This is a genomic window from Labrys methylaminiphilus subsp. lupini (assembly GCF_051161885.1).
Taxonomy (GTDB): Bacteria; Pseudomonadota; Alphaproteobacteria; order Rhizobiales; family Labraceae; genus Labrys.
The window spans coordinates 470172-583104 of sequence record NZ_JBMDIH010000002.1; the positions used below are offsets into that span (position 1 = coordinate 470172).

The 112933-nt window shown below is 61.0% G+C and carries 108 protein-coding genes and 6 pseudogenes (1 of these 114 running past the window's edge); 75 read left to right on the plus strand and 39 right to left on the minus strand.

The features are described 5' to 3' along the window. Both kdgD and ACN6KF_RS27845 read left to right on the plus strand, forming a co-directional pair. On the plus strand, positions 1 to 223 hold the end of the coding sequence (gene kdgD, locus ACN6KF_RS27840) for a 5-dehydro-4-deoxyglucarate dehydratase (RefSeq protein WP_434960149.1). The gene continues 683 nt to the left of window position 1, outside the view; 223 of the gene's 906 nt are visible here — the last part of the coding sequence; the start codon falls outside the window, past its left edge; its stop codon occupies positions 221 to 223. A gap of 90 nt (positions 224 to 313) precedes the next feature. Then, positions 314 to 1750, plus strand: coding sequence for an aldehyde dehydrogenase family protein (locus ACN6KF_RS27845; protein WP_434960150.1), 1437 nt, complete (start codon positions 314 to 316; stop codon positions 1748 to 1750). Positions 1751 to 1810: 60 nt separating this feature from the next. On the opposite strand, the pseudogene ACN6KF_RS27850 reads toward ACN6KF_RS27845, so the two are convergent. The 3 genes and pseudogenes from ACN6KF_RS27850 to ACN6KF_RS27860 form a co-directional block, all read right to left on the minus strand. Then, a pseudogene (locus tag ACN6KF_RS27850) lies at positions 1811 to 2677 on the minus strand (S1/P1 nuclease); the annotation flags it as partial. A gap of 182 nt (positions 2678 to 2859) precedes the next feature. After that, positions 2860 to 3333 carry a thermonuclease family protein gene (locus ACN6KF_RS27855; protein ID WP_434960151.1) on the minus strand — a complete coding sequence of 158 codons (474 nt, stop codon included), beginning with the start codon at positions 3331 to 3333 and terminating at the stop codon, positions 2860 to 2862. A 219-nt stretch (positions 3334 to 3552) separates the two neighbouring features. Continuing rightward, entirely contained in the window at positions 3553 to 4101 is a 549-nt protein-coding gene (locus ACN6KF_RS27860; RefSeq protein WP_434960152.1) for a cytochrome b, read from the minus strand. A 233-nt stretch (positions 4102 to 4334) separates the two neighbouring features. On the opposite strand from ACN6KF_RS27860, the gene ACN6KF_RS27865 reads away from it, so the two are divergent. From ACN6KF_RS27865 to dnaE, 3 genes are read left to right on the plus strand one after another with little or no spacing between them, the layout of a single operon-like run. Next, positions 4335 to 5096 (plus strand): ImuA family protein, encoded by a 762-nt coding sequence (locus tag ACN6KF_RS27865; protein ID WP_434961324.1) that lies wholly within the window; start codon positions 4335 to 4337, stop codon positions 5094 to 5096. Continuing rightward, complete coding sequence (locus ACN6KF_RS27870) at positions 5011 to 6534, plus strand: DUF6504 family protein (protein WP_434960153.1); 1524 nt, start codon at positions 5011 to 5013, stop codon at positions 6532 to 6534. The genes ACN6KF_RS27865 and ACN6KF_RS27870 overlap by 86 nt, the downstream gene beginning before the upstream one ends. Then, complete coding sequence (dnaE, locus tag ACN6KF_RS27875) at positions 6531 to 8651, plus strand: DNA polymerase III subunit alpha (protein WP_434960154.1); 2121 nt, start codon at positions 6531 to 6533, stop codon at positions 8649 to 8651. The genes ACN6KF_RS27870 and dnaE overlap by 4 nt, the downstream gene beginning before the upstream one ends. On the opposite strand, the pseudogene ACN6KF_RS27880 reads toward dnaE, so the two are convergent. Continuing rightward, positions 8572 to 8796 (minus strand): annotated as a pseudogene (locus tag ACN6KF_RS27880) (SOS response-associated peptidase); the annotation flags it as partial. The gene dnaE and the pseudogene ACN6KF_RS27880 overlap by 80 nt on opposite strands. 58 nt (positions 8797 to 8854) lie before the next feature. On the opposite strand from ACN6KF_RS27880, the pseudogene ACN6KF_RS27885 reads away from it, so the two are divergent. The 6 genes and pseudogenes from ACN6KF_RS27885 (at position 8855) to ACN6KF_RS27910 (ending at position 17211) form a co-directional block, all read left to right on the plus strand. Then, a pseudogene (locus tag ACN6KF_RS27885) lies at positions 8855 to 9357 on the plus strand (SOS response-associated peptidase family protein). 385 nt (positions 9358 to 9742) lie between these two features. Beyond that, positions 9743 to 10990: a PDDEXK nuclease domain-containing protein gene (locus ACN6KF_RS27890; protein ID WP_434961325.1), complete on the plus strand. Its 1248-nt coding sequence runs from the start codon at positions 9743 to 9745 to the stop codon at positions 10988 to 10990. 392 nt (positions 10991 to 11382) lie between these two features. After that, positions 11383 to 12579, plus strand: coding sequence for a DUF932 domain-containing protein (locus ACN6KF_RS27895; RefSeq protein ID WP_434960155.1), 1197 nt, complete (start codon positions 11383 to 11385; stop codon positions 12577 to 12579). Positions 12580 to 12752: 173 nt separating this feature from the next. Further along, on the plus strand, positions 12753 to 14873 hold the full coding sequence (locus ACN6KF_RS27900) for a ParB/RepB/Spo0J family partition protein (protein WP_434960156.1): 2121 nt from the start codon (positions 12753 to 12755) through the stop codon (positions 14871 to 14873). Positions 14874 to 14945: 72 nt separating this feature from the next. Beyond that, positions 14946 to 15977 (plus strand): DUF7146 domain-containing protein, encoded by a 1032-nt coding sequence (locus ACN6KF_RS27905; RefSeq protein WP_434960157.1) that lies wholly within the window; start codon positions 14946 to 14948, stop codon positions 15975 to 15977. Between the two features lie 313 nt (positions 15978 to 16290). Beyond that, entirely contained in the window at positions 16291 to 17211 is a 921-nt protein-coding gene (locus tag ACN6KF_RS27910; protein ID WP_434960158.1) for a DUF2493 domain-containing protein, read from the plus strand. Positions 17212 to 17361: 150 nt separating this feature from the next. Here ACN6KF_RS27910 and ACN6KF_RS27915 read toward each other — a convergent pair whose 3' ends face one another. From ACN6KF_RS27915 to ACN6KF_RS27950, 8 genes are all read right to left on the minus strand, one after another. Continuing rightward, complete coding sequence (locus ACN6KF_RS27915; protein ID WP_434960159.1) at positions 17362 to 17796, minus strand: DUF982 domain-containing protein; 435 nt, start codon at positions 17794 to 17796, stop codon at positions 17362 to 17364. A gap of 134 nt (positions 17797 to 17930) precedes the next feature. Further along, positions 17931 to 18278, minus strand: coding sequence for a hypothetical protein (locus ACN6KF_RS27920; RefSeq protein ID WP_434960160.1), 348 nt, complete (start codon positions 18276 to 18278; stop codon positions 17931 to 17933). 55 nt (positions 18279 to 18333) lie between these two features. After that, the gene (locus ACN6KF_RS27925; protein WP_434960161.1) at positions 18334 to 18789 is read right to left on the minus strand and encodes an Hsp20 family protein; all 456 of its coding nucleotides are present in this window, start codon (positions 18787 to 18789) and stop codon (positions 18334 to 18336) included. 236 nt (positions 18790 to 19025) lie between these two features. After that, positions 19026 to 19460, minus strand: coding sequence for a hypothetical protein (locus ACN6KF_RS27930; protein ID WP_434960162.1), 435 nt, complete (start codon positions 19458 to 19460; stop codon positions 19026 to 19028). Between the two features lie 107 nt (positions 19461 to 19567). Then, positions 19568 to 19798: a hypothetical protein gene (locus tag ACN6KF_RS27935; RefSeq protein WP_434960163.1), complete on the minus strand. Its 231-nt coding sequence runs from the start codon at positions 19796 to 19798 to the stop codon at positions 19568 to 19570. A 113-nt stretch (positions 19799 to 19911) separates the two neighbouring features. Continuing rightward, complete coding sequence (locus ACN6KF_RS27940; RefSeq protein ID WP_434960164.1) at positions 19912 to 20445, minus strand: DUF982 domain-containing protein; 534 nt, start codon at positions 20443 to 20445, stop codon at positions 19912 to 19914. 96 nt (positions 20446 to 20541) lie between these two features. After that, a complete protein-coding gene (locus ACN6KF_RS27945) occupies positions 20542 to 21051 on the minus strand; it encodes an Hsp20/alpha crystallin family protein (RefSeq protein ID WP_434961326.1) in 510 nt (169 codons plus the stop codon). 98 nt (positions 21052 to 21149) lie between these two features. Then, positions 21150 to 21626 (minus strand): Hsp20 family protein, encoded by a 477-nt coding sequence (locus ACN6KF_RS27950; protein WP_149249089.1) that lies wholly within the window; start codon positions 21624 to 21626, stop codon positions 21150 to 21152. Positions 21627 to 22051: 425 nt separating this feature from the next. On the opposite strand from ACN6KF_RS27950, the gene ACN6KF_RS27955 reads away from it, so the two are divergent. From ACN6KF_RS27955 to ACN6KF_RS27965, 3 genes and pseudogenes are all read left to right on the plus strand, one after another. Next, the gene (locus tag ACN6KF_RS27955; RefSeq protein WP_149250666.1) at positions 22052 to 22366 is read left to right on the plus strand and encodes a co-chaperone GroES; all 315 of its coding nucleotides are present in this window, start codon (positions 22052 to 22054) and stop codon (positions 22364 to 22366) included. Between the two features lie 52 nt (positions 22367 to 22418). Next, positions 22419 to 24047: a chaperonin GroEL gene (gene groL, locus ACN6KF_RS27960; protein ID WP_434960165.1), complete on the plus strand. Its 1629-nt coding sequence runs from the start codon at positions 22419 to 22421 to the stop codon at positions 24045 to 24047. 396 nt (positions 24048 to 24443) lie between these two features. After that, positions 24444 to 25066 (plus strand): annotated as a pseudogene (locus ACN6KF_RS27965) (SDR family oxidoreductase); the annotation flags it as partial. 404 nt (positions 25067 to 25470) lie between these two features. Here ACN6KF_RS27965 and ACN6KF_RS27970 read toward each other — a convergent pair. Beyond that, entirely contained in the window at positions 25471 to 25890 is a 420-nt protein-coding gene (locus ACN6KF_RS27970; protein ID WP_149249091.1) for a DUF1236 domain-containing protein, read from the minus strand. A gap of 155 nt (positions 25891 to 26045) precedes the next feature. Between ACN6KF_RS27970 and ACN6KF_RS27975 the strand changes: the two genes are divergently transcribed. From ACN6KF_RS27975 to ACN6KF_RS28030, 12 genes are read left to right on the plus strand one after another with little or no spacing between them, the layout of a single operon-like run. After that, positions 26046 to 26423 carry a hypothetical protein gene (locus ACN6KF_RS27975; RefSeq protein ID WP_434960166.1) on the plus strand — a complete coding sequence of 126 codons (378 nt, stop codon included), beginning with the start codon at positions 26046 to 26048 and terminating at the stop codon, positions 26421 to 26423. Positions 26424 to 26474: 51 nt separating this feature from the next. Beyond that, positions 26475 to 27455, plus strand: coding sequence for a P-type conjugative transfer ATPase TrbB (trbB, locus tag ACN6KF_RS27980; RefSeq protein ID WP_434960167.1), 981 nt, complete (start codon positions 26475 to 26477; stop codon positions 27453 to 27455). Beyond that, positions 27452 to 27784, plus strand: coding sequence for a TrbC/VirB2 family type IV secretion system protein (locus ACN6KF_RS27985; RefSeq protein ID WP_434960168.1), 333 nt, complete (start codon positions 27452 to 27454; stop codon positions 27782 to 27784). Before trbB ends, ACN6KF_RS27985 begins: the two co-directional genes overlap by 4 nt. Continuing rightward, on the plus strand, positions 27784 to 28065 hold the full coding sequence (locus ACN6KF_RS27990; protein ID WP_434960169.1) for a VirB3 family type IV secretion system protein: 282 nt from the start codon (positions 27784 to 27786) through the stop codon (positions 28063 to 28065). The genes ACN6KF_RS27985 and ACN6KF_RS27990 overlap by 1 nt, the downstream gene beginning before the upstream one ends. Positions 28066 to 28074: 9 nt before the next feature. Next, a complete protein-coding gene (gene trbE / locus ACN6KF_RS27995) occupies positions 28075 to 30531 on the plus strand; it encodes a conjugal transfer protein TrbE (RefSeq protein ID WP_434960170.1) in 2457 nt (818 codons plus the stop codon). Beyond that, positions 30528 to 31289: a P-type conjugative transfer protein TrbJ gene (trbJ, locus tag ACN6KF_RS28000; protein WP_434960171.1), complete on the plus strand. Its 762-nt coding sequence runs from the start codon at positions 30528 to 30530 to the stop codon at positions 31287 to 31289. The genes trbE and trbJ overlap by 4 nt, the downstream gene beginning before the upstream one ends. 20 nt (positions 31290 to 31309) lie before the next feature. Further along, positions 31310 to 31597 carry a putative entry exclusion protein TrbK-alt gene (trbK-alt, locus tag ACN6KF_RS28005; protein WP_434960172.1) on the plus strand — a complete coding sequence of 96 codons (288 nt, stop codon included), beginning with the start codon at positions 31310 to 31312 and terminating at the stop codon, positions 31595 to 31597. A gap of 3 nt (positions 31598 to 31600) precedes the next feature. Beyond that, complete coding sequence (gene trbL / locus ACN6KF_RS28010) at positions 31601 to 32947, plus strand: P-type conjugative transfer protein TrbL (RefSeq protein ID WP_434960173.1); 1347 nt, start codon at positions 31601 to 31603, stop codon at positions 32945 to 32947. Then, positions 32944 to 33633 (plus strand): conjugal transfer protein TrbF, encoded by a 690-nt coding sequence (gene trbF, locus ACN6KF_RS28015; RefSeq protein ID WP_434960174.1) that lies wholly within the window; start codon positions 32944 to 32946, stop codon positions 33631 to 33633. The genes trbL and trbF overlap by 4 nt, the downstream gene beginning before the upstream one ends. Then, positions 33630 to 34616: a P-type conjugative transfer protein TrbG gene (trbG, locus tag ACN6KF_RS28020; RefSeq protein WP_434960175.1), complete on the plus strand. Its 987-nt coding sequence runs from the start codon at positions 33630 to 33632 to the stop codon at positions 34614 to 34616. The genes trbF and trbG overlap by 4 nt, the downstream gene beginning before the upstream one ends. Next, positions 34613 to 35755 (plus strand): TraB/TrbI/VirB10 family type IV secretion system protein, encoded by a 1143-nt coding sequence (locus ACN6KF_RS28025; RefSeq protein ID WP_434960176.1) that lies wholly within the window; start codon positions 34613 to 34615, stop codon positions 35753 to 35755. The genes trbG and ACN6KF_RS28025 overlap by 4 nt, the downstream gene beginning before the upstream one ends. Positions 35756 to 35757: 2 nt before the next feature. Continuing rightward, positions 35758 to 35979, plus strand: coding sequence for a DUF2274 domain-containing protein (locus ACN6KF_RS28030; protein WP_434960177.1), 222 nt, complete (start codon positions 35758 to 35760; stop codon positions 35977 to 35979). Here the strand turns inward: ACN6KF_RS28030 and ACN6KF_RS28035 are convergent. Beyond that, the gene (locus tag ACN6KF_RS28035; protein ID WP_434960178.1) at positions 35954 to 36925 is read right to left on the minus strand and encodes a LysR family transcriptional regulator; all 972 of its coding nucleotides are present in this window, start codon (positions 36923 to 36925) and stop codon (positions 35954 to 35956) included. The two genes, ACN6KF_RS28030 and ACN6KF_RS28035, sit on opposite strands and share 26 nt — an antisense overlap. A gap of 143 nt (positions 36926 to 37068) precedes the next feature. Beyond that, positions 37069 to 37806 carry an autoinducer binding domain-containing protein gene (locus ACN6KF_RS28040; protein WP_434960179.1) on the minus strand — a complete coding sequence of 246 codons (738 nt, stop codon included), beginning with the start codon at positions 37804 to 37806 and terminating at the stop codon, positions 37069 to 37071. A gap of 136 nt (positions 37807 to 37942) precedes the next feature. Between ACN6KF_RS28040 and ACN6KF_RS28045 the strand changes: the two genes are divergently transcribed. Next, a complete protein-coding gene (locus ACN6KF_RS28045) occupies positions 37943 to 38191 on the plus strand; it encodes a helix-turn-helix domain-containing protein (RefSeq protein ID WP_434960180.1) in 249 nt (82 codons plus the stop codon). Positions 38192 to 38199: 8 nt separating this feature from the next. Here ACN6KF_RS28045 and ACN6KF_RS28050 read toward each other — a convergent pair whose 3' ends face one another. Continuing rightward, positions 38200 to 38508 (minus strand): helix-turn-helix domain-containing protein, encoded by a 309-nt coding sequence (locus ACN6KF_RS28050; RefSeq protein WP_434960181.1) that lies wholly within the window; start codon positions 38506 to 38508, stop codon positions 38200 to 38202. A 129-nt stretch (positions 38509 to 38637) separates the two neighbouring features. Between ACN6KF_RS28050 and ACN6KF_RS28055 the strand changes: the two genes are divergently transcribed. The 6 genes from ACN6KF_RS28055 (at position 38638) to ACN6KF_RS28080 (ending at position 44229) form a co-directional block, all read left to right on the plus strand. Then, a complete protein-coding gene (locus tag ACN6KF_RS28055) occupies positions 38638 to 39420 on the plus strand; it encodes an IclR family transcriptional regulator (RefSeq protein ID WP_434960182.1) in 783 nt (260 codons plus the stop codon). A gap of 4 nt (positions 39421 to 39424) precedes the next feature. Continuing rightward, the gene (locus ACN6KF_RS28060; RefSeq protein ID WP_434960183.1) at positions 39425 to 40618 is read left to right on the plus strand and encodes a M24 family metallopeptidase; all 1194 of its coding nucleotides are present in this window, start codon (positions 39425 to 39427) and stop codon (positions 40616 to 40618) included. Then, positions 40615 to 41898: a threonine synthase gene (locus ACN6KF_RS28065; RefSeq protein WP_434960184.1), complete on the plus strand. Its 1284-nt coding sequence runs from the start codon at positions 40615 to 40617 to the stop codon at positions 41896 to 41898. The genes ACN6KF_RS28060 and ACN6KF_RS28065 overlap by 4 nt, the downstream gene beginning before the upstream one ends. 123 nt (positions 41899 to 42021) lie before the next feature. Continuing rightward, positions 42022 to 42768 (plus strand): ABC transporter substrate-binding protein, encoded by a 747-nt coding sequence (locus ACN6KF_RS28070; RefSeq protein ID WP_434960185.1) that lies wholly within the window; start codon positions 42022 to 42024, stop codon positions 42766 to 42768. 76 nt (positions 42769 to 42844) lie between these two features. Further along, the gene (locus ACN6KF_RS28075; RefSeq protein WP_434960186.1) at positions 42845 to 43501 is read left to right on the plus strand and encodes an amino acid ABC transporter permease; all 657 of its coding nucleotides are present in this window, start codon (positions 42845 to 42847) and stop codon (positions 43499 to 43501) included. Beyond that, on the plus strand, positions 43498 to 44229 hold the full coding sequence (locus ACN6KF_RS28080) for an amino acid ABC transporter ATP-binding protein (protein ID WP_434960187.1): 732 nt from the start codon (positions 43498 to 43500) through the stop codon (positions 44227 to 44229). The genes ACN6KF_RS28075 and ACN6KF_RS28080 overlap by 4 nt, the downstream gene beginning before the upstream one ends. 47 nt (positions 44230 to 44276) lie before the next feature. Here the strand turns inward: ACN6KF_RS28080 and ACN6KF_RS28085 are convergent, their stop codons facing one another. Further along, the gene (locus tag ACN6KF_RS28085) at positions 44277 to 45320 is read right to left on the minus strand and encodes a cysteine synthase family protein (protein ID WP_434960188.1); all 1044 of its coding nucleotides are present in this window, start codon (positions 45318 to 45320) and stop codon (positions 44277 to 44279) included. Further along, positions 45317 to 46288 carry a GHMP family kinase ATP-binding protein gene (locus tag ACN6KF_RS28090; protein WP_434960189.1) on the minus strand — a complete coding sequence of 324 codons (972 nt, stop codon included), beginning with the start codon at positions 46286 to 46288 and terminating at the stop codon, positions 45317 to 45319. Before ACN6KF_RS28090 ends, ACN6KF_RS28085 begins: the two co-directional genes overlap by 4 nt. Before the next feature lie 309 nt (positions 46289 to 46597). Between ACN6KF_RS28090 and ACN6KF_RS28095 the strand changes: the two genes are divergently transcribed. The 17 genes from ACN6KF_RS28095 (at position 46598) to ACN6KF_RS28175 (ending at position 59579) form a co-directional block, all read left to right on the plus strand. After that, the gene (locus ACN6KF_RS28095; RefSeq protein WP_434960190.1) at positions 46598 to 46831 is read left to right on the plus strand and encodes a helix-turn-helix domain-containing protein; all 234 of its coding nucleotides are present in this window, start codon (positions 46598 to 46600) and stop codon (positions 46829 to 46831) included. 605 nt (positions 46832 to 47436) lie between these two features. Then, positions 47437 to 47838 carry a single-stranded DNA-binding protein gene (locus ACN6KF_RS28100; RefSeq protein WP_434960191.1) on the plus strand — a complete coding sequence of 134 codons (402 nt, stop codon included), beginning with the start codon at positions 47437 to 47439 and terminating at the stop codon, positions 47836 to 47838. Positions 47839 to 48146: 308 nt separating this feature from the next. Continuing rightward, complete coding sequence (locus ACN6KF_RS28105; RefSeq protein ID WP_434960192.1) at positions 48147 to 48350, plus strand: hypothetical protein; 204 nt, start codon at positions 48147 to 48149, stop codon at positions 48348 to 48350. Between the two features lie 158 nt (positions 48351 to 48508). Continuing rightward, positions 48509 to 48718, plus strand: a complete 210-nt coding sequence (locus tag ACN6KF_RS28110) for a cold-shock protein (RefSeq protein ID WP_434961327.1) — start codon at positions 48509 to 48511, stop codon at positions 48716 to 48718. Then, complete coding sequence (locus ACN6KF_RS28115; RefSeq protein ID WP_434960193.1) at positions 48715 to 48987, plus strand: hypothetical protein; 273 nt, start codon at positions 48715 to 48717, stop codon at positions 48985 to 48987. Before ACN6KF_RS28110 ends, ACN6KF_RS28115 begins: the two co-directional genes overlap by 4 nt. 176 nt (positions 48988 to 49163) lie before the next feature. Beyond that, entirely contained in the window at positions 49164 to 49508 is a 345-nt protein-coding gene (locus tag ACN6KF_RS28120; RefSeq protein WP_434960194.1) for a transcriptional regulator domain-containing protein, read from the plus strand. After that, positions 49495 to 49932 carry a DUF2285 domain-containing protein gene (locus tag ACN6KF_RS28125; RefSeq protein WP_434960195.1) on the plus strand — a complete coding sequence of 146 codons (438 nt, stop codon included), beginning with the start codon at positions 49495 to 49497 and terminating at the stop codon, positions 49930 to 49932. The genes ACN6KF_RS28120 and ACN6KF_RS28125 overlap by 14 nt, the downstream gene beginning before the upstream one ends. Before the next feature lie 141 nt (positions 49933 to 50073). Next, on the plus strand, positions 50074 to 50349 hold the full coding sequence (locus ACN6KF_RS28130; RefSeq protein ID WP_434960196.1) for a helix-turn-helix transcriptional regulator: 276 nt from the start codon (positions 50074 to 50076) through the stop codon (positions 50347 to 50349). Positions 50350 to 50363: 14 nt separating this feature from the next. Beyond that, positions 50364 to 51248 carry a replication initiator protein A gene (locus ACN6KF_RS28135; RefSeq protein WP_434960197.1) on the plus strand — a complete coding sequence of 295 codons (885 nt, stop codon included), beginning with the start codon at positions 50364 to 50366 and terminating at the stop codon, positions 51246 to 51248. Positions 51249 to 51717: 469 nt separating this feature from the next. After that, positions 51718 to 52236: a DUF2840 domain-containing protein gene (locus ACN6KF_RS28140; RefSeq protein ID WP_434960198.1), complete on the plus strand. Its 519-nt coding sequence runs from the start codon at positions 51718 to 51720 to the stop codon at positions 52234 to 52236. Then, positions 52233 to 52778, plus strand: a complete 546-nt coding sequence (locus tag ACN6KF_RS28145; RefSeq protein WP_434960199.1) for a S26 family signal peptidase — start codon at positions 52233 to 52235, stop codon at positions 52776 to 52778. The genes ACN6KF_RS28140 and ACN6KF_RS28145 overlap by 4 nt, the downstream gene beginning before the upstream one ends. Before the next feature lie 67 nt (positions 52779 to 52845). Next, positions 52846 to 53181 (plus strand): DUF736 domain-containing protein, encoded by a 336-nt coding sequence (locus ACN6KF_RS28150; protein ID WP_434960200.1) that lies wholly within the window; start codon positions 52846 to 52848, stop codon positions 53179 to 53181. A gap of 24 nt (positions 53182 to 53205) precedes the next feature. Next, a complete protein-coding gene (locus ACN6KF_RS28155) occupies positions 53206 to 53958 on the plus strand; it encodes a lytic transglycosylase domain-containing protein (RefSeq protein ID WP_434960201.1) in 753 nt (250 codons plus the stop codon). Between the two features lie 247 nt (positions 53959 to 54205). Beyond that, a complete protein-coding gene (locus tag ACN6KF_RS28160) occupies positions 54206 to 55984 on the plus strand; it encodes a relaxase/mobilization nuclease domain-containing protein (RefSeq protein ID WP_434960202.1) in 1779 nt (592 codons plus the stop codon). A gap of 41 nt (positions 55985 to 56025) precedes the next feature. Beyond that, a complete protein-coding gene (locus tag ACN6KF_RS28165) occupies positions 56026 to 58014 on the plus strand; it encodes a conjugal transfer protein TraG (RefSeq protein WP_434960203.1) in 1989 nt (662 codons plus the stop codon). Between the two features lie 3 nt (positions 58015 to 58017). Next, positions 58018 to 58461: a ribbon-helix-helix domain-containing protein gene (locus ACN6KF_RS28170; protein ID WP_434960204.1), complete on the plus strand. Its 444-nt coding sequence runs from the start codon at positions 58018 to 58020 to the stop codon at positions 58459 to 58461. A 353-nt stretch (positions 58462 to 58814) separates the two neighbouring features. Continuing rightward, positions 58815 to 59579, plus strand: a complete 765-nt coding sequence (locus ACN6KF_RS28175) for an outer membrane protein (protein ID WP_434960205.1) — start codon at positions 58815 to 58817, stop codon at positions 59577 to 59579. Between the two features lie 240 nt (positions 59580 to 59819). On the opposite strand, the pseudogene ACN6KF_RS28180 reads toward ACN6KF_RS28175, so the two are convergent. The 4 genes and pseudogenes from ACN6KF_RS28180 to ACN6KF_RS28195 form a co-directional block, all read right to left on the minus strand. After that, positions 59820 to 60488 (minus strand): annotated as a pseudogene (locus tag ACN6KF_RS28180) (IS6 family transposase). Between the two features lie 109 nt (positions 60489 to 60597). Further along, complete coding sequence (locus ACN6KF_RS28185) at positions 60598 to 61527, minus strand: homocysteine S-methyltransferase family protein (RefSeq protein WP_434960206.1); 930 nt, start codon at positions 61525 to 61527, stop codon at positions 60598 to 60600. 13 nt (positions 61528 to 61540) lie between these two features. After that, entirely contained in the window at positions 61541 to 62386 is an 846-nt protein-coding gene (locus ACN6KF_RS28190) for an amino acid ABC transporter permease (protein ID WP_434960207.1), read from the minus strand. Then, complete coding sequence (locus tag ACN6KF_RS28195) at positions 62376 to 63227, minus strand: transporter substrate-binding domain-containing protein (RefSeq protein WP_434960208.1); 852 nt, start codon at positions 63225 to 63227, stop codon at positions 62376 to 62378. The genes ACN6KF_RS28190 and ACN6KF_RS28195 overlap by 11 nt, the downstream gene beginning before the upstream one ends. Positions 63228 to 63641: 414 nt before the next feature. Between ACN6KF_RS28195 and ACN6KF_RS28200 the strand changes: the two genes are divergently transcribed. From ACN6KF_RS28200 to ACN6KF_RS28215, 4 genes are all read left to right on the plus strand, one after another. Beyond that, a complete protein-coding gene (locus tag ACN6KF_RS28200; RefSeq protein ID WP_434960209.1) occupies positions 63642 to 64460 on the plus strand; it encodes a MetQ/NlpA family ABC transporter substrate-binding protein in 819 nt (272 codons plus the stop codon). A gap of 73 nt (positions 64461 to 64533) precedes the next feature. Then, entirely contained in the window at positions 64534 to 65520 is a 987-nt protein-coding gene (locus tag ACN6KF_RS28205) for a methionine ABC transporter ATP-binding protein (RefSeq protein ID WP_434960210.1), read from the plus strand. After that, a complete protein-coding gene (locus ACN6KF_RS28210; protein WP_068290361.1) occupies positions 65517 to 66185 on the plus strand; it encodes a methionine ABC transporter permease in 669 nt (222 codons plus the stop codon). The genes ACN6KF_RS28205 and ACN6KF_RS28210 overlap by 4 nt, the downstream gene beginning before the upstream one ends. Before the next feature lie 180 nt (positions 66186 to 66365). Then, a complete protein-coding gene (locus ACN6KF_RS28215; RefSeq protein WP_434960211.1) occupies positions 66366 to 67406 on the plus strand; it encodes an isopenicillin N synthase family dioxygenase in 1041 nt (346 codons plus the stop codon). A 198-nt stretch (positions 67407 to 67604) separates the two neighbouring features. Here ACN6KF_RS28215 and ACN6KF_RS28220 read toward each other — a convergent pair whose 3' ends face one another. From ACN6KF_RS28220 to ACN6KF_RS28235, 4 genes are all read right to left on the minus strand, one after another. Continuing rightward, positions 67605 to 68987, minus strand: a complete 1383-nt coding sequence (locus tag ACN6KF_RS28220) for an LLM class flavin-dependent oxidoreductase (protein WP_434960212.1) — start codon at positions 68985 to 68987, stop codon at positions 67605 to 67607. A gap of 68 nt (positions 68988 to 69055) precedes the next feature. Then, positions 69056 to 70108 carry a substrate-binding domain-containing protein gene (locus ACN6KF_RS28225; protein ID WP_434960213.1) on the minus strand — a complete coding sequence of 351 codons (1053 nt, stop codon included), beginning with the start codon at positions 70106 to 70108 and terminating at the stop codon, positions 69056 to 69058. A 26-nt stretch (positions 70109 to 70134) separates the two neighbouring features. Next, positions 70135 to 71160: an ABC transporter permease gene (locus tag ACN6KF_RS28230; protein WP_434960214.1), complete on the minus strand. Its 1026-nt coding sequence runs from the start codon at positions 71158 to 71160 to the stop codon at positions 70135 to 70137. Positions 71161 to 71173: 13 nt separating this feature from the next. Then, complete coding sequence (locus ACN6KF_RS28235) at positions 71174 to 72700, minus strand: sugar ABC transporter ATP-binding protein (RefSeq protein WP_434960215.1); 1527 nt, start codon at positions 72698 to 72700, stop codon at positions 71174 to 71176. A 262-nt stretch (positions 72701 to 72962) separates the two neighbouring features. On the opposite strand from ACN6KF_RS28235, the gene ACN6KF_RS28240 reads away from it, so the two are divergent. The 18 genes from ACN6KF_RS28240 to ACN6KF_RS28325 all read left to right on the plus strand — a co-directional run bounded on the left by ACN6KF_RS28240 (position 72963) and on the right by ACN6KF_RS28325 (position 93049). Then, the gene (locus ACN6KF_RS28240) at positions 72963 to 74516 is read left to right on the plus strand and encodes an ABC transporter substrate-binding protein (RefSeq protein ID WP_434960216.1); all 1554 of its coding nucleotides are present in this window, start codon (positions 72963 to 72965) and stop codon (positions 74514 to 74516) included. Between the two features lie 7 nt (positions 74517 to 74523). Beyond that, positions 74524 to 75507: an ABC transporter permease gene (locus ACN6KF_RS28245; RefSeq protein WP_434960217.1), complete on the plus strand. Its 984-nt coding sequence runs from the start codon at positions 74524 to 74526 to the stop codon at positions 75505 to 75507. Beyond that, positions 75504 to 76403, plus strand: coding sequence for an ABC transporter permease (locus tag ACN6KF_RS28250; protein WP_434960218.1), 900 nt, complete (start codon positions 75504 to 75506; stop codon positions 76401 to 76403). Before ACN6KF_RS28245 ends, ACN6KF_RS28250 begins: the two co-directional genes overlap by 4 nt. Beyond that, positions 76400 to 77296, plus strand: a complete 897-nt coding sequence (locus ACN6KF_RS28255) for an ABC transporter ATP-binding protein (RefSeq protein ID WP_434960219.1) — start codon at positions 76400 to 76402, stop codon at positions 77294 to 77296. The genes ACN6KF_RS28250 and ACN6KF_RS28255 overlap by 4 nt, the downstream gene beginning before the upstream one ends. Beyond that, entirely contained in the window at positions 77296 to 78105 is an 810-nt protein-coding gene (locus tag ACN6KF_RS28260) for an ABC transporter ATP-binding protein (protein ID WP_434960220.1), read from the plus strand. The genes ACN6KF_RS28255 and ACN6KF_RS28260 overlap by 1 nt, the downstream gene beginning before the upstream one ends. A 68-nt stretch (positions 78106 to 78173) precedes the next feature. Then, a complete protein-coding gene (locus ACN6KF_RS28265; protein WP_434960221.1) occupies positions 78174 to 79514 on the plus strand; it encodes an LLM class flavin-dependent oxidoreductase in 1341 nt (446 codons plus the stop codon). A gap of 78 nt (positions 79515 to 79592) precedes the next feature. After that, positions 79593 to 80966: an LLM class flavin-dependent oxidoreductase gene (locus tag ACN6KF_RS28270; protein ID WP_434960222.1), complete on the plus strand. Its 1374-nt coding sequence runs from the start codon at positions 79593 to 79595 to the stop codon at positions 80964 to 80966. 544 nt (positions 80967 to 81510) lie between these two features. Further along, positions 81511 to 82764, plus strand: a complete 1254-nt coding sequence (locus ACN6KF_RS28275; RefSeq protein ID WP_434960223.1) for a sugar ABC transporter substrate-binding protein — start codon at positions 81511 to 81513, stop codon at positions 82762 to 82764. A gap of 54 nt (positions 82765 to 82818) precedes the next feature. Further along, on the plus strand, positions 82819 to 84468 hold the full coding sequence (locus tag ACN6KF_RS28280; protein ID WP_434960224.1) for a sugar ABC transporter ATP-binding protein: 1650 nt from the start codon (positions 82819 to 82821) through the stop codon (positions 84466 to 84468). Continuing rightward, complete coding sequence (locus ACN6KF_RS28285; protein ID WP_434960225.1) at positions 84465 to 85463, plus strand: ABC transporter permease; 999 nt, start codon at positions 84465 to 84467, stop codon at positions 85461 to 85463. Before ACN6KF_RS28280 ends, ACN6KF_RS28285 begins: the two co-directional genes overlap by 4 nt. Before the next feature lie 7 nt (positions 85464 to 85470). Then, positions 85471 to 86862 (plus strand): LLM class flavin-dependent oxidoreductase, encoded by a 1392-nt coding sequence (locus ACN6KF_RS28290; protein ID WP_434960226.1) that lies wholly within the window; start codon positions 85471 to 85473, stop codon positions 86860 to 86862. A gap of 8 nt (positions 86863 to 86870) precedes the next feature. Further along, the gene (locus ACN6KF_RS28295) at positions 86871 to 88244 is read left to right on the plus strand and encodes an NtaA/DmoA family FMN-dependent monooxygenase (RefSeq protein WP_434960227.1); all 1374 of its coding nucleotides are present in this window, start codon (positions 86871 to 86873) and stop codon (positions 88242 to 88244) included. A 22-nt stretch (positions 88245 to 88266) separates the two neighbouring features. Further along, positions 88267 to 88836 (plus strand): peroxidase-related enzyme, encoded by a 570-nt coding sequence (locus ACN6KF_RS28300; RefSeq protein ID WP_434960228.1) that lies wholly within the window; start codon positions 88267 to 88269, stop codon positions 88834 to 88836. Between the two features lie 65 nt (positions 88837 to 88901). Beyond that, on the plus strand, positions 88902 to 90254 hold the full coding sequence (locus ACN6KF_RS28305; protein WP_434960229.1) for an LLM class flavin-dependent oxidoreductase: 1353 nt from the start codon (positions 88902 to 88904) through the stop codon (positions 90252 to 90254). 50 nt (positions 90255 to 90304) lie between these two features. Then, positions 90305 to 90865 (plus strand): twin-arginine translocation signal domain-containing protein, encoded by a 561-nt coding sequence (locus ACN6KF_RS28310; RefSeq protein ID WP_434960230.1) that lies wholly within the window; start codon positions 90305 to 90307, stop codon positions 90863 to 90865. Then, entirely contained in the window at positions 90766 to 91638 is an 873-nt protein-coding gene (locus tag ACN6KF_RS28315) for a sugar ABC transporter substrate-binding protein (RefSeq protein WP_434960231.1), read from the plus strand. Before ACN6KF_RS28310 ends, ACN6KF_RS28315 begins: the two co-directional genes overlap by 100 nt. Beyond that, positions 91631 to 92146, plus strand: a complete 516-nt coding sequence (locus ACN6KF_RS28320; protein ID WP_434960232.1) for an FAD/NAD(P)-binding protein — start codon at positions 91631 to 91633, stop codon at positions 92144 to 92146. Before ACN6KF_RS28315 ends, ACN6KF_RS28320 begins: the two co-directional genes overlap by 8 nt. Before the next feature lie 42 nt (positions 92147 to 92188). Further along, a complete protein-coding gene (locus tag ACN6KF_RS28325) occupies positions 92189 to 93049 on the plus strand; it encodes an FAD/NAD(P)-binding protein (RefSeq protein WP_434960233.1) in 861 nt (286 codons plus the stop codon). A gap of 13 nt (positions 93050 to 93062) precedes the next feature. On the opposite strand, the gene ACN6KF_RS28330 is transcribed toward ACN6KF_RS28325, so the two are convergent. The 6 genes and pseudogenes from ACN6KF_RS28330 to ACN6KF_RS28355 all read right to left on the minus strand — a co-directional run bounded on the left by ACN6KF_RS28330 (position 93063) and on the right by ACN6KF_RS28355 (position 99196). Beyond that, complete coding sequence (locus ACN6KF_RS28330; protein ID WP_434960234.1) at positions 93063 to 93275, minus strand: cold-shock protein; 213 nt, start codon at positions 93273 to 93275, stop codon at positions 93063 to 93065. A gap of 140 nt (positions 93276 to 93415) precedes the next feature. Then, positions 93416 to 94346 (minus strand): annotated as a pseudogene (locus tag ACN6KF_RS28335) (ABC transporter substrate-binding protein). A gap of 94 nt (positions 94347 to 94440) precedes the next feature. Further along, positions 94441 to 95973 (minus strand): ABC transporter permease, encoded by a 1533-nt coding sequence (locus ACN6KF_RS28340; protein WP_434960235.1) that lies wholly within the window; start codon positions 95971 to 95973, stop codon positions 94441 to 94443. Next, positions 95970 to 96839 (minus strand): quaternary amine ABC transporter ATP-binding protein, encoded by an 870-nt coding sequence (locus ACN6KF_RS28345; RefSeq protein WP_434960236.1) that lies wholly within the window; start codon positions 96837 to 96839, stop codon positions 95970 to 95972. The genes ACN6KF_RS28340 and ACN6KF_RS28345 overlap by 4 nt, the downstream gene beginning before the upstream one ends. A 7-nt stretch (positions 96840 to 96846) precedes the next feature. Further along, on the minus strand, positions 96847 to 97809 hold the full coding sequence (locus ACN6KF_RS28350) for an ABC transporter substrate-binding protein (protein ID WP_434960237.1): 963 nt from the start codon (positions 97807 to 97809) through the stop codon (positions 96847 to 96849). A gap of 31 nt (positions 97810 to 97840) precedes the next feature. Next, positions 97841 to 99196: an LLM class flavin-dependent oxidoreductase gene (locus ACN6KF_RS28355; protein WP_434960238.1), complete on the minus strand. Its 1356-nt coding sequence runs from the start codon at positions 99194 to 99196 to the stop codon at positions 97841 to 97843. A 327-nt stretch (positions 99197 to 99523) separates the two neighbouring features. Between ACN6KF_RS28355 and ACN6KF_RS28360 the strand changes: the two genes are divergently transcribed. Continuing rightward, a complete protein-coding gene (locus ACN6KF_RS28360) occupies positions 99524 to 99688 on the plus strand; it encodes a hypothetical protein (RefSeq protein ID WP_434960239.1) in 165 nt (54 codons plus the stop codon). A 176-nt stretch (positions 99689 to 99864) separates the two neighbouring features. Here the strand turns inward: ACN6KF_RS28360 and ACN6KF_RS28365 are convergent, their stop codons facing one another. The 4 genes from ACN6KF_RS28365 to ACN6KF_RS28380 all read right to left on the minus strand — a co-directional run bounded on the left by ACN6KF_RS28365 (position 99865) and on the right by ACN6KF_RS28380 (position 106507). After that, on the minus strand, positions 99865 to 101145 hold the full coding sequence (locus ACN6KF_RS28365) for an alpha/beta hydrolase (RefSeq protein WP_434960240.1): 1281 nt from the start codon (positions 101143 to 101145) through the stop codon (positions 99865 to 99867). A gap of 66 nt (positions 101146 to 101211) precedes the next feature. Next, positions 101212 to 104301 (minus strand): efflux RND transporter permease subunit, encoded by a 3090-nt coding sequence (locus ACN6KF_RS28370; RefSeq protein WP_434960241.1) that lies wholly within the window; start codon positions 104299 to 104301, stop codon positions 101212 to 101214. Next, positions 104298 to 105374: an efflux RND transporter periplasmic adaptor subunit gene (locus tag ACN6KF_RS28375; protein ID WP_434960242.1), complete on the minus strand. Its 1077-nt coding sequence runs from the start codon at positions 105372 to 105374 to the stop codon at positions 104298 to 104300. Before ACN6KF_RS28375 ends, ACN6KF_RS28370 begins: the two co-directional genes overlap by 4 nt. A gap of 11 nt (positions 105375 to 105385) precedes the next feature. After that, complete coding sequence (locus ACN6KF_RS28380) at positions 105386 to 106507, minus strand: efflux RND transporter periplasmic adaptor subunit (RefSeq protein ID WP_434960243.1); 1122 nt, start codon at positions 106505 to 106507, stop codon at positions 105386 to 105388. 112 nt (positions 106508 to 106619) lie between these two features. Between ACN6KF_RS28380 and ACN6KF_RS28385 the strand changes: the two genes are divergently transcribed. Beyond that, entirely contained in the window at positions 106620 to 107285 is a 666-nt protein-coding gene (locus ACN6KF_RS28385) for a TetR/AcrR family transcriptional regulator (protein ID WP_434960244.1), read from the plus strand. Between the two features lie 628 nt (positions 107286 to 107913). Here the strand turns inward: ACN6KF_RS28385 and ACN6KF_RS28390 are convergent. Genes ACN6KF_RS28390 through ACN6KF_RS28400 form a run of 3 tightly spaced genes read right to left on the minus strand, consistent with a single transcriptional unit; the run spans position 107914 to position 110652 of the window. After that, a complete protein-coding gene (locus tag ACN6KF_RS28390) occupies positions 107914 to 109026 on the minus strand; it encodes an ABC transporter substrate-binding protein (protein ID WP_434960245.1) in 1113 nt (370 codons plus the stop codon). Between the two features lie 22 nt (positions 109027 to 109048). Further along, positions 109049 to 109891, minus strand: a complete 843-nt coding sequence (locus ACN6KF_RS28395) for an ABC transporter permease (protein WP_434960246.1) — start codon at positions 109889 to 109891, stop codon at positions 109049 to 109051. Continuing rightward, a complete protein-coding gene (locus tag ACN6KF_RS28400) occupies positions 109888 to 110652 on the minus strand; it encodes an ABC transporter ATP-binding protein (protein WP_434960247.1) in 765 nt (254 codons plus the stop codon). Before ACN6KF_RS28400 ends, ACN6KF_RS28395 begins: the two co-directional genes overlap by 4 nt. Before the next feature lie 268 nt (positions 110653 to 110920). Here ACN6KF_RS28400 and ACN6KF_RS28405 point away from each other — a divergent pair, with 268 nt between their 5' ends. Beyond that, positions 110921 to 112057 (plus strand): LysR family transcriptional regulator, encoded by a 1137-nt coding sequence (locus ACN6KF_RS28405; protein WP_434960248.1) that lies wholly within the window; start codon positions 110921 to 110923, stop codon positions 112055 to 112057. The last annotated feature ends 876 nt before the right edge of the window (positions 112058 to 112933 follow it).

A 112933-nucleotide genomic window follows, 5' to 3' on the forward strand; every position in this document is an offset into this window, starting at 1 on the left:
TTTGCGCGCCGGCGAGCGGGCCAAGTGCGAAGCGTTCCTGAATGACTTTTTCTACCCCTTCATGGCTATTCGTAATCGCTCCAAAGGCTACGCCGTTGCTGCGATTAAAGCCGGCGTGCGTCTGCAGGGCTTTGATGCGGGCTCCGTTCGCCCCCCTCTAACGGATCTCACCGCAGAGGAAACGGGCATGATGGAGGCTCTTATCGGGCCGCATAGACGATAGAGACGAGGAAAAGGGACTACCTCCAGCCTGCTGGTGGTGGTCCCTCACTGTTCGCTCCCACTCGCCGAACGAGCAATTCGAGTATCTGTAATGACCCTCCATCAGAATATGATAGCCGGCGAATGGGTCGGCAGCGCCGCGGTCAAGAACATCAACCCTTCGGATATCGATGATGTGATTGGCGAGTATGCCCAAGCCTCCACCGAGGACACAAGAGCAGCGATCGAGGCGGCAAAGGCTGCTTTTCCAACCTGGTCACGCTCCGGCATTCTTGAGCGTCATGCGATCTTGAGGAAAAGTGCCGACGAAATTCTCGCCCGCAAGGACGAACTCGGTCGGCTGCTGTCCCGTGAAGAGGGTAAGACTCTTGCCGAGGGCATCGGCGAGACAGTGCGCGCGGCCCAGATCTTCGACTTCTTCGCCGGCGAATGCCTGCGACTTGCCGGCGAAGTGCTGCCCTCCGTTCGTCTGGACATCAGCATCGAGATCACTCGCGAGCCCGCCGGGGTCGTCGGCATCATAACGCCATGGAATTTTCCGATCGCCATTCCCGCCTGGAAGATCGCTCCGGCTCTATGCTACGGCAACACCGTCGTCTTCAAGCCGGCTGAACTCGTGCCAGGCAGTGCGTGGGCCCTCGCCGACATTCTTGTCCGCGCCGGCTTGCCCAAGGGCGTGCTGAATCTGGTCATGGGAAAGGGCTCCGTCGTCGGCCAGACCATGCTCGACAGTCCGGATATCGACGCAATCACATTTACCGGCTCGACAGGCACGGGAAAACGCGTCGCGGCGGCCTCTATCGGGCATAGCCGCAAGTTCCAGCTCGAAATGGGCGGCAAAAACCCCTTTGTCGTGCTCGATGATGCAGATTTTACCGTCGCCGTCGAAGCGGCGGCGAATTCTGCCTTCTTCTCAACCGGCCAACGCTGCACGGCGTCCTCGCGCATCATCGTGACGGAAGGCATTCACGACAGGTTCGTGGCTGCGGTCGGCGAGCGCCTCGCGAGCCTTGTCGTCGACGATGCGTTGAAAGCCGGCACGCATATCGGGCCGGTCGTCGATGCGGCGCAGCTCGAGCAGGACATGGGCTATATCGAGATCGGACAAAAAGAAGGCGCGAAACTTGCGTTCGGCGGCGAGCGCCTGACGCGCGATAGGCTTGGCTTCTATCTACAGCCGGCGCTCTTCACCGAGGCGACGAACCAGATGCGTATCGCTCGTGAGGAGATTTTTGGTCCCGTTGCCGCCGTCATTCGTGTCAGGGATTATGAGGAGGCTCTGGCCGTCGCCAACGACACGCCGTTCGGCCTTTCTTCCGGCATCGCTACGACGAGCCTCAAACATGCCGCGCATTTCAAGCGCAATGCGGAAGCCGGCATGGTGATGGTGAACCTGCCTACCGCGGGCGTCGACTTCCACGTACCCTTCGGTGGCCGCAAGAGTTCTTCTTACGGTTCGCGTGAGCAGGGAAAATATGCCGCCGAATTCTTCACCACCGTGAAAACGACCTATGTGATGGGCGGATAGACATGAATACTTACCTGAAGCGTTAGATACGTTGGTGCCCCGAGCATCCGTGCTCTCTCCCTATTTCAGCGCCTCGTTGAGGATCTCTGCCAGTCGCGCGCCGGCGAGGGCAGCCCGGGCGCGAGCGATGGTGCGGGCGCGGGTCTCATATTCACGCGTAAGCATCACCGGATTGGCCCCGGTCGAAACCGGCGGCGCGTAGGCGTAGTTTTCCGCAATCGCCTTGCTTTCCGAGGCCCAAGCCTCGGGATCGAGGACTTTCAGGTCCTCGCCGCTCACATCGAGCGAAGCAATCCCTTCCTTGCCTCCCGCATCGAACACTGCGCCAAAGGCGGAGGAATAACCGCCGAACATCCGATCCCAATAGGCGTGCAGTGAGATGACCTCGCCCGTCGCGGGGATCACAGTTTCTTCATTACCGCCTCGATCGCCTGCCGGCAGTTCACGCGTATACCGAGCCGTGGCATGCAGGGGCTGATGAAGATCGCCGACGATGTGGAGCATCCAAACCAGATCATAGGATCTGACATCATCAGAAGCCCCCGACGAGGTGGGGAGGGCAGCGATCATTTTCTTGAGCTGGGTGACAGCATCAACCTTGTTCTGCTCCCCCGGGATGGTGCCGTCGGGTGAAAAAGCGATGTCCTTGTAATGCCAGTAATCGTGCTGATTGCGGTCGGCATAACCGATGTTCTGGCCGGCCGTGGGCGAGTTTGGATCATCGCGCGTATAGCCCGATCCCTTCATCTTGATATCGTCAGCCCAGCTTGCGGCGTGAACGAACGCATACATTCTGGCGGTCGTTTCGTCTGGCGCGCCGGCAATCCATTTCTGATAGCTGGGATTGAGGCGCAGCAGCTGATCCGCCTTTTCTTTCGGACCGTCTTTCAGCCGTTGATACGCAACATAGGCCACCTGCATATGTCCTCCATCCCACCATGCCTAGGCTGTCGATAGAGGGGCAGTGAGTGAAAAGGATAAAAGTGCGACAATAGCCGGCTTGCGCATCGCATCGCTCCCACCTGGGTGAACGGTTGCTGCCATAGTGTCAGCATCGATGTGAAGTGACTGTGACGGGCCTCGGAGAGGGACAAGCGTGACCCCTTGGGCTAATCGCTTCCCGGAGCGGCGTCTGGCCCACACCAATAGAGCTGTCGCTCCTCACGCGCGGCACGGCTGGCTTTCCATGGCCGGGCCAGATCTTCGCGGACGAGTTGCATGCCGGCGTTGAGTCCCGACGGACTACCGACCCGTAAAGCGGCCAAGGTACGCCCATAGATGTCTCGACGCCCGCTGCGCTCGACATAGATGACCTTGCCCCGGATGAGTTGCACCAGTCTTGCCTTGGCCTTGAGGCCTTGCTCCAGCCCTTCCTTGCAGTCAGGGTGAAACACTTCGGGCGCGTCGATGTCGGGAAACCGGACGCGTTCCGAACAGCCTCGGCCAGGCATTTTGCATGGCAACGCGACAGTATCGCCATCCAAAACGATGATGCGGTCGCCCTCGACGGCCTCATAGGTGGCAGCGCGAGCTGGCGAGAGGAGCGGGAGGAGGGCAAAGGCGACGCACAGAACGGATTTCATTCTTCCTCTTAGCAGCAAGTCTTGGGCGGTTTCGAGATCGATACCTGTCGGCTGCGTGTCTTGTGCAACGCTTTGGCATTGCCGCCGGACCTTCCTCGCCGTTCCGGGCCTTTCATCATCATTCGAAGCTCTGTTGTCGAACCGTTCTCTCCAAACCACGTCCTGTGATTGAAAGAGTCTGTCGCTTGCAGATCTCTGGCTCCGATAGCGAAGATGCGGCTATTTGATCGCCCGGGGTGTGAGCATGCGGCTCAGCACGGCATCCCTCCTGTAGAATTGATGCCAGCAAACCGCCGCGAGATGGAGTCCCACCATCGCATACAGCACCCACGCTCCATGATCGTGCAGCCATTCGCCGGCCGATGCTATCGCTGAATCATGCCCCAACAATCGCGGCCACTGAAACAGGCCGAACCACGGCAAGGAGTAGCCGCCGGCAGCCGAGAACATGTAGCCGGTGACCGGCATGAACACCATGAGACCGTAGAGGGTCCAGTGCGCGGCATGCGCGGCAAGACGCGCTGCAGGATTTTCGCTTTCAGGCGAGGTGTGTACCGGCCAGATCAATCGAAAGATAAGGCGCGGCAGCAGCAGCAAGGCTGCGGTGAATCCCAGCGACTTGTGAATCTCCAATATGAATATTCGAATGGGCGTGCCGGCCTCGAGGAAGGACGCCCAAAGGCCGAATCCGAGTGCGACAAGAATGATGGCCGCCATGGCCCAATGGAAAAAACGCTGCGGGCGTGAATAGCTTTTGATCGATTGCATCCGTTCCTCAGATCGTTCGTCAACGTTCCAGGTCTCGCCTCCCAGCGCCCCGCGTTTAGCGCCCTCTCACGACCGAACTTGGGCAAGCCCATGCAGGGGGACCGCGCCCTACCCTCTGGAAGAACGAGCACTGCGTACTTGCCTCGAGGGAGCGGGTGGAATCTTCCTTGACTCTCTCGCTGGAAAATCAGAACAAATAGTGAACATTATGGTGAAGCTATTTTTGGAGGTTGATAGGGAGCTTGCGATCCGAGGCGGCCATAGCGTCCTTGCGTGGGCAGATCGAACAGATCGAGGGCACGGGGCGACGCGCACGATCGGTTCTCCCGTTCGGGATCGCCGAGGTTGATGCACGGCTTCCAGGCGGAGGGCTGGCACGCGGTGCGCTTCATGAGGTGGCTGGCGGTGGCAACGGTGCGGTCGATGGTGCGGCCGCTGCCCTGTTCGCCGCAGGCATCGCCGCGCGCACAAGCGGCAAGGTTTTGTGGTGCATCACACGGCCGGACCTCTTCGCGCCGGCGCTCGCCCAGGCCGGCCTCGCACCGGACCGGGTGATCTATGTCGAGGCTGGCGACGACAAGACGGTGCTCGCTTGCATGGAGGAGGGCCTTCGCCATGGCGGTCTCGGCGCTGCCGTCGCCGAAGTCGCCCGCTTGTCGATGACCGCCTCGCGCCGGCTTCAGCTTTGTTCGGAAGGAACCGGGGCGATCGGCATCGCGCTTCGGCGTTGGCGGCGGCATGCGGACACTGCCGATTTTGGCCAACCGACCGCCGCGATGACGCGTTGGCGAATTTCGGTTTTGCCGTCGCAAACGCTGCCTGTTCCCGGTGTCGGCCGGCATCGCTGGCTCGTGGAACTGATCCGTGCCCGTGCGGGCGAAAGTGCCGATTTCGAATTGGAGGCATGCGATGTCACGGGTTGTCTCGCTCTTCCTGCCGACCTGGTCCACCGACAGGCTGCGGCGCAAGGCTGGCGAGGCGGCGCCTCCGCCTGAGGCGCCGCTCGTCCTGATCGGCCGGGAAGGAAGCCGGCGCATCGTGGTGGCCGCGGACGCTGCTGCCCAGGCCGCCGGTCTTCACGTCGGCATGCCCGCAGCCAAAGCGCAGGTTCTCGTTCCCGGCCTGATCGTCGGGGATGCCGACCCCGTCGAGGATGCGGCTGCCCTGGACCGCCTGGCGCTGTGGGCATTGCAACGCTTCGCCCCGATCGTCGCTGCCGATCCTCCCGATGGCATCGTCATCGATACGACCGGTGCCCACCATCTCCACGGCGGCGAGCAGGCCATGCTCGATATGCTGATCGATCGGCTCGCCAAATCAGGCGTGAGAGCATGCGCCGCCGTCGCGGATAGCTGGGGTGCGGCTCACGCCCTGGCGCGCTTTGCGGCGAGGCCGAGCATCGTCGCGCCACCGGGGCATGGCGGGCCCGTCTTGATGGCCTTGCCGCTGGAAGCGCTTCGATTGCCGCCAGCGACGTCGACTGACCTGCGCGTGCTGGGTTTCAAGTGCATCGGCGATCTCCTCGCGCAGCCGCGCGCTCCGCTCCTGCTTCGTTTCGGGCCGGAGCTTGCGCGCCGTCTCGACCAGGCGCTGGGAGCGTTGGCCGAGCCGATCGACCCGGTGCGCTCGCCCGATCTGATCGAGGTGCGTCGGGCATTTCCCGAGCCGATCGGCGCTGCCGAGACCATCGCGCGCTATGTCGGCAAACTCGTCGACAAGCTCTGCGCCGCGCTCGAGGAGAAGGGGAGGGGCGCGCGACGTCTCGACCTCCTCTGCCATCGTGTCGATAGCCGCATTGCAGCCATACGGGTCGGCATGGCGCAGCCGGTGCGTGACGCAAAACGCCTGACCCGCCTGTTGTGCGACAAGATCGAGACGATCGATCCGGGCTTCGGGATCGAGGTCATGACGCTCGGTGCGACCATTGCCGAGCCGCTGGAGCGCAAGCAGGTGACCAGCAGCCTGATTGAAGCTGTCACGCCGGATGTTTCCGATCTGGTCGACACGCTCGCCAACCGCGTCGGCGAACGCGCCATCTATCGGGCGGCACCCGTTCCCAGCGACGTGCCGGAGCGCTCGGTGTGCCGGATAGCGGCGATGGCGCCCGACACGGGCGCGACCTGGCCAGGCCACTGGCCGCGGCCCTCGCGTCTGCTGGTTCGTCCCGAACCGATCGACACCGTGGCGCTCCTGCCGGATCATCCGCCGGTCTCCTTCATCTGGCGCGGCGTGCGCCGGCGCGTCAAGCGCGCCGACGGGCCCGAGCGCGTCTTCGGCGAATGGTGGAAGCGCGAGGCAGAACTCGTGGCGGTGCGCGATTATTTCCGGGTCGAGGACGAGGCCGGTGAGCGCTACTGGCTCTATCGCGCCGGCGATGGCGAGGATACCGCCACCGGCTCGCAGCGCTGGTATCTTCACGGGGTGTTCGGATGAGCGCCCGTTATACCGAGCTTCAGGTCACCAGCCATTTCAGCTTCCTGCGCGGTGCGTCGTCCGCGGACGAACTGTTTGCCCGCGCCGCCTGCCTCGGCATCGAGGCGCTGGCCGTCGTCGACCGCAATTCGCTGGCGGGGATCGTTCGAGCCCGCGAGGCGGCCAGGGCGACGGGCGTGTGCTTGATCGTCGGCTGCCGGCTCGATCTTGCCGATGGCCAGTCTTTCCTTGTCTATCCGACCGATCGCCCGGCTTATGCGCGACTATGCCGGCTTCTCTCGCTCGGCAAGAAACGGGCGGGCAAGGCCAAGTGCGACCTTCATTGGGACGATCTGGTCACGTATGGCGACGGCCTTGTCGCCGTGCTCTTGCCGGATGTCGCCGATGCCGAATGTGGCCTGCGCCTGCGCCGCCTGCGTGAGGCCTTTGGTGATCGGGCCTATATAGCGCTCACCTTGCGGCGCCGGCCCAACGACCAACTGCGGCTGCACGATCTTTCAAATCTGGCTGCGCAGATGCGCGTGCCGACCGTGGTCACCAATGACGTGCTCTTCCACGAACCCGGTCGGCGCGTTCTGCAGGATGTCGTGACCGCAATCCGCCACAATGTCACGATCGACGAATTGGGCGAGCGTCGCGAACGCCATGCCGACCGCTATCTCAAACCTCCCGAAGAAATGCATCGTCTGTTCGCCCGCTACCCGCAAGCCCTGGCCAGGACGCGGGAGATCGCGGAGCGCTGCCGCTTTTCGCTGGACGAACTTGCCTATCAATATCCCGAGGAGAGGGACGATCCCTCGCTGACGCCGCAACAGACGCTGGAGAAGCTGACTTGGGAAGGCGCCGAGCGGCGCTATCCCGAGGGGCTACCGGACAGCGTCCGCGCGACCCTCCTGCACGAATTGCGGCTGATCGAAAAGCTTGGCTATGCGCCTTACTTCCTGACGGTCAATTCGATCGTCCGGTTCGCGCGCTCACAGGACATCCTGTGCCAGGGCAGGGGATCGGCGGCGAACTCGGCCGTGTGTTTCGTGCTCGGTATCACCTCGATCGATCCCGGCCGCAACAATTTGCTGTTCGAGCGTTTCGTCTCCGAGGAGCGCCGCGAACCACCCGATATCGACGTGGATTTCGAGCATGAACGGCGGGAGATCGTGATGCAATGGGTGCTCGATAGCTATGGCCGCGATCATGCCGCCCTATGCTCGACCGTCATCCGCTACCGTACCAAGGGAGCATTGCGCGACGTCGGCAAGGCGCTCGGCCTGCCGGAGGATTTGATCAAGACGCTGTCAGGCATGGTCTGGGGCTGGTCGGAGGAGGGCGTCACCGAAGGCGAGGTCGAACAGCTCAATCTGAATAGCGCCGATCGACGGCTGAGGCTGACACTGGATCTCGCCCGTCAGCTTCAGGGCGCCCCCCGCCATCTGTCGCAACATCCCGGTGGGTTTGTCCTCACCCACGATCGGCTGGACGATCTGGTGCCGATCGAGCCCGCCGCCATGGCGGATCGCCAGGTCATCGAATGGGACAAGGACGATATTGATGCGTTGCACTTCATGAAGGTCGATGTGCTCGCGCTGGGGATGCTGACCTGCATGAAGCGCGGTCTCAATCTCCTGGCCGAGCGCAAGGGCATCGCGCTCGACCTTGCGTCCATCCCGGCTGAAGATCCGCGCACCTACGCCATGATCCGCAAGGCGGACACGCTCGGCACCTTCCAGATCGAGTCCCGCGCGCAGATGTCGATGCTGCCGCGTCTCAAGCCCCGGACCTTTTACGATCTTGTCGTCCAGGTTGCGATCGTCCGGCCCGGGCCGATCCAGGGCGACATGGTTCATCCCTATCTGCGGCGACGCGATGGCATCGAGCCCGTCCATAATCCCAAGCCCGAGCTCGAAAAGGTGTTGGGCAAGACGCTTGGCGTGCCGCTGTTTCAGGAGCAGGCAATGCGGGTTGCGATCGAGTGCGCTGGCTTCACGCCCGGCGAGGCCGATCTGCTGCGCAAATCCATGGCGACCTTCAAGCACACAGGCGGGGTTTCTTGTTGCTCCCCGGCCAGCTCCATCGGCGGTTCACCAGATCGCCTTCGCCGCGCATGTCCGGAACGCTTTTGACGATCGGGGCGACATTGGTGATCTTGATGTCCTCCCGAGCCTCGAAGTTCGGACGCCCCTCCGAAAAACGGATCTTGATCTTGAGGTCCGCGAAATCCTCCATGACCGATGCGAGATCGACCAGCAAGCGGTAGTCATTGCACATCCACCCTCCCATACCCGCGCCATTGTCAAGCGAGCGTGTTCCTGTTATGTTCTTGGGCATCATGAGCGCAGCGGCTTTCGATTCAGCCACGTCGCTCGACGATCGCCGCGTCATCATAAGACGAGATGGCCGCGGTGTTGAGATGGTCGAGCGACCCTGGGGCTTGCAGCCGCTTGAAGTGGGCGGGCGGGCCTTTACGCTCCTTCGCTCAGAGGGGCGCAGTTTCCCGAGCTTCCGCTGCCTGGTGCCGGCTTCCGAAACCGCGTGAACGGCAAGCCTTATCGCTACCGGCTTGCCGATGGCGACTGGTTCTATTTTGCGGGCATTTGGCGCCCAGCAACCCGCGACTGGCCGGAATCCTACGCAATTCTGACGATTGCGGCCAATGATGACATCGCGCTGTATCAGGATCGTCAGATGGCGGTGTTGCGTCGGGAAGAGCGGATCGCATGGCTCGACCTGACGCGGCGAGAAGCCGAGCTGCTGCGGCCTTTGCCAAAAGGGACTTTTCGTGTCGAGCGCTATCGGGAAGAGCCGGGGCAGGCCGCATTGGCGCTTTGAGTTCTGACCATTGCGATGGATGAACTGGATACGTATACGGCAAATCGGAATGCCTGAAGGGATAGAAGACGCCTTTATATGTTCGGTGGGTTATCCTTGCTTTTCCTCGACCGATTCTGGTTGCGGAACAGGAGAAAACAGTATGCCAGGCATGATCGACATCGTGATCCTTCATGCTTTCGCATGCACCCGGACAAGCCGAAACCGAGAAAACCTGTCCGATGGCGACAGGTTCGCCAGTGGCCACCTCCTTTCCAAGTCATCGCCTAAGCGCAGGGAGATGGCAGAGTGAGCCGCAGTGTCTAAATCTCCAACCCCTCGCGTCGGAAGTGGCGGATCGGCCGCCGAGATCGATGCTCGCAGCTATTCCGCCTTCGTCGGCGATTTGAAGCAGAAGATCGCCGCGGCAAGACACAGGGCCGGCCTTTCGGTCAATCGCGAACTGATCGTTCTTTATTGGAGCATAGGTCGCGACATTCTGGGGCGGCAGGAACGCGAGGGCTGGGGCACCAAGGTCATCGAGCGCCTGGCCGAGGACCTCGGCCGGGCCTTCCCTGAGATGACGGGACTATCGGCGAGAAATCTGAAATATATGCGCACCTTCGCCGAAGCCTGGCCGGACGGTGAATTTGTGCAACAGGTTGTTGCACTACTGCCATGGGGCCATAACCTGCGCCTCCTCGACGCGGTCAGGGCACCCGAGACGCGCGCCTGGTATGCCCGACAGGCGATCGAACATGGCTGGAGCCGGAATGTCCTCTCTCACCAGATCGACAGCAATCTTTTCGCTCGTCAAGGCAGTGCGCTGACCAATTTCTCGCACACCCTGCCGGCTGAGCAATCCGAGCTGGCGCAGCAGATCCTCAAAGACCCTTATGCGTTCGACTTTCTCTCGCTCGGCCCTCAGATGCAGGAGCGGGATCTGGAACGCGGGCTTATCGAGCATCTGCGCTTGCTCATCCTCGAACTCGGCAAGGGCTTTGCATTCGTCGGCAGTCAGTATCATCTCGAGGTTGGCGGCCAGGACTATTATCTCGACCTGCTCTTCTATCACCTCCGCTTGCGCTGTTTCGTGGTGATCGAATTGAAGATCGAGGATTTCAAGCCCGAATTTGCGGGTAAGATGAACTTCTATTTGTCCGCCGTCGATGACCAACTGCGCCACCAGGATGACAAACCCTCCATCGGCATCATTCTTTGCAAGGGACGCAACGAGGTGATCGTGGAATATGCGCTGCGCGATTCCAGCAAACCCATGGGCGTTGCCCAATATCTGCTTTCTCAGGCTTTGCCGCCTCAGCTTCAAGGAGATCTTCCGACGGCCGAAGAGTTTGCACGCGAGTTCCCGTTGATGTCGGTGGTCAAGCTTCGCATCGAAATCGAACGTGCGCTCCGTGACCTCGTCGCATCCAGAGGCATCGCGGTAAGCCAACCGGTCGGTATCATGACCATGTTGCAAGACCTGCAGCGCCATGGTCGTACGCCCGCTGGCACTGACCAGATGCTCGACGCTCTGCGCGTCATAAATGAAGCCTCGCATGGTGCTGATATCGATCCAGTCGCCGCGACGCAGGTCCTCGATATTGGCAGGGCATTCCTCGCCGAACTCAGGGCTTCGAACGCCAACGACTGAGGTGTTTGGGGCTGCCGCAACAGTGCCATGTCGGCCGATCTCTCGCCACACACAAAGTAGCGATAGCCGCCTACGTCAGGGCCAAGGCGCCAGCAAGTCTTCGGTGGGCAATCACCCATAAAGCCTGCCGCCAGATCGCCGTGCACATGGCGGCAATCATCAGCCGCGGTGCTCGTACGGCCATCTCGCCTTTCATGATTTCGTTGAACGTCTCTCGGAAATCGCTCTGTCTTGAAGGCGGGCCGCATAAAGCGGGATCAGGTTTGGCCCGGCCGGCGCGGGTTCGGGGCTCGGTACGGCGCTCCCGTGAGAGTGAGAGGGTGGACGGAATTTCCGCGACGGGTTGAAGGCTGGGAGAGAAGCTTCCGGTGCCCGTCATGGAGATTGGTCTCATGACCCAGGTTGGAACACAGGCTGGCGGTCGCGCTCCGAGTGGTGGCTACAGGGTGGATGCGAGCCGCGGCGAGCGCATCGGGCGGGTTTCCTCGGAATGGTTTTCGCGCCCGGCGGATGAGCGATATCTATCGCTCGCAGAACTGGCCCGCTCCGTCCGCGATCGGTCTGAGCGCAGTCGCACCCGTGTTGTGGAGAGTGCGCTGATCCATGTCGAGGCCAGCCGCGATGATCCCGGGCGGCTGTCACTGATCCTGCCGGATTCGGATGCGCCCGTCGCCCCCACGCATTGGAGCTTCGGTCAGCTTGCGAGCCAGGTCGGGGCGCCGGCCACCTATCTACGTCAGCTTCCGGCCGCTCTTGCGGGCATCAATTTACAGTATGGTCTGGCCTCCCACCGGGCCGAGCAGATCAAGACGCTGGAAACCGACAATGGCCGGCTCGAACTGCGGGCCGTGACTGGCCCGGACTATGGGCGCATCTATGATCATGAACTGGTCGAAGCCGTGCAGCGCATTGCCGGCAACGGGACCAGCGACACCCGCTGGAAGGTACCCGGTGTGCTCGATTGGTCGACGGGCATCTACAATCCGCGTGTCGACATTACCAAGGACACGACCACGCTCTATGCCTCCGATCGTGACGTCTTTCTCTTCCTGGTCGATGATCTCAACCCCATCGAGGCCGGCACATTGCCGGACGGATCGCCGGATCTCTATTTTCGCGGATTTTACTGCTGGAACTCCGAGGTCGGGGCAAAGACACTTGGGATGGCAAGTTTCTATCTCAGGGCCGTCTGCCAGAACCGCAATCTGTGGGGCGTCGAGGATTTCGAGGAAATCACCATCCGCCATTCCAAATATGCCGCTTCGCGTTTTGCTCACGAGGCCGCACCGGCACTGCTGAACTTCGCCAATTCCTCACCCATGCCTTTCGTCAACGGCATCAAGGCGGCGCGCGAGCGGATCGTCGCAAGATCCGATGAGGACCGCTCGGAGTTTCTGCGCAAGCGCGGTTTCTCCAAGGCCGAGACCGTCAGGATCATCGAGACGGTGCTGGCAGAGGAGGGGCGCCCGCCCGAAACGATCTTTGACTTTGTGGCCGGCATTACCGCCATTGCGCGCAACAGACCCCACCAGGATGCCCGGCTCGAACTCGAGTGCAAGGCCAAAAAGCTGCTCGACCGAGCACGCTGAGGGTTCGGCTGGAGCGGTGCCCGCGGTATTCTGGGGCCGGCCCTGCGTCTGGCGCCTTCCCGTTTCGGTTGTCCTGTGGCGCTGCCCTCCAGAGTTCGAGGGCGGCGCTTGGTTTCGTGACGGGTTTGATGCCGCAGAGATGGTCTCTTGGCGCCCGTCGCGGAGTGAACATCATGGCGAATGCCGTTCAGAAGATCACACTGTCGTCGTCGCGCGACATTCCCTTCAACAAGCTGGTGCTCAGCCAGGCCAATGTCCGGCGCGTCAAGGCTGGCGTCTCGATCGAGGAACTGGCGGAATCCATCGTTCGCCGTGGCTTGATCCAGAGCCTGCATGTGCGGCCGGTGCTCAATGCTGAGGGGGTGGAGACCGACATGTTCGAGGTCCCCGCCGGCGGCCGCCGCTACCGGGCCCTGGAGTTGCTGATCAGGCAGAAGCGCCTTGCAAGGGCTGCGCCAGTGCCCTGCGTGGTCTCGGACGCGGAAAGCGGCATCCTGGTTGACGAGGTCTCGCTTGCCGAGAATATCGAGAGGGCTCCGCTGCACCCCCTCGACCAGTTCCGGGCCTTCCTCGCCATGCGCGATAAGGGCATGACCGAGGAGGCGATCGCCGCCGCCTTCTTCGTGCCGGTGCAGGTGGTCAAACAGCGCCTGCGCCTGGCAGCGGTTTCGCCGGTATTGCTCGAGGTCTATGCCGAGGATGGCATGACGCTGGAGATGTTGATGGCCTTTACGGTCTGCCAAGATTATGAGCGCCAGCAACAGGTCTGGGACGCCATCCGCAACAGCTGGCAGAAGGATCCCTATCATATCCGGCGTCTGCTGACCGAGACCACGGTACGCGCCTGTGACAAGCGGGCGGTGTTCGTCGGCATCGAGCAGTATGAAGCGGCCGGCGGCATCGTGTTGCGCGATCTGTTCCAGTCCGACGACGGCGGCTGGCTGCAGGATGTCGGCCTGCTCGACCGGCTGGTGACGGAAAAGCTCAAGGCCGCGGCCGACGAGATTGCGGGGGAAGGCTGGAAGTGGGTCGAGGCTGCGGTGAACATGCCCTATGGCGCCAGCCATGGATTGCGCGAACTTGTCGGCACGATCATCGACCTGACCGACGAGGATCGGATGGCACGCGATGCCCTGCAGGCCGAATACGACCAACTGTCGGACGAGCATGACGGCATCGAGGAGCTGCCGGATGCGGTTGATCGGCGCTTCGGTGCGTTGGAGGCGGCGATGGAGGCCCTCGACAAGCGGCCTGTTTCTTTTGAGCCTGCAGAGATCGCTATCGCCGGCGCTTTTGTCAGCATCAATGCCGATGGATCCCTTTTGGTCGACCGTGGCTATATTCGCCCCGAGGATGAAGTGCCGGTCACGGGAGGAGAGGGGGATGCGAACGAAGCCGATGGCGACGCCGACGATCCGGTTGCGCACGCCATTCGACGTTCCGTCATTACCATCGGCGGACAACCGGCCTCGGTTGACGAGGAGGAAGAGGATGATGGCATCAAGGCGTTGCCCGAACGCCTCCTCATCGAACTGACCGCCCATCGCACCCTGGCGCTACGCGATGCCGTGGCGCAGAATCCGCAGGTCGCCACGACCATGCTGCTGCACAAGCTCGTCCGCGATACCTTTCAGCACAAGTCTGGGACAGGTTGCCTGGAGGTCTCTATCCGGCATGTCTTCTTTCCTGGCCAGGCCGACGACCTCAGCGACAGCCCCTCGGCCAAGGCCGTCGCCGAACGCCATCAGGGCTGGATGCAGGAGATTCCTGATGATGACGAGGCGCTGTGGGATTGGCTCGCCGGGCTCGACGAGGCCAGCCGCATGGCCGTGCTAGCCCATTGCGTCAGCTATGGGGTAAATGCCCTTCATGAGAAGCCCAACCCGTATGGTGGCAGCGGCGTCAGCGAGCAAGGCCTCAAGCTTCGTCTTGCCCAGGCCGACCGGCTGGCGCGGGCGACCGGGCTCGACATGGCGGAGGCCGGCTGGCAGCCGACGGCCAGCCATTATCTCGGCCGCGTCACCAAGGCCCGCATCCTGCAGGCCGTCACGGAAGGGAAAGGTCAAGCCGCCGCCGACCGGATCGCCCATCTCAAGAAAGGCGAGATGGCGAGTGAAGCCGAGACGCTGCTCGTCGATACAGGCTGGCTGCCCGAACCGCTGCGCTTGCCGGTCATCGAAACGGGCGGCGAGGAAACGGCGGCGAAAGACGGCATAACGGCCATGGGCATCGAGGACGCCATCGACGACAGTGATGAGGCGATCGGCGCACCTCACGCGGTCGCAGCAGCCTAACCCGTACTCCCACGACTTGGCTCACCTGGCCCGCTGGCTTTGCCGGCGGGCCTTTTTCTTGAGGAGGCCGCCATGACGGCGAAGACGCAAGATCTGGCGCGCCGGCTTGCCGAACACGCCGAGGCGGTATGCCGCCATTATCTGTCGGCCGGTCGCCGCCAGGGCCGGTACTGGCAGGTCGGCGACATCCGCAACACGCCTGGCCGCTCGATGTTCGTGCGGCTGCAGGACTCACCGAATGGGCTAGCCGGCAAATGGACCGATGCCGCGACGGGGGAACACGGCGATCTCCTCGACGTGATCCGTGAGGCGCTTGGCCTTGCCGACTTCGCCGATGTGATCAAGGAGGCCCGACGCTTTCTCAGTCTGCCACCGCCCGAGTTCGAGGAGCGGCAGGCGTGTCAGCGTCGTGCATCAGTTCCGTCTGGGTCGCCCGCGGCGGCGCGGCGGCTCTTTGCCATCTCGCAACCGATCGCTGATACGCTTGTAGAAACCTATCTGCGTGGCCGTGGCGTCACGGCCTTGATCGGCACGGCAAACCTGCGCTTCCATCCTCGATGCTATTATCGGCCAGACCACCATGGTTCGACCGAGACCTGGCCTGCCATGGTCGCTGCCGTCACCGATCTCAGCGGCAGGATCACGGGCGCGCATCGAACCTGGCTCGCCCCGGACGGGTCCGGCAAGGCGCCGGTCGACGTCCAGCGCAAGGCCATGGGCAATCTGCTCGGGCACGCGGTCCGCTTCGGCTATGCCCGCGAGGTTCTGGCGGCAGGCGAAGGCATTGAGAGCGTCCTGTCGGTGCGGGAGCTCATGCCCGGCATGGCGGCTTGCGCGGCCCTGTCGGCAGCGCATCTTGCCGCGATCCTGTTCCCCGATACTTTGCGCCGGCTCTACATCGTCCGCGATAACGATCCGGCTGGCGACGGTGCCCGAGACTCGCTGATCGAACGGGCCAACACTGCCGGGATCGAGACGATGGCGCTTTCGCCTATGCTTGGAGACTTCAACGAGGATCTGCGGACGCTTGGGCGAGATGCCGTGCGCATGCAGATCCGGAGGCACCTCGCGCCCGAGGACGTCGCCCGTTTCATGCTCGGCTGAAATAGTCGGAAGGTCGGATCGCGTCGGCTGCCATCATCGTTGTTTGCTTCATACCTGAAGCCCTTGAGGGACCACCCTTGGCCTTCAAGAGGGCGATCGGGCCGCAAACCGGCCGGACAGGCAATGGCGTCGGCCGACTATTTTCCGCCAGCGGGACGAGCCCGCCTTTGCATCGCCAAGCAAAATAGCCGGCCTTTGCCATCCTTCGCTCACGCTTCGGCCCGGAGCTGTGCGCCGGGTGCAGGTTCGGCCCGCCTGCGGGTTTCGTCGCCATGAAGGCCGCGACGGTCGCGGTCCCCCGACGGAGCATCCCATGAGCACGCACAATGACGAACGCCAACCTGGCTCATCTCCCTTCGATCACATGTTGCAGGAACTCCAGCTTTATGGCTACCGGCCCTACGAGAACGAACCCGATCCCCGGCCGCTCCCCGACGGCAATCGTGTCGCCGGCGCCATCGCGGACATCTTCGACGCCCTGATTGCCACTTTGGTGGACACGCGCCTCGAACCCGATCTCGAGGACCTGCTCTGGTCGACCGTCAACCTCTTTCACCGGGCGAGCGACCGCATCGCGCGCCAACTCGACGATAACGAGCAGGCGCAGCGGCGAAGCCAGGGCGAGCAGGATGGCAGCGAGGTCAGATCGGTCGAACTCGAGCGCCTCACCGCCGAAGGGCAGACCCTGATCGAACGCCGAAATGCCTTCGAACTGATGCGCGACCAGGCCGCCGACCATTTCGAACAGCACACCCGAACAAGCTGGCGCCCGCGCACCGGATCGATGGTCAATCATCGTAACCTCACCGCCGCGGTGATCGACAGCCGCGATTTCCTGGCGGCCAGGCGGCGAGCCGAAACCGAGATTATGTTGCCTGCCGGGCCGAAGATCGCCTTTTCGGGTGGCGACACCGTCGACCACAAGCTGATCTGGGCAAAGCTCGACCAGATCCACGCCAAGCATCCCGACATGGCGTTGATGCATGGTGGCTCGCCAAAGGGTGCCGAAAAGATCGCGGCGCGCTGGGCCGACCATCGCAAGGTACCTCAAATCGCCTTCAAGCCGGATTGGGTGAGATACGCCAAGGCCGCGCCTTTCAAGCGCAACGACCGGATGCTGGCGGCCATGCCGATCGGCGTCATCATCTTCCCGGGTACCGGGATTCAAGAGAACCTTGCCGATAAAGCGCGCAAGCTCGGCATTCCCGTCATGAAGCTCGCCGACGGAGCCTAGCGTAGCGGATCGAGATTGTCCGGGCTTGGGCTTGAGACCATGGCATTTTCTGGATCGGATGATCTGAGACCGTAATCCACCTCGGACTCACCAGACTGGGGCGCAAAGGATGGGAGACGAGCTCACGGTGTTGAGATTGAGGCTCGGCCGCTACTTACCTGTCAATCCTGGCAGCGCGCATTTCGCGGACACGTTCATGGGCGCGGCCAGCATCGAACTGACCGCTCGAGAAATGGCAGATTTCAGCCGGCTCAACATTGAGTCAGGCTGATGCGCTCCCGGTCGGAGGATTGCGACCCGACGTGCCAAACTGGTCGCCGCCATCAACGGATGCTCGAAATCGCGAACGATCAGAAAGCCGGCATCAGACAGAGCATCGACGAACTCAAATCGCGCAGCTTCAACACTCTTGAGATCGGATATGGCTTTTTGGCACACATCCAAAGCATGCTCATAGAGATCGCCGCCCTCGTCCGGCCACCGCGTGCGCAAGAAAGCCAGCGCTTCGATGACATCACGGATTTCAATCCAATGCCCGGCATCCAGCAGGAAACGAACCGGTTTGCCAAAATGGTCACTGTCCATAGTTTAGCTTTGTTACCGCTGTCGGAGGGCTGGCCAATACTCAAAAGCCCTGTCGGGCTCGGCAGCGACCCGGCTCTACGAATATTGGCCAACCACTCAGCTTATATCCTTTTCGACGAAGTCTTTGTGAGGCTTCACTGCAAGGATGGACTACCACCCTCCGACGAATGTCGGCCATTGGCCGCTCGACGACGGCGTGCCGCGCGATCGTAGCGGTACATACTATTCGCCCTGTCGCCGTCCAGTGCGCGAAGCGCGTCCATGATGTCATCGAAGGCAACGACGCGTCCTTTGCGGATCTCCCGAAGGCTCGGAGTCGCCTCCAACGCGCACGCATCCGAAGCCCATGCCGCCAGGATGGCCCGCTTTTCAGTCAGCGTCAGATCCGGATCGGCCACGACATCCCTTGGATGATCGAAGGCCGATCCAGGATGAAGCAGCTGGGAAATATCGAATTCGTTTCCTGTTGCTCGCTTTTCCATGACAGAATCCTCCGTAGCCGGAGGGCGACAGATTAACGCCCTCGAACCATAGCATTCAAGCTGCCTTGGCTGATCTACCGTTATCGACGGCTTCAGCGGAGCCTATTTCAATACGGCGGGGCTTCATGGCTTGCGGTATCCGTCGTGCTAGGTCGATTTGCAGCAAGCCGTTTTCAAACCTTGCGCTGCCGACCTCGACATAATCGGCCAGGTTGAAGCGACGTTCGAAGGGCGCGGCGGATATGCCATGATAGATGTAATCTACGCCATTCTTCGCTTCTGCTTTGCGTCCGGCTACGGTCAAAAGATTCTGCTGCGTCGTGACGGTTATATCACTCGCCTTAAAGCCCGCGACCGCCAAGCTGATCCGGAAGCTATCTTCGCCGGTCCGGATGATATCATAGGGGGGATAGCCTTCGGCCGACTCCCTAGTACCTGCGTTGAGCAGGTCAAACAGGCGGTCGAACCCAATCGCCGATCGGGCAAAAGGCGTGAAGTCGTAAGGTCTCATAGCCACATCCTCGTCAAAGCAACATGGTTACAAGCAGGACGCCAGACGCCGCTGACGTCCGCATCAGGCCCATACTGGGCACCCGACGGGCAATGAAATGGTAGGAGTGGCAACCTTTTCAAGAGGCTAGAACAATAAATTTTTTGCACACCCTCATCCCGACGTAAGTCGCCATTTCTGCGCTCATCGTTGCTGCCACCAAGCTTGTGATCGATCAGCCTCGCATTTGTGCCCGCTCAATCCCTGTCCTGCTGAAACGTGTGAAGGACTGCAACCAGTCTGGCGCGAACCTCCGTACTAGCCGCGGCTTGCACTGTGGCGCCGGATTCGGACGTTGCGCGCACGATGTATTCACCATTCTTTGCCTGCAACCCATCGATCTTCCATTTCTGCCTACCCCATGCCTTCAGCTTTTCGACTGCATCGAGCGACGAGGTCAGCATCGGAATAAAGGTCGGTGTTTCCTCCTTCGTCGGTGAATCATAAAGCATGATGATCGTTGATGATGGGTGAGCTCTTACATTGGTGTATTTTACCAGGGCATCCGGAACATACTGCAGCGCTACCGCTATTTCGCAGTCCAGCCTGGGATCACGCCCCTCGCTCTGTTTGACTCGCTGTATCAAGTCCTCAAGTTTCGTTTTATCGATCAGCGAACTTGTTTCGTTCATTTTGCTCCCGTCTTCCGCAAGGGAGTAGCAACTTGGAAAAGGATGCGCGATTTTCTCGGCTTGGCGGATGCAACAAATCCCAGAGCCGCCAAGCCGCGAAGTCGGTGTTAATGCTGCTGCCGACTGCGATGACGATCAGACACGCGTTCTAAGCGTGAGGCTGGAAACCAGGATTCTATTGTGCCGTCCGGACGCCTCAAATCAACGTTTCCCTCGGGATCGTTGCCTGGGCCGAAATGCAAAGCAATCACTTCGAAAGTTGTTTCGGCACTGAACATTTCTGACAGCGACGAAACCGCGTCGGACTTGACGCGAACGACATCACCAATGTTCACCATTTTCTCCTCCTTACGCTATATTCAGAAGGTTATGGGACGAAAGCCCCGGGGCTCGACATATTGCCTTACGAGCCGTTCAGCCCTCTCCCCCTCGTAGATTTCAATCATCTTGTTCATATTGAAGCCAGATTCCGGTCGCGGGCTTCTTGTAGCTCGCGCATCGGCCGAAGAACTCTCCCGGCTTCCGATATGGCCAGATCGCGTGAAAGCTCTTTGAGATGTGCCGAGCTCCCGCAGGCCTTTGTGCCGGTGACAAACCAGACGTGACCCATTTTCCCGGTCCGGCTTGTCCGTTTCTCGGACAGACTGGGATTTTTGCGGGCCGATCGTTGGAGCTGACCAGACGTCAGGTGGGCCGATATCCCGACCTCGGTCGGCCGAACGCCTTCGGCGTCGCTGAATTCGTCCAGATCCGACATTCCCGCTTCAGCCAAGGCTAAAGCAAAAGCGCGCCGGCAGTCATCGGCACTCATCCGACCGAGAGCGGCAAGATAACAGGCGTTGCGTGCTGCCAGGTATGCCGGACCTTTTGCTTGCTGCCAGCGATGCAAGAGAAAATAGGACGCCTCAGCCGCATTAGAAACCCGCTGCAGCAAGTTCGGGCGAAGCATGAAGACGACCGGCCTTTCAAATGATGCCTTGCTCATTGCCAGACTTGAACCAAGCTAAGTTGAGAGCAAATCTACTCGTTCCTATTAATTGACGAGGCGGTAGTCATGCTCATGCCACCGCCCCTGCGCTGCTCAGCTCTTGACCTCGATCCGCTTTGCCTGCGTTTGGGCCTTCGCAGTCTTGGGTAGCGAAACGGTCAGCACACCGTTTTTGAATCGCGCACTGACCTTGTCTTCCTCGACCTCGAGACCAACGGGGATGCGCCGCTCGAACTGACCATAGAAACGCTCGGAGAATTGCCTTTCCTTATCCTCGGTTTCCGAACGTTTCTCACCCTTCAATGTCAGCACGCCCTCGCTCAGGAAGACTTCGACATCCTTTTCCGCGAGGCCCGGCACTTCGGCGGTGACCTTGATTTCCTTATCGTTGTCGGAGATCTCGACGCGGGGCCAGCCAGCGCCAGAAGCGCCTAACCTGCCGAAAGCCGGCAGCCTAGTGTCAAAGCCACGGAAGACGTCGTCGAACAGCCTGTTCACCTCCCGGTGCAATGACAGGAACGGATCGAGGTCGCTATTGCGCAATAGAGTTGGAAGCTGATCGCCGTTGTTGCGCGCCCATGGAATCAGATCACGCACACTCATCATCTGTCTCCTTTTTGTTCATGCAAGTGACAAAAGCTTCTGGGTTGCGCCGGACGAAGATGTCCGGCGCTTTGCCCGAGCGGTCTTGAAAAGCAGCCCTAGGCGGCTTGCTTTCCGATCTCGGTTTGCTTGGTTGCGTCTTTCGTCGATACATCGTCAGCTGCGATCTCAATACGGCGCGGTTTCATCTCTTCGGGAACCTCGCGCTTGAGATCGATCGTCAGCAGGCCCTTGTCGAGATTTGCGCCAACAACCTTGATGTGGTCGGCCAGTTCGAAACGCTGCGTGAAGGCACGCGCCGCTATGCCGCGGTGCAGATACTGGCCCTTGTCCTCCCCAGCCTTCTGCCCCGACACAACCATGACGTTGCGCTCCTGGGTGATGCCCAGTTCGTCTTGCGCAAAGCCGGCGACTGCCATGGTAATACGATAATCGTCCTCGCCGGTCTTGGTTATGTCATAGGGAGGCCAGTTGTCGGCCGTCTCAATACGGCTCGTCGCTTCGAGCGCGTTCAACATCCGGTCAAAGCCGATGCTCGACCGGAAAAACGGTGTAAAGTCGAGAGTGGTTCTCATAGCCACATCCTCCTAAAAGCAACATGGTTACAAGTTTCATCCCTCCACCAGACACGCTGTTGTCCAGGGGAGAAATGCCGATCCCGCATGGCGACCGGCGATTACGATCTAGTCGGCGTTTCGGACATTTCAAGAGGTCGTTCAGATCATTCTTGCGCACTTTGAGAGAGTGCTCGCCATAGCCCGCTGGCAGGCGCCCTCCTCAAGGCGGAACAGCGCGGATAGGGCTAAAACACGCGTATATTCAAGCGATTATCACTCTCGACTGCGGAGTGCCAAAAATTTTCGGCCGACCCCTTGAAATCAAAAAAGCGTTCAACCAAGTGATTTTACGCGCGACGCCATTTGGGTCGCGCACCCCGCTCCGGTCGTCGGATCGGAGCGGTGGAACACCTCAAAATTGTTTGTCCTTGAAGGAGAACGATATGACGTTCCGTCCATTGCATGACCGCGTTCTGGTCCGCCGCATCGAAGCCGACGAAAGAACCGCGGGCGGCATCATCATCCCCGATACCGCCAAAGAGAAACCGCAGCAGGGCGAGATCCTCGCGATCGGCCCTGGCGCGCGGGACGAATCCGGCAAGCTGGTCGCACTCGACATCAAGGTCGGCGACCGCATCCTCTTCGGCAAATGGTCAGGTACCGAGATCAAGATCGACGGCGAGGATCTCATCATCATGAAGGAAAGCGATGTTCTTGGCGTGATCGAGAACGCCGGCCGCGTGAAGAAGGCCGCCTGACGGCTTCTTCGCCATCATAGTTTGAGATAGCTGCCTATTCAGGAGAGATTCAATGGCTGCCAAGGAAGTCAAGTTCCATTCCGAAGCACGCGAGAAGATGCTGCGTGGCGTCGACATTCTCGCCAATGCCGTGAAGGTCACGCTCGGTCCCAAGGGGCGCAATGTCGTGATTGAAAAATCGTTCGGCGCTCCTCGCATCACCAAGGACGGCGTCACCGTCGCCAAGGAAATCGAGCTTGAGGACAAGTTCGAGAACATGGGCGCCCAAATGGTGCGCGAAGTCGCCTCCAAGACCAGCGATCTGGCTGGCGACGGCACGACTACGGCCACCGTGCTTGCCCAAGCCATCGTGAAGGAAGGCGCCAAGGCGGTGGCCTCGGGCATCAATCCCATGGACCTCAAGCGCGGCATCGACAAGGCAGTTGACACCGTCGTCGGCGAGCTGAAGGCCAACGCCCAGAAGATCACCAGGAACGACGAGATCGCCCAGGTCGGCACGATCTCCGCCAATGGCGACACCGAGATCGGGCGGTTTCTGGCCGAGGCCATGCAGAAGGTCGGCAATGAGGGTGTCATCACCGTGGAAGAGGCCAAGACGGCCGAGACCGAGCTCGAGGTCGTGGAGGGGATGCAGTTCGATCGTGGCTATCTGTCGCCCTACTTCGTCACCAACCAGGAGAAGATGCGCGTCGAACTCGAGGATCCCTACATCCTGATTCACGAGAAAAAGCTGGGTAATCTCCAGGCCCTGTTGCCGGTCCTGGAAGCGGTCGTACAGTCGGGCAAGCCCCTGACCATCATCGCGGAAGATGTGGAAGGAGAGGCTCTGGCGACGCTGGTGGTGAACAAGCTGCGCGGCGGCCTGAAGGTTGCGGCGGTCAAGGCTCCGGGCTTTGGCGATCGTCGCAAGGCCATGCTCGAGGATATCGCAATTCTCACCGGCGGTACGGTTATCAGTGACGATCTTGGCATCAAGCTGGAGAACGTGACCCTTGAGATGCTCGGCCGCGCCAAGAAGGTAGTGATCGAAAAGGAGAACACCACCATCGTCGACGGAGCCGGCGCCAGTAAGGATATTGACGGCCGTATTGCCCAGATCAGGGCGCAGATCGAGGAGACCGCCTCCGACTACGATCGCGAAAAGCTCCAGGAGCGCCTGGCCAAGCTTGCCGGCGGCGTTGCGGTCATTCGTGTGGGCGGGGCCACCGAAGTCGAGGTCAAGGAACGCAAGGATCGCGTGGACGATGCCGTGCACGCCACGCGGGCCGCGGTCGAGGAAGGCATCCTTCCAGGCGGCGGGGTAGCCTTGTTGCGAGCCGCCAAGGTTCTTGAAACACTGGCGCCCGACAACGCGGACCAGAAATACGGCATCGACATCGTGCGCCGGGCCATCGAAGCGCCCATACGGCAGATCGCCGAGAATGCTGGATGGGAAGGATCACTCATCGTCGGCAAGCTGCGGGAGACCGCCGACTACGCCCATGGCTGGAATGCCCAGACAGGCGAGTATGGCAATCTCTTCGAGCAAGGCGTGATCGACCCTGCCAAGGTCGTTCGCACAGCCTTGCAAGATGCGGCCTCAGTTGCTGGCCTTCTGGTAACCACTGAGGCGATGGTAGCTGAAAAGCCGAAGCAAGAGACCCGGTCCGCCATGCCTGCCGGTGGTGGCATGGACTTCTGATCCATGATGGTCATGCCACTCCCGTTTTGGGAGTGGCATTTGCTATAGCTCGCTTTCTTTGAAGTATTTTCGGCGGATTTAGTGAAGGCATCGCAGGCAGAATGGAAATCTATCCTTATGCTTGGCAGATTGGACGCCTGGGCAGTTCCATTCCGACACTTGAGAATAAAGAGGGAAGCAACGGCCGGCGTCGCCGTACGGAGGCTGGTATGAGGGACAACAACATGGAGTCATCACATCCGAGCAAGCGCGATTTAACTGTGACATGCAGCGCATATTATCGGTGTCGTGCTGACACACACCGGGCCTTGAAGGGGCATCCTCCCAAGGTCGAACAGCAAACCGACAATGGCATGAAGGGCAAGGAGGCCAGGATGGCGACACTCGCGACCTGGTGAGCCGTCGGATGCGAATGTCACCCGCGATGCCGTCCGGCGGGAAGGTCGGCAATGTCTACTTATCGAAGGTGATGTCCGCTCGCATGCCTTCTGCGCGAGTGCTGTCGCCGACATGGTCCGGCACGATGGCCGGCAGGATGTTCTTGTCAATAATGCTGCCTTCCAGGTCCATGCCAAGAACATCGAGGATCTGATCGAGGACCACTTCGATCTGACGTGGAAACCAACCTCTACGGCTATTTCTTTGTGGCGCAGGCAGCCGTACCGCATGTAAAGGAACGGGGTGTCATCATCAACACCGGATCGGTTACTGGCATGTTTGGCCCCAAGGAGCTCCTCGATTATTCTGTGACCAAGGGAGCCATCCACGCCTTTACCCGGGCGCTCGCAGCAAATCTGATTTCAGAGGGGATCCGCATGAATGCGGTGGCGCCCGGACCTGTGTGGACGCCTCTCAACCCTTCGGACAAAACCGCCGAGGACATCACCAGGTTCGGCAGCGATACTCCGATGGGGCGACCGGCACAGCCGGAGGAAATCGCGCCTGCGTATGTCTTCCTGGCCTCGCCCCAGTGCTCGAGCTTCATCACCGGCGAGATATTGCCGATCGTCGGAGGCTAGGGTGGAGGCTGAAATGCCATCCGGACCGGTTGCCGGCGCGTAAGGGGTATTATCCTGTCTTCGCCGAGATGGCTCCCGACCCGGTTTGCTGCTGCGTGGACCACGGTGCGCGAGAGCAGGGGAACCAATCAATTCACCCAATCATTGGGAGGGGCGTACGTCGCCACCGGCATGCAGCATTATTTGGCGTGCGGTGGCCACCATGGTGAGGCCGTCAGCCTGGATCGGCCTCAAGAACCCGGGAAATCGTAGGTGCCGGCTGCAACGCGTTGGTGTGCCGCTCACGAGGGCCTGCTTGGACGTCAGTTGCCGCACAAACGGGCGTAGACACCTGCACCTGGTGTTCGGCGGGGATTAGAGCGGAGCAAGGCCGCGTTGACGCGGCCTTGCTGGAAGCAATCTGCCTACTCCACGATTTGTACGATCCGCCGGGTACCCGGGTCGACGAGGACGACCTCGTCATTCACATACGCGTATCGATAGGTGATGTGCCCATATTCAGCCGGGACTTCGTAATATTCGACACCTTCTGCTGGCAGTACGGTACCTACCGCAACTGGTTGATCGTACGTGAACACCCGCGGATGCTGCTCGATCACGTATTTCTTGAAACGCGGCCTTTCCTTGATGCCGAGCAATCCGTTGATCCCGCCGGTGACGGCGCCAACGGCGCCTCCGACGACACCGCCGACCGGGCCTGCAGCATCGTTGCCCTGTTCGGCCCCATTCTTCGCCCCCGGCAGCACTCCCTGGGCTAACACTGCTGTCGGTGCGGCGACGCAAAGTGTAAAAGCCGTGACGAGAAGAAATGATCTTGCAGTCATGGTTGATCTCCTGTTTGCATCTGATCGTCCCATTGAGGGAGTCGCATTCCGAACCTGATCCACGATAAGAGGTTCCACTCGCGGCTCGCTTAGGCCGTTCACAAAAGCGTACCGATTGTTACGAAGACCTGGGTTCGACTTGGAAGACTGGGAACTTGGCGCAGTTGGCCGTTTCAGCAACCACGATGGGTGTACGCACCGAACTAGGTCTGCCAATTTCCGTTGGCGTGGCGCGGACGAAGCATCTTGCCAAGATCGTCTCCCGGGCCGCAAAGCCCGACGGCCTCCTCGTCGTCGATCCCGCGCAGGAGCTCGACTTCCTGCATGAACTCCCGGTCGGCCTGATGTGGGGGCATATACGACCGCCATCACTGCTAGGCATTCGAAGCACTGACTGCTGCTTCGAATACCCCGTGCTCACCCGCTCCTTCGTGGACATCAAAAGCACGAAACCGCCGATCTCCTGTATTTTTACGCCATACTACGGCGTCCTTGATTTCTCGTTGAAGCAGCGCGAAATCTGGCTCTTTTAATCATCCCCGTCAGGGGAAGGACCGTGTCCGCCCCGCTGGAATCGGGGGAGCATGGTGGCTTCGCACCACAACTCAGAGGGTCTTGCACGTGGCGCGCGCATGCTGCGCACCGCGCTTGGCCCAGCCATTGCCCGTTTTTTGGAGGAACCCGCCGTCGTCGAGGTCATGCTGAACCCCGATGGCCGCATCTGGGTCGATCGTCTCTCTGAGGGACTGGCCGACACCGGCAAGACATTATCGGCGGCCGATGGCGAGCGCATCGTGCGCCTGGTCGCTCATCACGTCGGTGCGGAGGTTCATGCGCGTGCGCCGCGCGTTTCCGCTGAACTCCCCGAGACGGGCGAGCGCTTTGAAGGCCTGCTTCCTCCCGTTGTCGCTGCTCCAACCTTTGCCATCCGTAAGCCCGCTGTCGCCGTCTTCACGCTCGGCGACTATGTGAATACCGGCATCATGACAGCCCGCCAGGCCGCAACCTTGCGCGCAGCAGTCGTCTCGCGGGCGAATATCTTGGTTGCGGGGGGGACCTCGACCGGCAAGACCACGCTCATAAACGCCTTGCTCGCGGAAGTCGCGAATTCCGCCGATCGCATCGTCATCATCGAAGACACGCGCGAGCTGCAATGTGCGGCATCCAACCTGGTTGCCATGCGCACCAAGGATGGTGTGGCCACATTATCCGATCTCGTGCGCTCATCGCTCCGACTGCGGCCGGACCGCATTCCCATTGGAGAGGTCCGTGGTGCAGAAGCGCTCGATCTCCTGAAGGCCTGGGGGACGGGGCACCCGGGCGGCATCGGCACCATCCACGCCGGTTCCGGCATCGGCGCCTTGCGCCGGCTCGAACAGCTCATCCAGGAAGCAGTCGTCACCGTCCCCCGCGCCCTGATCGCCGAGACCATCGATCTCGTCGCCGTTTTGTCAGGTCGCGGCTCCGCGCGTCGGCTGGCCGAACTCGCCTTCGTCGAAGGGCTCGGCCCGGACGGCGATTACCGCATTACCCAGGACACCTCGATCGCAGGAGAATTCCCATGATCCCCACCACCGGGCGCATCCGCCGCATGACCGCGACTGTTGCTGCCTTGACCCTTGCCAACCTCGTCCTCCTTTCCGCCGCCCATGCTTCCGGTTCGTCGATGCCATGGGAACAGCCGCTCCAGAAAATCCTGCAATCGATCGAGGGCCCGGTCGCCAAGATCGTCGCCGTCATCATCATCATCGCGACCGGCCTCGCGCTTGCCTTTGGCGATACGTCGGGCGGTTTTCGCCGCCTGATCCAGATCGTCTTCGGCCTGTCGATCGCCTTCGCCGCGTCGAGCTTCTTCCTCTCCTTCTTCTCCTTCGGCGGTGGAGCGCTGGTTTGATGGCGATGGCTTTTGAACAACTCGACGCCGTGCCGGGTTTCACGGTTGCGGTTCGTCGTGCGCTGACCGAGCACATCCTGCTCGGCGGCGCACCGCGCTCCATCGCCATCGTGAACGGCACGCTGGCAGGGGCGGTCGGCCTCGGTTTGCGTCTGTGGCTCGTCGGGCTGTTGATCTGGGCCATCGGGCATTTTGCGGCGGTTTGGGCCGCAAAGCGCGATCCACTCTTCATCGAAGTTGGACGCCGGCACCTGCACATTCCCGCTCATCTGTCGGTGTGAGCGGCGGCCATGATGAACCTCGCCGAATATCCCCGCTCCGCCGCACGTCTTGCCGACTATCTGCCCTGGGCTGCGCTCGTGGCCGAGGGCATCGTGCTCAACAAGGATGGCTCGTTCCAGCGCAGCGCGCGCTTTCGCGGTCCCGATCTGGACTTTGCCGTCGCGGCCGAACTGGTTGCGGTCGCCGGCCGCATCAACAACGCCTTCCGCCGCCTCGGGTCGGGCTGGAGCATCTTCGTCGAAGCGCAGCGCCACGAAGCGGTGGCCTATCCCGACAGCATCTTTCCTGATCAGGCCTCCAGTCTCGTCGATGCCGAGCGCAAGGCCGATTTCGAGGAGCAGGGCGTCCATTTCATCTCAAGCTATTTCCTGACTCTGCTCTATCTCCCGCCAGCTGAGGAAGCGGCGCGCGCCGAGACATGGCTCTATGAGGGCAAGGAACGCGCTGGCGTGGATCCGTCGGAGATTCTGCGAAGCTTTGCCGATCGCACCACCCGCATTCTGGCCCTGCTCGATGGCTTCATGCCGGAATGCGGCTGGCTCGACGACGCCGAGACGCTGACCTATCTGCATTCGTGCGTTTCCACCAAACGCCATCGCGTCCGTGTCCCCGAGACGCCGATCTATCTCGACGCATTGCTGGCCGATCAGCCATTGACTGGTGGCCTGGAACCGCGTCTGGGCGATCAGAATTTGCGCATCCTCACGATCGTCGGTTTCCCGACCGCGACCACGCCCGGTTTGCTCGATGACCTCAACCGGCTGGCTTTCCCCTATCGCTGGTCGACGCGTGCCATTCTTCTCGACAAGACCGATGCCACCAGGCTGTTGACCAGGATCAGGCGGCAATGGTTTGCCAAGCGAAAATCCATCGCCGCGATCCTCAAGGAAGTCATGACCAACGAGGCATCCGTCCTCGTCGACACGGATGCGGCGAACAAGGCAGGTGACGCTGACCTCGCCTTGCAGGAACTCGGACAAGATCTTGCCGGCATGGCCTACGTCACGGCCACGATTGCTGTCTGGGATGCTGACCCGCGCCTTGCCGACGAAAAGCTTCGCCTGGTCGAGAAGGTCATCCAGGGCCGCGATTTCACCGCCATGATCGAGACTGTCAATGCCGTCGATGCCTGGCTCGGCTCCTTGCCCGGACACGCTTATGCCAATGTCCGCCAGCCGCCGATCTCGACGCTCAATCTCGCCCACATGATCCCCCTCAGCGCCGTGTGGGCGGGGCCGGAACGGGACGAGCATTTCAATGCGCCCCCGCTGCTTTACGGCAGGACGGAAGGCTCGACCCCGTTCCGGCTATCCCTTCATGTCGGCGATGTCGGTCATACGCTCGTTGTTGGCCCGACCGGTGCCGGCAAATCCGTGCTGCTTGCCTTGATGGCCTTGCAGTTCCGGCGCTACGAGCGATCCCAGGTCTTCGCCTTTGATTTCGGCGGTTCGATCCGGGCCGCGACACTCGCCATGGGCGGCGATTGGCACGATCTCGGCGGCGGCCTGACCGAAGGCTCCGACGCCTCCGTCGCGCTGCAGCCGCTGGGTCGCATCCACGATACCTATGAACGCGCCTGGGCGGCTGACTGGCTCGCCGCGATCCTCACGCGCGAAGGTGTACCCGTAACTCCGGGGGTCAAGGACCACATCTGGACCGCGCTGACCTCTCTCGCCTCCGCTCCCATCGAAGAGCGTACCATCACGGGTCTGGCGGTCCTGCTCCAGTCCAACAGCATCAAACAGGCGCTTCAACCCTATTATATCGGCGGTCCCTATGGCCGGCTGCTCGATGCCGAAGCCGAACATCTCGGGGGCGCCGACGTGCAAGTCTTCGAGATCGAAGGCCTGGTCGGTACGGGCGCGGCGCCGGCCGTGCTGTCCTATCTGTTCCATCGCATCGGCGACCGTCTCGATGGACGTCCGACCTTGCTCATTATCGATGAGGGCTGGCTGGCGCTGGACGATGAGGGGTTTGCCGGCCAGCTTCGTGAGTGGCTGAAGACGCTGCGCAAGAAGAACGCCAGCGTCATCTTCGCCACGCAGTCGCTTTCCGACATCGACAATTCGGCGATCGCGCCGGCAATCATCGAAAGTTGCCCGACCCGGCTTCTCCTGCCGAATGAGCGCGCGATTGAGCCGCAGATCACGGCGATCTATCGCCGGTTCGGGCTGAACGACCGGCAGATCGAGATCCTCGCGCGGGCAACACCCAAAGGTGACTATTATTGCCAGTCACGGCGCGGCAATCGCCTCTTCGAGCTTGGCCTGTCCGAAGTCGGCTTCGCGCTATGCGCTGCATCCTCCAAATCCGATCAGACGCTCATTGCCAACCTGCTCGCCGACCACGGCCACGAGGGCTTTCTCAAAGCCTGGCTCGAGGCCCGCAATGCCGGTTGGGCGATCGATCTCATTCCGACACTCCACCTCTCCATTCCCCAAGTCGAACAGGAGGCTCACTCATGATCCATCGTCGTTTTCGCTCGTATGCTGCTGCCTTTGGGGCGAGCTTGCTCGCGCAACCGCTCGCATTCGTTCCGACCCTGGCGCCAGCCTATGCCGTCATCGTGTTCGATCCCTCGAACTACGTGCAGAACGTCCTGACGGCGTCGCGTTCCCTCCAGCAGATCACCAATCAGATCACCAGCCTGCAGAACGAAGCGCAGATGTTGATCAACCAGGCGCGCAATCTTGCGAGCCTGCCGTTCTCTTCGCTTCAGCAGATCCAGCAGTCAGTCCAGAGGACCCAGCAACTTCTCGACCAGGCGCAGAACATCGCCTTCGACGTCCAGAAGGTCGACCAAATATTCCAGCAAAAATACGCGAATATCTCGCTGTCTGCGAGCGACCGGCAACTCGTCGCCGATGCCCGCTCGCGCTGGCAGAACACGGTTGGCGGTCTCCAGGATGCCATGCGGGTACAGGCCGGTGTCGTCGGCAATATCGATGCGAACCGGACGCAGATGTCGGCCCTGGTCAACCAGAGCCAGGGCGCGACCGGTGCGCTGCAGGCAGCCCAAGCCGGCAATCAGATTCTGGCTCTGCAATCCCAGCAGCTCTCCGATCTGCTCGCACTGCTCGCCGCCAATGGCCGGGCCGGCGCGCTGACCGATGCGGAGCGCGCAGCCGCGGCCGAACAGGGACGCGAGCAACGTCGTCGCTTCCTGACACCGGGTTCCGGCTACCAGCCCGGCAACGCCCAGATGTTCAACAACGGCAACTGAAGTGGGGAGGGCACGTCGTCATGGATAGCAAGACGTTTGCGCGCCTGGGCGCGATCGTGTTCGTCGCTGTCGCCCTGACAGTGACGGTGATCGAACTGACCGATAGGCAGGAGAGGCTGCCGACTTCGCCAGTGCGCCTGATCCCAACCGATGGCGATCCGCTGCGTGAAGGTCAGCGCCGCTGCCAGCGACTCGGACAAAAGGCGGTCGAGGACGCCGAGTGCCTGCGTGTGTGGAGCCTGACCCGCGATCGCTTTCTCGGCCGGACATCCGAGCCGTTCCCATCACCCTCGAACCAAGGACGATGACGCATGGGCGGTAGCGGCGTCATCGACAATTTCCTCGGGGTGTTCACTCGCTATATCGACTCCGGCTTTGGGCTGCTCGGCGGAGAAGTCGGCTTCATCGCATCCACGCTGATCGTCATCGATGTGACGCTGGCGGCACTCTTCTGGAGCTGGGGCGCGGATGACGACATCATCGCCAGGCTGGTGAAAAAGACGCTGTTCGTCGCTGCCTTCGCCTATCTCATCTCCAATTGGAACAATCTGGCCAAGATCGTCTTCGACAGCTTCGCGGGCCTCGGGCTCAAGGCCAGTGGCACCGGCTTTTCGACGGCCGATTTGATGCGGCCCGGCAAGGTCGCACAAACCGGCCTCGACGCGGCCCGTCCACTGCTCGAATCCATTTCCGACCTTATGGGCTGGGTGGCGTTCTTCGAGAACTTCATCCAGATCGCCTGCCTGCTTTTTGCCTGGGCTTTGGTGATCCTCGCCTTCTTCATCCTGGCAATCCAGCTCTTCGTCACATTGATCGAATTCAAGCTCGCGACACTCGCCGGCTTCGTGCTGATCCCCTTCGGCCTGTTCGGCAAAACCGCCTTCATGGCCGAACGTGTGCTCGGTAATGTGATCTCCTCCGGCATCAAGGTCCTGGTGCTCGCCGTCGTCATCGGCATCGGCTCGACCCTGTTCGATCAGTTCACCCGCGGCTTTGGAGGGCAGACGCCGACCATCGACGACGCCATGGCTGTGGTTCTTGCCGCGCTGTCGCTCCTCGGCCTTGGCATCTTCGGTCCCGGTATCGCCAATGGCCTCGTTTCCGGAGGGCCGCAGCTTGGCGCTGGCGCGGCCGTCGGCACGGGGGTCGTTGCCGGTGGGGCGGCCCTCGCCGTTGGTGGTGGCGCGATGCTGGCTGCGAGGGGAGGGGTGACTGCGCTTTCCAGCGCAGCCGCTGCCGTCCGCGCCGGCGCGACCACAGCCGGCTCTGCGAGCTCGGCCTATTCGCTGGGTGCCTTGGGAACATCCGGAGCGGCCGGTGTCGCCTCGGGTCTCGGCGGTGTGGCACGTGCAGCGGGTAGCGCGGCGACCTCGCCGCTTCGCAGGGCTGCTGCGAGTGGCGGATCCAGTTATGCCAAAGGCATTCAATCCGGCTTCTCTGTAACCGGCGGCTCCTCGACCAAGGGGACGATTGGCGCTGGGGCCGAGACATCGCCTGCACAGACCAGGCCTGCGGATGCCCCCTCAGGCCGGACGCAGCGCCTTCGCCGATCCATTCATACGGGGCACGCGGTTCAGACCGCGGCCCATGCCGTTCGCGCTGGCGACAGCCACGGCGTCGGATCCTCCGTCAATCTCTCCGAAAGTGATCGCTCATGAACCTTTTCCGGCGGCATGCCGCGCATTACGGCAGGACTCCCGAACCCGAAACTCCCTACCAGAGGGCCGCGCAGGTCTGGGATGAGCGTATCGGATCAGCCCGCGTTCAGGCCAGGAACTGGCGGTACATGGCCTTCGGCTCGTTGATTCTGTCGACAGGTTTTGCCGCGGCACTGGTCTGGCAGTCGGCAAACGGCACGGTCGTGCCATGGGTGGTTCAGGTCGACAATCTCGGCCAGGCGCAGTCGGTCGCGCCAGCTGAGGCCGACTATCGCCCGACCGATCCGCAAATCGCCTGGCATCTCGCCCGCTTCATCGAGCAGGTTCGCTCCATTCCCGCCGATCCGGTCATCGTCCGCCAGAATTGGCTGCGAGCCTACGAGTGGACCACGGATCGCGGCGCCGGGGCACTCAACGACTATGCCCGTGCCAATGACCCCTTCATCAAGGTCGGCAAGCAGCAGATCGCCGTCGAGGTATCGTCGGTCATTCGCGCCTCGCCGGATTCCTTCCGTGTTGCCTGGATGGAGCGTCGCTATGAGGACGGAAAGCTCTCGGCGACCGAACGCTGGACCGCGATCCTCACCATCGCCATCCAGCCGCCACGCGATGCCGATCGGCTCAAGGCCAATCCGCTCGGGATCTATGTCAATGCCATCAACTGGTCACGGGAGATGAGCCAATGAGCTGGCTAAGGACCCGTAAAGACGGCAGCGCAATTTTCCGTAAATCCGCAATGGTGGCTGTCCTATTCTCCGGTGCCATACTGGCAGGCTGTGCCACGCCGCAAAAGCCCCCTGAGATCCGTTATGACAAGGACGTGCCGCCACTTGCCGCGATGCCGGCTGCAGTTGGCGAGGACCGGCCGCGGCCGCTGCACAGTCCCCCGGCCTGGTCGCCGACGCGCGGCGGCGCGGCTGCGACGGTGCCGACCGCTCGCGTCGAGAACGCCAATGCCGCCGCCCGCGTCCAGCCGCGCCGCGAAGGTTATTACAATGCCATCCAGGTTTATCCCTGGTCGGAAGGCGCCCTCTACCAAGTTTATGCCGCCCCTGGGCAGATCACGGATATCACGCTCGAGCCCGGCGAGAATCTAACCGGAGCGGGGCCGATCGCCGCCGGCGACACCGCCCGCTGGATCATCGGTGACACCGAGAGTGGAGCCGGGGTGACACGACGCGTTCATGTCCTGGTGAAACCCAGCCGGGCGGCTATCACCACCAACCTCGTCATCACTACCGACCGTCGCACCTATATGATCGAGCTGCGTTCGGGCGAAAAACCCTACATGCCGGCCATTTCCTGGGCCTACCCGCGAGCGTCGGGAGGTCTGCGCCAAGTCGTGCCGCCAGCACCGGCGATCCCCGCGGTTGCCGCGCGCAATTATCGCTATGGCCTAACCGGCGACAATCCGCCCTGGAGACCTCTTGCCGTCTATGATGATGGCCGGCACGTCTATGTCGAATTCCCGCGTGGCATCGTGCAAGGCGAAATGCCGCCCCTCTTCGTCATCGGCCCGGAGGGCGAAGCCCAGATCGTCAACACCCGTACCTACCAGCACATCCTGATCGTGGATCGCCTGTTCGGCGCTGCCGAACTGCGTCTTGGCAGCGCCGATCGCCAGCAGACCGTCAAGATCGTGCGGACCGATGCGAGGCCTTCGTCATGAGCGAGAACGACAATGCCGCGGCCATGCGTCTGCGCGCCGAGCCGCCGCGCGTCACCCGGCTTTCGCGCAAGGTGTTGGTTGGCATCGGCATCGTCGCCTCGCTCGGCGTCGGGGGCGCGTTGATCTATGCTCTTCAAAACCGCAGTGGCGGACAAAGCGGGGAGGAGCTCTATTCCACCGCCAATCGGCAGCCCGCCGATGGCCTTGCCGGCCTGCCGCGTGACTATACCGGCCCGATCCTGGGACCGGCGCTCCCTGGTGACCTCGGCCGTCCCATCCTGGACGCGCAGAACAAGGGGCAGCCCGTCGTCCCGCCGGCCGTTCCCACAACGGGCATCGATGAGGCCGAGCAACGTCGACGGGCCGAGGAAGAGGCCGCCCGTACCAGCACCGTCTTCTTCCAGGCTCGGGCGGGATCGGCGGTGGCAGGCATGACCGGTGGGTCGACGCCCGGCCTTGCAGGTCTTGATATCGCCGGTCAGTCTGGCCAATCAACAGCCCAGGACAGGCAACTGGCTTTCCTCAATGCGTCCGCCGATCGGCGCACCATTGCGCCCGATCGTGTCACGCCGCCGGCATCGCCGTACGTGCTGCAGGCCGGTGCCGTCATTCCGGCCGCGCTCATCACGGGGGTCCGCTCGGATCTGCCCGGCCAGATCACGGCGCAGGTCACGGAAAACATCTATGACAGTCCCACCGGCCGTATTCTGCTCGTGCCGCAGGGAACCCGGATCATTGGCCAATATGACAACAACGTCCAGTTCGGCCAACGGCGGGTGCTGCTCGTCTGGAACCGGCTCATCCTGCTGAATGGACGCTCCATCGTCCTGGAGCGTCAGCCGGGTGCCGATCCGCAAGGTTATGCCGGCCTCGAGGACGGTGTCGACTACCACTGGTGGGATCTTGCCAAGGCGGCCGGCCTGTCGACGCTGCTTGCTGTCGGCGCCGAACTCGCCGTCGATGACCAGAACCGGCTTTTACGGGCGATCCGCAATGGCACGCAGGACACCATCAACGAAGCCGGCCAGCAGATCATCCGCCGCCAGCTCAACGTCGCGCCGACGCTGACCATTCGCCCGGGATTCCCGGTGCGCGTCATCGTCACCCGCGACCTCGTATTCGAACCCTACAGAGGATGACCATGACCAAATTGAAGCTCGGACCGATCGCCGACGACAAACCGGTGAAGGTGACGCTGGATCTGCCGGCCAGCCTCCATCGCGATCTTGTTGCCTATGCCGAAATCCTGGGTCGTGAGAGCGCTGGCAAGCCTCCGGATGCAGCCAGGCTGATCGTCCCCATGCTGGAACGGTTCATGGCAACCGATCGCGGATTTGCTAAGGTTCGGAAGACAAATAAATAGGATATTGCGGCGTCTGCGTCGTCCTCTGGAGACGGGGCTCTCGATTTAGCTCATCGTGATCAAAGACATTCGATGTGGCTCTGGCTAGGCTCAAAAAACGCCGGAAAGGTGGATTGTCGTTTGTCGCGGACCAGACCGCTTGAAATGAGATGGGAGGCGCGACCAAGCGGCGATAAATCACGCCGGGAAATTGCGTCGCTGACATGCTTTCATTGACCAAGGTCAGCCCCCGGTTGCATGCAACGATCTGCATGAGGGTATCGAGATGAATCATTTGGTGTTCGATGCGGGGCGAATGTCCAAGCTTCATGACGTGCTCGATAATATGGCCCACTATTGCGGGACCAGCGGCCATATCGCTGACAACAAGGGGATGCTGCCTTAGATCTTGCCATTCGACCTGGGTATAGTCCTGCAGCTCATGGCCTGCCGGCATGGCTACATAGATGTCTTCTCTCCACAATCCCAGTGTTTCGTGACCTGCAATTGCGCCCAGTCCCATCATAAAGACAACATCAAGGCGATAATCGCGAAGGCAGATCAGTTGCTCCGACAGAATTCCTTCAAAAAATTCAAGCTTTACAGCAGAGTGCTTGTCACAAAAATTTTTGATAATTTCTGATAGGAAGCTGGATCCGATCGAAAAATTAAGGCCAATTCTAATTATACCATTCTCGCCTCGCCCCGAAGCTCCGATATATTTTTGGGTTCTTTCGATTTGTTCTACGGCGCGACGTGTCTGTTCAACAAAATATCGGCCGGCGTAGGTAGTTGCAACGCCTCCTTTGTGGCGAATGAACAGGGAGGCGCCGCTCTGATCTTCTAAATCCCGAATACGCCGGCTGAGCGCAGAGCCCTGCACACCAAGCATACGAGCTGCCTGTCGAAAACTGCCGTGATCCGCAGCGGCAATCGCGTAGCGAATATGGCGCAAATCAATCGACAATCGTAGGACTCCTTTTTTGTCGAATGCTGCCGATCCCAAAAAGGAATTAGGGCTGGCACCAACCTTCTTGCCTATCGCATGATTTAGGTAGGGGGGTGCCGCAGAAATATCTCAAAGTAATTTGGATATTATATATACTATTGTCAAAATTGGAGGTCATGCCTTCGAATTGCTTCAGCAATTGAATGCGCATTATTGGCTGTATCGTATTTCTGTCGAACGTTTCGCAGGTGTGTGTTGACCGTATGACAAGAGATGCCAAGAATTCGAGATATTTCCCAGGCTGTTTTACCTGAAGCTGTCCACTGCAGTATCTCGCGTTCACGCTCTGAAAGTCCCGTAACGGATCCGCACTTGGATGGATCAGCAAGTCGCAGCGCCGCGTGAAGGGCGTGCCAGGCGAGGGCGTGCAGAAAAGTGCATGCGTAAGGTGGTGGGTCGAAGCGCTCTCCAGCCAAGGCGACGGCCGCAGGATATGAGGTTGGTAGGTGAAACGGTATGCATAAACCGTCAGACAGGCCGAATTCGGCCGCCTTCACCAAGACTTCTTTTGCCGATGGCGACATAGTGCGTTGGTCGAGTTCGTGCCAGAAGAAGGATTCGACAGTCATACGACACCGCTCCGCACAGGGATCGTGGCGATAGAGCTTCTCGGCGATGTAGCGAACATACCACTCAGTGGGTAACCCGTTCGCCAGGATGCAATCTTGCCAGTCATCGATTGTGGGTGAAGGCAGCTCCGTGATGATGCTGGCTGTGACGCCGTAGTGTTCAGTGCCAGAGTGAAGCTCAGCCACGATTTCGCGTGGGGTGGAGGCGCGGTCAATTCGATGTATCGCCTCCAGGGTCTCAAACAATACCTTTTGGAATACTGATTGCACCGTTACAAACTTCTTGAGGTTATTGTCTCATACGCGAGGACCATAGCTCGCAGATCGTTCGCCGAGCAAGTAAGCAGAATACGAATGAGTACTATAGTAGGTGGATGCCGTAGCGTGCTTCTGGCTCGCTTGCGCTATGAAATTGACGGCTATTTTTGCCCGCAATTTGCGGCTCCTGCGGAGCAAAGCAGGTCTGACTCAGAGCCAATTGGCGAGCCTTGCGGGAACCAACCGCGGCTACATCGGGAAACTTGAACGCGAAGCCAATTCGCCCACACTCGATAAGGTCGAGGCAATCGTTATCGCGCTACAAGTCGATTTGGACTCGATGCTCGATCGGGACTTGCCAGCAAGAATGAAGGCGGAGAGCGACGCTCAATCGTAAGGAACCACCTATCTCACGCGGCGGCCACGAACTGGCTTCTGCTTTGGGGCAGATTTCTTGACCGCGCGCTTCTTAAGTGACCTGTTTTTTGCAGGTGGCCTAGCCTCAAGCGGGTTTATGAAAAATTCTGCGATGTCGACCTCGAGCGCTCTGGCCAATCTGTCGAGGACTTCGATCGTCACATTACGCTTGCCGTTTTCGATGCCGCTCAGATAGCCGCGCGTCGATTCTGCGCGAAAGGCCAGTTCCTCTTGCGAAACCTGGCGATTCCGGCGCAGTCGCTGAAGATTCAGCCCCACCAACGCAAAAACATCCATGGCGTCATGGTCGCCACGGCGTTCACTTTAGGACGACACACTATAGTGAACATTCGACATTGACACACATGGAGTCGGCATGCTGTATTGATCAAAATAAGGAACATTATTCCGATTTAAGGAACACGGATGTCCGGCAATCTTTCGCTTGAGCGGGGACTTGGCGTGATGCGGAAGCTGGGAGAGGCCCAGGGCGTTCTTGGCGTTCGAGAGATCGCCCGCCATCTCGATCTCAGTCCTCCCGCCGTCCAGCGCATCCTCAATACGTTGGCCGATCACGGCTATGTCGAGCAGGATATTGCGACCCGCCGCTATCGGCTTGGCCCCGCCCTCGTCTCGTTGACTCAGCACATGCTCCGCGAGGACCGGCTGATACGAGCCTCGCAAGTCGAACTCGACACTCTTGCAGGGGAGGGGTGCTTCAATGCCTTCCTAGGTATTCGACGTGGCGATCAGGGCATCTATCTACGTGTCGCCCAAAGTAGGAGCCCCGTTGTAATCCGTTCGTCGGCTGGCGAGACTTTTGCTCTTCACTCAACTGCAATGGGTAAGGCCCTGCTCCTCGATTTCGATCGTGATGCGATCGTCGCTATTCTCGGAGCGGGGCCGTTCGAACGCCTTGCGCCGCGCACGGTTACCGATATCGACCGGCTGAACCGTCAGATTCAGGCTGCGAGGTCCACAGGTTATACGACGTCGCTGGATGAGAACTTTGCCGGCTTGATCGCCGTGGGCGCTCCCATTCGAGATGCCAGGGGTACGCTCGTCGGGGCGATCAGCGTGGCCTATCCCAAAGCTGTCGGGCCTCAAGTCGAACTCCCTCAGGTCGGAGAGAAAATCGCCGCCGCCGTCGCGCGGATTTCGATGCGTCTTGGCTATCGCGACGACGCCAACCCACAAGGAGAGGATTAGCGCGATGCTCCTTAACCAACCGCGACTGTGCAGCCGTATGGCCGAGCTAGCCCTCGATGCCATCATCGCAACGAGCCCTGAAAACGTAACCTATCTCAGTAATTTCTGGGCTCTGCCACAATGGATACGACGCGGACCCCAGGCCTATGTGGTTTGGCCGCGGGCCGATCTAGCTAAACCAGCGATCATAACGGGCACGAGTACGCTGGATCTTGTCGCCGACCAGGCCCCTCAGGTTGAGGATGTGCGTCGCTACGGCGAATTCCACATTGAAATGGACTCCGATGCCGCTAGCAATCCCGTCGATAAACGGCACCTCGCTTTGCGCGAAGAGCTCTCCTATAGCGACGCACTGACAGCGTTGATTGAAACGTTAAAAGACAAAGGACTTCAGACGGGACGCATCGCAATTGATGAGACGGGTCTTGAGCAAGGCTATCTTGAGCAGCTTAAGGAAGCCTTGCCAACCGTCATCTGGGTTCCTGGAGCCGGCGTGCTTCGACATGTGCGAGCTATAAAAACACCTGTCGAGATAGAACGTTTGCGTCAAATCGCGCAGATCTCTGAACGCTCGATCGCTGCTGCTCTGTCTGTCGTGCGGGAGGGCGCAAGCGAGCATGAACTGGCTCGCGCGTTTCACGTTCAAACTGTCGTCGAAGGGGCCATGCCCGTCTTGGGATGCATCGGATTTGGCGAGCGCAGCGCACTGCCCAATGTCCAACCCTCGGAGCGCCAGCTGCGAGAGGGGGAGATTATTCGCTTCGATGTCGGCGGCCGCTTTGGTCACTATCGCGCAGACATCGCGCGCAATGCCGTGCTTGGCGAGGCACCGTTGGAAGCACGTCGTCTTCATCATGCTCTGCTGCGCGGTGTGGAGCATGCCTGTCAGATCATTCGCCCAGGCGTGTATGCGAACCAGGTCTTCAAGGCTGTCATGGATGTCGTGCGCCGCGAAGGCATTCCCCACTATAAGCGAGACCACGTCGGCCATGGCATAGGCCTTGATGGTTATGACCTGCCTTTGCTCTCCGGCTCGAGTGACCAAGTGCTGGAGGAAGGTATGGTCCTCTGTGTTGAGACGCCGTACTACGAAGTGGGACGATGGGGTCTGCAGGTTGAGGATATGATTGTCGTGCGCTCCGATGGAGTGGAACGGCTCATGGCCACAGATGGCAGCCTTATTGAGGTGACGCCATGAAGCGCCTTTCAGGATTTTCCTGTCTTCGGTGTGGCGGTCGATTTCCACTGAATACTAAGATCGATGCACGCGGATGCCCCACTTGCCGACCGCAAGCGCCTGCCAATCTCAAGGTCGTGTACGAGCGCAACGAAGGCTCCGCTCATGACGCGGCCCGCGCGGAAAGAAGCAGCCTGCCGTCTCTTTGGCGCTATGCGGATTGGCTTCCCTGTTCGAAGGACGATGCCATAAGTCTTGGTGAGGGGCTGACGCCACTTCTGCCTGCACGGGCTATCGGTGAGCGCCTCGGGGTCCCGAACCTCCTAATCAAGGACGAGTCCAAGAACCCCACCTGGTCCCATAAGGATCGCTTCTCGACAGTATCCGTTTCCATGGCATGTCTGGATGGCGCGAGTGTGATTGCCACTGCTTCGTCGGGAAATGCCGGCGCGTCGCTTGCCGCTTATGCCGCACGCGCCGGAATAAGATGTGTAGTGGTGACTTTTGCCGGAACAGCAGGTGCCATGCTGGACCAGATTGGCAAGTATGGCGCGACGGTTCTGTCACTGGCTGACAAGGCACAGCGCTGGCCGCTGCTGGCGAAGTGCGCGGAACAATTCGGGTGGTTCGTCACATCACCTTTCCATGGGCCAGTCATCGGCAGCCATCCCTATGGCATCGAGGGATACAAGACCCTCGCCTATGAAATCATCGACCAAATGCAGGGAGCGGTGCCTGATTGGTGCGTCTTGCCGGTGTGTTATGGCGATGCATTGGCGGGTCTGTGGCAGGGGTTCGAGGATATGTTCGCCAACGGCCGCATTGAACGATTGCCGCGTTTGGTTGCGGCAGAAGTGCACGGTTCGCTGGCCGCCGCTCTGAGTGCAGGAACAGATGCAATAGCGGAAATGCCGGCTGCTTTCGACACTCTTGCTGTCTCCATTGGCACGACCCGAAGCACATTCCAGGCACTTCACGCTCTGCGCGCTTCGGGCGGGGCTGCCGTACCTGTTTCCAATCACGGCCTTATTGTCCTCCAGGAAGAGCTCGCTCGCACGGAGGGCATACTGGCGGAACTTGCATCGGTGACTCCGCTCGCGGCAATTGTGCAATTACGGCGCCAGAACGTCATCTTGGATTCACAAAGCGTCGTTGCAGTTGTAACCGGCAGCGGCCTTAAAGATTTTGATCGATCCATTCCAGATCGAAACGCGCCACATGTCTTCCAATCTCAGGCTGAGGCACTTGACTATCTCAGGGATGGAGAACGGTTAGAGGCCAAGCCACAAGTTGGATTTTGACCTCCTCGCTTTGGAAAGAAGGGAAACGCGGCCCAAGTGACGGGCCAGTGCCTTGGAGGCGAGAGGGACGGGTAACGGTACGTCCCAAACTTTCATTCGAACGAAGGAACAAGGAGGGACGAGATGCTCGTCTTGAAGATGATCGCCGCTCTGGCTGTGACATCGTGCGTGCTGCTCGGCCAAGCGAAGTCTGAGGAGGTCTTGAAGGTTGGCATCACGACGACCGGAGTGCCGCTCACATTCGTCGACACGCTGTCGTCGAAATCAACCGGCGCAATGGTGGATTTAGCCGCAAGCATTGCCGCCGAGTGCGGCATGCGGGTCGAGTATGAAGTATCTGCGTTTCCCGCCCTGATCCCAGCGCTGACGACCGGCAAGATCAATCTGATTTCCGCGGCGATGTTCGTGACGCAAAAGCGTAAGGAGGTCGTGGATTTCAGCTTACCGGTCTATGAATTCGGCGAAACTATGTTCGTAGCGGCGAACGATTCCAACGATTACACGCGCGAAGCCTTGAAGGGAGAGACGGTCGGGGCGCCGATCGGTTCAACCATTGCTGAGGATCTACAGCAAACCGGTTTGTTCACTGAAGTTCGCCAATACGACTCTATCGCCGATATTGTCCGAGATGTCAGGTTGGGCCGGATCAAGGCCGGTTTCGCCGATCGGCCGATTGTGGCCTATCAACTATCACGCAAGCCCGACCTCGGAGTGCGGTTGGTTGAGGGTTACAAACCCTTGCATGTGGGGCAGGTTGCGCTTGCTGTTAGCAAGCACAACGCGGCGCTTTTGGAGCGTATCAATGCTGCAATCGAGAAGCTGCAACGGCGCGGCGATATTGCAAAGATTTTTGCCCAATACGGCCTTTAGGCAAGCGCAGGTGCCTTCTTCTTGAATGAAAGAGGGAGGCGTCGATCCGATTTCGACGGATTTGCGGAGTGAATGCGTGAACAATTTCATAGTCAGGTCTACAGAGTACATACCATTCTTGCTCACTGGCCTATGGGCCACTGTTTTGGTCACCATTCTGGCGTTGGTGCTTGCGACAGTTCTCGGCATGGCCTGGGCGCTATTGAGGACATCGGGCGTCGGATCCTTGGAACTGCCGACCCGCATTGCCGTAGAGTTCATACGGGGCATTCCACTTCTCGTTGTTCTTCTCTACATCTACTTCGTCGCCCCCGAAGCAGGCATCGACCTCACGGCATTTCAGGCTGGCGTGATTGCACTGGCTCTTGCTCACTCTTGCTATTTGAGCGAAATCTTTCGTGCTGGGATTCTGGCCGTCGACAAGGGGCAGTTTGAAGCTGCCAGATCAATCGGTATGCGGCGTCCTTTGATGATGCGCCGGGTCGTCCTGCCACAAGCTTTCCGTATCACGCTTGCCCCCTATGCCAATAATGTCGTCTTGCTGTTGAAGGATTCATCCCTCGTTTCGACGATATCGGTGGCTGACCTTACCATGCGCGGCAAGATGCTCGCTTCCACGACTTTCGACAATATGACAATCTTCACACTGGTGGCCCTCTTCTATCTGGCTCTGACAATGCCTCTCAACTTCCTGATGCGGCGGGTGGAAACCTCACTCTCGGAGGGGCGATGATCAGGTTCGAGGGTGTATGCAAGTCTTTCGGAGACATCGAGATCCTTAGGGGTATCGATGCCAAAATCGCCAAGGGCCAGGTCGTCAGTCTGATCGGACCATCAGGCTCGGGGAAGTCGACGCTGCTGCGTTGCGTCAATGGGTTGGAGCGTTACCAGAGCGGTCGCGTCACCGTGGACGGTGTAAAGGTCGACGCTCGTTCGACAACGATACATACGATCAGGGCAAGAGCAGCGATGGTGTTCCAACGCTTCAATCTCTTCCCCCACCGTACGGCCCTGGAGAATGTGATGGAAGGGCCACTCTATGTTCTAAAGGAGGACAAGAGCGAGGTACGCCAACGCGCCTTGGCTCTTTTGGAGCGTGTAGGCCTAGCGCAGAAAGCCAATGCTTATCCGGCTTCGCTTTCGGGTGGGCAGCAGCAAAGAGTCGCGATCGCCAGGGCGCTGGCAATGCGTCCCCAGGTTTTGTTGTTCGACGAGCCGGCGTCAGCTCTCGACCCGGAGATGGTCGGTGAAGTCCTCTCGGTCATACGATCCTTGGCCAATGAACACATGACCATGCTAATCGTGACACACGAAATTCAATTCGCTCGCGAAGTCTCCGATGCGGCCTTGTTTCTTGATGATGGTCGCATCGTCGAAGGAGGCGATGCAAAAGAGTTACTTTGCAGTCCAAAACACGATCGTACCCGCGACTTCCTCCGACGCGTGACACACCAAATCTGAAGTCCTTCTTTTCTGCGAGCCTTACTTTCCGAAGGTTCGGCATCGCCTCAAGGGGTAGATGGGGCTTTTTGTTGCTTTAGGACCATTTCCAATGTCCTTTGTTTCCAAGCGAAGCGCGTCCAGGCTGCCTCATCCGCAGGCGTTGGCCTATTGAGCAAGGTCGGCTCGATGGGTAGCTTGCATGGCCAGCCCGAAAGGGCCTCCAGCCATCGGTCGTTGTAGGTAGTGTCCAGATATCGATGTCCTTCATCAGGCATGATGACCAGGGTATTGGCGTGCGGATTCCGCTTGGCGAACCATGACGCCACCAAAGCCGCTGCCGCGCTTGAAGGGCCAACGAATAGTCCATGCTCGCGCACGAGGGCATGTGCCATGGTGTAGGCTGGCAGGGCGCCGACCCAATGCACTTCGTCGATCATGGTATGGCGCACATTTCTAGGCAGAACGCTGTTGCCGAGCCCGCGCAGAGTGCGCCTGCCAGCGGGATGCCCGAACAGCACGCTGTGATGGGTATCTACCGCCACAATCCTGAGATCGGGAAACAGTGGGCGAAGCACAGATCCGGTGCCGCACAAAGATCCGCCAGTGCCAACACATCCAATCAAGCAGTCGATCCGGCCAAATGATCTAAGGGCCAGTTCGGCGAACCTGCCATAGGCGAGGGGGTTGTGCGGACTGTCATACTGCTTAGGCCAGAAGATCCCATCGCTGGCGCTAATGAGTTCGGTAAGTTTTTCGAGTCGCCCCCGCTGGTTGCCATCGCCGATTGGATCATCGACAACGATTTGGGTGGCCCCAAGCCCCTCCAGGCGACGGGTGAAGCGATCGTCGGTGAGGGTCGAAGAAGTAATCAGTGTCAGTCTGTAGCGGCGGATCGCACAAACCATGGCCATGGCAAGCCCAAAGGTGCCTGAAGTCGTCTCGACAACATGTCCGCCTGGAGCAAGTCGCCCGTCTGCCTCGGCCCGATCAATCATGAAACGGGCCGGTAGGAGCTTCATCAACGAGAAGCTTGCTGCATGGAGATTGGAGGCAAGGCGTGCAAAGCGTGGCGTTTCGAATTCCCGCAGATAGTCCTTTTCTTCTTTCATCCGAAGGCGCTCCTTTCGAGGTTCAGAGCAAATGATTGGACCTGCACAAACCCAGCTTGCTGGGCCAGTGTGACGAGCTTCGATACATGTGCTCTGACACCTGCCGCCTCGCCGTCGAAGAGAATGCCGAACAATGTCCCGCTATGGGCGACTTGCAGGCCACAAGCATTCGCGGCCTCCGTGAGTTCTAAAGCTCGCTGCCACCCTGGTTTCGGCAGATGGCGCTGGCTGATCCGTGCGCTCAGTGTCGCGACACGCCCAAGCAAACTTGGATCCTGATAACGGATGGATCTGGAGGCGAGACCGCGCAGCACGCGAAAGAGCTCTATCTCTTCGCTATCATAACGGGCGGGAGGTAGACTGAGTGTATTGACTGTGCTGGCGGCACCATCGCGAAAGCCAACAACAATAAGCGGCGGGAATTCATCGCCGAAATGTTCAAGGATAAAGCCTTCTCGATGAGCAAATAGTACCGGTCGATCCTCATAAATAATGGCATCGCTCGCGTCTTCTGCTTCAACCGCTAAACGACTGACGGTCGAGCGGCGCAAATGGACATTGGCCGCCATTGCCGCCGCCCGGATGGCGGCCACGACATCCGCCGTGGACGAACCATAGCCGTGCCCCATCGCAATGGAACTTTCGAGCGTAAGATCGCCGCCAACCGGCGAAACACGAAGGTGATCAAAAGTAAGCGCCACAGCTCGCCGAGCCTTGTTGCGGTCGAGGGGTCGTGTGCGGACACCGGGCTCGAGGCTCGGCCAAAGTGTTGCCCGCGTATATTGCGACGGGAAGGGAAGGGTTAGAAGACCGCGGTGAAGGCGCCCATCCGATCCCTCGAAGACACCCTGTAGAAGCTCGCCGTGATGGGCGATCGCTTCAGCGGTTGCCACTTGAAGTGCATGCTTCGGCTCGTTGCCGACACTTGTTGTGCCGGCAGGCCGACGGGAAGATTGCTCGCTGACCATTGCCTTCTCCCAATTGGAAAATGCAACAGCTAATCTGCAAGTATCTATTAGATGACGTCACTCGCAAGGGTTTGGTATTGTATCGTTGAAACGCGCACTATGGCGAGGGCGCCTCTATCGTAGTATCGCGCGGTTTTGATTTTAACGATGTGTTGCTGTCCCCAGTGGCGCCTAGGTTCAAGCGAACTTATGTCGGCGCTTGCGCTGCGAATAGGTCTGGACGCGATCCCTGCGCTAATCAGGGAACGAGTGCACGAATGATTACTATAGTAGGTGGAGCGTCAACATGGCTTCTGGCCCATTCGGGGCATGAGGCTGACGGCGATCTTTGCCCGAAATTTGCGGCTCTTGCGCGACCAGGCGGATCTGTCGCAAGAGCAACTGGCAGGTCTTGCTGGTCTCGATCGCAATTATATTGGGAAGCTTGAGCGTGAAGAAAACTCGCCGACGCTTGACACAATAGAAGCGATCGCAGTTGCGCTGCAGCTTGAGCTGAGCACTCTATTTGACCGAGATTTGCCGCGGCGACTCAAAAACCCTTAGTAGATCGACGTCATTAGATTGGCACGTTACCGGTATTGCTAACGCGCAGCTCGGTCGCAGGTGAGCCTCCCTCCCGTATCGGAGGCCCGTGCTCCGCTTATCGGTCGAATTCGCGCTGTGAACGCGATTGGCGAACATCGTCATAGCGCTATCCTCAATCCGATTGGGTCGAATATCTGCCGCTTGAATAGGTGCAGCGCTATGCAATGCCACAAGATGCCATAGCTCGTGCGCTTTCGTCTCATTCAGCTTTGTCGGAGCATGTGCGTTGTGGTTGGTGAGCGAATGATTGGATATCGGTCCGGGCTGTGCAGCCTTGAACGCACGCGATCACTACTCCGGCAAGACGAAGGTTTTGCCGTGTGTCCCCGAGGTCGCGCTTGCGAAAGCACCAATCCCTCCGACTGACGGATCCCCTAAGTCCGTTCGAGATCCTCCAGCAACCCCCGCGGTTCCGTACCGTGTTGGCGCAAGCGCCTGCCCGCACCACTGCGGACCTTGGGGGTCAAGCTGCCGCCTGAGGCGACAGTGCAGGCGTCTCTCGACGGCCGCGGCCGGGTCTCGTCGGAGGGAATGGTCCCTTCGAGAAGCAACGGAGACCTACAATGCAGAACATCGTCATTCTCGCCGGCAACATCGGCCAGGCCCCGGAAACTCGCACCACCCAGAACGGAACCGCCATCATCCACTTCACCCTCGCCACCTCGCGTCCCCGCTACGCCGAAGGCAAGGTCATCCGGGACAAGGAGGGCTTCCGGGTCCAGGACACCGAATGGCACCGTATCACCGCCTTCAACGGCCTCGGCAAGACCATTCAGCAGTATTGCGAGGCGGGCATGAAGGTTCTGGTTCGCGGGCGCATCCACTACACCAAGTGGACCGACCAGGACGGCGTCGAGCGCTACGGCTGCGAGATCATCGCCGAGACGGTCGACTTCCTGAGCCGGGCTAAACAGACCGAAAACGGCGAGGATCGGCAGGACGACGACTCGGATATCCCATTCTGAGCCGAGTACCAGGAGCCCGGTGGCGCAAGCCGCCGGGTTCTTGCGATCATCGCGTCCAACACTCCGGCTTGCCAGCCGGAACGGAGCGGCCCCGCGCCTGCCGGCGCTGATGGGGCCGCACTCTCTTTCTCTTTCTGACACCCCAGTCTACGGCTGGCTGAGCCAGCCTCAAGGACGAGCGGTTCCCCCAAAATTCTGGCGAATTTCGGCTCCCCCACTCGCCGACTCCGTCGGCCGCTTCGCGCTCCTTGACCCTGTCTTCGCTGCGACCGTGCCCGCCTCCCGTCATCAAGACCAAGGAGGACGCCATGACCTACGAAATCACCCTCGAGCAGCACATCGAAGAATTGCGCGCCGAATACAAAACCTGCCTCGATCCCATCGAACGCGAGGCGATTGGGAACGCCCTGCAGGAAGCCCACAAGGCCCTGGCTGCCGCGGAAGCCGAGGGCTTCTGGGCCGCCTTCCTCGCGCCGGCCGAACCGGTCCCGGCCGTAGCCATCCCGTTCTGAGGCTTCGAGATACAGGCGTGGATGCGCCTGTCTCTCTTTTCCTTTGCTCAAGGCCACTCATAGGCATCGAGCCCATTCGTGGCCCATCAAAATCCGTGTTGGCCTACTATGCCTCGCGGGGTAGCGTTCGCCGCTCTCGTTTAGGGAAGGATCTTTGGATGGCCACCGGTACCGTCAAATGGTTCAACGCCCAGAAGGGATATGGCTTCATTCAGCCCGATGACGGAGGGGGCGATGTTTTCCTGCACGTGAGCGAGATCGAAAAAGCCGGCATTCATGGCCTTCACGAAGGACAGAAGGTCGCCTATGAACTTGCAACCGATCGCAAGACAGGCAAGACCAAAGCCGGGAATCTGAAGGTCGTATGACCATGGCCCGCTCAACCTACTACGTCGTTCTGCCCTTCGTTCGGACGCAGGATGGCGCATTGCTGGCTATCGATGGCGAGGATGCTGTCTCCCGCGATATGGCGTGCACTCAGGCTGCGGCCATTATCGGTCGCTGGCGAGGTGACGACGAGATTGTCGGGGCCATTGCCTTCTCGCGTAGCGGGGATCCCGACATCGGCTACTTCGACGATGCTGAGATCCTCGGCCGCTATGGCGAGACGCCGGACGACCTCTTCGGAATGAAATGATTCCCCAATATTGGGAGACTGGTCACGCTCTGTCCTTGCAGGGATGTCAGGCCACGCTCGGATTGCCGATAGCGTGATGCCGAAACGGCAACACCTGTTGCCCATTCTCGGACTACCCGGGGGCCGCCGATCCCGGAATCCTTCTCCTGCCCTGATAAGGGCAGATTGGGGGAGCGATGGGCCCAGATTCATCCCGGTGGCGCGCCGCCGCATATTACGATCATGTCAATGAGCTGACCGCGTCCGATCTCGCTTGGGAGTGGCTGCGCCGTAACGAGGCGTATCGCCAGGATTATGCTGCGTTTGCCACGACCGGCGCCGACCGCCATTCGCTTGGCAACCGGATCCGCGAACGCTGGAGGTTGCAATTTCCCGGCCGATCCTTCCCATGGCCGATCTTCTGTCTTCTGGTCGCCGCTCGAAGACACGAGCACGGTCCTTTTGGCGCCGACCCCGGATGGGCTGATCAATTCCAGCGATATTCGAGCACAGCTCACGGGACAGGTGATGCGAACCGATGAGCTGGGAACGCACCTCCTTTTTGAGCTCGGCGCGCAACGGCGCATCCAACTTCTCTGTCGCGGGCATAGCGAGCGGGGAGGGGCGCTGGCTGCCCTTGTGCCGCTCGGCCTCGAGGGCTTCGATCGCCTCGAAGCGCTCTATCGTTTCCTGGCCGCCTTGCATCGCCGGCGCGTACCGCCCGATAGCCGCCTGACACCCCAGCAACGGGCCCGGGCTCGCCGCATGCTGCAGGCCTGGGATGGTTCGCGCCACGGCGCCACCCAGCAGGATATCGCCCAGGTCGTGTTGCGCCAGGCGCCACTCGGCCGTGACGACTGGCAGGCCGCCTCGACCCGCTTTGTCGTCATGGCCTTGCTGCGTGAGGCCCGCGCCATGATCGCTGGCGGCTATCGCAAACTGCTTCGTCATCGCCGTAGATCCTAGCCGCATCCGCGTCGATGCCGGTGTGCGATTTTGGGTCCCCCTAAATTCGCACTGCATCTCGACGCTCTCACTTCGCCATCGTGGTCTCGTGTTCGCCGCTGGTCCTCAGTGGCGGCCCAAACGCCACGAAAGGCCCGTTCCATGCGATCAGATCCAACCGCCCTGCCGCCGAACTTCCTGCGCACCAAGCAAGCCGCCCAGTTCCTCAGCCTGTCCGCCCGCACGCTGGAAAAGCACCGAACCTACGGAACCGGTCCTGCCTACCGCAAGCTCGGCGGGCGTGTCGTCTATGCCATCGACGATCTTCTGGCCTGGACCGATCGGGGCGCCGTCACCTCGACCAGCGATCCGCGCGGATCGGTCCTGCCTGCCAAGCGGCATGCCTCGCCACTCCACGCCAGCCGTTTTCCCCGCTGAGCGGCAGCTCGTTCATGACGGCGCGGCGTCGACCTTCTTCGGAACGCGGGCAGCTCGACCTGTTCCAGTCCCGCCCCGGCGACATCGCGCCTCGACACGCGCAGGATCTCATGGCCTATCCCTTTTTTTCCCTCGCCAAATCGCATCGCGTCACGCCGATCGATTTCCGCGCCGGCGGCGTCTCGATCCGGGTCGAGGCCGTGCCTGAGCATGGGATGGCGACGATCTGGGACGCCGACATCCTGATTTGGGCAGCGAGCCAGATCGTCGAGGCGCGCGATGCCGGGCTGCGCACGTCGCGGCTCATGGCCGCTACGCCCTACGAGATCCTCAAATTCATCGGGCGTGGCACCTGCCTGCACGACTATCAGCGTCTCAAGGCCGCGCTCGATCGTCTCCAATCGACCACGGTGTGCACCTCGATCCGCCAGCCGGTGGAGGGCAGGCGACATCGCTTTTCCTGGATCAACGAATGGCAGGAGCGCACCGATCAGCGCGGGCGTCCCCTGGGTATCGAACTCATCCTGCCCGACTGGTTCTACCGCGCCATGCTCGACGATGCCTTCGTGCTCACCATCGACAGGGCTTATTTTGGACTGACTGGCGGGCTCGAGCGTTGGCTCTACCGTCTCGTGCGCAAGCATGGCGGCCGCCAGGAATATGGCTGGAGCTTCGATTTCTCACAGCTCCATCGCAAATCCGGCAGCCTCTCGTCCCTCAAGCATTTCGCTTACGATCTGCGCGACATCGTCCGCCGGCAGGCTTTGCCCGGCTATCGGCTGCGCTTGGACCACGGCGCGAGCGGTTCGCAAACCCTGTCCTTTACTCCTGTCGATCCCATGTCGCTCGCCCGGCCGCGCCGCCTGCGACCCGCTCTGGCCTCTGTGGATAAGCTGTGAATAGTCTCGTGCCATCAAGGACCCGACCTGACGTGCCATCGGGGACCCGATCCACGTGCTTTCGGGGACCGGAATCGTCGTTTCCTCTCGTGTCTTCAAAGGCTTACAGCGCTCGTAACTTATATAACTTAGATTCCTTCGGAATCTTTCTAACGGAACCGCGCTTCTGCAGGCCTGAGGATAACCTATCGGGTTCTCTCAAAGCGCAGACCCGCTTCCCTCTGATCGCGGCATCGCCCAAAGGCCGATCCTTTCTTCGTTCGGGGCTTGGGCTGCCTTCCCAGTCGCAGCACCAGCGCAGTCTTCGCTCGGCCTCGCCCGTGGCATCGATGTCGATGCGCCGAGCCATCACCTCGGCAGTGCGATCCGGGCACTATCGTTCAGCTGCGAAGCCGCGCTTTGCAGCCGTCGCCGACACGCGTTGTGTACTGCTCGCGTGCCCGTTCCCATCTCATCCAGGAGAACCAGCATGACCGGCGCAGCCTCTCGCGGCCTGCGCGGCGGCTCTCGGCCGGCCACACCGGAAGACGCTCTCACGCATGTCGAGCTGACCTGGATCGACAAGCGCATGGAGAACTGGATCCGCTTCGGCCATGCGGTGCAGGAGCAGGCAATCGACCGGCAGCTGCGCGTTCTCTCGTTCCGCCCCGGCAGTATCTTTGCCTTCCTGCGCTGGGCGTCCAACGACTATGGGACGATCCTGTCCCGCATCGACATCGTGCAGGCGGTCGAACAAGGCGAGGCCTTTCAGACGCTGCCCTTCGTGCGGCCGGGTGGCGACATCCTGCTCCGGATCGAGGGCTGGCCGAAGGTCGAGCAGGTGCTCCAGCATATCGATGCGATCGAAGCAATCGGCATCAATCCAGCCGAAGTTGCGCCCGATCACTGGCGGCACGTTCACAATCGGATGAGTGCCGGCTTGACGCCGCGGTCCTACACGCTGGGGCGCCATCACGCCTGGCTGAAGCGGCGGGAGATCGAACGATGATCCGCTTCGGTTACGCCGCCGCGACCACACTCATAGTGCTCGGGATCGGTATCGCATCGGCTGTGCCGACGCCGCTGAAGCTGGTCTGGAATGGCTCGGCCAGCACGCCGATCGGTTTGTATCGTATCGCAGCGGCGGACGCTCTCGTTGGTGAAGACCTGGTGGCAGTGCGGCTGCCCGAGCCCATTGCCCGCTTCATGGTCGAGCGCGGCTATGTCGGCGAAGGCGCACCGCTCCTCAAACATGTCGCAGCACGATCACGGCAGCTGGTGTGCCGCCGTGGCCGCAGCATCCGGGTCGATGGAGCGTGGATCGGCGACGCGCTTGATCGCGACCGGCAGGGTCGAGCTCTGCCGATCTGGCAAGGCTGTCATCGGCTATCCGACGGCGAGATCTTCGTCATGAACCGGAACGTCCGCGACAGCTTCGATGGCCGCTATTTCGGTGTGCTGCCGGCGAGCAGCGTGATCGGCCGGGCCATCCCCTCGTTCACCGACGAAGCCGGCGAGGGCCGGTTTCGATGGCATGCACCGACGCGCTGAACGCTCGCCGGCGCCCCACCTGCCGTCACTCTTCTCATCACCGAACCAGCATGACATGGAGCCAGACATGGCACAGATCGGACAGTTCACGCGCGAGAAGAAGGGGTTCTTCGGACGCATTCATACGCTCTTCCTCAATGCCGAGCTGGTCCTTCTTCCGGCTATATCTATCGAAGCCGACAACCCGTCCGATTATCGGCTGCATGTTGGTGGTGAGGACGGTCCCGAAATCGGTGCCGGATGGAAGCGATCGAGCGAAAGGGGTGGTGCGTTCATCTCCCTGCTCATCGACGATCCGGCCCTGCCGCATCCGATCCGCGCCAACCTCTTCCAGAACGGAATCGATAAAACCTCCTGGTCACTGCACTGGGACCGTCCGCGCGACCGCGTCGAGAGGGACTGAGCGATGCTGTCTCGCCGACTTTCGATGAGCCAACGAGCTGCACCTGGGCTGCGCCGCGTGGCGCAGCGTCAGGTCCTCCTTCTCCTTATCGGCCTGACTGTCACGACTGCGATATCGCTCACCACAAATGCCCAATCAGGCGCAGTCGAACGGCCGTCGCCTGGCGATCTTTATGCGAAACACGTCGGTGAGGCGGCGCTGCGTTTCGCCCTGCCAGCGTCCTGGATCCGAGCCGTCATGCGCGCCGAAAGCGACGGCGACATTGCCGCCGTCTCGCGCAAAGGTGCCCGCGGCTTGATGCAGATCATGCCGGCGACCTGGTTGGATTTGCGCGCTCGCTATCGCCTCGGTCTCAATCCTTTCGATCCACGTGACAACATCCTGGCGGGCGCCGCCTATCTGCGCGAGCTCTACGATCGCTATGGTTCGCCCGGCTTCCTCGCCGCTTACAATGCCGGTCCGGCCCGCTATGAGGCCTATCTCGCCGGACGTCCCTTGCCGGCCGAGACCCGCGCCTATGTCGCAATGCTTGCGCCGATCATCGGCGTCGACAATCGCTTGCGCCCTTTCGCTTTTGCGGCGGTCGATCCCAGGGCCTGGAAGCGCGCACCGCTCTTCATCGCCCAGTTGGGCGGCCAATCGGCCACCATGGGTCCGCCAGTCGATCGTCGCTCAAATGACAGTGCCGCTGCACTCGAAGCGCACAGCATTGCAGCCACCGCAACGCGTTCGGAGAGCCTGTTTGCCGCGCGCGCAGGTGGAAGGAGGGCGCCATGAGCGTGCCGGTGGGGTTTCGCGCTGTCTCGGGCTCTGGCGTGATTTGGAGGGAGCGCAGAGGGAAGCCAGGGGAGGCGACCGGGTTATGGCGAGATAAAAGCGCCTGCCCGGAATGCGCCAAGCCACTGACGTGGCTTGCTTTTTCCGGGGCGTGCCGGTCGGTCGCGGGCATGCCGCCCGGTTTTTTCCAATGTTTTCAACACGCCTGCATGCACAGCCCGCTGGCAATCCCGCCGGAAGCTTGGCCATGAGCCTGCGGGACAGTGATCTCCGCATCCGGCCTGGCCGTATCCGCAACACCCGTGCGCCCAAGGCCAAGAGCTTCATCAACAAGGTGCTGCGGGCCGCGCAGAGGGCCGGGCACGTCGCCGGCGCCGGATCGGCAAGGAAAGTCGGAGGCCGGCTCGGCCATTCCACCTTCGGGCGAGGGCGCACCGCCTTCGGCCGCTCACGTCTGTTCGCCCCCACGCGCCGTGTCGTGGTCAAGGCCCGCATCATCAGACACAAGGGCCGGGCCTTCCGCTCGGCGCCGGTCTCAGCGCACCTGTCCTACCTCAAACGCGAGGGCGTCAGCCGCGAGGGCGGCAAGGGCGTGATGTTCGACGCTAGCACCGATCGCGCCGATGACCTCGCCTTCGCCGAGCGCTGCCGGGACGATCGCCATGACTTCCGCTTCATCGTCTCGCCCGAGGATGCGGCCGAGATGAGCGACCTCAAGGCCTTCACCCGCGATCTCGTCCGGCAGATGGAGGCGGATCTCGGCACACGGCTGGACTGGGTGGCCGCCGATCACTGGAACACCGACAACCCGCATGTGCATCTCATCGTGCGTGGCGTCGACGACGCCGGCGCGGATCTGGTGATCGCACGCGACTATGTCAGCCGGGGCCTGCGCTCCCGCGCCGAGGATCTGGTTGCCCTCGAGCTCGGCCCCAAACCCGAGCATGAGATCCGCAATGCGCTCAAGAAGGAGATCTCGGCCGAACGCTGGACCCGCCTCGATACCGAGATCCAACGCGCTGCAGACGAGGTGGGCTATATAGACCTGCGCCCAGGCAGTACCGGTCTCGCCGATCCCGAACTGCGGCGCCTGATGATCGGCCGCCTCCAGCATGTCGAGAAGATGGGCCTCGCCGTTCAATCAAGTTCAGGCGAATGGCTGGTTGGGCTCGAGGCCGAGCGCACGCTGCGCGATCTCGGAGACCGCGGCGACATCATCAAGACCATGCATCGCGCCTTTGCCGAGCGGGGAGGGGAGCGCGCAGAGCGTGGCGTGACCGACTATGTCATCGATGATGTCGGCACTGGCTCGCGGATCGTCGGCCGTCTCGTCGACAGAGGCTTGCACGATGAACTGACCGGCGAGGCCTACGCCGTCATCGATGGCACCGATGGCCGGGCGCACCATATCCGCTTCCATGGCGTCAAAGCCTTCGAGCAGGCGCCACCCGATGGCGGTATCGTCGAGGTGCGCCGTTTCGGCGGCCCCGACGACCGGCGGCCGGTGCTGGTCCTCGCCTTGCGCTCCGATCTCGACCTTGCGGCGCAGGTTACGGCACCCGGCGCCACCTGGCTCGATCATCGCCTGGTCGAGCGCGAGGCCATGCCGCTGGCGTCGGCCGGCTTCGGCCAAGAGGTAAGGGAGGCCATGCTGGCGCGCGCCGAGCATCTGGCGGGTGAGGGGCTGGCGCAGCGGGACGGCGGACGCCTGGTGCTGCAGCGCAACCTCCTCTCGACCCTACGGCGCCGGGAGCTTGACGCTGTCGGCAATCAGCTTTCGGTAGAAACAGGCCTACCGCATGTGAAGGCGGAGGCCGGCGGCTCCATCGCCGGCACGCTTCGCCAGCGCCTCAACCTCTCGTCGGGCCGTTTTGCCGTGATCGACGACGGGCTTGGCTTCCAGCTGGTGCCCTGGTCGCGCGAGCTCGACCGCAAGCTTGGCCAGCACGTTGCCGGCGTTGCCAAGGAAAGTGGTGGCATCGAATGGAGCTTCGGCCGCAAGCGCGACCTTGGGCTCGGCCTTTGAGCTCCACAACCCCGATAACCACGAGCAGAAAGGACCATGCCATGTCCGCGACCCGGATCCTGTGGGGGCCGATCACCGTGGTCTTCCTCATCGTCCTCGCGACGATCTGGGCCGCGACCCAATATGTCGCCTGGCAACTCGGCTTCCAGAGCCAGCTGGGAATACCCTGGTTCAGTTTGCTGGGCTTGCCGGTCTATTATCCGCCGGCCTTCTTCTGGTGGTGGTATTTCTACGACGCTTACGCGCCGGGCATCTTCAACGAAGGCGCGTTCATCGCAGCTTCCGGCGGCTTCCTGTCGATCACGGTTGCCATCGCCATGTCGGTGTGGCGGGCACGCGAGGTGAAGAAGGTAGAGACCTATGGCTCGGCACGCTGGGCCGACAGGAAGGAGATCGCTGCCGCGGACCTGTTCGGTGCCGATGGCGTTGTTCTTGGCCGGCATGAGCGCTCCTATCTACGCCATGACGGGGCCGAACATGTGCTGTGCTTCGCTCCAACCCGTTCGGGCAAGGGCGTCGGCCTCGTCGTACCCACGCTGCTGACCTGGCCGGGTTCGGCCATCGTCCACGACATCAAGGGGGAGAACTGGCGGCTTACCGCCGGCTTCCGCGCCCGACATGGCCGCGTCCTCTTGTTCGATCCCACCAATCCGGATTCGGCTGCCTACAATCCCCTGCTGGAGGTGCGCCAAGGCGACTGGGAGGTGAGGGATGTCCAGAACGTCGCCGATGTGCTGGTCGATCCGGAAGGCTCGCTCGAGCGGCGCAATCATTGGGAGAAGACCAGTCACGCGCTCCTGGTCGGGGCGATCCTCCATGTTCTCTATGCCGAGAAGGACAAGACGCTTGCGGGCGTCGCCTCCTTCCTCTCCGACCCGCAACGCTCGATCGAGGCAACGTTGCTGGCGATGATGACGACCAGGCATCTGGGCGAAAGGGGCCCGCATCCCGTCGTCGCCTCGACCGCGCGCGAACTCCTCAACAAATCGGGCAATGAGCGTTCGGGCGTGCTTTCGACCGCCATGTCCTTTCTTGGCCTCTACCGCGATCCCGTCGTCGCGGCGGTGACCAGCCGCTGCGACTGGCGTATTGCCGACCTCACGGCTGACCGGCGTCCCGCCACGCTCTATCTGGTCGTGCCGCCCTCCGACATCTCGCGCACCAAGCCGCTCATCCGCCTCGTGCTCAACCAGATCGGCCGGCGCCTGACCGAGGATCTCGATGCCACCGGTGATCGCCATCGCCTGTTGATGATGCTGGACGAGTTCCCGGCGCTCGGCCGCCTCGATTTCTTCGAGTCAGCGCTCGCCTTCATGGCCGGCTATGGCATCAAGAGCTTTCTGATCGCCCAGAGCCTCAATCAGATCGAGAAGGCCTACGGGGCCAACAATTCGATCCTGGACAATTGTCATGTCCGGGTGAGCTTCGCCACCAATGACGAACGCACAGCCAAGCGTGTCTCGGACGCGCTCGGCACTGCCACCGAAATGAAGGCGATGAAGAACTATGCCGGCCATCGTCTGTCGCCCTGGCTCGGTCATCTCATGGTCTCGCGCTCGGAGACGGCCCGGCCTCTGCTCACACCGGGCGAGGTAATGCAGCTGCCGTCGGACGAGGAGATCGTCATGCTCGCCGGCACGCCGCCGATCCGGGCGCGGAAGGTGCGGTACTATGAGGACGAGCGTTTCCGTACGCGCCTGTTGGTGGCGCCGGATCCTCGCCGGTTCGAACGCACCAAGGGCGTCGATGCCTGGTCGCAGCGCGAGCCGCAGGTGCCCGACCCGATGCTGAGAGAGGTAGTTCTGACCAATCTGGACGAGGCCAATGCCGGGTTGCGTCGCGAGCCGGAACTGCAGGACCATGTCGCAATCGTCAAGGAAACGCAGGAGGAGAAGCCCGCGAAGGAGTTCATTGCCATGCTCGATGACGAGCCGGAATCCCTTGCTCGCCAGCGCCAGGCGTTGCGCCGGAAGACGGTGGGACTGGCCCGGCAGGTCTCGCTCGATCCCGATGACGGCATGGAGTTCTGAGTCATGCGCGACCGTCTCAATCTAAGTCTGCCCGCCGAGCTGATCGGCCGGATCAACGAGCTCGCCGAGCGCAAGCGCTTGACGCGTTCCGCCATCGTGGAGGCGGCGGTGGCCTCCTTCCTTTCGCCCGACAATGCCGATCTGCGGGAAGCGGCGTTCACGCGTCGCCTCGACCGGCTCACCCGCCAGACACAGCGCGTCGAACGCGACGTCGGCGTCACCGCCGAGACCTTGGCTCTGTTCGTTCGCTTCTGGTTGGCGATCACCCCGCCGTTGCCGGCCGAGGCGCAGGTCGCCGCCCAGGCCAAGGGGCGCGAACGCTTCGAGGGCTTTGTCGAGATCCTCGGCAAGCGGTTGCAGAAAGGGCAGAGTTTTCTGCGCGAGATCCCGGACGATGTTGGCGGTGATATCTCGCCTATGTTGGATGAAGCGGAGAATAATGAATGAACGCTCGATGTTGACACTGCATGCTGACCGCCCACAGGGCGGCTCCTGGCTTTCGCCATTCGTACCTCTCAATGGATGATTGAAGGAAATACACAGGCCGCGAACAGGATATTCATATTATCCGGGCGAAGTTTCTCTTGAGTCTTGCGAGATATATTAAAAATATAATGCTATATTTTGGTTTATTTAAGATTTTTACTAGAAATATTCTTATATCTTGGCACGCTTCCTTGCGAAAAGAGGCGCGTTCAAACAATCGTACAGATAAGTTTTTGAAAATGTTGCTAATTGGCAACAGATTTTATCCCACTTCGAAGATATTAATATTGAAATACCCCCTTAGGTTCATAGCCATGCGCAAGCTTCTCCTCGCCTCTTCAGCTCTTGTATGCCTCTCGGTTCCGGCTATGGCCGCTGATCTCGCTCCGGCGGCTGTCGAGCCGGTTGCACCGGTAGCGGCTCCCTTCTCTTGGACGGGATTTTATGTTGGCGCCAATGCCGGGTATGGCTGGAATAACGATGATGCGACCCTAGATGGCCTTGGTGGTCCCGCTTGGGATGATTACTATCCGGTCGCGCTCGGTAAGAAAGACTTGTCCGTAGACGGTTTTGTTGGCGGCGCTCAAGTCGGGTACAACTATCAAATCGGCCAGTTCGTTGTCGGCATCGAGGCCGACTTCAACTATTCCGATATGAAGGATAAATCCACGACGCGATCTCCCGCCGGATACTTCGACCCATTCACATATCGTCAGTCATCATCGATCAAATGGTTTGGAACCGTCCGCCCTCGTGTCGGATATGCGTTCGATCGCTTCCTGCCCTACGTCACCGGCGGTTTGGCGTACGGCAAAGTTGACGTCGCACATAGCGAACAGTTCACCTTCACCCACTACGGCGCTTCCACAAGCACGACGAAAGCCGGCTGGACGGTCGGTGCCGGCCTCGAATATGCGATCACCGATAATTGGACCGTCAAAGCCGAATATCTCTATTTCGACCTTGGCAAGGTGAAGAATATTGCGCAGCCTGCCCCGGCGAACCCACCGTTTTCTCAACGGTACTCTCAAGACGTCACCGGGCAATTGGTACGTCTCGGCGTCAACTACAAGTTCTGATCCCGCGTGGCTGAGCGCCTCCTGCCCAGCAGACGGCGGCACCTCCACCGGCGAACATAAATTTCACGAGACACCGACGGATTCGACCGCACACGACGTTGAAGGCAGTTAAGGGGGCGAACCGCCGCCCTCCTGTGTGTCCGATCATGGAGTGTTGCGTTGATCAGATCGATAGCCATATCTGCTGCCGGCGACGTCACGTTATCTGCCTATGAATGCAATGAGACTTTTGCGCCGATCTCAGCTGACGACAGTCACGGCCTTGCATTCCGCCATGGCCGCAGACGATGAAGGTGGATGGCGAGGGCAGAGCGGTTTGAGCTGGGCGGGACGAAGTGCTGCAGGCCACCCGGCGATCGGAAGCCCTGCATCGTCCGCTCCCTCTTTCGTAGTGGCACATGCGAATTCTCGGCACAATTGTTCAAACCCTTGTGCGATCGGTGCCCGACGTCCGGCATGACCTGCCTCCGTGCTGCGCCATAGGAACCCAGCTTGTCGGTGATCATCCGCTTCGGCGCGACGCCCTGCTTCTTCGACAGCCGCATCAACAATCGCTTGGCAGCCGTGGTGTTGCGGCGGTTCCGAACGATCTCGTCGAGCACATCTCCGTCCTGATCGACGGCCCGCCACAGCCGGCGCTTCCTGCCGGCTATACTGATGACGACTTCATCCAGGTGCCAGATATCGTTTCGGCTGGGCTGCTTGCGAGGCAAGCGACGGGTATAGTCGGGGGCCGAACTTCTTCGCCCAACGGCGGATCGTTTCGTAACAAACCACCATGCCCTGCTCCGGCAGCATTTCCTCGACCAGGCGCAGGCTGAGCCGAAACCGGAAATATAGCCAGAGCGCCCGTGCGATGATCTGTGGCGGGAAGCGATGGCGCCTATCGCTGACGGCGGGCATGTTCATGCCATCGCCTCTATCCCGAAAATCGCTGACGGGCGAGTTAAGGTGATAGCGCCCGCCGTGTGTGTCTCGGAGTAATTGAAGGCATGAGGCAAACGCCTAGCCGGCAAGATCAGTATGCAGCTTCCGGATGTTGGCGAAAACGATGGATGGCCTCGATATGCTCGGGGCCAATGCCGCAGCAACCGCCGACGATCGTCGCGCCGCGATCGACCCAGCGCTGCGTCCATTTGAGATAATTGTCGGGGGCGAGGTCGTCGCGGATCCGTGAGATGCCGGCATAAGGCGTATCGGAAGGAGGTTCGGGCAGAAAGGCGTTGGCATAGACGCCCAGGCCGATATCCTGCTTCCCGGAAGCATAAATGGCGGCGCTCGCCTCTTCGACGGCCTGCGTCATGGCCTCGGGTTGACTGCAGTTGAACAGGATGCTGGCCGCACCTTGTTCCAGTGTCCTTGCCACAGCCTGCCCGACGGCTTCACCCGAGCGCAGTTGCGGTGGCCCCTCGCGGCCATCCTCGTCGCGCAACGTATAGGACACCCAATAGGGAAGACCGGTCGGGCGCACGGCTTCGATGGCAGCAAAGGCCTCCGCCGTCGAGCTTTGCGTCTCGATCAGCCAGAAGTCGATATGAGGCGCAAGCCCCTCGACCAGCGCGCTCAGGATCGCGGGTGCGCGGCTGGGCTGGAAACGGCAAGGGCGATAGCTCTCGAAAAGCGGCGGCAAGGATCCGGCGACCCGAACCGGACGATGGGCCTGGTCGGCCACGGCGCGAGCCAGGTTGCCGGTGCGTGCGGCCAGGCTGGCGCCTTGTGCGGTGAAGCGCTCTTCACCGATCATGTGGGGCACGATGCCGTAGGAGTTGGTGGTGATGATATCGGCACCGCTCTCGACATAGAGACTGTGCGCCTTGGTAACGAAATGCGGCGCCTCGATCAGAGGCAGGGCCGACCATTCGGGCAGGCGAAATGGCGCGCCGAGGCGCTCCAGCAGTCGTCCCATGCCGCCATCGAGAATGGTAATACCTTCGATTTTACTGTTCATGTTGCGTTGACCTTCAAGGGCGGGCGGTTGCGCTGGCCCGGCCGAATTTCAGCTCCAGGCGATATTGGACAAGCTCCAATCCGATCGAAAGCAGCCAGTAGATCGCCGCTGCTGCCGTCAGCATCTCCATATAGTGGAAGGTCGAGCGCCCATAGGATTGGGCCAGGAAGTTCAACTCCCACAGGCCCATGAGCGAGACCAGCGAGGAATCCTTCAGCATGGAGACGAACTGCGTTCCCGCTGGCGGTATGATGATGCGCATGGCCTGTGGCGCGACGATCTTGATGCCGATTTGCCAGCGTCGAAGGCCCAGTGCCATGGCCGCCTCGGTCTGTCCGCGCGGGATCGCTGCGATCCCCGAGCGGATGATCTCGGCAAGATAGGCGCCATAGTTCAGCGCCAGGGCCATGACGCCCGAGGTCAGCGCCGACAGCACGATGCCGAGTTGCGGCAGCGCCAGATAGATGATCAGGACCTGCACGAGCAGGGGCGTGCCGCGAAAAAGCGAGGCGTAGAAAGTCGCCGCCGCGAAGGCGAGGGGATTTGTGGAGAGGCGGCCAAGCGCCGCCAGGATGGCGACGATCAGCGCTAGCACCATTGAGATGGCGGTGATGAAGACGGTGAGGGCGGCACCTTGAAGAAAGCCGTCGGCAGTCAGCCTGAGGCCGAGCAGGAAGGGCAGCTTCTGCCGGATCAGCGCAAGATCCAATCCCAGCGCGAAAAAGCCGCACGCCAGAATGGCCAGCATGCAGGCCCAGGCCAGCCAGACCTTTTGCCGGAACCCAAGGCGGCCTATCCCGGGAACGGACACGGGCCGAATGCGCCGGCCGGCTTCGGCCGTCGCTTCTTCAATCGACATCTTTGGTTATGTCCGCGCCGAACCACTTGTTGGAAATCCTGGCCAGCGTGCCGTCTGTCTTCAGTTCGCCGAACACGCGCTTGACCTCGGCATTCCACTCCGGGTCGCCCTTGTCGGTCACGACTGCGTTGGGCTCGGCGAACAGCGGGTCGCCGACGATTTTCAGCTTCTTGGTGGTCTCGATGCCACCCCTGGCCGTTGCCAGCGAGGCGACGATGGCGTCGAGGCGAACCCCCGGGCCGAGGGCCAGGTTCTGAAAATTCACGGTTTCATCGCCCGGAACGGCAAGTGCATCCTTGAAAGGAAAGGCGATCGCCTTGTGCCCGGGAATGGCGAAGTTACGATTGACATAGGCTTCATAGGACGAGCCGGTGCCAACGCCGACCTTCTTGCCGGAGATTTCGGCGACCGACCGAATGGTCTTCTCGTCCTGGTGTACCACCAGCACGGCTGGCGCGCTGTAGTAGATGACGGGGAAGTCGACGACCTTGGCCCTTTCCTCGGTCGGCGTGGCCGATGAGATCGCCACGTCCCAGCGCCCGGACCACTTGCCGCTGATGATGGCTTCCCAGCCCGGTGTCTCCAGCTTGAGCTTGGCGCCGAGCTTGTCGGCAAAGGCGCGGGCGACATCGACGTCAAAGCCGTCGAGTTCGTTCTGGGCATTGATGAATCCGAAGGGCGGATAATCGTTGACCAGGACGTCGACGACCTGTCCGGATTTCCTGACGCGATCCAGGGTCTCTCCGGCCCAGGTCGGCAGGGTCCAGCAGGCCGCCAGGGCCAGGGCGATTGCAGGCACGCCCAGCCGGGCCTTGCCGTGGTTCTCGGGAAGCAATGTCATTGTCCTTCGGCTCTCTTGCCAGAGCGCTGCATGGCGACCGGCTTGTGATTGAGGCTCCCTCTTCCCATGAAGAATTTTATTTGTCTATTAATTTAATAGATTTTATATACAAAAGACCGGCGCGTCCCGACTCGACTGCCGCACCCCCGGGAAGGCGTGCATTCGCAGCGCGGTGCATGTCGCCTCACGCCATTATACTTGCCTGTCTCGATGCTCATTCATCCCGCCCTATTCCGGATCTTCCGCGCGCCTTTGGTCGGCCATCCGCCTGGGACACGAATATCGGCGGAACTCGTGACGCGGGCAGGCCTCACATGGCTTTGCTCACGGCAAACTTCTCGCACCCCTTTGGGGCCGCAGAGGTTGAAATTGCTCGTTTCCACTAAACCCAACCAGCAAAAGGAATGGTCTTCAATGCTCCGTATCTTGACGACGCGCCTTGCAAGGATCGCAGCGATCGCGATCATGCCCGTGGCGCTGAGCTTGTCCGCATTCGCCGCCGACGCCCCTCTTCGTATCGCGGCTGATCCTGTCCCCCATACGGAGATACTGGCGTTCGTCCAGAAGCTGGCGCCCGATTTCCAGTTCAAGGTCGTCGAGTTGAGCCAAGGCGTGAACCCGAACGAATTGCTTGCCAGTGGCGACGTCGATGCCAATTATTTTCAGCACGTTCCCTATCTGCGGTCGCAGGAACAGGCGCTGGGCCAGAAATTCGCAGTTGCCGCGACGGTTCACATCGAGCCGCTCGGGGTTTATTCCCGCAGGCACAAGAGCTTCGATGCGGTACCGGACGGTGCTTCGGTGGCCGTGCCCAACAACGCCACCAATCTCAGCCGGGCACTCTATCTGCTGCAGGCCCAGGGGCTGATCAAGCTGAAAGCAGGCTTCGATGCGCCCGACAAGCAGGCCGCCACGCCGAAGGACATCGCCGACAATCCAAAGCACCTCAAGATACTCGAAATCGAGGCGGCGCAGTTGCCTCGTTCGCTGGATGACGTTGACCTTGCCGTGATCAACGGCAACTATGCCCTGGAGGCTGGCCTCAGTCCGGCCAAAGACTCTCTCGGGCTGGAAAAGGCAGATGGCAATCCCTACGCCAATGTTCTGGTCACCACCCCAAAGCTTGCCGATGATCCCAGGATTGCTCGCTTGTCCAAGCTGCTGACCTCGCCGGAAGTCGCCAAGTTCATCCGCGAGCACTACCAGGGCTCCGTCATTCCCGTGAACAATTGACACGGTCTGGCCAAATTGGGCCGAGGCCCTGCCGGATCGCGGCGGGGCTTTGCCGTGGCGATCGGAAACCATCATGATCCGCATTGAGAAGCTGCGTAAGGTCTATGCGCAGGGTAGCCGCGAGTTTGTGGCGCTCGACGACGTCACGCTCGATATTCCAAAGGGAGCGGTCTTCGGCGTGCTTGGGCGCAGCGGGGCTGGCAAGAGCACGTTGATCCGATGCCTGAATCTGCTCGAACGGCCGACCGTCGGCCGCATCATCGTTGGCGGCCACGACCTGACCGCCTTGCCGCCGAGCGAATTGCGGCGACAGCGCCGGCGCATCGGCACGATCTTCCAGCACTTTCATTTGCTGCACTCGCGCAACGTTGCCGACAATGTCGCGGTGCCGCTGGAAATTCTCGGGATCAAGCGCGAGGCTCGTCGACGCAGGGTCGAGGAACTTCTCGATCTGGTCGGTTTGGCGGAGAAGGCCCGGGCATTCCCGTCCCAGCTTTCCGGAGGGCAGAAGCAGCGCGTCGGGATCGCGCGGGCCTTGGCCGCCGAGCCGGATGTCCTGCTGTCCGATGAGGCGACAAGCGCCCTGGATGCCGAAACCACGGGGTCCATCCTGAACCTGCTGCGAGACGTCAATGCAAGGCTTGGCGTCACCATCGTGCTGATTACCCATGAGCTCGGTGTCGTGAAGGCCATCTGCGATTCCGCTGCGCTGCTGAATGCGGGGCGGGTCGTCGAGGCAGGCCCGCTCACCACGCTCGTCGCCGATCCCGCGTCATTGCTCGGCCGCGCTCTGCTGCCGGATTGCGCATGGGGCGACAGGAGCGGTGAAGCCATGGCCGAGCTGACCTTCGTCGACGCGGTCGAGGCCTCGCCGGTGCTCAGCACCCTGGCTCAGCAGCATTCCATCGGCGTGACCTTGCTGGGGGGCGGAGTCGAAACCATCGCGGGACAACGCGTAGGCCGCCTGCGGGTCGGCTTCCGCAGCCCCGAAGGAGGGCTCGATCTTGCGGGCGTCCTCGACTTCCTCAATGACCGCGGCGTTCGGGCGGAGCTGATATGACACCCCAGAGCTGGACTGAACTCTTGGTGCTCGTGGTGAATGCGACCGGTGAAACCCTCTATATGGTCGCGTTGTCCGCTCTGGTGACCATAGCCGTCGGGCTACCACTCGGCGTGTTGCTGTTCGTGACCCGGCAGGGTGGGCTGGTCGTCGCGCCCTGGCTCAGCAGCTTGATCGGGCTCGTGGTCAATGTCGGGCGCTCGCTACCTTTCGTCATTTTGCTGATCGCCCTGATACCGCTGACCCGGCTGATCGTCGGCACCAGCCTGGGCAGCACGGCGGCGGTCGTGCCGCTGACCATTGGCGCCGTTCCGTTCTTCGCCCGTATCGTCGAAGCGGCGCTGGCGGAGGTGGAGAAGGGCAGGATCGAGGCCGTGCTCGCGATGGGCGGCACCTTGCGGCATGTGATCGAGAAAGTCCTCCTGCCGGAAGCGCTGCCGGCAATCCTGGCAGGGGTGACCCTGACCGTGGTCATGCTGGTGGGTTTTTCGGCCATGGCCGGCGTCGTCGGCGGAGGCGGGCTTGGCGACCTCGCCATCCGCTACGGCTACCAACGTTTCAACAACCAGGTGATGTTTGCCACCATCGTCGTGCTCGTCGTTCTGGTGCAGTTGCTCCAGACGCTCGGCGACCGTCTGGTCCGGGCCCTTGAACATCGCCGCTGACCGCATCATCGAAACCGCTCCGGCCGAGAACAGGACAATGTCGCCGTTGTCGTTCCCGGGTGGTCATTCTGTCCCCCTAGCGTTCAATCCCGCCCATCGCCGACGTGACGATCCGCTCAACGACGACTATCGTGCCGGCCACCGCCACGACGACCAGACCTGCCTTCCAGGAGCTATGACATGACGACCCGCCCTCAAGCGGCCCATTTGCCGACAGTCGATTTCTCGCGCTTTTACGGTGCTCCGGCCGAACGGGAAGCCTTCATCAAGGAATTGACCAGCGTTCTGCATGACCATGGCTTCTTCTACATGACCGGCCATGGCGTGCCCCAGAGCCTGATCGATGATGTGCTCGCTGCCTCAAAGCGTTTCTTCGCACTGCCTGAGGAGGAGAAGCTGAAGATCGAGATGGTGAGGTCTCCGCATTTCCGCGGCTATAACCGGGCCGGCTACGAGCGCACGCGCGGTGAACAGGACTGGCGCGAGCAGCTCGACATCAACACCGAAGGCGAGCCTGTCGAGGCGGGGCCCGACACGCCGTGGAACCGGCTTTATGGTCCGAACCAATGGCCGGAAGCACTGCCGGAGCTGAAGCCGCTGCTCTTGCGCTATCAGGCGGAGGTCACGCGCATCGGCATCGACGTGCTGAAGGCGATGGCGCTTGCGCTCGGCCAACCTGAGAACGCCTTTGCCGAGATCTATGAACCCTCGCCCTCGCAGCTTCTCAAGATCATCCGTTACCCCGGCCGCGAGGCCGCCGGCAGCGACCAGGGGGTCGGCGCGCACAAGGATGGCGGCTTCGTCACCGTGTTGCTGCAGGATACGACGCCGGGCCTGCGCATTCGCACCGAAGAAGGCGTGTGGATCGATGCTCCGCCCGTAGCCGGCACCTTCGTCATCAACAGCGGTGAACTTCTGGAAATGGCGACGAACGGCTTCGTGCGCGCCGACGTTCACGACGTCGTGACGCCGCCGCGCGGCACGGAGCGCTTTTCGGTCGCCTTCTTCCTCGGTGCCCGCTATCACGCCAGGATACCGGTTATCCCGCTGCCCGAAGAGCTCAAGCGCAGCGAGCGCGGCGTAACGGTCGACCCACTCAATCCCATCTTCCGGGAGGTGGGCATCAACCATCTCAAAAGCCGCCTGCGCTCCCATCCGGACGTTGCCGCCAAGCATCATCCCGACCTGCTCCACCTCCTGGAAAAGACGGGAACTGCGTGACCCGCCGGCCTTCCGTGCAGGACTGCCCTTGGGGTTCCGCATGTTCCTCCTGGTCGGCTGGGGCCTGAGGGAGGTGATCGCGGGCCCCCGACCGCTCATCGCCGGCGTGGCTGCCGCCGGCTGGTGATGACGCGGCTGGCCGGGCAGATGGCCTTCATCGCGACAAATGCGTGGATGTCGGGGCCGTGTGATCAGTGTTCATGTCGTGGATGGCTGGTGGCGGAAGCCCGCAGCCGGATGTGGTTGCTCCAGGCGTGCATGCCCTCGGCCGAACAGTTTTTCACGGAAGGTTCCTTCGGCATATTCCTGCTTGAACACACCGCGCCGCTGAAGCTCCGGTACGACCAGATCGACGAAATCGACAAAGGTCTCCGGCATGACCGCATAGGAGATATTGAAGCCGTCGACGCCGGTGTCGCGGACCCATTCCTGCAGATTGTCGGCGATGGTTTCGGGGGTGCCGACGAGCGTGGTGGTTGAGCCGCCGACGATGGTGCTTTGCGCCAGATCGCGCGCTGTCCAAACGCGTTTGTCGGGATTGTCCACCGTCAGGGCCTCGATGGCGGACCGGATGGCGTCGTTCTCGACATATTCCAACGGTCGGTCGAGGCCATGGGCCGCCAAATCAATCCCGAGCCAGCCTGACAGCAGTGCCAGCGCACCCTCGAGGCTGCCATATTTGAGATACTCGTCATATTTCGCGCGGGCGGCGGCCTCGGTCTTGGCCACGATTATATTGAGTTCGACGAAGGCCTTCACGCAGGACGGGCGTCTGCCAGCAGCAGCGGCGCGCCGGCGAATGTCGGTCACGCGAGAGGCGACGAGAGCCTTGGAACGTCCGTTCAGAAAAACGCACTCGGCGTGCCTGGCCGCAAAATCGCGTCCCTTGCTTGAAGACCCGGCCTGAAAAAGCAGGGGTGTGCGTTGAGGGGAGGGCTCGCTGAGATGAACGGCATTGAGCTGATAATAGGGCCCCTTGTGCCGGGCGGGCCGGACATGGCTCGGGTCGGCATAGATGCCTCGCGCCACATCCTTGACGACGGCGTCGTCGTCCCAGGATCCTTCCCACAGCTTGTAGACGGCATCCATGTAGTCCTGGGCAACGTCATAGCGGATGTCATGCGAGACCTGTCGCTCCTGGCCGGCGCCTCGGGCGGCGCTGTCGAGATAGCCGGTCACGATGTTCCAGCCGATGCGGCCGCGGGTAAGGTGATCGAGCGTCGACATGCGGCGGGCGAACGTATAGGGCGGTTCGAAAGACAGGATGGCGGTCGCGGCAAAACAAAGATGTCTGGTGACGGCGGCCATCGCCGGGATGACCAGAAGCGCATCGTTGACCGGAACTTGCGTTGCGTTTCGCAGCGCTGCTTCGGGGCTTCCCCCATAGACGTCGTAGAGGCCCAGCACGTCGGCGAGAAACAGCCCGTCGATCAGGCCTCCTTCGAGCAGTTTGGCCAGATCGGTCCAATATTCCAATGTGTTGTAATGTGTCGAGCGGTCGTGCGGGTGCGTCCAGAGCCCGGGCGAGAGATGCCCGGGGCAGTTCATTGCGAACGCATTGATGTGAATTTCCGAGTTCATCGATCCTCACCTCGCGGATCATCGGCCGTGCCGGTTGGCGAGCCGATGATCCCAGCTTCCAGCAGGTTTCAGTTGGCCTTGGGGATCCATGGCGCGGAGGCGACGTCGCGCGCCAGAAATGCCGGCAGCTTTCCCACAAGGTCCTCTTCGTTTTTGATGTCGTTGTCGTGCAGCAACTGGCGGGTGATCAAGGTCGGAGAGCCGTAGATTTTCTTTGTGTCGAGCTTGCCGGCAATCGACAAAGCGAGGGCCCGGACCTGCACTTCTCCCAACCCTCCCGCACTCGTGGCGGCGGTTGCCACCCAGGGACCGGCGGGATCTCGGATGGCCTGGATATCGGAGGTGGAGACATCCACGCTGTAGATCTTGATCTTGTCGGAAAGTCCGGCCTCGGCAACGGCGAGGGCGGCACCCCGGGCAAACTCGTCATAGGGCGCTATGATGACGGTGATGTCCGGATTGGCACGCAGAACCGCGGCGGTCTGGTTGGCCACCGAGGCAGCCGTCGTATCATCGACCGTGCCCCATTGCGCGACCTGCTGCACGCCGGGATGCTTGGCCTTGAAGGCGGACCAGGCCTTGTCTCTACGATCGAGGGCGGGGAAACCTTCGACGTAGATGTAGCCGGCCTTGAAATTCTCCCCATTGTCTTTGAGCACCTGCTCGAGGACGAGATTGAGCTGGCGATCTTCATCCTGGTCGACGATCACGACCTCAGGTTCGGTCAGATAGATGTTGCCCGCCACGATCTTGATGCCGTTGGCGAGAGCCTCCTTGACGACATCGTCGACGGCCTCGGCCTTTCCGCCGCTGACGATGATGCCTTGCACACCCAAGGCGACGGCCTGACGGATTTGTTCACGTTGCTCGTCGGGTTTCTGGCGGCCGGGAAATATCCGCAAGTCGATGCCCAGGGCCTTGGCCTGCCGGATGGCGCCGGCTTCGGCCGCCTCGAAATAATCACCACCCGACAGATAGGCCACGAGCGCAATTTTGACGCCGCCCTTGTCGAAAGGTGCGGGGGCGCCTGCCAGGCCATCCGCACATGCGGTCGATGCGGTAACAAGAACGCTCGTTGCAAGCGCAAGGCCTGCTGCGCGCAAGGCGCGGCGTAGCATCATCTTCGTCTCTCCTTGAATGATGTATCTCAGCTCGGCCGCCTGGTCAGGCCGAAGGTAACGGTCAAAGCACCGATGAGGACCGCACCTTTGATGAAGTCCTGCAGGTAGTAGGGCGCATTCAGCATCGTCAGGCCGTTGAGCAGGACGCCCACGAAGACGGCGCCGATGATGGTGCCGAAAATATTGGGGCGATTCACCCCCAGAACCGCATAGCCGATCAGCGCCGCCGCGACGGCGTCGAGCATGAGGCCGTTGCCGGCACTGACGTCGCCACGCCCGATCCGGCCGGCAAGCAGGACGCCGCCAACGGATGCAATCGAGGAAGAAAGGACATAGGCCAGGACGCGGTAGAGCCTGGTCGGGGCGCCCGCCAGGCGTGCGGCAATTTCGCTCCCCCCGACGGCATAGAAGACGCGCCCGTACCGTGTCCGCTCCATCACGAACCACATGAGCAATGCGACGATCCCCAGGACGACGACGGGAAGGGGGACGATCCCCTCAATTCTGTAGCGTCCAAGTGCAAGGAAGCTATCGGGAAAAACGCCGGGTGCCCGCGTGCCGTCGAGCAGCGTCATGCCCGGCGCGATCGAACGCCCGCCGGTGGGAATGAGCTGCAGGCCGGCGAGCAGGAACAATGTGCCTAGCGTCGCCAGCAAGTCGGGAATGCGAATGACCACGATGAGCAGGGCGTTGAACAGGCCGACGAGGACGCCGATGAGCAGGCATCCGGCAACAGCAACTTCGCTCGAACCGTTCAGCACGATGAGAATATAGGCAGCCGCCATCTGCGAGAACGCCGCAAGTCCGCCGACCGAGACATCGAAACCGCCGACGATCGTGGAGATGGTGACGCCGACGCCGAGCAGGGCAACGATTGCGACGGCCTGCAGGATGCTGAAAAGGTTGGCGACTCTGATGAAGGCAGGCTCCCGCACCGCGAAGATCACGACCATCGCGGCGAGGAGCAGGAATATTCCCCATCGCACAGCAATGTCGCGAACCGAGAGGCTTTGGGAACGAACCGCGGGGGCAAGGGATGAGGTTGATGACATGAAGGGAAAGGCCTTAATTGGCGGGCAATGCCGGGGTTGAGAAGGATGTGCCGGCGGTGGCGAGCAACAGGGCCGCTTCCTCCAGGCTGCCGGCGGCATCGCCCACGATGACGTTGTCGACGATGACCAGCACCCGGTCCGCCACTTCCAGTGCCTCTTCCAGGTCATTGACGAAGACGAGTGTGGCCCGATCGACCGAGCGCGCGCGGATCGTGCGAATGATGTCCTCTCGAGCCCCGACATCGACACCCTGGAATGGCTCGTCGAGGAGAAGGACCCGCGCCGTCTCGGCATGCCAGCGTGCAAGCACGACCTTTTGCTGATTGCCGCCCGACAGCACGCCGAGCCGGTCGAATGGGCCGCCTGCTTTGATCCCGAAATCGCGGATCAGCCGCTGGGCCCTGTCCTGCTCGCGCCCGCTCTGGACCATCCCGCGCTTCGACCAAGCCTTGAGGAAGGGAAAGCTGATCGTTCCCGCAATATTGGCAAAGGGCACCGTGCTTGGAAAAAACGACGTGCGCCAGCGGTCCTCTCCGGCCAGGAAGACGCCCCTTGCGATCGATTCGGCCGGACCGGACGGCGCAAAGGGCACGCCGTCGATCTCGACCTCGCCGCTTTCCAGAGGCCATAGCCCGAAGATTGCGCCGGCGAGGGCCGTCTTGCCGGCGCCTACCGGGCCCGTGATCGCAACGACTTCGCCGGCGTGGACGAGCAGATCGAACGACGCGGCGGAGCGGCGGAGCCTTGCGTTTTCGAGACGCAGGACGACCTGCCGTTCTTTGGCTTCGGCAGATTTCGAGATATGGCGTGTCTGTCGACCAATCATCGCACCGATGGCCGCGCCATAGTCGACCGGGGCATCGAAACTCGCCGTGATGCGTCCGTCCCGCAGGACGATCACCCGGTCTGCCAGGCGGCGAAGATCGCCGATCTTGTGCGAAATATAGAGAATTGCGACGTTTCGCCGACGCAAGCGCTCGATCACTTCAAAAAGACGCTCGGCTTCGCGCGCCGACAAGGAAGCGGTCGGTTCATCCAGGACCAGGATCTTGGGTTCCAGCGCAACGGCGCGCGCTATTGCCACGAGCTGGCGTTCGGCAATCGAAAGATCGTCCAGGCGTCGATCGAGATCGACATCAAGAGCGACAGCATCCGCAATGGCTTGCGCTGCCTGCCGGCCCCGCCGGCCACCCGTCACCAACGGTCCCTCGTTGGCGCAGTACTGGTCGAGCAGCAGATTGTCGAGGACAGACAGGTTGGGCACCCCTGTATCGGCAATGGTCTGGTGAACCACAGCAATGCCCTCGCTCCGAGCCTGGGCGGGAGAGCGGAGCTGGACCCGCTTGCCGTCGATCAAGGTTGCTCCACCATCGGGTTGGTGGATACCGCACAAGATCTTGACGAGCGTCGATTTGCCCGCGCCGTTGGCGCCCATCAACGCAACGATTTTGCCATGGGCAATCTCCAGATCGATGCCGTCGAGTGCGATCGTGGAGCCGAAGCGCTTGGCCAATTGCTGAACCAGGACTGCCGACGTCATGTGCTCTTGCCAGTTGGAGAAGGGGCGTGCATCTTTAGTCCATATAATCCATAAAACAAGTATATATTTGACATTCCTGGGAGGGAAATTCCATCCATCGCTTCGCGCAGCAAGGCCCGGGCGTCACATTGGCAGGTGGTAAAATTATAATATATAAAATTTATGGATTTAATTGATTAAATGGATTCGGCATGCCATCGTGAGGGTACGGTGGCATCCGCGCTGCCGCTGCGAGCGCGTGGTACTCAGTTGGAATTTGGTGATGGTCGATAGTCGAAGTTTCCACCCCTCCAGGCGGCAGGCCTTGCTGGGCGCCGTGGCCTTGGGAAGCATGGCCGTTGTGGGTCGGCCGGGACGTGGTGTTGCCGCGAATACGAAGACGCTGCGCCTGGCAACGGGCGAGGCCGACGGCGTGAAGGGGACGCTCGATCCGGCCTTTGGCAACAATGACAATGACGGCGCGCGTGCCAGCCTCGTCTATGAACGCCTGGTCGTTCCTGACGAGGCCTTTGCGCCGCAGCCTCAGTTGGCGTTGAGCTGGAAACCGGACGCGTCAGGCCAGGTCTGGACATTCGCCCTTCGTCAGGGCGTCAAATTCCAGGACGGATCGCCTTTCACAGCCAATGATGTCGTCTTCACCTTCAAGCGGCTGATCGACCCGAAAACGGCCTCGCCCGCCGCTGCGGTTCTCGGGCAGATCGATCCTGACGGCATAAAGGCCCTCGACGATCATACGGTGCAATTCCGCCTGCGCACGCCGGTCGTGGAGTTTCCACTCCTGATTGCCAATCGCTTCACCTATATCGTTCGCGCGGGTCAGACCGCGGAGCAGCTGCGTACGGCCGGCATCGGTACCGGTCCTTTCCGGGTGGAGAAATTCGTCCCCGGCGAAGAACCAAGCATATTCGCCCGCAGTGAGCATTATTGGCAGCCTGGGCGTCCCCTGCTGGATCGCGTTGAGCTGAGGGCGATCGCCGAGCCCTCCTCGCGCATCGCCGCTTTGCTTGCCGACCAGGTCGATGTCGTGGCCGAGCTACCGTCTTTGGGGCTGCAGCGACTGGAAAACAATCCTGATATCAAGATCCAATCCGTGCGCACCTCGGCATGGCAAGGGCTTGCCGTCTTCTCGGACGTGGCGCCGTTCAATGATGCAAGGGTACGCAAGGCCCTCAAGCTGGTGGTCAATCGGGACCAATATCTGAAGGCTTTGGTCGGTGGGCGAGGGGCCATTGCCTATGACACGCCCATTCCGCCATGGCAGTCCTATGGGTTGCCGCAGGAGCCCCTCAAGCAGAACATTGCCGAGGCCAAGAGGCTGTTGACGGAAGCAGGCCATCCCAACGGCCTCGATCTGGAACTTCATACCTCGGCCGGTGATGTCGGCCTGATCCAGACCGCAACCCTGTTCAAGGCGCAGGCTGCGGCGGCCGATATTCGCGTGACCATCGTCCAGGCTCCCGCGGCCGATTACTGGACCAATATCTGGCTCAAGAAGCCCTTCGTGACCACGTCCTGGAACGGGCGCTCGACCGACGAGGCCCTGGCTCTGGAATTCCTGTCGAGCGCGCAGTGGAACGAGACCCATTGGCGCAACAGCGAATTCGATGCGCTCGTCGCTCGGGCGCGCACGACGCTCGACGAGGCGCAGCGGACGCAGCTTTATCATCAGGCCCAGCGTCTGATTCAGGATGATGGCGGCGCCGTCATCCTGGTCTATGCCGACACGGTCGGCGCGACCCGCGCAAATGTCAGTGGCTACAAGGTTCATCCCCAGAAGTTTCCCACCGACTTTTCCGGCGTCTCCATCGACGGGTGATGGCGCGATGGCACGGCTGTTCCCGCGCATTAGCCCCCTAGGCCGACTGGTCGCGCGCAGGCTGGCATTTGCAGCGTTCTCGCTGCTGGTCGTGGCGACGATCGTTTTCTGGGCGATCGACCTTCTGCCGGGTGACGCGGCTCAGCGCATCCTGGGACGGGATGCGACGCCGGAGGCCCTGGATGCACTCAGAATGCGCCTGCAACTCAACGATCCGGCCTTGCTTCGCTATGTCAGGTGGCTGGCCGACCTCATCCAGGGGGACCTTGGGTCATCCTTGGCTGCGGACAGGCCTGTCTTGCCTTACGTTGCAGGCCATTTGGCAAATACACTGCTTTTGGCCAGCGCTGCGCTGGCCATCCATATTCCCCTCAGCATCGGTCTGGGGTTGGTTGCTGCCAGTTCGCGACGCGATGGTATCGCCGATACGCTGATCGCAGCCTTCGTCCTGCTTGGCATGTCGGTACCCGAATTCGTGATCGGGATTGGTCTGGTAACCTGGCTTTCCACTGCGTGGAATTGGTTTCCGCCGCTTGCACTGATCGACCAGGCTCATTCCATCGGGCAATTGGCGAGCGTGCTGGCCTTGCCGGTGCTGACGCTGAACTGCCTCATGACGGCCTATGTGGTGCGGCAGACGCGGTCGTCGATGATCGAGATCATGCAGTCCGATTTCGTTCGGGCAGCGATGCTGCGTGGTCTGCCAAGAAGCCGCGTGTTGTTGCGCCATGCACTCCCCAGCGCCGTCGGCCCGGCGGTCAATGCAATCGCCCTCAACGCGGGGTGGCTGATCGGCGGCATCGTCGTCGTTGAGGCCGTATTCAACTATCCAGGCCTGGGCAGGCTGCTGGTCGAGGCGATCGGCAATCGCGATGTCCCCATGGTGCAGGGCGCGGCAATGGCACTGTCCGCCGCCTATATCGTCATCAATCTCATCGCCGATGTCGTGACGGCTCTGTTCAATCCCAAACAGCGGACGGCATTGGCATGACGGAATTGTCGACCCCGGCAGGGCTTGGTCCAGGGCAGCTGCGGCGCAAGAAGGGATTGGTGCTATCGCAAGCTGCCCGTCTTCCCTGGACGGGATATTGCGCGCTTGTCGTTCTTCTCGGCTACGTCCTGATCGCGTTTGCTGCCCCGGAGCTGGCAGCCCATTCGCCGACCGATGTCTTCATTGCAGGGCCGTTCGAACCGCCATCGGCCGAGCTCTGGCTTGGAACGGATGCGCTTGGACGCGATGTCGCCAGCCGGTTTCTCTATGGCGGCAGGACGGTGCTCGCAACAGCCGCCGGTGCCGCAGCTCTCGCCACCATTCTCGGGGGCCTCATCGGGATCCTGCTGGGACTGCGCGGCGGTATCGTCGACGAGATCGCGATGAGGGTGCTCGAAATCATCATGAGCATTCCCTCGATTGTATTTGCCCTCCTGATCGTCGGACTGGTTGGCTCCGACCGCTCGACGATCATTCTCACCGTCGGTCTGCTTTCGGTTCCGAATGTGGCCCGGGTCGTTCGTGCCGCGACCTCGGGCTTTGTTGCCGAGGACTTCATCGCCGCCGCAAGGGCAAGAGGTGAGGGGATGTTGTCCATCAGCATCCGGGAGTTGCTGCCCAATGTTCTCGGCACTCTGGTGGTCGAATTCTCGATACGGACCGGATTTGCAGTGCTGTTCATCGGCGGCCTGGGATTCCTCGGCTTTGGCGTTGCCCCACCGGAACCCGATTGGGGGCTGATGATCAATGAAGGGCGCTCTTCGCTGGAATCGGCGATCTGGCCCGTTCTGGCACCGGCGCTCGGCATAGCAATGCTCGTCACCAGCGTGAACCTCCTGACGGACGCACTTATGCGGGGCTTTGGCTCTCCTTCAACTCGAGGCGCAATCGCATGATCGTTCGCGGCGCTTCCTTGCTTCAGGTCAATTCGCTGCAGGCGGACTATCGGCGTGGCTCCAGCTGGCAGCGTGTCCTGCATGACGTCAATATCGAGATCCGGGCGGGCCAGACGATGGGCCTGGTCGGCGAGTCAGGCAGCGGCAAGTCGACCCTGGCGGCCCTCTTGCTTGGTGAACGTCGCGACGACCGGCGCATTGCGCGCGGCTTCATATCCTTTTGTGGGGTCGATCTCTTCTCCGCGCCTTCCATCGCGGTGAACCGGTTGCGCGGCGCTGAGATCGCCTACCTGCCTCAAAATTACGGCGCGTCGCTGACGCCGACTATGCGTATCGGCACGATCTTTGCCGAAACCCTCGGATATCACGGGCCGAGATCGAGCTCGGCCGCCAGGCGAGAGACGATCCTGGGCCTGCTGCGCGACGTCGGCCTCGTGGATGTCGAAACGGCGTTGACACTCTATCCCCACCAATTCAGCGGCGGGCAGCAGCAGCGTATCGCCCTAGCCCTGGCGATCAGCTGCCAGCCCCGATTACTCGTGCTCGACGAACCGACGACGGGCCTGGATCCGATCATCCGGCGTTCGGTGGTGACGATGCTGCGGCGTCTCTGCCTTGAGCACGAGATGGCCATGCTCTTCGTCTCGCACGATCTGGCCACGGTCGCGGAGCTTTGCGAGGTGGTCGCCGTGATGCGTGCCGGACGGATCGTCGAGACCGGTACGGTGCGGCAAGTCTTCGCTACGCCCAGCCATCCCTACACGCGTTCGCTGCTCGAAGCCCTGCCCCGCCTTGACAGCGACTACACGCGGCGGTCGGCAGCAGTGGCTGCCCAGGGCCAGAAGTCGGCCGGAAGGGGTGTGGAGATGCACGATCTTGGCTGGGTGATCTGATGGCGGTGCCCATTCAATCCCTGCTGGGGCAGCCATCCTTGGTGACACTCGAGGGCGTTACTCACGTCTATGGCTCCAATCCGTCGGCACAACCAGCTCTCGACGGCGTGTCGTTTCGGATCGGAGCTGGCGAAACACTTGCGGTGATCGGAGAAAGCGGCAGCGGCAAATCGACTTTGGCCCGGATACTGGCGGGCCTCTTGCCTGCGACGCGAGGAACGATCCGATTGCGTGGCGAGAATCTTGCAGGAACGGTGGAACACAGGTCCCCCGATCTGTTGCGCAAGGTTCAGATCATCTTTCAAAATCCGGGTGGCTCGTTGAACCCGCGGCATCGTGTCTCCACCATCATAGGCCGCCCCCTTCGGCATTTCTTCGGCATGGGCGGCGCCGCGTTGGCGGACCGCGTCGAGACCCTCCTCGGCGAGGTTCGGCTGCCCGGCCACTATGGCGGGCGCTATCCTTCGGAGTTGAGCGGCGGCGAGCGCCAACGCGTGGCGATCGCCCGGGCCTTGGCCGCGGAGCCCGACCTTCTGATCTGCGATGAAGTCACATCGGCCCTGGACGTGTCGGTGCAAGCTGCCCTTTTGAGCTTGCTCAAGGACGTTCAAAAGCGCACCGGCGTTTCGATGCTTTTCATCACCCACGATCTGGCTCTGGCTCGCTGGTTTGCGGACCGGGCGGTCGTCCTGTTCCGCGGCACCCTCTGCGAGGATACGGCGATACCCGAGCTCTATGAGCGACCGCGTCACCCTTATACGGCCAACCTCATCGAAGCGGTGCCGAGTCTTGCTCGATCCCTTTCCTGACCTCACCCGGCCGACACCGACATCTCGTCTATGGCCGCCAGCCCCTGTTCTTTCCTGTCGAGTCTTCAATGACCTATTCCCGTCGCCTCAAGCTTGGTCTTTCCTTCTATCCGGCGGGTTATCATGTCGCTGGCTGGCGTTTCCCCGGCGCTCAGCCGGATGGCGGCATCAATCTGCGGCATCACGTCGAAATGGCGCAATTGGCGGAAGCGGCCTGTTTCGATTTCTTCTTCCTGGCCGATACGAACGCCATATGGGACGAGAATTTGGAGGCCGTCGGGCAGACCACCTGGGGCGCTAAATTCGAGCCGCTCACCGTTCTGTCCGCGCTGGCGATGGTGACCAGCCGGATCGGCCTGGTGGGAACGGCGAGCACGACCTACAACGATCCGTTCAGTCTGGCCCGCCGGTTCGCCTCTCTCGACCATATCAGTGCGGGGCGGGCTGGGTGGAACCTCGTCACATCCGCCACGGCGGCCGAGGCGGCCAATTTTTCAAGGGATAGCCATCCCCATCATGGGGATCGCTACGTCCGGGCCCGGGAATTCGTCGAGGTGGTCACGGGCCTGTGGGATGGCTTCGACGACGCGGCCTATCAGTATGATCAGCGAAACGGCGTTTGCTTCGATCCGCGCAGGGTACGCAGGCTTGATCACCAGGGGGAGAACTTCCAGGTGCGTGGTCCACTCAATATTCCAAGGCCGGTACAGGGTCATCCGGTAATGGTGCAGGCCGGGCTTTCCGAGGCCGGCCGCGAGCTTGCGGCCGAAACCGGAGAGATCCTGTTTACCGCGCAATCGGAGCTAGCCGCGGCCAAGGCTTTCCATGACGACGTCAAAGCCAGGGTGGCCCGCCATCGTCGGTGCCCAGAGGAGCTCAGCATCATGCCGGGTGCCGTCACGATCGTGGCGGCAAGCCGGGCCGAGGCGGAGGACCAGATCGCGGCCCTCGATCGCCTGCTTCCGCCATCGGCCGGCCTGGCGTTTCTATCCGGTCTGATCGGGGAGACCGATTTGTCGGGTTTCTCGCTCGACGACCCCCTGCCGGCCCTGCCGCCGACCGAAGGGCCGAAGGGCCGCCAGCAGGTTGTGCTGGAGAAGGCGCGGCGCAAGGGGCAGACACTGCGCGAGGTTTATCGGTCCATCGCGCTGACCAGCGGCCATCGCCTCGTCTATGGCGCGCCGCTGGATGTTGCCGATCAGCTGGAAGAATGGTTCGAGGCAGGAGCATGCGATGGCTACAACATCGCGCCCGCCCATCTTCCCGGCGGCTTCGAGGCTTTTGCTCGCCTGGTCGTACCCGAATTGCAGCGTCGCGGGCTGGTCCAGCGCCAATATGCGCGCGAGACGCTGCGCGACAATCTGGGGTTGTCGCGCCCGCCCAGCGCCTATGCCAGGTCGGCGGCCTGACGCGCGTTTCACCGTCCCGCAATTTGTATCAAACGGAGAGGCCGGGGCCGTGGCGCAGCCGGCCGAAGAAAGATTTTGATGATGACCATCGCCGCAAGACCCAAAGAACTGCGTCTGAATGCCTTCTACATGAACTGCATCACGCACCAGTCACCTGGACTGTGGCGACATCCGCGCGACCAGACCCAGCGCTATACGGACCTCGACTACTGGGTCGAACTCGCACGTACCCTGGAGCGCGGCTGTTTCGATGCCCTATTCCTCGCCGATGTCCTCGGGGTCTACGACATCTACGGCCGAAATGCGGACGCTGCCCTGCGTGGCGCGGTGCAGGTTCCCGTCAATGATCCGATGCTCCTGGTTCCCACGCTTGCCCACCAGACAAGGCATCTCGGCTTCGGGGTTACCAGCATCCTGTCCTATGACCAGCCCTATGCCTTCGCGCGGAGAATGTCGACGCTCGACCACCTCACCAAGGGACGCATCGGCTGGAACGTCGTGACCGGCTATCTCGACAGCGCGGCCCGGGCGAGCGGCCTCAGCAAGCAGCACGGACACGATCAACGCTATGCCGTTGCGGATGAATATATGGAGGTGGTCTACAAGTTGTGGGAAGGAAGCTGGCAGGACGATGCCGTTTTGCGTGATCGCGACAGCGGCATCTTCGCCGATCCCGGCCGCATCCATAAGATCGTGCATGAGGGGGAATATTATCGCCTGGAAGGTTATCACCTGAGCGAACCCTCGCCCCAGCGCACGCCCGTTCTCTTTCAGGCTGGATCATCCACGCGCGGACGTGCCTTTGCAGCTCGCCACGCCGAATGTGTCTTCATTGCCGGGAATTCGAAAACGGAGATCGCGCGGCTCGTTTCGGAAATACGGCAGGCTGCGGTCGGCCATGGGCGAGACCCGCGCGACATCACGGTGTTTCTGAGCGCAATCGCAATCGCCGGCCGATCGCGCGCGGAAGCCCAATTCAAGCTCGACGACTACCGCGCCTATGGTGACATCGAGGGCGCTCTTGTCCTGCAATCGGGCTGGCAGGGGATCGACTTCGGCGCGGTGCCTCTCGACAACCCATTGTCTTCAGTGCGCGAGACGGTGACCCAGGCCCATGATCGGAGCGATCGAGCACCGGATCCGCGTTCGGTTCGCCAACTGGCGGAGGCAGCGACATTGGGCGGCGGGGCACCGCTCTTGCTCGGAACGGCCAACGACATTGTCGATGAGATGCAATCCTGGCTGGAAGAAGCGGATATCGACGGCTTTAATCTGGTGAGTGCGGTCGCTCCCGAGACCTATGTGGATTTCGTCGATATCGTCGTGCCGGAGCTACAAAAACGCGGTATCTACAAGCGCGACTATCGCGCTGGCACGCTGCGTGAAAAATTGGGTGGTCGCCCACGTCTGCACGCCAGCCATCCTGCAGCACTTTTTCGTCATGGGAATTGATCTGCGATCTCGCGGCTGCGTCGTTCGTCGACGGCTATCGACCTGGGAAGAGGTCAAGGACGAGTATTTTGCCAGCCACTCGTGTTGCCTATGAAGAAGTGGGGTTTGAGCCCTATGGGCAAGCGATTGCGGTAAAATATAACCTCATGGTCATGCGCTGCAGGCAGGAGAGCCACGTCGCCGATGGCCGGTCAGGCTTTTTGCGCAGAAGGAAAACGCCCTGAGATAGGCCTGAAGGCGATCCGCGAAGCTGAAATCGCGTTGCAGCAATCCTGGCTCCCAGTCGCCGGAGCTAGGAAGACAACGCATCTTAATACCGCATGTCAGCCATACCCTTTTTGCATATTTACTTTATATAATATATATAAATAGTAGACTAATGGAGCTTTGCAAGGACCGGGATGCTGTCGGTTTGGCGAGCAACCAGGAACATCCCAGAAAATTTCAGGAGGCGAAGATGGTGGATCGATCTATTTCGAAATTTCCGGATTTATCGCAAAAGACGCTTATCGATCGCCATTTGGACCGCCTTGACGCGAAGGGAGTGAGTCGGCGTGACTTCCTCGCCCTTGCCTCTGCAGGCGCTGCAGCAGCTGCCACCGCTGCCGCCATGGGATTGCCCTCGGTTGCCGTGGCCTCGCCCAATGGCAAGCTGGCCTTCCTGACGGCTTTCTATCGCAATGAGTACAACATCATTCTCGACAAGGCTTTTGCCGATGCCACCAAGGAGCTGGGTTTCGGCGGCTATACGGCTCTGGACGGCAATTTTGACAGCCAGCTTCAGCTGAACCAGTTCGAGCAGCAAGAAGCCGCCGGCATCCAGTCCGCCATCTTCAACCTTGCCGACGGCAGCCCCCTGCGTCGCATTACGAAGGGCGCACAAGAAAACAAGGTTTATGTCGGCAATGTCTGGGACACCTTGTCCTGGTTCACGCCCTTTGAGGCCGGCGACTATTACACGCTTTATGCCGTTCCTGAGGAATTCGTGGCACATCGCGCCGTCACCGAGGAATTGCTCAAGGCCGTCACCGAAAAGTTCGGTGGCGGTGACATCATCGGTGTCACCGGTTCACCGGGCAACTGGACTGACGTCGCGCGCAGCCGCGGCCGCGACGCTGCATTCAAGGCTTATCCCAAGACTCGCCTCGTCGACCAATTGCCCGGCAAATGGAATCGCGAGGATGCGCTCAAGGCCACCGAGGATCTGCTTAGCCGTCATAAGAACGTCGTCGGTGTGGTGGCCCAGAATGATGACGTGGCCCAGGGCGTGATCGCGGCGTTGAACGCAGCCGGACTGCGCCCGGGAGAGGACGTTCTGGTCGTCGGTGCCGACGGCACCAGCGGCGGCGTGAAATCAATCGAACGCGGCACGCAGCTGGCAACGAGTGCCAACAGCCCGGCCTATGCCGCGGCTCTGTTCGCAGGCCGCATCTATGACGTGACCCATGGCTGGCAGCCCCGTGCCTCGGAACGGCTGCTGAACTGGCGTTCGCTCATCGCCACCAAGAACAATATTGGCACCTATCTCAAGCGCTTCGTCGACAATGACGGCGTCAAGCCCTTCGATTATCGCAAGATTTCCAAGGTGCTGCATCCCGATGATTGGGATCCGCAGGCAGAAGTGCACCCCCTCGATATCGACAAGCACTGGGAAGGCATCGCCAAGCCGGAGGGGTGGACCTATCCGCAGGCCTATCAGGATGCGCGCTCGTCCGGCGAATTCGAGAAAGTCCGAGCGGAATACGCCGATCACTACAAGATCAAGTTCGACGGCCCTTCGCCCAATGCGAAGGCTTAGCGGCGGCATTCCGTCCGTATTCCCTCCGCTGTCCCCCGCATTTGCGAGGCCCCGATGACCACATTCAGTGAGGTGCGCCGGCATCCGGCGGCTCCGGCTGTCCTGCCCGATGCACAGCCTCTCCTCTTCGAGGCGAAAGGCCTGGCCAAATCCTATGGACGGGCCGTCGTTCTGAACGATGTCAGCTTCGAGGTCCCTTCCAACAGAGTGGTGACCTTCGTGGGTGAAAATGGGGCCGGCAAATCGACCCTGTTCAACATCCTCAGCGGCCTGGTGAAGCCGGACCAGGGGGCGATGCGCCTCGCCGGGCGTTCCTTCGGGGTACGCGGCTATGGCGAGGCCGTTGCAAAAGGGGTGTCGCGCGTCTTCCAGGAACAATCCCTCGTGGCCAACATCCCGGTCTACGAAAATCTCCTCCTGGGATATGAGCGCCGCTTCACGCGAGCGGGACAGTTGATCGACAAGCGGGCGATGATCGCCGCTGCAGAGCACATCGTCGAGGAAGCCGGCATTGACGTCGATGTGCGCCGCCGGACCAGCGACTACGACTTTTCCAAGCGCCAGTCGATCGAGATCGCCCGTGCCTGCCTCGCCACGACGCATCTGGCCGGGATCACCACCCCCTTCATCCTGTTGGACGAACCGACTTCTGCTCTCGATCGGCGAGACGAGGAGGCGTTCTTTCGGCTGGTGGCCCGCATCAAGCAACGGGGTTCCCTGCTTTTCGTCTCTCACCGCCTGACGGAAGTGCTGGAAATTTCCGACATCATCTACGTCCTGAAGGATGGGGAACTCGTTGCCCGCCTTGATCCGCGCCGGACCGACGAACAGCAGCTCCATGCCCTCATGGTCGGGCGCGAACGGGCGGCGGACTATTATCATGAGCGCCGCCAACGCCGGATCGAGGGGGCGGATTACGTGATCCAGGCCGACCGCCTGACCGACCCAGGACAGTTCGAGGATGTTTCGCTGACGGTCCGGCCCGGTGAAGTGGTAGGCATCGGAGGCCTGCTCGATTCAGGCAAGAGTGCGGTGGGCAAGGCAATCGCTGGGGTGGTCCCGGCAGCCTCGGGCACTGTTTCTCTTCGGGGAGGCAAGGCGGTCCCGCCTCGCATCAGCCACTTCGTGCGCAAGGGATTGGGCTATGTTCCTGCCGAACGGCTGGCCGAGGGAATGATTGCACCCTTCAGCGTGGCCTGGAACATCTCGCTCGCTAGCGGCGCAGACCTTTTCTCCAACCGGTTCGGCATCTGGCGCCGACATAAGGAGATCGAGGTCGCGCAGAATTATGCCCAGCAATTGTCGATCAAGTCGGCCACGCCGAATTTGAGCAGCGCCAGGCTCTCCGGCGGAAACCAACAGAAGGTCGTCCTGGCCCGCTGGCACGCCCGCAATCCCAACATTCTCGTACTCGACAATCCTACGCGCGGCGTCGATGCGGGCGCCAAGGAAGAGATCTATCGCCTGATCCGCGACCTGACGGCTGCCGGTGTCGGCATTCTGCTGATCACCGATGAGCTTCTCGAGCTGATCGGGCTCTCCAACCGCCTGCTCATCATGCAACGCGGGCGGATCGTCACCGAAATCGATGCCCCCGTCGAGGCCAAACCCAGCGAGCGGGAGGTGGTGGCCTGGATGCTGCCCCAGAGCAGCGACAAGGCCGACCCTCCCAAGCCGCTCGCGAACCTCGAGATCGTACCATGACGACAGTTCCGCTCCACTCTTCACCGCGCCGTCGCCCGCGCTGGTCCTTCGACCTCAAGTCGGTCGACACCAGCCTGTGGTTTCCCGTCGGCGTCGTCGTCTTTCTGTTCGCCTTCTTTTCGGTGGCGACCGATTCTTTCGCAACGATGCGAAATTTTACGGCCGTGAGCGGCCAGGCCGGCACCCTGCTCATTGCCTGCCTGGGCGGCACTTTCGTGGTGCTCATGGGTAGTATCGATCTTTCGGTGGGAGCGGTCGTGCTGCTTGCGGGTGCAGTCGGGGTGACTCTCCTGAACACGACGCCGCTGGGCTTTGCCGTGCTGCCGGCGGTCGCCCTGATCGGCGGGCTCCTGGGCCTTGTGAACGGCGTCATCTACACGGTGGGACGGATTCCTTCCTTCATTGCCACCCTCGGTACGCTCTCCGTCTTCAGTGGCATCGCCTTGACCATTCTCGACGGACGCGCGATTCAGTTTGACCTTGCCGGCTTCGAGCAGATCGCCATCGGACAGCTCATTCCCCGGCTGCCTAATATTGCGCTCTGCGCACTCGCGGCCTGGCTGGTGGCCGTGTTCATCGGTGCGCGTACGCGCTTCGGCCGCTACATGTACCTGATCGGGGGAGGCGAGACCGTAGCCCGCACCGCCGGCATCCCGGTCGAGCGCTACAAGATCTATGCTTTCGTGCTTTCGGGCGTGCTCGCCGCGATCGGTGCCGTTCTGTCCGTCGCCAGGCTGGGAGCGGCGGGTCCCTCGCTCGGATCCGACCTCCTGCTCAACAGCCTCGCCGCGATCGTCGTTGGCGGCACATCGCTGTCGGGCGGCGTGGGAGGGGCGCACCGCACGCTCATCGGCGTCCTTATCATCGCCACTCTCGACAATGGCCTGAACCTGATGGGGGTCTCTCAATATTCGCAGATGGTGGTGAAGGGCCTCGTAGTGATCGCGGCCGTTCTGGTCAGCCGCGATCGTTCCCGTACAGGCGTGGTCAAATAGGTGAATCATGAAAAAGCGATTGATCTTCAACGGCTTTTCCATGAATGCCGTCTCCCACGTTTATCACGGGCTCTGGCGCCATCCGTTGACAGCACAGACCCGTTTCAACGAGCTGGAGACCTGGGTTGAGCTGGCGACACTCCTGGAGAAGGGCAAGTTCGATGCGCTCTTCGTCGCCGACATTCTGGGCGTGGACGCGGTCTACAAGGGATCGTGGGACACCTATGTCAGGGAAGCAGTGCAGATCCCGATCAACGATTCCGGGGTGCTTGCCGGCGCCCTGATCCAGTCGCCCGAACGTCTCGGCCTGACGCTCACCAGTTCCATCCTCCAGGAGCATCCCTTCAATTTCGCGCGCAAGCTCTCGACCCTCGATCATCTCAGCAAGGGGCGGGTCGGCTGGAACATCGTCACCAGCGTCAGCCACAATGCGGCACAGAATTTCGGCTTCGACCGCATCGTTCCCCATGACGAACGCTATCGGTGGGCGGAAGAATATGTCGACGTCGTCTACAAGCTCTGGGAGGGGTCCTGGGACGAGGACGCGGTCGTGAACGACAAGGCCGGCAATCTCTATGCCGACCCGGCCAAGATCCATCGCATCCACCACCACGGCAAGCGCTACAAGGTTCTTGGGCCCCATCTGAGCCAGCCCTCTCGCCAGCGCACTCCCGTGCTGTTTCAGGCGGGCTCCTCGCGGGCTGGCCGTGCCTTTGCCGCGCGCCACGCCGAAGGCACTTTCATTGCCGCCGTCAATCCGCACGGCGCGCGCCGCCAGATCGAGGAAACCCGGGCGCTGGTGCAGGCGTCGGGTCGCGATGCCGGCGATCTTCTGTTTATCCAGGGCATGTCCTTCGTGGTCGGGGGCAGCGAGGAGGAGGCGCAGCGCAAGGCCCAGGACCTGGCGCAAGATATCAGCGTGGACGGTCCGCTGGCCCATATCAGCCGCGATCTTGGTATCGATCTCGGCCTGCTCGATCCCGACCGGCCGGTTGACGAACTCGAAATCGAGGGCGTGCAAGGCATCATCCGGGCCTTCGAGGAGGGTAATCCCGGCAAACGGGCGACGGTGGCCGATCTCGGCCGCGCCTACGCGCTGAGCAGCCAGGTGATCGGCACGCCCGAGACCATCGCCGACCAGCTGTCCGAGTGGCAGGAAGCCGGGATCGACGGCATCAACCTAATCTATCACACCACGCCGGGGTCCTTCGTCGACTTCATCGAAAACGTCACGCCCGTCCTGCAGAAACGCGGGCTGGCGCAGACCGAATATGCCGAGGGCAGTTTCCGCGAGCGTTTGTTTGCCGAAGGCACGGCACGCCTGCCCAATCGCCATCCGGCCAGCCGCTATCGGGGCGCTTTCACCGGCACGTCCGAACGCAACCAGCCTGCGGCCTAGGGGGAAAGATGCGCAAGCGGCTCATCTTCAACGCCTTTTCGATGAACGCTGTTTCCCATGTCTATCACGGGCTGTGGCGGCATCCAGCAACGCGTCAGACCGAGCTCAACCAGCTTTCCACCTGGGTGGACTTGGCACACACGCTCGAACGGGGCCGCTTTGATGCCCTGTTCCTTGCCGATGTCATCGGCGTCGACAAGGGTCACAATGGAAGCTGGGACATCTATCTCAAAGAGGGGATCCACTTTCCGGCCAACGATCCGTCGGTGCTGGCGGCCGCACTGATCGGCGCGACCAACCAACTCGGATTGATGTTCACCAGTTCGATCCTGCAGGCGCATCCTTTCGATTTTGCACGCCGTGTGTCGACCCTCGACCATCTCAGCGGTGGGCGTATCGGCTGGAACATCGTCACCTCCACCAGCCGCAACGCCGCGGCCAATTTCGGTTTCACCGAGCCTGTGCCGCATGACGAACGGTATCGCTGGGCGGATGAGTATGTCGAAATTGCCTACAAGCTGTGGGAGGGGTCGTGGGACGATAATGCCGTGCTGCTCGATCGGGACGGGCGGGTCTACGCCGATCCGCACCGCATTCGCCCTATCGATCATGCGGGATCGCGCTATCGCGTCGCCGGGCCTCATCTGACCACGCCCTCCCCGCAGCGCACACCCGTGCTGATCCAGGCCGGTTCCTCCCACGCAGGCCGGGCTTTTGCGGCGCGAAACGCCGAAGCAACCTTCCTCGTCTGCCTGACGCCTGAGGCCGCAAGGACCGCGATCGGGGATATCCGGACCGAACTCGTCCGGGCAGGTCGGCGTCCCGAGGATCTTCTGTTTTTCCAGGGCCTGTCCTTCGTGGTGGGGAGTACGGAAGAAGAGGCCTGGCGCAAGTCCCGTGCGATCGACGAATATGTAAGTACCGATGGCCTTGCCGCACATGTCGGGCGCGATCTTGGCATTGATTTCGGTCTGCTCGATCCGAACAAGCCTGTGGCGGACTATCAGATCGAAGGATTGCAGGGTTTCACCCAGTTCTTCGAAGAAGCCAATCCGGGCAGGAAGGCGCGGCTGATCGATCTGGTGACGGCCATGTCCTACAATGGTCGCATCGTTGGCACGCCCGAGCAGATCGCCGATCACCTCGAGGCCTGGCGGGACGCCGGCATAGATGGCGTCAATGTCGCCTATCAGACCACGCCCGGTTCCTTCGTCGAATTCATCGAGCATGTGATGCCCGAACTGCGCCAGCGCGGGCTTGCCCAGCGCGAATACGCATCCGGCACCTTGCGCGAGCGCCTTTTCCCGGGGCGTCCCGCACTCCTAACCGGAAGTCACCCGGCGACGAGATTCCGCCAGCGGCACAGCCAGGCCGCCGAATAGCCTGCTTCAGAGGAGAAAGATCATGACCGCCTTGTTGCAACAGACTTTCGAGCATCCGATTTCCCGCTTGCCCATCCCCGAGACCGGGGATTTGCCTGAGAACGTCCGAAAGGTCGTCGATGCGCACCATCAGGAAAACTGGGTGCGCGCTCTCTCGGTCAATGGCGAGACGGTGGGCCGCTTTGCCGGCTATTTCGAAAGCTTGTTTTCGCCGCGCGGCCACTTGCCGCTGCAAGAGCGCGAACTTATTGCCGTGATCGTCTCGGCTGCCAATGGTTGCGGCCTATGCACCATCCATCATACCCGCGCGCTCGGCGATGTGCTGGACGATCATGCACGTGCCCAGCGTATCGCCCTGGACGACCATCTCGTGTCGCTCTCCAAACGGGAGAGGGCGCTGGCCGATCTCGCCCGCAAGATCACCCTGACACCCAAATCGGTCGGGCAGGAGGATTTCGGCCGGTTGCGGGAAGCGGGCCTTTCCGATGCCGAGATTCTCGAGGCGGTCGAAACGAGTTCCTGGTTCAACCACACCAACCGGATCTTCATTTCGCTGGGCGTGGTGCCCGATGAGAAGTTCTTCCCGGCCTGACGAGGCTGGCCAGCCGCGCATGTGGAAGCAGGTGCGCGATTTCCCCATGATCGAGTAGAGGATCCATGTCGAAAAAGATGCATCTGGCCGGCTTCCTGATGGCTTCCCCGGTAACGCACAGCCACGCCATGTGGCGTCATCCTAGGGGCGCCCTGAACTTCCTGCAGCCGGACTTCTACGCAGCGATCGCTCGTGCCGCCGAAAGAGGCTTCTTCGACTTCGTCTTCTTTGCCGACGTGCTGGCTGTGCCAGGGCGCTATGGCGACGATTTCAGGCAGGCGCTTGCGGCGGGCGCTCAGACCGCGGCGGCGCTCGACCCGTCCTATGTGGCGCTGTCCATGGCGTCGGCCACTCGTCATCTCGGGCTGGGTGTCACACGCTCGACCACCTACTACGCACCCTATGACATTGCGCGGGCCTTCGGTACACTGGATCACCTGACCGGCGGACGCATCGCCTGGAACGTGGTAACGTCCAATGCCGATGCCGAAGCCCAGAATTTCGGCTTCCGCCAGCATCTCGAACATGAGAGCCGCTACGAGCGCGCCGACGAATTCCTGGAGGCGACTTTCGGCCTGTGGGCAAGCTGGGAGCCCGATGCTCTCATTCTCGACAAGCAGGGGCTGTTTGCAGATCCTTCCAAGGTTCATCGCACCGCACACCGCGGGCACTGGTTCGATACCGCCGGCCCGCTCACCGTGCCGTCCTCGCCCCAGAAACGTCCGGCAATCATGCAGGCTGGTTCCTCCAGCCGCGGCAAGGAATTTGCGGCGCGCTGGGCCGAGATCATCTTCGAGATTGACCCGACGCCGGAAGGACGCAAGGCCTATTATGCCGATGTCAAGGGCCGCCTGGCCCGTTATGGCCGTCAGCCAGATGATGTGAAGATCTTTCCCTCCTTCATCCCCTTCGTGGGTGAAACGGAGACGATCGCGCGGGAAAAGCAGGCCTTCCACAACGAGCTCGCCGATCCGGTAGCAGGCTTGATCACGCTGTCGGCCCATTTCGATCACGACTTCTCGCGCTATTCGCAGGACGAGCCGATCCGCAACGTCGCGGTGGGTGGCAATCACGGCTTGTTTGACGTTGCCCAGCGCGTCACCGCCAAAGACAATCTCACCCTTCGTGACCTTGGCAAGCTCTATGCCCAGGGTGTGCTGCTCCCGCAGATCGCAGGCACACCCAGCCAGATCGCCGACCAACTCGAAGCGAGCATCCATAACGAGGAGGCGGACGGTTTCATTGTTTCGGCCGCCTACTTGCCCGGTTCCTTCGAGGAGTTTTCGGATTTCGTCGTGCCCGAGCTGCAAAGGCGCGGCCTTGTGCGCACGCGTTACGAGGGCACGACGCTGCGCGATCATCTCGGCCTTGCGCCGGCAACCCTCTTGCCGCCGAGCCGGCTCCAGGCCGCCGAATAGGACCGGCCCTTGCACCGCCAACATCTGCCCCATCGCAACAGGAGGCCTTCGTGCCCTTCAAGAAGAGTGCTTTTGCCTTTGGCGATCTGACTGACAAGCGCCTTGTCGGCCGACATCTCGATCGCCTGGACACCCATGGCGTATCGCGTCGTGATTTCCTCGCGCTGGCCTCTGCTGGCGTTGCGGCTGGCGCGGCTGCGGGCCTGCTCGGCAGTCCATCCGTCGCGGTCGCCGCTCCGTCGGGCAAGCTGGCCTATCTCGCCTGGACCAGCCGCGTTGAGTTCATGGTGCAGGCGAGTAGGGCCACCCAGGCTGCTGCCCAGGCTTTCGGCCTGGGCTATAGCTATCTCGATGGGCAGGTCGATAGCCAGCGTCAGCTGAACCAGGCTGAAGAGCAGTTCAACATCGGCGCAAACGCCGTCATCCTCCATGCGCCCGATGGCAGCGCCGTCAAGCGCATTGCCCAGCTTGCCGAGCAGAACAAGGCCTATTTTTCCAATGTCTGGGCAACGTGCCATGGTTCACGCCGTTCGACGCCAGCGAATATTATGCGCTTTATGCAGTGCCGGAGGAGTTTTCGGCCCACCGTGCCGTCACCGAGGTGCTGCTGAAGACGGTGACCGAGAGGCTCGGAGGCGGCAAGATACTCGGAGTTACCGGCGTGCCTGGTTTCTCGACGGACTCGGTTCGCAGCCGCGGGCGTGACGAAGCCTTCAAAGCCTTCCCCAAGACGCAGCTCGTCGATCAACTGCCCGGCCTGTTCAACCGCGAGGACTCGCTCAAGGCGACCCAGGCCTTGCTCGCGCGTCATAGCGACATCGTCGGGGTGGTGGCCCAGAACGACGATGTGGCCCAGGGCGTGATCGCGGCGTTGCGCAATGCCGGGCTGCGTGCCGGCGAAGATGTGCTGGTGGTTGGCGCCGACGGTACAGCCGAAGGGGCTCGCGCCATCAAGAGCGGTGTACAGCTTGCCACGAGCGCCAATTGCCCTGCCTTCCAGGCAGGCTTCTTCACTGCCTATCTCTATGACGTGCTGAATGGCTGGAAACCTCGTGCGTCGGAGCGCATACTCAACTGGCATTCGGTGACGACCACACGAGAGAATGTCGACGTCTACATTAAACGCTATGTCGACAATGGCGATGTCCTGCCTTTCGACTATCGAAAGATGTCAAAGATCGCTCATCCCACCGATTGGGATCCACAAGGCGAAATCACGCCGCTCGACATTGACGTGGAGTGGGCCGGGTTGCCCAAGCCGGAGGGATGGGCCTATCCCAAGCCTTATCTCGAAGCGAAGAACAACGGTGAGTGGGAAATTGTGAAGGCCGAGTACAAGGCGCATTACAAGATTCCCTTCTTCGGTCCTTCGCCCAATGCCTGACGCATCTGGGCAGCCATTCTCGGAAGGGCCGATCGTCATCGTCGGTGGCGGCGTCAGCGGGGCTCTACTTGCTGCCCGCTTGCTCGGAATTCCAGGCAAGCGACAGGTCGTCGTGATCGACGACGCAGGCCCACCGGGGCGGGGCCTTGCCTATTCGACCGCAGGGCGCATCCATCTGGTGAACGCCAATGCAGGCCGGATGAGTGCCGATCCCGACGATGCCGAGCATTTCACAAACTGGCTTGCCCGCTTCGTTCGAAGAGGAGGGTGGCCCGAGGCGCCGGATATTCCTGTATCCGATATGTTTGCGCCTCGATCGATCTATGGGCTCTATATACAGGAACTGCTTGCCGACGCGGTGACCACCAATGCGCGCCATGGCAGACGCTTTCAATGGCTATCTTTGCGCGTTGTCGATGTGAGAGATGCGGAAGGTAGCCTCGAAGTGCACTTTCACGAGGGGGCTCCCTTGTCAGCCTCGGTCGTGGTCCTGGCCACGGGGAACTAATCCAGGCTTAGCGTTCGTGAATCAGCCAACCAGCGGCGGGGCATGCTCGATCCGTGGCGTCCTGCACTCGAAGCGACCGGCGGGGCCGATGCTCGCATTGCCATCGTCGGTGCAGGTTTGACGATGGTGGATGCTGTCGTCTCGCTCCAGCATGCGGGGCATCGAGGCTCCATCGACGTGATCTCCCGACATGGGCTGAAACCTCACCCCCGCCGTCTTCCCCCCGAGTGGCCCGATTTCCTGGCTGAGGAGGTAGGTGGGATTTCCTTGGGAGCCCTGACACGGAAAGTACGACGGGAGTGCCGGGCAGCCTTGAGGCTGGGAATAGACTGGCAGGCCCCTCTCGATATGGTGCGTGCTCATATCGCCCGGTTCTGGCATGCGGCCAGCGACCTGCAGCGCCGCCGCTTCGTCCGCCTTGTCCGGCCTTTTTGGGAGAGCCATCATCATCGTTCGCCGCCGCAGGCCGCTCTCCTCCTCGACCGGCTCGTCGCGGAGGGACGATTGCGTCACATCGCAGCTGACGTCCAGGCGGTCGACACCAGCCAGCGAAAGCCGCGGTTGACAATGCGGTTGCGAGGAAGCACTGGCGTGGAGAATGGCACCTACGACGCCGTCATCGTTTCGAGCGGTGTCGAATATGACTGGCGCCGCGTCGATCAGCCTCTTCCCCGAAATCTTCTGCAGCGCGGATGGGTGCGCCCCGGTCCGCTGGGGCTGGGAATCGATGTGACGACGCAATTCCGCGTTATCGATCGTCACGGAGAAGCTTTTCGAGAGCTCCTTGCAATCGGCCCCCCGCTGCGCGGTCTATGGTGGGAAAGCACGGCCGTCGTCGATATCGCCCGCCAGGCCAGCGAATTGGCGGGTTTGCTTGTCGAATACGAGGCAGCGAGTTCATGACGACCTATTGCCTTCAGTCTTGAAGCTGCAGCCGGCCGGCTTTTATCCTTCCGGTTTTACGGTCCGATACCGGCTCATAGCTTATTTTCTGTCCCTCCCGGAGGATATCGATGCCGGCCGCCTCGACCTCCCTGATATGGAGAAAAATATCGCCTGCGCCGTCATCTGGCCGAATGAAGCCATATCCCTTTTCAGCGCTGTACCATTTGACGGTACCCGTGGGCATTCCATTTCCTTTCATCATTCCACCAGAATCGCCGCAATCGATCTGTTGGTTATTTCTTTCGGGAGCTAGCTCGCAAGGCGCGGCTAGGAAGGCGAAGAACACCAAACCCCCAGGAGGGGTAGTCTAGACACTGTCTGCAGTCATAATTTGGGGAGCCCCGGAGGATTGGTCTCCGACTTGCTCAAGGCCTCGCGGGAAAGCTGCCAGCGCTGAAGAATCCGGGCATAGGAACCGTTGGCGATCAGTGCATTGGTGGCAATCGTCAAGGCATTGGCCAAGCCACTGTCTTTGCGGGTGGTGATCGCCACATCGGAACGGTCGGGCCAGCCGGCACTAAGGGTCCCAACGCTTTTGATGTCGTTGTCGCGAGCCGCGATGAAGACAAGCTGCGCATGCGGTTGGACGATGACGTCGGCACGCCCGGATCGCAAAGCCAGCAGGCTGGCCGCATCATCGTCGTAATATTGCAGTTCTACAGGCTTCAAGCCCGCCGCAACATTCAGCTCGTTCCACTTGAGCAGAATGCGCTCCTGATTGGTCCCGGCGCCGACGATGATCCTCAGGCCGGCGACGTCCCTCGGCTCCCTGATGGCGCCGATGGCGCTGTCCTTGTTGACCGAAAAGCCGTGCAAGCCCTGGCGATAGGTCGAAAAATCGAATTTCTCCTTGCGCTGCTCCGTCACGCCGACATTGGAGATCACCGCGTCATATTTGCCGGAGGCCAGGCCGAGCGGCCAGTCGGCCCAGGCGACGGGAACAAGATCGAGCGTCAGGCCCAAACTGTCGGCAATCGCCAGCGCATAGTCGGGATCGGCGCCCACGACGGTTCTTGCATCCGTCGCATAAGCGGCGAGCGGCGGACTGCCCGGGCTGATGGCCACCGTGAACGTACCGGGCGTGACGAATCTGAAGCCCTTGGGAATGGCGGCGATGGCTTGATCGACCTTTTCGACTTCGAATCCGGCCCGGCTGTTCCGGGCTGAGATCGAAATCTGCGGAATGGGCCGCAGATACGGCGATGTCCGCCAGTGCGGCTGCTGCGATGAACAGGGTTCGAACAGATTGATGCATTGTCACCTCTGCGAAAATTTCCTGCCGGGCGAAGGGTGGGAAGCCGCCGGATCGCTCCAAGGAGTCTGGTCGGCAAACCGGCGGCCTTCGGGAGCTAGCGCGGCCCGTCGCTGGCCCTCCCTTGCACGATACGGTCCAGCACGATCGCGCAGGCCAGGATCGCCACGCCGGCCAGGATGCCCTCTCCCTGTGCTGCATATTGCAGCGATGTCAGCACGTCCTCGCCAAGGCCCTTGGCCCCGATCAGCGAGGCGATGACGACCATGGAGAGGCACATGAGGATGGTCTGGTTGATGCCGATCATGATGGAGGGAAGGGCCAGCGGCAGATCGACCTTCCAGGTCAGGAAGGCACGCGTTGCCCCGAATGCCAGCGCCGCTTCGCGCACGGTTTTCGGAACGCCCTGGATGCCCAGCGTTGTAAGGCGAACGACGGGGGGTGTGCCAAAGATCACGGTGGCGATGATGCCGGACGGCTTGCCGATGCCGAAAAGGGCAATGACGGGGATTAGATAGACGAATGCCGGCATTGTCTGCATGAAATCGAGAATTGGGCGGACGATCCTTGCTACTCGGGCGTTGTAGCCACACCACACGCCGAGGGGGAGGCCGACCAGCACGGATACGAAGGCGGCGGTGCCGAGCAGCGCCACCGTCTCCATGGCCTTCGCCCAGTAGCCGAGCAGGCCGAGATAGGCGAGGGCCACCAAGGTGAGCACGAATACGCGTATCCCCGCCAATTGATAGGCCAGTGCAAGGATCACCACCATCACCACTGGCCAAGGGGTGCGCACGAGGCAGGTTTCCAGGAGATCGAGGGTGGCATTGATCGAACGCGTGATGCCGAGCGCCAGCGGCGCGATGGCCGCGCTGAGCCCGGCGATCGAAGCGTCGAGCCATGCGGCGGTCCCCTCGTGCCAGGACGGGATAGTCGGCACGCTGACGAGGCCTGATGGAATCCGGGCCGCGGTGAAGGCATAGAGAGTCACGGGAACGATGAGCAGGATCAGCACGACGGCCGCGGCCGCGCCTGGCAGGCTGAGGCCGGCCGGCGCAGCCGGTATGCGTCGCCACCGGCGAAAACGCCGCTCCAGCAGGCTCGAGCCGAGAAGGCCAAGCACGCTGCGAATGGCAATGATCAGGCCGATGCCGAGTGCCAGCAGGATCGGGCCTTTGCCGCTGGCCTGAGCGAGGCTGGATTGCGCCTGCTCGGCTGCCTTGGCCAGGGAGGCTGCCGATTGCTGCAGCGACTGAGCCAGAGGATCACCGTTGGTCACGGCGTGGCGTGCTTCCTCGAGCCGATTGGCGGCGAGTTCACCAAGGCGCTTTGCGCGTGCGGCCGCTTCGCTGCCAGCCCCTCCCGCCAGCCCCTGGGCGAACAGGATCCAGCCCAGCAGTTCGGCCAGGAGGAAGGGCCAGAAGCTCCCCCACAATCTGCGGGCGCCGAGCCAGATCGGGCCGAATATCGCAGCCGCCCAGTTCCAAGTCAGCCGGAGCCGGCCGCTGCTGCCGAGACGGGCGAAGGCGCGCTCGTAATAGGCCGCATTGCGCTCGGTGAAAGCTTTTATCGCCTGCCTGCGCTGGGTATCGGCGGTCGAAGGCAAGTCGTTGGTGATCCGATTGTTCATGGCGCGGCGCTCACATCGGCAACTTCGCGGATGCCGTTCGCTACCGGCGTCGGCGCGAGCGGCTCGGCAATATGGGCGACGAAATCCCTGACATAGTCATCGGCCGGCTCATGCAGGATTTCGAAAGGCGTGCCGATCTGGATGACGCCGCCGTCCCGCATGATCGCGATGCGATCGCCGATCCGTATGGCCTCCTGAAGGTCATGCGTGATGAACACGGTGGTCTTGCCGATATCGCGCGACAGTCTGAGGAACTCGTCCTGCAACTGGCGCCGGATGAGGGGATCAAGGGCACTGAACGGCTCGTCCATGAGCAGAATGCCGGGATCGGCAGCGATGGCCCGGGCAAGGCCGACGCGTTGCTGCATGCCGCCGGACAGGTCCTGTACCGAGCGGTCGCCCCAGCCGGCGAGGCCGACCTTTGCAAGCGCTTCCTCGGCCCGATCCTCCCGCGCATAGCGCGCCACATGCTGGATCTCCAGCGGCATCGCGACATTGTCCCGTACCGAGCGATGGGGCAGCAGCGCATTGGCCTGGAACACCATCCCGATGGTACGGGCGCGCAGTTGCCGCAGGTCCGTGGCCGACAGCCTGCCCACATTGACGCCATCGATCAGGACATCGCCATCGGTCGGCTCGATGAGCCGGTTGATCAGGCGCACCAGCGTCGACTTGCCGCTTCCCGACAGGCCCATGACGCAGAAGATCTCGCCACGCTCGATGCGGAAAGTCGCATCGGCCACCCCGATCACCGCATCGAAGCGCTGGCGAAGTTCATCCTTCGTCGCGCTGCCCTCGCGGGCGGCCGCGAGGACTTGCTCTGGCCGCGCGGCGAAGATCTTCCAGAGGTTCCTGAGTTCGATCATCTGCGCTTCAAGGCGCCTGCCACTTGGCCACGAGATCGGGGTGGGCCTTCACCCATGCGCGGGCGGCCTCGTCGGGCGTCTTCTTCTTGACGGCGATCTCGAAGGCGAGCTGGCTCACCGTCTGGGTGTCAAATTGAACGCGTTCGAGCAGCTTGGCGACCTCGGGGGCGCGGTCGGCGACCGATTTGCTGTAGGCAATATGGATCTCGGCATCTTTATAGGCCGACTTGACCGCGGACTTCTCGAACCAGGCGGGATCATCCTTCGGGTTCACAAAGGTGAAGGTCTTGTCGTCATGGGCAGGCTCCTGCAGATGGACCAGCTCGTAGCGCGCAAAATTCTGGTGCGGGCCGTAGCAATAACCGATCCAGCCCTTTCCATCCTTGGAGGCCTTGTCGAGGGAAGCAGTCGCTACGGCTTCGTCGGTCGTCTCCAGGTCGAAGAAGTCGGCAAAGCCGTAGTCCCGAGCCCGGACCTTTTCTATCTGGGTCGACAGCCAGCCGGAGGCCCCAAGCCAGATCTGGCCCTTGCCATCGCCCTTGGCATCGAAGAGCTTGGCCTTGTCCGGATCGGCAAGATCATAGACCGATTTGACACCCTGCTCAGCAGCGCTCTTTGTCACGCAATAGCCCTGCGTGCCGGCATAGAAGAGAGGCGAGAGCTTGGCCGCGCCGGCCTTGGTGACATATTGCTCGACGGGGGCGGCCTGGTTCGGCAGCCATACGTCCGTCCAGACGTCGATGTCGCCGGTGTTGCGGGCGAGGGCCTCCCAGATCACCGGAACGGAGGCGGCATTGACGATCTTGACGTCCGTGCCCAGCCTGTCCTCCAGCACGGCCTTCACGACAAAAGCCGTTGCCTGTGCGGTCGCATAGCCAGGGTCGGCGATGGTGATGGTGGCGGCCTGTGCCCCGGCTCCGGCGACAAGGATTGCCGATAGTGCGAGGCTGGCAACGTTGAAACTATGCATGGTCGATCTTCCGTTGGTAGGATGGGATTGCCTAGGCCGAATGCCTGAGCGTTTCGGGGCTATGGCGGGAGAGGGGGCGTGCCAGACCCAGATGCTCGCGCAGGGTGGCGCCGGCATAGTCTTCACGCACGCGTCCGCGGCGCCGCAGTTCCGGCACGACCTCGTTGACGAAAGCCGAGAGGCCCTGCGGGAAGGTCGGCGGCAAGACGGCAAACCCGTCTGCAGCTCCCTCGCGCACCCACTCTTCCATCTGGTCGGCAATGGATTGGGCGGTCCCCACGATCTGCCAATGACCTCGGGCGCCGGCGACACGCTTGATCAACTGCCGGATCGTGAGGTTTTCGCGGGTGGCCAGCGCGACCAGCAGGCCCTGGCGGCTTTTGATCGAATTGGACTCGGCCAGAGGCGGCAAGGGGCTATCGAGATCGGCGCCGGAAAGATCGACGTCGCCCAGATAGGTTTCCAGCAGCGACAGGCCGACCTGGGGAGAGATACGGGATTGGAGCTCTTCGAAGACGTCCCGGGCCTCGGCGTCGGTGCTGCCGATCACCGGGAAGATCCCCGGCAGCACCAGGACGTCATCAGCGTTGCGGCCGAAGGCACGGGCCTGCGCCTTGATTTCCGCTCGAAAAAGCTTGGCCTTGGCAAGGTCGGGCTGGGCCGTAAAGACGATTTCGCCAGCCCGTGCAGCCAGCCGAATGCCGGGATCGGACGAACCGGCCTGAACGATCACGGGCCGCCGTTGGGCCGATGGCGGTACATTGAGGGGGCCACGGGACCGAAAATAGTTGCCATCGTGATCGAGCCTATGGAGGCGTGCGGGATCGAACACCAAGCCGCTGTCACGATCGCGCAGGAATGCACCTTCTTCCCAGCTGTCCCACAGGCCGAGCAGGACGTCGAGGAACTCTTCGGCACGTTCATAGCGGGCGGCATGATCGAACGACAGGCTCGATGAGAAGTTGAGAGCCTCGGCCGGCAAGGACGAAGTGACGAGATTCCAGCCGGCGCGCCCAGCTGAGATCAAATCCAGCGAGGCGATCTGGCGGGCAAGAAAATAGGGTTCTGTAAAGCTCGTCGAAGCCGTCGCGATCAGGCCGATCCGGCTTGTTGCGGCTGCAAGCGCGGCTGTGAGTGTCAGAGCTTCGAAGCCGTGTGACCACTCATCGACCCTTGCCAGAGCATCCGGAGCAGCATCGGGGATGCCAAGGCGATCGGAGACGAAGACGAAGTCGAGCTTGGCGGCTTCCGCCTGCCGGGCGCTGCGGATGTAATGGCCTGGATCGACCGCGGCATCGGCCGGGGTGCGTGGATCTGCCCACGCCGCGACATGGTGGCCCGAAGGATAGAGCACGATGCCCAGCGGAATTGGCTGCAGGGAACTCATAAATACATTCATTCTATGTTGTATGGCGCTAACCACAGTACTAAATGATTAAATAAAGTCCATAGATTTTATATAATGATTGGTTGGCGGTCCGCAGCAAGTCAGGAAATCCGGCCCATTACCCCACATGGCAGCTGAGGCGTTCGTGCCATACCTGCCGGGCGTCCAATGGCTCAGTCAGGGTGGGGATCCTGCCGTCAGCGGGTTTTCGCCACCATTTTTTTGCAGAGTGACACTCTCCTCCTGCGCCAGACGGATCATCGAGGCCGTTTAACGCGGCGAGTGGCCACACTTCCGAGGGCGAGGGCTGCAAGCGAAATCATGATCATGATGACCGAAACCGTCGAGATGGTCGGATTTACCTCATTGGTGGCACCATCCCACATCATCTTCGGCAATGTCGTGGCATGGGAGCCTGAGACAAAGATGGCGATCACCACTTCATCGAAAGAAGCGATGAAGGCGAGGGTGGCGCCGGCCAGGATGCTGTAGCGCACCCAACTGGAAAGGACGCTGAAAACGACGGAAGTCTATGATGCTCCGTTGCCCTGGACAGGCGATATCCAATTGCCGCTTACGCTGTTCCGGGCGGAAGTTCGGGAAGAGTGGATCGACATACCGCAGGCATTGCAGGCGCCAGCCTGTCTCTATCTAAAGCCAGGAGCTGCTCAGTAGGCAATTTGGCCACCCGTGATCTTAGGCTTTGTCCCTGTCGATTCTGGGCTCAACACATTGGGCGTCTCGTGATCGATTATGGCGACCGGAAGCGAAATGGCCGCCCGGGTTGCTGAGCCGGCAAAATTGGCGAATCCTTTTATTCGATTGGCCAAGCCTGTTTGATTGGGCCGCAGCGACTGCCCGGCAACTTGGCGACCCAGCAAGCCCACGATTTCGGGGCTGTCGGCGAAAGCATTGTGACCGAGCGCGTCCTTGGACTCGAGACCGTTGGTGTTGATCACCGTGATACCCAGACGCTTGAGAGTATCCGCATAGGGCGTCGGATCCGCCCCGCCGACGCGATTGATACCGCCCGAAATCCAGCGAGACATCGCAAGAGCCTTATCTGCGGTTGACACGATTATCGTGAAACGGGGGAGCTTCGGTCCCATTTCGATCATCTGCCGACGAAACACATCTACGTCGATATCAGGGGACGCAAGAATGACATCGTTGACCTTTGCGGGAACACCCCCTTGGCGCATCGCGACACCACGCAGAGCCTCCATTGCCAGCCAAGTGCCCATGGAGTGTGCGACGATCGTGATCTCACCGACATCCGGGCTCTTTGCCGCCTGAATGATCAGGTCTTCCAGGGCACGTCGTGAATAATTGGCACTCTCCTTGTCATAGAGGTAATCGAAAACACTTCCGCGAGACGGCCAGGTGAAGAGAATCGGGGCTGCGGTGATACCCGCATCATGCTTGAGTTGAGCGAAGCGAAATACCGCATCGGCATAGGTGTTGTTGAAGCCGTGAACAAAGATGACCACCTGCCGCTTGAAATTGCGGTTTCCACGAAACCACTCGAGGATTTTCCCTTCGGATGCCACTTTGTGAACCCCAAGCACAGCGAACTCCCGCTCGGGATTTGCTTGGACATGTCTCGGCCACTGTATCTCCCCGATCCTACGGTTGTGATCCGGCGGGATCGAGACTTCGATGCTATCGAAGGAAATCGCTTTCCCGCGCTCGCCCGAATAAAGTTGGCCTGGATCCTGGACAGCCTGGCGGGTTGTGACGACGAGCATGTTGATCTGGCTAGTACCTGCCGCTTTCGTCGGTACGGGCCGAAGCACTTCTTCCGGCCTTGTCGCGCAGGCGGCCAAGAGCAAAAGAGGGATTAAGAGCAACAGCACTCGCGCCAGGCGCAGATCGCCAATGGCCGCCTTGCCGCAACTGCACCTTGCGAAAGTCCGTTGAGAACTGACAGCAACCTGAAGGTTGATCATCGCAATCCAGGCCCATGGCATTGAGGAGAACGTGCCGGGACCTAGCCCAGGCGACGTAAGGTTTTGCTAGGTCGTCGGGATTTGCGCGGGCTGTGCGGTTGGCAGCTCAACCTCATGTTTCGGTTCTTCGAAGCGAAACCAGGCGATGTAGAGCGCTGGCAGGAACAGGAGCGTCAACACCGTTCCCACGATGATGCCGCCCATCATCGCATACGCCATCGGTCCCCAGAAGATCTCGCGGGCGATGGGGATCAGCGCCAGACTTGCAGCGGCCGCTGTCAGCATGATTGGACGCATGCGATGCTCCGTCGCTTCGACCACTGCCGTCCATCCGTCCTTCCCCTCGCTGCGGAGCTGCTCGATCTGGATGACGAGGATGACGGAATTGCGGATCAGGATACCGATCAGGGCCAGCACGCCGAGGATGGCGACGAAACCGAGTGGCGCTCCGCTCGGGACGAGCGCCGCGACCACGCCGATCAATCCCAGGGGCGCCACCACGACAACGAGGAAGAGCCGTTGGAAACTCTGGAGCTGGATCATCAAGATCGTCGCAATGGCAAACAGCATGACCGGAATGATGGCGACGATGGGAGCCTGTCCCTTGGCGCTCTCCTCGACGGAGCCGCCCGCGACGATGCCATAGCCGGCCGGCAGTGTGCTGGTGACCTCGCCTATCTGAGGGGCCAACTCTTCAACGACGGTGGCTGGCTGAACGGAGGTGGCGATCGCAGCTTTGACGGTGATCGTCGGCAATCGACCGCGCCGCCAGACCGACGGCTGCTCCGACTCGTAGCGGAAATTGGCGACCGCAGCCAGGGGGACCGATTTGCCGGCGCTCGTCTGGATCTGCAAATTTTGCAGGGTCTCGATGGAGGAGCGCTCCCCGCCGCGGGCTCGGCCGATGACATTCACCAGATAGATATTGTCGCGAACCTGCGTTGCGGTCGAGCCGCCAACAATGCCGTTGAGTGCGGTAGCAATGGTCTCGGAGGTGATGCCAAGCTGTGCGGCCTTGTCCTGCAGGACGTCGATCTTCACCACGCGGCCGGGCTCGTTCCAGTCATAGACGATATCCCTGAGATTGGTATTGGCTGAGAGCGTAGCCGCAACCTTCTGCGCCAAATTCCGCACGATCTGCAGGTCTGGACCGCTGATGCGGTACTGCACCGGGCGACCGGCGGGAGGGCCGATGTCGAGCAGGTGGACATAGGCATCGGTGCCTGTGAAGTCTTGCGCAATGATCGCGCGCAACTTCGCATGAAGCCGGTCGCGCGCTTCGATGTCTTTGGCCACGATGACGATTTGACCGAAGTTGGGACTGGACGGCTGCACGTCATAGGACAGCACGAAACGGATCGCGCCCTGGCCGACATAGGAAGACCAGTGTTCGGCATCGGGATCGCCTTCGAGAGCGAGCTTTTCGAAGCGATCCATTTGAGCGCGCGTCTCGGTGATCGAGGCGTTCTGCGCAACGGTCCAGTCGATAATCAATTCGCGCCGATCGGATGATGGGAAGAACTGTTGCTGAACGAAGCGCATTCCTCCGACGGAGAGGCCAAATGCGAGCACCGTAACGGCGATGGTCAGCCACTTCCAACGCACGCAAAAGCGTAGCAGACGCCCGAACAGGCGGGTGAACCGGCCAGGTTCCCCGTGATGTTGCTTCATCGTCTTCGGTAGCAGCGTTACCCCAAGGAGCGGAACGAACAGGACCGCGACAACCCAGGATACCAAAAGCGAGACTGCGATGACGACGAACAGCGTGAAGGTGAATTCACCCGCCGCGCTGTTGTTCAACCCGACAGGGATGAAGCTGGCGACCGTCACCAGTGTGCCGGTCAGCATCGGGAAGGCCGTCGAGGTATAGACATAGGTCGCAGCCTTGCGAAGCGTGTCGCCCACTTCCAGCCGCGCCACCATCATCTCGACCGCAATCATCGCGTCATCGACCAATAGGCCAAGGGCAATGATCAGCGCACCCAGGGAGATTCGCTGCAGCGAAATGCCGGCAAGCTCCATCGCGATGAAGGTAATGGCGAGGACGATCGGAATCGTGATGGCCACCACCAGCCCCGCCCGCAGGCCGAGGCTGATGAAGCTGACGACCAGCACGATGGCGACGGCCTCGGCCAGTGCCTTGGTGAAACCGCCGACGGCCTCCTCCACGATGGCAGGCTGATCGGAGACCTGATGCACACGGATCCCGATCGGAAGCTCGGACTCGATCTTCGCCATCTGCTTCTTCAGCGCCTCGCCGAAATGAAGCAGATTGGCTTTTGGTTTCATGCCGATCGCCAGCCCGATCGCCGGTTTTCCGCCGACGCGGAAAAGCGCGGTCGGTGGATCGATGTAGCCGCGGCCGATGGTGGCCACGTCACCCAGGCGAAAGAAACGATCGTTGATTTGCAGGTTGATGGTCCGCAGGCTCTCTTCGGAGGTGAACTGACCGCCGACACGCACACTGATGCGTTCAGCCTGCGCTTCCAGCGTACCCGAGGGAGCGATCGCGTTCTGCGCCCGCAGCCTGTCGACGATCAACTGCTGCGTCAGGCCAAGCGCTGCAACCTGGCGTGTCGAAAATTCGAGGTAGATGACCTCATCCTGCGCTCCGATCAGATCGACCTTACCAATATCCGGCACCGCCAGGATCTTGGCGCGGATGGTTTCCGCGTAATCGCGCAACTGGCGCTGGCTGTAGCCATCGGCCGTGAGGGCGTAGATGTTGCCATAGACATCGCCAAAGCTGTCGTTGAATGTCGGGCCGATCACCCCATCGGGGAACTGGTCCTTGATATCGCCGATCATGTTACGAACCTTGACCCAGGTCGCGGGAATGTCCTTGGCCTGGGTCGTATCCTTCAGATTGACGAAGATCGTTGTCATGCCCGGCGTGTTGAGGCTCTTGGCGTAGTCGAAGCTATCCAGCTCCTCGAGTTTCTTTTCGATCCGATCCGTGACCTGGGCGGTCATGTCCTCGACGGTGGAGCCCGGCCAGCGTGCCTGGATGATCATCGTCTTGATGGTGAAGTCAGGATCTTCGGCCCTGCCGAGGTTGAAATAGGAGAGCAGCCCGGCCAGGGACGCCACCAGCATGAAATACCAGACGAGGGAGCGGTGCCGGAGCGCCCAGTCGGAAAGATTGAAGCGCGTCACGGGGAGATCCTTTCATCAAACTCGACTTTTTGCCCTTCGGACAAGCTATGGACGCCGGCAGTCACGATCCGGACGCCGGCCAGTGCCTGGCCCGTGACCTGCACTTTGGTTTTGCCTCGGACCGTGACTTCGACAGGGACGGTGCGTACGGTTTTGGTCTGCGTGTCGAGCAGCCAGACGACGGCAGCGCCGCTGCGGTCGAGCAGCGCGGAGGCGGGGATCTCGAACGCCTGCTGTGACGTCGTTTGCTGTTTCGGGAACACAGTGATCATCGCGCCGAGCCGGAAGGCATCGACGGCTTGATCAAGCGTGATCTTCACTCGGCGCGTGCGTGTCGACGGATCGGCTTGAGGGGCGATCTCCCGGAGCTTTCCGCTTGCCGTAACGGAGGAATCCGCCTGGAGCCGGATTGCAAATGATTGACCCTGCCTGAGAAGCCTCGCCGTCTCATCGGGAACATCCACGACGGCTTCCCTGATGTCGGTTCGGGCGATCGTCATGACCTTGTTGCCGGCAATCACAGTCTGGCCGGTTTGCGCATCCACGCTCGTGACGACGCCAGCCTCGTCCGCCGTTAAAGTGGCGTAGCTGCGCTGCTCACGGGCCTTGGCAAGGCTGGCCTGGGCCTGTTTCACCGTGGCGGCAGCCGCTTCACGCGCCTGCTGAACAGTGTCGAAATCAGCCTGGTTGGCGACTCGCTTGGCCAACAGCGCGCCAATCCTGCTCTGCGCAGCGGAAGTATTCGCGAGGGCCGCCTGAGCCTTGGCCAGATCGGCCTCACTCGCCCGCACTGCAAGGTCCAGCAATTGCGGGTCGATCTGAGCCAGAATTTGCCCTCGGGATACGACGTCCCCGACCTCGACATTCCTGGAAACCAGGCGACCGAGGACACGAAACCCCCGATCTGTTTGAAAACGGGGCTGGATGGTGCCGGCGAACCCGGCCGACTGGTCCTCGAGAGGTTTGGCCAGAATGGTGACGACGGGTCTTGGAGGCGCAGGTGCCTGGGTATCCTCGCCGTTGGAATTGCAACCCGCCAGCGCGCCAGCCAGGACGGCGGCCGTGACAAACAACGGAGCCCGCCTCATTTCGCAGCCTCCCCGCTGACCTGTATTGCCGGCATCAGCGGGGTCACCGTCTGGCCGGGATGAAGCAATTGTGTTCCGCCCGTCACCACGATATCGCCGCTTTGCAGACCGTCTTTGACCAGCACTTCATCGGTTCGGTAGCGATCGACGGTAATCGGCTTGATCGTCGCAACATGGGTTTGCGGGTCGACTGTCCAAACGGCGGGATTGCCGTTTTGCGTAAAGAACGCACTTGATGGGAGAGCGAATGCTTGGCCGGGCTGGAACCGACCCGTCCCTGTGACGGCGGCGCCGAGAGTCATTGCGGCGGGCGGAGCATCGATTGAGAATTTGACCCGCACTGTGCCGGTCGAAGGATCAATTGCAGGGGCTATCTCGCGGATATGGCCGATCGCGGTGACTGTGGGATCGGAGATCAGGGCGATCGCGATCGAGCCGTCAGCCGGCCGGTGCGACAGAAGTCCTTCGTTGACTTCGAAGACAGCATCGCGCTCCCCATCGCGTGCGATGGTGAAGACCGACTGCGCGGCATCGACGACCTGCCCCGCCTCCGCACTTCGCGAGACCACGATGCCCGACGCACTGGCGGTCAGCGTCGTGTAGCCAAGTTGTTCCTTCTCTGTTTCCAGATTGGAGCGAGCGGCGTCGAGGGTCGCGCGCGCCGCTTGAAGGGCCTGCAAGGCGTTGTCGTAATTGCCCTGGGTCGTAAAACCATTGGCAAGCAGAGTCTTCTGGCGATCGAAAGCAGCGGTTGTCTGGCGCAAGGTCGCTTCGGCCGACTGAACGCCCGCGGCCGCGCTGGCGACATCCGCCTCCTGTTCTTGAGGCTCCAGTTTCGCAAGCATCTGGCCGGCTTCGATATGATCGCCGATTTCGACGAAGCGCTCGGCGAGCCTGCCTGTGACCCGGAACGCGAGGTCGCTTTGAACACGCGCCTTGAGTTCTCCAGTCAGGGCAACTGATTGGATGTGTTGCGACGCGGTCACGATCTCAGCCTTCACGGGAATCGGCGCGGGTACGGGGGAACTTTCCTTGTCGCCGCATCCGCTCAATGCCAGGGCGAGCACGCTGAAAAGGAAAGGGGTTGATTGTCGAGGGAAACGAAGCGGCCTCCGCATCGGTCATCCATTCTTAAAACTAAACTGAACCGTTCAGTTTTTTTATTTGCTGAATATGGCCACTCGTGTCAAGTTCAAACTGAACGGTTCAGTTTTTGGGGTATGGATAGCTATGACTCCGCCGCGGGCAAAGGAAGCAACGCAGGAAAATGCGGGAGGTCGTGCGTCAACGCAGCGAGATCGCAAGATCGCGTCTATCCTGGCCGCCGCCCGTGAGCTGTTCCTGGATCATGGATTCGATACGATCACGATGGATATGGTCGCGCGACAGGCCCAGGTATCGAAGGCGACGCTCTACGCGCATTTTGCGAGCAAGGAGGAATTGTTCACTGCGGTCATGGTGGATGAAGCGAACCTCATATCTGCGGAAATATGGCAGATTGCGCCAGATAACGACGATGTTCGGGACGTCCTCAGGCACGTTGCGCAAAAGTTCGTCGAGATCTTTCTGTCGGAACGCGCCATGTTCTTGCGACGCGCCATCGTCGGGGTGGTGCCTCGATTCCCCTCGATCGGTGAGGCCATGTTCAACGCGGGACCTAAGGCCATGACGGAGCGTTTGGCGAAGTTCCTGACTGAGGCACACCAAAAGGGCCTGCTCAATGTTCAGAATCCGGCTCTCGCCGCGAACCAATTCCTCAGCACTGTAAGAGGCGACCTCGACATTCGGGGCCTGCTACTGCCGGAGATCCAACCCAGCCGGCGAGAGATCGACATCCAGATCGAAACAGGCATCGACCTATTCCTGCACTTTTATACTCCCGCGGAGAAGAGATAGCCGTAGCTTATCAGATGTGGCTCGAACTACATGAGATACTGGCATGGGAGGCACGAAGTCAGGCTTGGCATGGAGGGTTCTGCCAATCACCAACATTGTAGTCGCTCGCGAGAAATACCGGTTTCGGACATTGTGGCGTGCTAGGGCGTAGGGCTTGGTTGCGAGCCCCCGCAACCAATTTTATCATAAGTCGCTAACCGTCCTGATATGACCATCAGGGCGGTTTTTGCGTTCGGGAGCTACAACCTAATCTCCGCCTAGAATGTCGCGGGACCATTCTTTTAATCGTGGAGACTTTTTACCAGCCTCGGTGGCAATGATCCAACAGCCGAGCGGACACCGAGGGGCTACTGTAGTGGGGCGAAGTAGCCTGAGGTGGACCTCCAGTTCGACTGTTAGCGGCCTGGCCCCTGCTGCGCAGCGATGAGCGAAAGTTGCTCTTTCCCCTCCCAAGATTAATCAAAAGCAGAAACTGCGGCGTGGCCAAGTCAAAAAGTCAGTTTAGTAACCTCAATAATTTACCTCAATATAGTGGTTTTTTATGATGTTCATGGGATCTACATCGAGTATGTCACGGTACGTGTAATAGGCACGTCATCAGATTCAGGATGCATTGCCAGAAAGCAGCTTATTTACAAGCCGAGGCCTTCTTTTCAATGGCGACCTTGTCGAAGTCGTTCACCTTTGCCCAGAGTCCTTCGCTCGCCATAGCGAACTGAACAGGCTCGATTTCGCGGGTCAGCACGCCGGCCTTGAATAGGAAGTCTTGGTATTTCCCGAACGCCTGGACACTCGTGGCGGCCGTGTATCCGTTCGGATTGAGTGCAATGGCTTGCCTCTGGTCCTCCAAGGTCGCCGTCATGAGCGCCATGTCTGTCGCCACGGCCCGCTCCTCGTCCACGCCCGTCGGCTTCGTGTCAGGATATTTCTTCCATAACAGCCGGCGGACACAATCGGGGTTGGCAGCTGCGAAGACCATGGCCTTTGCGATGCCGCGGGCAATGCCTTCGACCATCTTGGGATCTCGATCGATCGTCTTCTGGCTGGTCGCGAAGGTGTAGTCCGGCATGGCAGCCCATGCCGGATCGCGCAGGATGTTGATCTTAGCACCCGCATTCTCGAACCCGACCAGAGCAGCTCGCCAATACATGAGCCCCTGTACACGACCGCTCTCGAGCGCGTTCAGCGCAGAAGCGCCGACGCCTGTCGCTACCAGCGTGACGTCATCCGCGTAAAGACCGTTGCCGTTCAGATAGGAATTCAACAAAGGGACAGCACTGCTCGATAGGCTGACAATACCGATATTCTGACCCCTGAGGTCGGAAGCCGATTTTATCGGACCATCTTTCTGAACGGCGATCCCCACTCCCAAGGTTCCATTGGTGACCACGCCGCGTATCGGAATCCCACGCTCTGTGTTGGACTGAATGATGGCTATGGCACCTATTTGTGCGAAGTCGAGATTATTAGCCGCCAGTTGTTGAACCGCCTCATATGAGCCGCTCACCGGAAAGACGTCGACGTCGTACCCTTCCTCCCGCCAATATCCGAGCAGGTCTGGGAGCAGCAGATAGTAATAGGTCAGGTTCAGGAAACTAGTACCGCTAACACCGATCTTGACCGACTTTACCTCTGCCTGCGCGGAAACAGGGCCGCTCACAATCCCGAGCACAGTGAGGCCGGCGAGAAATAGGCCCCTCAGGGCTCTCGTTACGGGGCGAGAGGGCATGTCGTTGTCCATTTCATTTGGCCAATTGCGTTGTTCATGAACTGCCGGTCGCCGCCGTTTCCTTTTCCTCGCACCAGAACACGGCGCGCCTGCGGACTTCAGCTACGATTTGGTGCAATGTGATCCCAATGAGCGACAGGACGATGAGAATGGCGAAGCTGCCGGCCGTATCCATTGAGAAATTTCGCTGGAGTAGCAGATAGCCGAGACCTGCCTGTGCGCCGATGAATTCCCCAACGATGGCGCCGATCACGGAAAGCACGACAGCGATATCCAAACCGGCGAAGATGAAAGGAAGAGCGGTTTGTATCTTGACCATGCGAAATACATGCCAGCGCGTCGCCGTGAATGAGCGCAACATCTCGATCTGCAATTGGGAGGCAGCGTTCATCCCCGCAATGCAGTTGACCACAACCGGGAAGAAGGCAATGAGGGCCGTGATTACAATCTTGGAAGCGACACCATAGCCAAACCAGATCACAATCATTGGTGCGATCGCTACTTTCGGTACTGTTTGAAGAGCGATGATATAAGGGGAGAGAGCCTTGTCGAGGAGCTTCCATTGGCCGATTGAAACGCCAATGATGACGCCGGACCAGGCGCCGATCAAAAAACCAATGACGACTTCCCACAGCGTCACGCCGACATGCATGTAAAAGCGGGCCGTGCTTAGATTGCTCCACAATGCCCTGGCGACGGCCGTTGGAGTGGGGAGGATGATGGATGGGATTGCAAACAGCCATATGGCCGCCTCCCAGCCGCTGATCACAAGCACCAGCAAGATGATGGACAGCGGGGCTTCCGGGCGCTTCCTCAGTGCCGTTGCGACCTTCCTTGCTATGGGCCGGCGCATTCCCGAGCCGGGGTTTCCGGTCATGCGTCCATACCTCTGGATCCGAAGTGTGAGCGCACGCGCTTGACGTAAATGCCGAACGGGTCGGAATTGATTATTTCGAGGTCACGTGGACGCGGCAGCTCGACATCGATGATTTCCGCGATGTGCCCCGGTCGCGAACCCATCACGACGATGCGATCCGCGAGGAACACGGCTTCGGCGATACTGTGGGTGATGAGAAGAATGGTTTTCCTGCGTTCGCGCCAGATCTCAAGAAGATCGAGATTAAGCTGCTCTCGTGTCATGGCGTCGAGTGCTCCGAAAGGCTCGTCCATGAGAAGAAAATCCGGATCGTGAGCCAGCGCCCGGGCGATCCCGACCCTTTGCTGCATACCGCCCGAAAGCTCGGCTGGATATCTTCTCTCGAAGCCGCGAAGGCCAACGAGTCGCAGGAGTTCATGGGACGCTACCTCGAATTCCGCGCGGTTGCGCCGCTGTATTTCGATCGGCACTCGAATGTTCTGCACCGCGTTGCGCCATGGCAACAACAACGGTTCCTGAAAGACGACTCCAAATTGTGGGCTCGGTCGATCAACAGGTTGTCCGTCGACGAGGACGTCACCCGAGGTCCTGGAAAGAATACCCGCCATTATCTTCAGCAGCGTCGTTTTCCCACAGCCGCTGGCACCGACCACGCTGACGAACTCGCCGTGAGCGATATCCAGATTGATGTCGGCAAGCGCATGAATGGGCTTGCCCTGCCGAGTGCTGTAGACCTTGTTGAGGCCGCGCACGGAAATCATATCCGGAGCTCCACCACCGATGTTTTCACCGGGGCTGCCAGCACATCCGGCCTTCGTCCGACTCTGTGAGCGGAAGGAGGCATGAGGGTATCGGAACGGAATACCTCAAACGGTTCCATATAGTTCAGGTACATCTCCCGACGGGCGATATGGCGGTCGACGCACCTGCTAGGGCAAGCCGTAGTTCCACCGCCATGTCCGTTGCCGAACGTTGGAGAAGGGTCTGGACTCTTCACTATGTACCAAAGCGATTTCATCGGTAGCATGGTTGTACCTACGCGATCTATGGGGCATTTATCTGAAGAATGTGAATGAGTCATTAGATCTTGAGCGCGACCCGTTCGATGCCGCACTTGTCCTGTCGCTAATTCGCTCGATTTCCGTGAGTTCTGGATTCATGTTGGAATATCCCAAATTGGCGCGCACCACGGCACTTCGGTACTTCTGGGAGGTTGCCGCCCAGGGCTCTTTTCGCGGAGCAGCAGAATCGCTCCATATCGCTGCGTCGGCGATCAATCGACAAGTCAGCAATCTCGAAGCCGATCTTGGCGCCAAATTATTCGAAAGGGCGCGCGGCCGGGCTGGCCTTCAACTAACGGATGCTGGACGTATTCTGCAGTACCGTTTGCGCGCCGCGATCAATGAACTGCGCATTGCCGGCGACGAAATCATTGCGCTTAAAGGCTTGGAACGAGGACATGTAACGATCGGATTCAATGACGTTGTTGTAAACACCGTTATGCCCGAGGTAATCGAAAGTTTTCACCGATCACACCCCAATATTACCTTCAGCATAAAAGTTGACACGACTCGCGGCCTTCTTTCTCGATTGAAAGGTGGGGAGATTGATTTTGCGGTTGGTTATAATTTTCCAAACATCGAGGATCTATCGTTCATAAAGTCTATCCCGCTCAGGATGTATCTGGTCGCGTCGGCAGACCATCCCCTTGCTAGGCGATCATCCGTGACGCTCGCCGATATGGGTGGTCACAAGCTCATCCTGCCGGATGGTTCGGGACTTTTGCGACACATATTCGAGTCGGCCTTCCGCGGAACCGACCTGCAGATGGACCCGATTGTAGAAACGAACTCTCTCGAACTGATTCATGCGCTGGCAGAATCGGGAATCGGCGTCAGCATTGTCACAGGGCGTGCCCAAAGAGCCACAGGCCGCGGACGACTGGTTCACGTCGAAATTGATGATGATCGGCTTCTGCCAAACGTGCTTGCATGCTGCAAGCTATCCATGCGCAGCCTTTCGCCCGCCGCGGTTGCATTCGCCGATGCCGTCTGCGATGCCCTGACGACATTCGGCGATCGCGAACTCCACCTCGGGAAGGGTGAGGGCGGAGCGCAGTCTGCAAGCTCCAACATGTCTGCCGCGGACCGTGAGCCGGTTGCATAGAACGATTGTTCCACGGCGGTATGTCGCAATCACACGTCGAGCAGGGCTCCTTGGGCGATAGTCGAGCGAGACAAGGGACGCAGTGACAGTCGATGTTTCCGTCTTGCATACGCCAAATGAAGGGCTAGAGCGTTTTCCGATTTAGCAAAACCGGAAAGATGCGCCTATCTCGTTGAAATGATGAGTGACACTCCATCCAATTGGATCAAATGTCGCTCTGGCACGGTGCAGAGAAATTGCAGCTGTTCCTTCGGCTGAACAAGGTTGGGGGAGTCGTGTCGGGGGACCGCCCGCACACATACCGAAGTCGAGCTCAATGACAGCGCAGGGACGGCTTTGATCGCCTATGCCGCGACATCCGTCAGCGCCACCAGCCCGACAGTGGCCTTAGAGCCATCCCTGGAGCACCTCATGGCACCCGCTCGCAGACGATCTCTCAACATCCTTCCCGCGCCGGATGCGCCTTCGGCCAATGCGCTAATTTTGCGATCTTATAGGAGCCAATTTGACGCTTTACATCGGTCGGGCATTTGATAAGCATTTAAATGTATACATTAGCTGTTTCATGAAGATGTGCGCCTAATGCTTTTACAATTCGGAATGTATTGGATTGTGTATGTCGACACTAAAGAGTTTAATCCGATTACGTATCGAATTTATCATATAGTATTCTGACGCAGATCGAGATTTCGAGATGTGCATGGTTAGAATGTAATATATCGACTCCCCGGGTCGATATTTTCATTTATTTGCAATCGTATTTGCTGTCGATCGCGCTGTAACCGCATTTCGCGACGTTCGAGCCTGCATAGCCGTGGGCCGCGGACGCGCGCTCAGAATTGCGCGTCGTAGCGCCCCGGTCGCTCGCTCCAATTT

Coding starts and splice junctions, on each gene's coding strand:
- ACN6KF_RS28165 (WP_434960203.1), top strand. CDS start 56,026: ATGTCCGCGACCCGGATCCTGTGGGGGCCGATCACCGTGGTCTTCCTC.
- ACN6KF_RS27915 (WP_434960159.1), bottom strand. CDS start 17,796: ATGGACAGTGACCATTTTGGCAAACCGGTTCGTTTCCTGCTGGATGCC.
- ACN6KF_RS28390 (WP_434960245.1), bottom strand. CDS start 109,026: ATGGACAACGACATGCCCTCTCGCCCCGTAACGAGAGCCCTGAGGGGC.
- ACN6KF_RS27950 (WP_149249089.1), bottom strand. CDS start 21,626: ATGAGAACCACTCTCGACTTTACACCGTTTTTCCGGTCGAGCATCGGC.
- ACN6KF_RS28150 (WP_434960200.1), top strand. CDS start 52,846: ATGGCACAGATCGGACAGTTCACGCGCGAGAAGAAGGGGTTCTTCGGA.
- ACN6KF_RS28095 (WP_434960190.1), top strand. CDS start 46,598: ATGAGGCTGACGGCGATCTTTGCCCGAAATTTGCGGCTCTTGCGCGAC.
- ACN6KF_RS28060 (WP_434960183.1), top strand. CDS start 39,425: ATGCTCCTTAACCAACCGCGACTGTGCAGCCGTATGGCCGAGCTAGCC.
- trbF (WP_434960174.1), top strand. CDS start 32,944: ATGAACCTTTTCCGGCGGCATGCCGCGCATTACGGCAGGACTCCCGAA.
- ACN6KF_RS28175 (WP_434960205.1), top strand. CDS start 58,815: ATGCGCAAGCTTCTCCTCGCCTCTTCAGCTCTTGTATGCCTCTCGGTT.
- ACN6KF_RS28340 (WP_434960235.1), bottom strand. CDS start 95,973: ATGAACAATCGGATCACCAACGACTTGCCTTCGACCGCCGATACCCAG.
- ACN6KF_RS28080 (WP_434960187.1), top strand. CDS start 43,498: ATGATCAGGTTCGAGGGTGTATGCAAGTCTTTCGGAGACATCGAGATC.
- ACN6KF_RS28140 (WP_434960198.1), top strand. CDS start 51,718: ATGACCGGCGCAGCCTCTCGCGGCCTGCGCGGCGGCTCTCGGCCGGCC.
- ACN6KF_RS28355 (WP_434960238.1), bottom strand. CDS start 99,196: ATGAGTTCCCTGCAGCCAATTCCGCTGGGCATCGTGCTCTATCCTTCG.
- ACN6KF_RS28230 (WP_434960214.1), bottom strand. CDS start 71,160: ATGTCATCAACCTCATCCCTTGCCCCCGCGGTTCGTTCCCAAAGCCTC.
- ACN6KF_RS27945 (WP_434961326.1), bottom strand. CDS start 21,051: ATGAGTGTGCGTGATCTGATTCCATGGGCGCGCAACAACGGCGATCAG.
- trbE (WP_434960170.1), top strand. CDS start 28,075: ATGATGAACCTCGCCGAATATCCCCGCTCCGCCGCACGTCTTGCCGAC.
- ACN6KF_RS27855 (WP_434960151.1), bottom strand. CDS start 3,333: ATGAAATCCGTTCTGTGCGTCGCCTTTGCCCTCCTCCCGCTCCTCTCG.
- ACN6KF_RS27870 (WP_434960153.1), top strand. CDS start 5,011: ATGTCACGGGTTGTCTCGCTCTTCCTGCCGACCTGGTCCACCGACAGG.
- ACN6KF_RS28055 (WP_434960182.1), top strand. CDS start 38,638: ATGTCCGGCAATCTTTCGCTTGAGCGGGGACTTGGCGTGATGCGGAAG.
- ACN6KF_RS28385 (WP_434960244.1), top strand. CDS start 106,620: ATGACTCCGCCGCGGGCAAAGGAAGCAACGCAGGAAAATGCGGGAGGT.
- dnaE (WP_434960154.1), top strand. CDS start 6,531: ATGAGCGCCCGTTATACCGAGCTTCAGGTCACCAGCCATTTCAGCTTC.
- ACN6KF_RS28125 (WP_434960195.1), top strand. CDS start 49,495: ATGCGAACCGATGAGCTGGGAACGCACCTCCTTTTTGAGCTCGGCGCG.
- ACN6KF_RS28225 (WP_434960213.1), bottom strand. CDS start 70,108: ATGATGCTACGCCGCGCCTTGCGCGCAGCAGGCCTTGCGCTTGCAACG.
- trbK-alt (WP_434960172.1), top strand. CDS start 31,310: ATGGATAGCAAGACGTTTGCGCGCCTGGGCGCGATCGTGTTCGTCGCT.
- ACN6KF_RS28325 (WP_434960233.1), top strand. CDS start 92,189: ATGCTCGATCCGTGGCGTCCTGCACTCGAAGCGACCGGCGGGGCCGAT.
- ACN6KF_RS28205 (WP_434960210.1), top strand. CDS start 64,534: ATGATCCGCATTGAGAAGCTGCGTAAGGTCTATGCGCAGGGTAGCCGC.
- ACN6KF_RS28265 (WP_434960221.1), top strand. CDS start 78,174: ATGACCTATTCCCGTCGCCTCAAGCTTGGTCTTTCCTTCTATCCGGCG.
- ACN6KF_RS28190 (WP_434960207.1), bottom strand. CDS start 62,386: ATGTCGATTGAAGAAGCGACGGCCGAAGCCGGCCGGCGCATTCGGCCC.
- ACN6KF_RS27910 (WP_434960158.1), top strand. CDS start 16,291: ATGAGCACGCACAATGACGAACGCCAACCTGGCTCATCTCCCTTCGAT.
- ACN6KF_RS28280 (WP_434960224.1), top strand. CDS start 82,819: ATGACCACATTCAGTGAGGTGCGCCGGCATCCGGCGGCTCCGGCTGTC.
- ACN6KF_RS28330 (WP_434960234.1), bottom strand. CDS start 93,275: ATGCCCACGGGTACCGTCAAATGGTACAGCGCTGAAAAGGGATATGGC.
- ACN6KF_RS27940 (WP_434960164.1), bottom strand. CDS start 20,445: ATGAGCAAGGCATCATTTGAAAGGCCGGTCGTCTTCATGCTTCGCCCG.
- ACN6KF_RS28200 (WP_434960209.1), top strand. CDS start 63,642: ATGCTCCGTATCTTGACGACGCGCCTTGCAAGGATCGCAGCGATCGCG.
- ACN6KF_RS28170 (WP_434960204.1), top strand. CDS start 58,018: ATGCGCGACCGTCTCAATCTAAGTCTGCCCGCCGAGCTGATCGGCCGG.
- ACN6KF_RS28395 (WP_434960246.1), bottom strand. CDS start 109,891: ATGACCGGAAACCCCGGCTCGGGAATGCGCCGGCCCATAGCAAGGAAG.
- ACN6KF_RS28025 (WP_434960176.1), top strand. CDS start 34,613: ATGAGCGAGAACGACAATGCCGCGGCCATGCGTCTGCGCGCCGAGCCG.
- ACN6KF_RS27920 (WP_434960160.1), bottom strand. CDS start 18,278: ATGGAAAAGCGAGCAACAGGAAACGAATTCGATATTTCCCAGCTGCTT.
- ACN6KF_RS28090 (WP_434960189.1), bottom strand. CDS start 46,288: ATGGTCAGCGAGCAATCTTCCCGTCGGCCTGCCGGCACAACAAGTGTC.
- ACN6KF_RS27985 (WP_434960168.1), top strand. CDS start 27,452: ATGATCCCCACCACCGGGCGCATCCGCCGCATGACCGCGACTGTTGCT.
- ACN6KF_RS28255 (WP_434960219.1), top strand. CDS start 76,400: ATGATCGTTCGCGGCGCTTCCTTGCTTCAGGTCAATTCGCTGCAGGCG.
- ACN6KF_RS28305 (WP_434960229.1), top strand. CDS start 88,902: ATGTCGAAAAAGATGCATCTGGCCGGCTTCCTGATGGCTTCCCCGGTA.
- ACN6KF_RS28195 (WP_434960208.1), bottom strand. CDS start 63,227: ATGACATTGCTTCCCGAGAACCACGGCAAGGCCCGGCTGGGCGTGCCT.
- ACN6KF_RS28105 (WP_434960192.1), top strand. CDS start 48,147: ATGACCTACGAAATCACCCTCGAGCAGCACATCGAAGAATTGCGCGCC.
- ACN6KF_RS28185 (WP_434960206.1), bottom strand. CDS start 61,527: ATGAACAGTAAAATCGAAGGTATTACCATTCTCGATGGCGGCATGGGA.
- ACN6KF_RS28155 (WP_434960201.1), top strand. CDS start 53,206: ATGAGCCAACGAGCTGCACCTGGGCTGCGCCGCGTGGCGCAGCGTCAG.
- ACN6KF_RS28380 (WP_434960243.1), bottom strand. CDS start 106,507: ATGCGGAGGCCGCTTCGTTTCCCTCGACAATCAACCCCTTTCCTTTTC.
- trbG (WP_434960175.1), top strand. CDS start 33,630: ATGAGCTGGCTAAGGACCCGTAAAGACGGCAGCGCAATTTTCCGTAAA.
- ACN6KF_RS28135 (WP_434960197.1), top strand. CDS start 50,364: ATGACGGCGCGGCGTCGACCTTCTTCGGAACGCGGGCAGCTCGACCTG.
- ACN6KF_RS28245 (WP_434960217.1), top strand. CDS start 74,524: ATGGCACGGCTGTTCCCGCGCATTAGCCCCCTAGGCCGACTGGTCGCG.
- ACN6KF_RS27905 (WP_434960157.1), top strand. CDS start 14,946: ATGACGGCGAAGACGCAAGATCTGGCGCGCCGGCTTGCCGAACACGCC.
- groL (WP_434960165.1), top strand. CDS start 22,419: ATGGCTGCCAAGGAAGTCAAGTTCCATTCCGAAGCACGCGAGAAGATG.
- ACN6KF_RS28320 (WP_434960232.1), top strand. CDS start 91,631: ATGCCTGACGCATCTGGGCAGCCATTCTCGGAAGGGCCGATCGTCATC.
- ACN6KF_RS27925 (WP_434960161.1), bottom strand. CDS start 18,789: ATGAGACCTTACGACTTCACGCCTTTTGCCCGATCGGCGATTGGGTTC.
- ACN6KF_RS28110 (WP_434961327.1), top strand. CDS start 48,509: ATGGCCACCGGTACCGTCAAATGGTTCAACGCCCAGAAGGGATATGGC.
- ACN6KF_RS28085 (WP_434960188.1), bottom strand. CDS start 45,320: ATGAAAGAAGAAAAGGACTATCTGCGGGAATTCGAAACGCCACGCTTT.
- ACN6KF_RS28290 (WP_434960226.1), top strand. CDS start 85,471: ATGAAAAAGCGATTGATCTTCAACGGCTTTTCCATGAATGCCGTCTCC.
- ACN6KF_RS28365 (WP_434960240.1), bottom strand. CDS start 101,145: ATGATCAACCTTCAGGTTGCTGTCAGTTCTCAACGGACTTTCGCAAGG.
- ACN6KF_RS27895 (WP_434960155.1), top strand. CDS start 11,383: ATGACCCAGGTTGGAACACAGGCTGGCGGTCGCGCTCCGAGTGGTGGC.
- ACN6KF_RS28400 (WP_434960247.1), bottom strand. CDS start 110,652: ATGATTTCCGTGCGCGGCCTCAACAAGGTCTACAGCACTCGGCAGGGC.
- ACN6KF_RS28065 (WP_434960184.1), top strand. CDS start 40,615: ATGAAGCGCCTTTCAGGATTTTCCTGTCTTCGGTGTGGCGGTCGATTT.
- ACN6KF_RS28350 (WP_434960237.1), bottom strand. CDS start 97,809: ATGCATAGTTTCAACGTTGCCAGCCTCGCACTATCGGCAATCCTTGTC.
- ACN6KF_RS27930 (WP_434960162.1), bottom strand. CDS start 19,460: ATGAACGAAACAAGTTCGCTGATCGATAAAACGAAACTTGAGGACTTG.
- ACN6KF_RS28250 (WP_434960218.1), top strand. CDS start 75,504: ATGACGGAATTGTCGACCCCGGCAGGGCTTGGTCCAGGGCAGCTGCGG.
- ACN6KF_RS28100 (WP_434960191.1), top strand. CDS start 47,437: ATGCAGAACATCGTCATTCTCGCCGGCAACATCGGCCAGGCCCCGGAA.
- ACN6KF_RS27935 (WP_434960163.1), bottom strand. CDS start 19,798: ATGGTGAACATTGGTGATGTCGTTCGCGTCAAGTCCGACGCGGTTTCG.
- ACN6KF_RS28240 (WP_434960216.1), top strand. CDS start 72,963: ATGGTCGATAGTCGAAGTTTCCACCCCTCCAGGCGGCAGGCCTTGCTG.
- ACN6KF_RS28260 (WP_434960220.1), top strand. CDS start 77,296: ATGGCGGTGCCCATTCAATCCCTGCTGGGGCAGCCATCCTTGGTGACA.
- ACN6KF_RS28030 (WP_434960177.1), top strand. CDS start 35,758: ATGACCAAATTGAAGCTCGGACCGATCGCCGACGACAAACCGGTGAAG.
- ACN6KF_RS28220 (WP_434960212.1), bottom strand. CDS start 68,987: ATGAACTCGGAAATTCACATCAATGCGTTCGCAATGAACTGCCCCGGG.
- ACN6KF_RS27955 (WP_149250666.1), top strand. CDS start 22,052: ATGACGTTCCGTCCATTGCATGACCGCGTTCTGGTCCGCCGCATCGAA.
- ACN6KF_RS28345 (WP_434960236.1), bottom strand. CDS start 96,839: ATGATCGAACTCAGGAACCTCTGGAAGATCTTCGCCGCGCGGCCAGAG.
- ACN6KF_RS28070 (WP_434960185.1), top strand. CDS start 42,022: ATGCTCGTCTTGAAGATGATCGCCGCTCTGGCTGTGACATCGTGCGTG.
- ACN6KF_RS28285 (WP_434960225.1), top strand. CDS start 84,465: ATGACGACAGTTCCGCTCCACTCTTCACCGCGCCGTCGCCCGCGCTGG.
- trbJ (WP_434960171.1), top strand. CDS start 30,528: ATGATCCATCGTCGTTTTCGCTCGTATGCTGCTGCCTTTGGGGCGAGC.
- ACN6KF_RS27990 (WP_434960169.1), top strand. CDS start 27,784: ATGGCGATGGCTTTTGAACAACTCGACGCCGTGCCGGGTTTCACGGTT.
- ACN6KF_RS28300 (WP_434960228.1), top strand. CDS start 88,267: ATGACCGCCTTGTTGCAACAGACTTTCGAGCATCCGATTTCCCGCTTG.
- ACN6KF_RS27900 (WP_434960156.1), top strand. CDS start 12,753: ATGGCGAATGCCGTTCAGAAGATCACACTGTCGTCGTCGCGCGACATT.
- ACN6KF_RS28130 (WP_434960196.1), top strand. CDS start 50,074: ATGCGATCAGATCCAACCGCCCTGCCGCCGAACTTCCTGCGCACCAAG.
- ACN6KF_RS28270 (WP_434960222.1), top strand. CDS start 79,593: ATGATGACCATCGCCGCAAGACCCAAAGAACTGCGTCTGAATGCCTTC.
- ACN6KF_RS28295 (WP_434960227.1), top strand. CDS start 86,871: ATGCGCAAGCGGCTCATCTTCAACGCCTTTTCGATGAACGCTGTTTCC.
- ACN6KF_RS28120 (WP_434960194.1), top strand. CDS start 49,164: ATGGGCCCAGATTCATCCCGGTGGCGCGCCGCCGCATATTACGATCAT.
- trbL (WP_434960173.1), top strand. CDS start 31,601: ATGGGCGGTAGCGGCGTCATCGACAATTTCCTCGGGGTGTTCACTCGC.
- ACN6KF_RS27970 (WP_149249091.1), bottom strand. CDS start 25,890: ATGACTGCAAGATCATTTCTTCTCGTCACGGCTTTTACACTTTGCGTC.
- ACN6KF_RS27845 (WP_434960150.1), top strand. CDS start 314: ATGACCCTCCATCAGAATATGATAGCCGGCGAATGGGTCGGCAGCGCC.
- ACN6KF_RS28115 (WP_434960193.1), top strand. CDS start 48,715: ATGACCATGGCCCGCTCAACCTACTACGTCGTTCTGCCCTTCGTTCGG.
- ACN6KF_RS28235 (WP_434960215.1), bottom strand. CDS start 72,700: ATGACGTCGGCAGTCCTGGTTCAGCAATTGGCCAAGCGCTTCGGCTCC.
- ACN6KF_RS28210 (WP_068290361.1), top strand. CDS start 65,517: ATGACACCCCAGAGCTGGACTGAACTCTTGGTGCTCGTGGTGAATGCG.
- ACN6KF_RS28160 (WP_434960202.1), top strand. CDS start 54,206: ATGAGCCTGCGGGACAGTGATCTCCGCATCCGGCCTGGCCGTATCCGC.
- ACN6KF_RS28045 (WP_434960180.1), top strand. CDS start 37,943: ATGAAATTGACGGCTATTTTTGCCCGCAATTTGCGGCTCCTGCGGAGC.
- ACN6KF_RS27860 (WP_434960152.1), bottom strand. CDS start 4,101: ATGCAATCGATCAAAAGCTATTCACGCCCGCAGCGTTTTTTCCATTGG.
- trbB (WP_434960167.1), top strand. CDS start 26,475: ATGGTGGCTTCGCACCACAACTCAGAGGGTCTTGCACGTGGCGCGCGC.
- ACN6KF_RS28050 (WP_434960181.1), bottom strand. CDS start 38,508: ATGGATGTTTTTGCGTTGGTGGGGCTGAATCTTCAGCGACTGCGCCGG.
- ACN6KF_RS28145 (WP_434960199.1), top strand. CDS start 52,233: ATGATCCGCTTCGGTTACGCCGCCGCGACCACACTCATAGTGCTCGGG.
- ACN6KF_RS28360 (WP_434960239.1), top strand. CDS start 99,524: ATGATGACCGAAACCGTCGAGATGGTCGGATTTACCTCATTGGTGGCA.
- ACN6KF_RS28215 (WP_434960211.1), top strand. CDS start 66,366: ATGACGACCCGCCCTCAAGCGGCCCATTTGCCGACAGTCGATTTCTCG.